Raw genomic sequence first — 113,333 nt, forward strand, 5'->3', positions numbered from 1 at the left:
GCGGGGTGGAGCAGCCCGGTAGCTCGTCAGGCTCATAACCTGAAGGCCGCAGGTTCAAATCCTGCCCCCGCAACCAAAATACAAAAGCCAATTCAACAGTTTATGCAAAGCCCTGCTTGGCTCTCGCCAGCGGGGCTTTTGCCTGTGTCCGCACTGTGTCCGTTTTTCGGGCTATTCAGAAACACAAACCGGCCGCCGCATCTCACTGAGACCAGTTTGCTGAGAGCGCTTCCGCTTGCCGAAGAACCGTTTGCACCGCTGCGTCCTGAAGATCGGGCGGGTAGCCGTGCTTGCGCAGAATCCGCTTCACCAGCACGCGCATTCGCGCCCGGGCACTTTCGCGGTGTGACCAATCAACTGAAACGCTGCCCTTGAGGCCGACGAGGAGTTCGTGCGCGATCACTTTGAGGGAGTCGTTGCCCATCAGTTCAACTGCACTCTCGCTTTCGGCCAAGGCATCATAGAAAGCGATCTCGTCCTGCGACAGGCCTTCATCTTCACCACGCCTGCGGGCGGCGCGGACTTCCTTGGCGAGGTCGATGAGTTCCTGCAGCACCTCGACGGTGCTGATCGCGTTCGTGTGGTAGCGGGCGATAGCGGCTTCCAAGCGTTCGGAGAAGCGCTTGGTCTCAACAACGTTCGTCTTGCTGCGCGAGCGGATTTCGTCGTTCAGGAGCTTCCGCAGGGCTTCCAGTGCCAGGTTCTTCTTTTCGAGCTGCTGAACTTCAGCGAGGAACTCGTCCGACAGGATCGAGATATCTGGCGTCGTGATGCCGGCGGCAGCCAGAATGTCCACAATCTCCGTGGAGACAACCGCCCGATCCAAGATCTGCTGAATTGCGAATTCGCGATCGGCAACGCTCTTGCCGGCGCCATCGGCCGATTTCACCAGTGCGGCACGGACCGTCTGAAAGAAGCCAACCTCGTCCCGGATGTCCCGGGCCTCATCGCTCGCCGAAGCCAGAGCAAAGGCTTTCGACAATGCCAGCACGGCATCCTGATACCGACGGTTTTCGCGGCGCTTGCCATCCTCGCTGGTTTCCTTTGCAGCCGCTTCATGCTGTCGCGTTAGAATCCATTCGATCGCTTCGGCGAGCACGACCAGGCGCTGATGCGGCGTACCAGCCAAGCCTCGCGCATAATCGAATCCGTGGTACATGGCCTTCACGACCTCGTACTTCTCAAGCAGCACGGCAACCGCTTCGGCCTCATCGATTCCGGCCCGACGCTGATCTGAACCGGAATACTGGCCGAGTGCGTTTTTCAGGTTCTGGGCGATCCCGATATAATCGACAACGAGGCCAGCGGGCTTATCGCGGAAAACCCGGTTCACCCGCGCAATAGCCTGCATCAGCCCGTGGCCCTTCATGGGCTTGTCGATATACATTGTGTGCATCGACGGAGCGTCGAAGCCGGTCAGCCACATATCCCGGACGATTACGAGCTTCAGCGTGTCCTTCGGGTCCTTGGCGCGCTTTGCCAAGAGATCGCGACGCGCTTTCGTTCCGATGTGTGGTTGCCAGCCCTGAGGATCGGCGGCCGATCCGGTCATCACAACCTTGATCGTGCCTTCGGCGTCGTCGTCGGTGTGCCAATCGGGCCGAAGCGCGATGATCTGGTTATAGAGCGCCACGCAGATGCGCCGGCTCATACAAACCACCATGGCTTTGCCGTCCATGGCGGCGACCCGATCTTCGAAGTGCCGCACCAGATCGGCGGCAACCATCGCAAGGCGCTTCTCCGAGCCGACCAGTGCTTCAACGGTTGCCCATTTGCGCTTAATGCGCTCCTGCTCGGTCGTTGCCTCGTCTTCAGTCAGCTCCTCAATCTCGGCATCGATCTTTGGCTTCTCCTCGTCCGGAAGCTCGATGCGCGCAAGGCGGCTCTCGTAATAGATCGGGACCGTGGCGCCGTCTTCTACCGCCCGGCTGATGTCGTAAACGTCGATGTATTCGCCGAATACGGCAGGCGTGTTGACGTCGTCCTTCTCGATCGGCGTTCCGGTGAACCCGATGAAGGACGCGTTCGGAAGGGCGTCGCGCAGATACTTCGCGAAGCCATAAGCAATCTCGCCGGTTTTCTGCTCGATCCGTGCCCGGAAGCCATATTGGCTTCGGTGGGCTTCGTCCGCGATGACGACGATGTTCCGGCGATCCGACAACATCGGATAAATCGCTTCGCCGGTCGCCGGCGAGAACTTTTGAATGGTGGTAAAGATCACGCCGCCGGAAGCACGACTGAGCGCCGATTGCAGATCGTCCCGACTGTCGGCCTGGATCGGCGTCTGCCGGATCAGATCGCGGCACATCGAAAACGTGCCGAAGAGTTGGTCGTCCAGATCGTTGCGGTCGGTAATGACGACGATCGTCGGGTTCTCAAGCTCGGGTCGCCTCACAAGCTGCCCGGCATAGAACGCCATCAAGAGGCTCTTGCCCGAACCCTGTGTGTGCCAGATCACCCCAACCTTTCGGTCGCCCTGGGGCGCCGATGCCTCGACGGTCTTGTCCACGGCGTGCCGCACAGCATGGAACTGATGATAGCCCGCGATGATCTTCGCAAGGCCCGAACCCGTCTCGCCGAACACTGTGAAGTCGTGAAGCAGATCGAGCAGGCGGCGGCGGTCAAAAATGCCTTCGATCAGAATGTTGAGTTCCGGTTGGCCTTTCGCGGCGATGACTTTGCCGTCCGTGGTGCGCCAAGGCATGAAGCGCTCTTCATCGGCGGTCAGCGAGCCGACGCGCGCGGTGATGCCATCCGAGGTGACAAGGACCGCGTTCGTCCGGAAGAGGGACGGGATTTGCGCCTTGTAGGTCTGAAGCTGGTTGTGCGCGCCTGCAAGCGTGGCGTTTTCGCCGCCGGGCGCTTTCAACTCGATCACGCCGAGCGGCAGGCCATTGATGAAAACCACGATATCAGGCCGGCGGTTGATGCTGCCCTCAATCACCGTGAACTGGCCTGTCGCCAGCCAGTCGTTCGCAGCGAGATCGTCGAAATCGATCAGGCGGACCTTGTCGCCACGGATTGTGCCATCATCGCTATAGAACTCGACATCGACGCCTTCGACCATCAGCTTGTGCAGGCGGCGGTTCTCTTCCACGAGCGACGGCTTCTCGGTAGCAAGCACCTTCCGTAGCGCATCACCGCGGGCCTCAGCCGGGATCGTGGGGTTCAGCCTTTCGATGGCTGCAGTCAGGCGCCTGAGGAGCACGACATCGGCATACGCCTCGCGCTCGGGTGCCCTTCCGTCCGGTCCGATTTCGGCATCGGCAGCAATCGCATAGCCGAGGCCAGAAAGATGATCGAGCACCACTTGTTCAACCGCGGCTTCTGAAAGATATGCCATCAGGCGATCCTCCCAATGGGTTTGACGATAGCGAAGACGCTGAACTCCCTAGTCATGGAAGCCTCCTTCCATGAGTGAGATAAGCAAATCTTCGATCGCCTGGTCATGGTCTTCGGGCGGATACCAAATCGGATGGATATCCGCCCGACCAAGCTCGTTTCGCCTGGCTTCACGGTCCATGCCTTCGCTCAGCGGCAAGAATGCGTAGTGGCGAGGCGTCTCCACGACGGCGGCCTGCTTTATCTCGCGGAGCGCATGAACGGTTCGATCGACCGACAGACTACATCCAAGAAAGAGCAAACTCGTGTTGGCAATCAATAGCTTGAAAATCTCTCGATAGTTCCCGCCGTCTCCATAGCAAGCAGTGTACTCACCGCCAGTCAAAACGCGGCCTTGAGCGCTATCGGCTTCACCATGGAGCCGGAGAAGGCAATGGGGTTCGTCCGCCAGCCTTCGCGGTGCCTCGTTCAGCCGCGTTCCAGCGAACTCGCCCTTCAGGCGGCAATCGGAAGCCTCATAGACGCGGTTCAAAACATAATCGAAGTTAGTTGTAAGACAGCCGCGCCTGAAGATCGATGGGAGCAGTTGAACAGGTCCCCTCAAAGTCTTGATACGAGAGCCGAACGCATTTTGGACCGCCTCGGCGAAGACATCGGGACCCATACGATCGAGCAACAGCTGCGCCGCTTCTTCGTATTGATATGCTGCTAGGTGTGCGCGAACCTGTTCGGCAATTGCCGGATAATCGGCAGTCAATCCTTCAAGAAAAGCGCCCCACAATGGGAAGCCGGTCGGTCGCGACAGGCCAGCGCCTACAAAGGGAATTACGCCTTGTCGTTCGAGCTGTGTGTGCAGTCGATTGAAACGATCAAGGCAATTGAACCGCTCAAGGAACTCGCGTGCGCGGTCCTTTGAGTTCTGCTTCTGACTCGCAACCCAGTCTAGAAAGTGCGCCTCATAATCATGGGGCGCCATTGTCTGAAGGACATCGGCGGGAGGCCATTCAAACGTCCGGACGCTGACGAGACCTTCATCGTTGAGTTCCTCGACGAAGCGCTGACGGAAATACTCCACGCAGCACCCCCGTCAAATGAACGATGCCGCGTCACCGACGCGAACTTCGCCCGACATGAGCTTCGGAAGCAGGAAGTCGCGCGTGGTAGCGAGGGTGCGGTTTTCCCTGTCGTTGGCAACGATCCGATCAAACAAGGGCCTAGCGGTTTCGTCGAAGGCCCGAAGGATTTCGGGTGTCGCGATCGTCACTTCGATCGGTCGGAAATTCGCCTTGCTGATTTCCTGAAAGGTCGACCCGTTCGCGTTCTGATGGACCGTCTCCATGTTTGCCTGCGTCCAAAGCCAGACGAAGACGTTGGAGAGCCGCTTCTTGCAAATCATGGCGATGAAGCCCTGATTGACCGCCACGGGCATCTGAGCAATCGCCATGTATCCGATCGGTGCGCGGGACGAGAGGAGCACCGTTCCCACCGGCAACAAACCCGAACCAATTTGGGCAAGGCCGGCCTCAGTGATCTGCCGTTCCGTGCTGAGCAGCACCGGAGTGCTCAACGACGACAGGTCCTTTGGTGTGGCCCACGAGATATCGCCGCCCCAGAATGCCGCCTCCTTGGTGCTCGGTGTTGATCCACCAACAACCTCTACTTCCTGTCCGATAGTGGATGTGGTCCACCCCTCCGGCTTGCCTTCGTCGTCGAGGAGGTCGGGGAAGAGGGACCAGATGTCCTGGGCGAGATATCGCGCGCGGCCTTCGATCTTTGCGCGGGTTGGGCCGAAATCGACGAACCAATCCTTGAAGATCGCCCGCGCCATCGCCTCCAGCGTCTCGTTCATCCGCCGGTTCAACTCGATCTTGTCATCGAGCGCGCCGAGGACGGAGGCGATGGCCTCTTGTTCCGCAAGTTCGGGAACACTCAGATCACGCACATACACCGCCGCGCGAGTCGTCGAAGGAATGGGTGACCCGTCGTCGATCTCGCCCAGCTTGTGATAAATGATCGAGTAGTAGAGCCAACGCATATCCATTTCGGACTTCGGCACGACGTAGTATGCCGTGTCGATCACGAAGAACGGCTCTTTCGAGAACTGGACGCCCCGATATGCCCCTTTGCGTCCGAGAATAACACCTGGTCCGGGAGCCAGGGGCTCGTTAGTCCAGCCAACTGGACCGTTCGATCCAAAGACTCGATATGGACCGACAGCATCCGCATAGCCTCGAATACCCTTGCCGTATTCAAGGCTGATTTCGGCTCCCCAAGTGGTTTCTCGCCACTCAACCATCCACGCCAACTCCGGCCAGCTTCTTCAGGATGGAAGCAGTCATAGTTTCTGCCTCTGCGAATTGCCCGCTGAGCTTCGCTTGCAGAGCAGCAAATCGCTCTGCAAACGGCATGTCATCATCTTCGACATCTGCCGCGCCGACATACCGCCCCGGCGTCAGCACGTAGCCGTGCGCCTTGATCTCTTCCAAGGTAGCCGCCTTGCAGAAGCCCGGCACATCTTCATAGGCACCCGCTTCGCTTTCACCACGCCAGGCGTGATAGGCGCGCGTGATCTTGTCGATGTCGGCGTCTGAGAACTCCTTGCGCGTGCGGTCCACCATATGGCCGAGCTTGCGCGCATCGATGAACAGGATTTCGTTTCGCCGATCCCGCAGTTTGGCGTTGCGGGCGATGCCGTTCGACTTGTCGCGGGCAAGGAACCAGAGGCAGACGGGAATCTGGGTCGAATAGAAAAGCTGGCCCGGCAGCGCCACCATGCAATCGACTACGCCCGGTGCACCGTTCACGCCTTCGATCAGCGCCCGGCGGATTTCGCCCTCGCTGTTCTGGGTCGAGGACATCGAGCCGTTCGCCAGCACGACGCCTGCCACACCCGAAGGCGACAGGTGGTGCACGATATGCTGCACCCAGGCGAAGTTGGCGTTGCCAGCGGGCGGAACGCCATATTTCCACCGGACATCTTCGCGCAGGCGATCACCGCCCCAATCGGAAATGTTGAAGGGCGGATTGGCGAGGATGTAGTCGGCTTTCAGGTCGCGCAGTTCGTCCTTGTGGAAGCTGCCTTCGCTGTTCCATTTGATCTCTGCGTCGATGCCGCGCACTGCGAGGTTCATCTTGCAGAGCCGCCACGTCGTGTAGTTCGACTCCTGGCCATAGATGGCGATGTCGCCGATCCGGCCCTCGTGCTCTAAGGCGAATTTTTCGGACTGAACGAACATGCCGCCCGATCCGCAGCACGGATCATAGACGCGGCCCTTGTAGGGTTCGATCATCTCGACCATGACGCGCACGACCGAGCGCGGCGTATAGAATTCGCCGCCGCGCTTGCCTTCCGAACCGGCGAACTGGCCGAGGAAATATTCATAGACGCGGCCGAGCACGTCGCGCGCCTCGCCCTTTTCCTGGCCGAGTGCGATGCCGGAAATCAGATCGATTAGTTCGCCGAGCATCACCGCGTTGAGCGCTGGCCGGGCATAGTCCTTCGGCAGCACGCCTTTCAGGGTTTCGTTGCGCTTTTCGATGGCGATCATCGCCTCGTCGATCATCTTTCCTATCGACGGCTGCTTTGCGTTCGCTTGCAGGTGGGACCAGCGCGCTTCTTTCGGCACCCAGAAGACGTTTTCGGCAGAGTATTCGTCCGGGTCTTCGGCGCCGTCAGGATAATCGGCCAGCAGCTCGGCCCGCTTAGCCTCGAAGCTATCGGAAATGTGTTTGAGGAAGATCAGGCCAAGCGCGACGTGCTTGTAGTCGGACGGCTCCATGTTGCCGCGCAGCTTGTCGGCGGCCTTGAAGAGGTCAGCCTCGAAACCAAGGTTGCCGCCATTGCCATTGGCACGCGCAGGCTTGGCGCGGGCGGCGACCGGCGCGGGTTCGTCGGCGTCAACTTCTGCGGCGCCACCAAGCGAGACCGAACCGCCGCGACCACGCCCGGGCGTTACGACGCCCTCGGCGACGAGTTCATCCTTCACCGCGGTGTAGGCGGCTTCGTCCCATTGCAGGGCTTCGCGCAAACGCCCGTTGCCGGCGGAGCCACCGAGCTCGGTCAACGCCGCTACGAACTTGTCTTTCTGCGCCTGCTCAGCCATTCCGCCCCGCCTCACTTCTTTTCGCCGGAGCGTGGCGCTTTCGCGCTCTGCTCCGATTCGATTGCCTTCAGCCGCTCGTATTCCTCGACCGCCAGCACCACGACGACAGCCCGGCCGTGCTTCTCGACCGTTACGGGCTCTGCCCGCGCCGTGTCGATAAGCCGACCGAAGTTGTATTTCGCATCCCTGGCCGATAGCGTTTGCATGTCCCGCCCGAAGCAGCCTGTTTCTCCTATTTGTGGCCAAAATGGCCTAAACTTCAAGGTCTGATTTGGGAAGCGACGCAAGCCCGCGCCTGGGCACGCAGCCGCGCGTAGTCGAGCATCGCCCGTTCCAGCGCCGCGCCGGGCGGCAGGCGCTGGATTTCATCGGCAAGGCGTGCCTGGAAGGCACGGTCGTAAGCCGCGACCGGCGGGCAGACGACGGATGGCCTAGAAGGTGCCGTCGCGCAGGCGGTCAGCGAGAGCGTCGCGATCACGAGGAGCGGCAGCGCCCGCTTCGAGCATGCGGTCCTTTGCATCGGAGGCCTCCTTCTGGGATTTGAGTTCGGCCTCGCGGGCTTTCGTGGCCTCAGTGGTTGCGCCCGCCTTGCGGCCAGCGGCGAAGATCGCCGCGGTGGCGAGGACCACCGCGACGATAAGGGCCAGGGCGAACCAGCCAGTCACTTAGCGATCCCCGCGCGCAGGGTGCCGAGGCCGAGCGCGGCGAGGACATGGCTCAGCCAATCCGATCCGACATCGACACCCGGCACGTCGATGCCGAGGCCTTTCTCGACAACGACGACCAGCACCAGCACGGCGGCGATGATGTAGGTGCGGTAGCCCGCACCGAACTGAAGAACGGCGTTCATTGAATGCTCCTGTTGTGGGTGGATCAGGCCTCGTTGACGGAGAGGCTTCCGCTCGCGGCGAGAGGGATGGGGCGGACGTTGGCGGGCTGGGCGCGATAGGCCGGGCGGCGTACCGCCACGAGCCGGTTGCGCGAAAGCCTAGTGATCGAGACGCGATCGGACTGATTGCCGCCGAGAACATGGAAGGCGCTGGCGTCGTGGCCGACATAGAGGCCGACATGCCCGCCGCCCTTGCGCTTGAAGACGAGCACGTCGCCGAGCGCCGCGGCGCCCTTCGGAACCGCTTTGCCGAACGAGGCCCATTGCAGCGCCGCCAGATAGAGCCGCGGCGGATTGCGTTCGGCACGGCGCTCGGCGTTCGCCCGGTGCGCGATGATCGCCATGAACAGGCCGCACCACGGGATCGCATCGTGCCGATAGACGCCGGCGTAGACGCGGCCGAGGCCGGCGGCTTCGAGTTCGGCCTGCCAGCCGATGATCTTGGGATTGTCGGCGGCGCCAGGCGCTTCGAGCGTGCCGTACTCCTTCAGCGCTTCGACGATCATGAGCGGGCCGGGTTCGGCTTCGAGCCAGCGGTATTGGGCAGGCAGCATTGCGGACCTCCAGAAACGACGAAGCCCGCCGGAGGGGCGGGCTTTCGGTCGGATTGCGATGAGATTGGTGGCGGATCAGCTGGGTTCGGCAGCTGGCGCAAATGTTCGCCGGTCGTCCTCGTGTTCTTCCAGGCGGCCGACGCGCTCGCGGATATCCTTCAGGCCCGTCTTGAGTTCGGTGATATCGTTGCGGGTCTCGGCGACCACGCGCCGGCCGGCAATATCGTTGCTGATATCGGCCTTGAGTTGCGCCACATCCTTGCCGACGGTGAGGAAGCTCGCATCGATCATGGTGAAGCGGTGCGACAGCCACCAAGACACGCGCACGAGGAAGACGATCAGCACGAACAGTTCGAGGATGATGCTGCCTACAACCACCCAGGTGATCGTGAGCGCCTCAGGCGCGACGGCGATTGACGGCTGCATAGAGTTCTCCGATCACGACGATGGGGCGGTGAAGGCAAGCGCGTAGAGAACGACGCGCACTTTGCCGCCGGTGAAATTACCGCCCGCCGCGGTGACGCGAACGGGCGTGTTGGAATAGAAGGCGGTGGGGCCGATCACGCCGATATTGGTTGATCCGAGCGCAATCCCGAGCGAACCGCCAAACTGGCTTGTGTTGCCTGCAACCCCGACGCCATAGGAGGTCGCGCCGGTGATCGCCTGCGTCGTGCGCGAGGCAACAGCCAGCACGATCATGCGGTCGGCGATCAGGGCAGTGGTGGTGTCGACGAACGCGCCAGTAAGTGTCAGTTCTTGTTCCAACGCGACAAATCGGATCGCGCCCCCATTGGCGGTGCCGACGATCCGGTCACGCCAGGCGCCATCGGTCCACACGACGGCGAGGCGTTCGTCCTCGACGTGGACGCGCCATCCGACGACCGGCGCAAAGAACGCCCACGCGCCCTCGCGCCAGAAGGCGATCCTGTCGGTTTGAGCAGCCCAAGCGCCGGTCGCGCCGGATGGCACGATCCATCGCTCGCCATTCGCCGGGCTTCCCGGTGGCGTCGCCAGCGCGCGGCTCTTTACGGCGGATTGCACGAGCGCATCAAGGCTGAGCAGCGCATCGTTATGGGTAATCTCCTTCTGCGCCTGCCCTTGCGCGAGCACGGGCAGGCCGAGGTTCGGCGTCGCCATGGATCAGTCCTTCAGAGTGTTGCAGCGCCGGGCCAGCCGCGCCCGACCACGGCCGAGAGTTGATAAACGCGGATCGTGATGCTGCTCTGCGCCGAGCCGAAATCCGCGACCTGCTGCGCGGCGGTGTAGCCGGCAGTTGGCGTGACCACGGCGATGGTGCGGACGACACTCGCGCCGTTCATCACATCGACTTCGTAGCGCTCGCTTTCTTCATTGAGCGGAACGTCGACGCCATCGGCCCAGACGCCGCCAAAGCGCGTGCGCCGAACCCATGTGATGGTGAGATCGCCGCCGCCATTACGAACGCCCGCGATCTGAACCGGCGACCATGGCATGCGGCCTGTGGCCTTGGCGGCGAAAGTCGTCTGCTGCCAGGCGGGATCGGCGATATCCAGCGCGGGCGGACCCCATCGATAGAAGTGGGCGGCGAGCCGTTCGGCGGGCTTGCCGTCGATCTTTGCCACGGCTTCGTTCAACTGAACCACGGGCGCGCCGAGGGCGAGCGGCGAGCGGATGGCATGTTCGGTGCCGAGGCGTCCGCGTAGCAGCTTCGTGAGCCGATAGGTCTGCGATCCGGTCAGGACCGCATCGGCGAACTGGACGATCTCCCAATCGCCGTCGGGTGTGCCGAGCGCCAGGCTGTTCGTGCCGCCACTCAGGATCGCGTCGGGCGTGGCGCTCGCCAGTTCCCCGGCATAGAGCTTCACCTCGAGGACGGAGCCTTCGTCCCAATACTCAGTCGGTCCAGCGGGAAGTGGCTGGATGGTTTCGCCGAGCGTGGCCCGCACCGCGAGTGTGGTGTCCAGCGCGAAGTCGGAACCGGTGGCGCTATCCATTAGCACCACGCCGCCCCAAGGCGAAGCCGACGCTGCGGCATAGGGCGAGAAGCCATCATCGCTATCGCGCAGCAGCGGCAGGTCCATCAGGCACAACACCGCCGCACCGAAGATAGGCGGCGGCGTCAGCGTCGGCGGCGCGATGCCGTTGAGCGGCGGCGTGTAGATCGCCGCTTCGGCACGCACGGCTTCAACTTCGCGCACGCCGCGATCGGTGACGCGCTTCAACCGAAAGGCTCGCGGCGTGCCGTTGACGACGAGATCGATCACGTCGCCGGGATCGAGCGCGATCCGCGCAGGCGGCAAGGCGAAGCCGGCGGTCTCCCGTTCGATCCAGGCCTCGACCAAGGCCCGGTCGGCGATCGATTGCGCCTGAACCTGATCGAGCACAAGCGCCAGCCGGATATCGCTCTTGCGCTCCGAATAGCCAGCAAGCCGGTTCGCCGAAACGGCGCCTGGCTTGTAGTCGTCGATTGCGTCGGTGAAGCCGATCGCGACCTCGTTCGGCAATTCGGTTTCCTGGCCCCGCGTGAGCGTGATTTCTTCGCGCTCGCGCTGATCGGGCATTGCCAATTCTGGCAGGGTGAGCGTTGCAACCGAATTGCGCCCGCGCGGGATGAAGCGGATCAGCCCGTCGGTTTCCACCGCGTCGAAGGCGAAGGCCGAGGCAAGCGCCTCGATTTCGGCGCGCGGGCTCATCGGCCGGTCGCGCAGATAGCCGGTGACGACACCGACCAGCGCCGACACGTCATAGGCGGGGAAGCCGACGCGCCGGCAGCGCTCGGCGACAAGCGCGGCAAGATCAGCAAGCCCGACCTTACCGTTCAGCCAGTGGCCGAGCGGATAGAGATCGCCATCCGACCAAAGATCGGCGCGGCCCGGCCACGCCGGATAGGGACGTGCGTCCCAGGTCCAGACGCCGATCGTGCCGATCATCCGCTCGCCATAGACGCTGGAGACGGGGTTGTGGCCGGCGGCGATCTCCCACCAGCCGATCACAGCCTCGATCGCGCGGCGCTGGATCAGGTCATCTCGCGTACCTTTCGAGAAATACGGGAAGAAGCTCTCGGCGGACTTTGGATCGTAGAAGACATTGGGTTGGTTCGCGCCCTTATCGACCGACGGCACGCCGAGTTCGCAAAGCCAGATCGGCTTCATTTCCGCAAGCCAGGCAGTCGGCGATCCGTTTTCAACACCACCCGGGCGATCGTAGTGCCGGTTCAGCCACCAGTTCCGGAGATCCTTGGAACGGAACACCCAGGGCTTGCCATAGGCGCCGTCGGTGATGGTTGTGCGCGTCTGGGCGTTGCGGGCGGCGTCCGAGGCATAGAACCAATCGAAGAATTCGCCGCCTTCGATGTTCGATTGGAGATAGGCGCGATCGTAGATCGACGGCGCGCCCGCCTGGCGATCGAGGTGGCCGGAGCCATCGCGCCAATCGGCGAGCGGCGCATACCAATCGATCCCGACGAAATCGATGTTGCTGTCGGCCCAGAGCGGGTCGAGATGGAAGAAGACGTCATTCGATCCATCGATCGGACGAAAACCGTTGTAGTCGGACCAGTCCGCAGCGTAGCTCACCTTGACGCCGCCACCGACAATGCCCTTCACATCGGCAGCGAGCGTCTTCAACCGTGCCACCGCAGGGAAGTTCGTTGTGCTATCGCGCACGGCAACGAGCGCGCGCATTTCCGAGCCGATCAGGAAGGCATCGACGGCGCCGGCGTCGATCGCATTCACCGCCGCGCAGAGCCTGGCGTAGTGGAAGATGAAGCGCCGGAAGCTCCATTCCGCCGGGCCGGAATAGCTGGTCGCCACAGCGTCGGTGCTGGCGTTTACCGACACCGAAACATGGCTGGGCAGGCAGGCGCCGAAGAACGAGGCGATCTGCGTCCCGGCCGTCGCGGTCTTGTCAACCGTGCCGGGTTGACCTGCCGCCGGGTGGCAGGTGATCCGCCCGCGCCAGGGATAGGCGGGCTGGCCTGTTCCGCCATAGGGGTTCGGCAGCGCGTTGCCGGCGGGAACATCCATGAACACGAAAGGATAAAACACGACGGCATAGCCGCGTGCCTTCAGGTCGCGGATCGCGCGAACGACGGTATCGTCCGAAGGGGTGCCGCCATATGACGGCCGCCCGGTGTTGAGCGAGATCACCGCTGCGCCGGATCGCGCGACGCCATGCACCAACCAGGAATTCGGCGTCGTCACTTTGTCGGCGACTTCGACCTTCGGACGGATTGTGCACGCGCCACAGCGCAGATCGTCGCCGAACCAGCCCACCACCAGAAACACCGTTTCGACGTTCGGCAGCGAGGCCTTGAGATCATCGAGCGCCACCGACCAATCGGAGGTCGAGCGCCCGGCGCTGTCGTTCTCCGGCGTGGTCGAACCACCGCCGAGATTGCGCTTTTGAACCTTAGTGTCATAGGCGCGCTCGCCCGCGCCCGGGATCATCGTGACGGCGCGCACCATGGTCTCAATGCTATCGCCGTCGGAAGACGAGACGCGCCGGAACACCTCGAAGGTCAGCTGCGGGAGGCGATTGCCGAACTTTTCCAGCGCGAGGTTGTCGAACACGACGTAGGCCGTGCCGCGATAGGCCGGCGCGTTGCCAGAGCCTTCTACGCCTTCGATCAATGGATCGGGCGGTTGGCCTGCTGTGCCGCGATAGACGCGCATGGTGATGCCGGCGAGCGAAAGCGGCTTTCCATCCGCCCAGATGCGACCGATGCGATCGATCGGGCCTTCACACAGGCCGACAGCAAAATTCGCGAAATAGGCATAGGTCGTTGTCTTGACCGATCCGCCGCCACCGCCTTTGCCGCCTTGCTTCTCGGTGGTCGCGACCTCCTTGAAGTTCGTGGCCCAGATGATCTGGCCGGCGATCCGGACCCGCCCCGCAATCTCGGGGATCGGCGCGCCTTCGGTAGAGGCCTGAACCTGCAAACTATCAAGGCGTGGGCCCTGCTGGTCTTCAAGTTTCGGCCCGAACAGGAGGTTGTCGATATAGCCGCCCGCGGCCGTGGCGACGGCCGCCGCAGCGATCTGGACAAACGCCGAGGCGCCCGCCGTCAGCGCGGAGGCTGCGGCAGTAAGAAGCAGAACGGCCATGTCAGAAGCGTTACCTCTTTGCGAAGTATCCGTAGGGAGATTGATCGTGAAATCGAATTGGGCTTCAAATAACTCTTCGCGAAATCTGGTCTATTTTGATGTTCAATGATTTCTTCATGCGCTGGCGCGCACGCCGCGCCCGATGGAAGGCAGATGCGAAGCGGTTGGTTGCTATTGATCCGCCGACGGCCTTCCACGCTGCTCAGGTTGAAGCCGCGAGAGCGAGGTCGGTTCGAGATCGCGCAGAGGCGTGGCATTGGATGAAGGTAGCAGCCGAGGTTGCGCGCATCTGCCCCGAGGCCGACCTTGACGTTGAGCGGAGTGTTCAGGCGATACGTGTCGCCGGCTTTGACTATCGTTAGTGGCGCGATGCGTGGTTTCGGTTTTGCCGCCTGACCTTCGGAAACCTGAACGCGAAGCGGAGTCGATTGCGCCACCACGGCACGAACGAGACTTCCGCGACCGGGTGGGATTCGATCGCATGAATGATGCGGTTCGGAGCAACGAGGATCGCGCAGTGCTTGGCCGGCGCGGTTTCATTGATCGCAAAGAGCAGAAAATCGCCGGGTTCGAACGCATCAAGAGCCCGCGGGATCATGTGTCGGCCGGCGGCATCCGCCAGCGTCTCCGCACGCAGCGCCTCAGCCCAATCCCGCGAATAGGCAGGCGGTGTTTCGGGATCGGCGCCGTAGACGGCGCGCCAGACACCACGAACGAGGCCAAGGCAATCGCAGCCCACGCCTTTCAGCGCCGCCTGATGATGATAGGGAGTGCCGATCCACGAACGAGCCTCGGCGATGATCTGATCGCGGACGCTCATGTGATCTTGCCGCCATCGTTGCCCGCACCCTGGTTCGGATAGGACATCGCGAAGTCGGTGCCCGGCATGTGCGGGAAGCCGCCGAAATTGACCGTGTTGGAAAAGCGATCCCGGCAGGTCGCGAAGGTGCGGTCGCAGCCCGCGGTCGCATCGAAAGTATCGCCGATCGCAAGCGGCGCTCCCATCGGCAGATAGATGGCAAGCCGCGACACGCCGGCGCTGGACGAGTGCGCCTTGATCTCAACCGCAAGCCCGTCGCTGGAGCCAGAGGTCCAAACCAGCTTGCCGCGGGTGAGCGCGCCGGAGGGAAGGCCAGATACGCCGGAGGCTATAAACTCGAAGGCATCCAGCACGTCAGTAACGGTGCCTGATCCGTGGTTGCCAGACGCGCCGAGATCGATGCCGCAGCGGACATCGCCGAGATCCCAGGCGCAGGATCGCTGAAAGATGCGTCCCGCCGTTTGATCGAGCTTCGCGGCAAGGCCGCGTAGTTCGGCGGAAAAGGCGAGCTTGCCGCGCGAGACCCGACCGAGACTGCCGGCCCGCAGGATCACACGCTGGGCGACATCGGCCCAGTTGACGAGATAGATCGTCACGGCCGCGTCGTCATAGCGCCCGCCGTGAAGGTCATCCTCCGTGAGCGCGTCGGAGGACAGCGCGCCCTGGACATCGAGGTTCGAGACGGCGAGGCCAAGCTGGCCTTCGATGGCGGTCGCGGTGAACCCCGAGGCCGCCCTGAAGGTGACGGCATCGAAGACCAGATCGCGGTCGAAGTCGGTAAAGCCCATCACCACACCGTCGCGGCGATCCACACGCCAGCAGCGGCACAGCGTCGTTAGCCCGCCCGCAACGTGGGTTGCGAGCGCGCAAGGCAGGGTTTTCATCGGCTGCGCCTATCTTAACGTGCTTCCTTGCAAGAGGCTTGCTTCCTTATAAGGAAGAAGCTACAAGGAAGAATGATTTTGGAGGAGTACCCACATGGCAAGCGTTTCATTCATCTCGACGTCAAAACTTGTTTCGCTGCTCGCCTCTGCGGACCCGCAGAAGGCGCTCCGAGTGCGCGTGCTAAATGCCACGCGCCTCTCGCTGGAGACGGACACGTTTCAGCAGGTGTCGATGATCGATCTCGCCGAAGAGAAGATCATTCCCGGGGATAGCCCCATCGAAATCCCGGCGCCTGCGCCAAAGCTGTCGCGCAAAAGCGGGAAGTATCAGTTAGTTGCATTCGGCGAGACCAAGGATACCTACTCGCTCAAGGATCTGCTTGCCGAGGGGCTCAAGGCGCTGGAAAAAGCCAAGCCCGGAACCCTTGAGAAACTCTCCTTGGTCAAGAAGAGCACGAAGCGCATAGTCGCGAACAATCCAGAGGATCTCTTCGATACCGCAGGCTTGGCTGAGACCTATGGCCAGAAGCTTGTCGACGGATGGTGGTATGGCACGAACAATTCGGCACAGGAGACCAACGCATGGCTCGAACGTGCCTGCGAATGCGCCGGCGTGAAGTGGGGGAAGGAATTCTCCACAAGCCTCTAAATTCCCGTCATTCGAGGACTTCCACGAGGTCGATATTGTTGACGACTTGCAAGTCCCAGGCGTTCGCCTGAACCGGCAGGCTGTCGGTGTCGAAGCGGACGGGAACGTCGAACTGGAACGAGACGGTCGGCGCCGAGCCTGGCGCCGAGGCGAAGGTGATCCGGCCCGTCAGCGTATCGATCGTGGAAGGCGTGACCGGACTTCCGGCGATCTTCGCCGCGACCGATCCGACGACCGGCTTTGTGATCGTGCGGACGTGCTCATAGCCCGAGCGGTTGTAGCGTTTGACGATCTGCCAGACCGTCGGCGTGATCTGCATCATCGCCTGATCGGCGGCGTCGAAATCGTTCCAGTCCTTAAAGCGGAAGGAATAGGCTCGGCCCTTCACCACATGGAAATGGGCGATCACCGCCGCCATGTCTGCGCGGTTTCGAATGCCGGTCGAAATGTTCCAGCGCCCCCGGCTGTTCGACCAGTTGACGTTTCGCTGTTCGGCGCCCGACGCAAGCGTCACGATCTGGGTTGAAAAGCCAGGCCCGCCGGTGGCGCCCCGACCGACCGAGCCGGGGAAGGCGATATCGAGAAAGGGTTGCGGCATCACATTCCCCGCATGCCGGAGCGAACCGCACGGGCAAGGCCCGCGGCGATCTGCGTGCGGCTGGCGTCGAAGGCGGTCGGGTTCGGCGTCTGGATCGTGACGTTGACGATCGCGCCAGAAGCGCGATCGTCGCCGCGCTCATAGGCGCGCGCCTCCTTCCGGTTCAGCACGCGCTCGCCGCGTTGCAGGATCGCCGGCACTTCGTCGGCGCGCAGATAGGCGCCCTCGTGAAAGCGCGGCGCATAGGTGAAAGCGGCGACTGGCGTCATGCGTCCAACACCTCCCGAGCCAACCAGCCCGCCCTCATGGAAGAGCCGCGAAAAGATGCCGCTCAAGAGCCCGCTGCCCTGGCTGAACGTCGGCAGGTTCGAACCGAAGAGCAGGTTCTTCAGGGGATTGAGCAGGGCAAGCTTGATCATTTCGCGGGAAAGGTCTTGCAGCGCGGCGCGGCCGGCATCGCCCCACGATTTCCAATCGAGCTTTCCTTGCGCCAGCACATCGGCGAAACGGTCGAGCGCCGAGCCGACCGCATTCTCGATGGTGCGATAGGCGGCGTCCTGCCGCTGCAATTCCTGCGTCAGCCGTTCGATCTTGCCGGCGTTCTCGACAATCGCCCGGCCTTCCTCGCTGGCGAGATCAATGCCGCGCGTGCGCAAACCCTGCTCTGTTCGGAGCTGCGCAATGATGACGGCGCGTTCCGACGAGCTTTGACCGATCAGCCCGATCTGCCTTTGCAGAAGGGTGATTTCGTCCTTCTGATCTTCAAGCGCCTGGCGGCCGGCGAGTTGACGGTTGAGTTCGTCGACCCGCCGCGCATTGCCGATCGCGGCTTGCCCTTCCGGGCTCGCCGCATCGATTCCGCGCTGGCGCAACTGCTGGATCGCGCGAAGGATCGCCAGTTCTTCCGAGCGCTTGGAGACGGACGCGCCAACCAGCGCCACCTGACGCTCAAGCAGGGTGATCTCGTCACGTTGATCGCGAAGCTGTTCCTGGCCGCGGAGCGTCCGGTTCAGCCCCTCGATCTGCCGGGCAGACTCGATATAGGCCCGCGCTTCCTCGCTCGCGAGATCGACGCCGCGACGTTGAAGTTCCTGTTCGGCGCGCATGACGGCGAGCGCATCGCCGCGTGCCGAGACGTTCGCGTTGATCAGCGAGACCTGCCGCCCGAGCAATTCGATCTCGCGGCGGCGATCCTCATTGGCCGACAGGGTTTGCGCCCGTTCCTGCTCGGCGAAGAGCCGGCCATAGGCTTCGCGCATCCGATCGATGATGCGGGTGAGAGTCTCCTTTGCTTCGCCTTCGGCAAGGGCCTGCGCGATCAGCAGAGGGCGGAGCGCCTGCTCAACCTGCATCGCCTGGGCGGCCTTGGCGGAGGCAAGCACGCCGCCCGCGACCGCATCATTCACACGCTTCTGCGCAGCCGCTTCAGCGCTGCGATCGGCCACCTGCCGGCCTGCCTGGGCGGCAGCTTCCGCGATCCGTTCGCGCAGAACCTGCCGGGCACGGGCTTCGGCGTCGATACCCTCGCGCGCCTGATCAATCAGGCCCTGCTTGCGGGCTTCAGCCCGTTCTGCGGCCTCGGCGCTTTCGAGATAGGCGTTCGCCAGCGCCAGCGTCGCCCGGATCGAGAGTTCTGTCGCCGAGTTCTGGGTGACGATCGCCTGCGTGGCCGCATCGACCGCCGGCCGGTAGCGGGCGAGTTCAGCGGTAACGCGGGCATAGGCCGCTTCCACCGCTGCATCATCGGCAAGCTTTGATCGCGTCAGCGGATCGTTGAGCGCCGCCCTCAGGGCCGCCTGCTCACGTTGCAGTCGTTCGAGTTCACGCGCACCGGGGATGATGTCCCGGGCCGTTTCGCCGGCTCGCACGGAGAGTTCGTTCGCGCGGGCGTCGGCTGCAAGCTGCTCCGCGCGCCGTTGCGCATCCGCAAGCTGGGCCTCGATTTCGGCGATGCGCCGTTCAACCACCGGCAGCATCAGCGGCACGAAATCGCCGCGGACGTTTTCCCGCAGCCGATCGCGCTGCCACTTCAGAAGATCGAGTTCTTCGGCCGGCGTGCGACCATCGACGGCGCGATCTACCGCCTTGCCGATCGCGTCGAAAGCGTTCGAAGCCTGACGCGCGACATAGTTCCAGGCGCGCCCGAAGGCGTTGGTGGCCTGTTCGGCATCGGCGAGCGCCGGGACCAGCGCCGTCAGAAAAACCCGCTGCGCTTCGGTGCGGTTGTTCTGATCGACGAGGGTGCGGACATATTGCCGGGTGCGATCGTCGAGGAAGGCCAGCCGGGAATTGAGTTCATCGGCGCCGCGAACCGGATCGGCCAATGCCGAAGCCAGTTGCTCGGCCCCGGCCTTGGTTTCGACGCCCATCGTGACCGCGAAGTTGCGGGCGATGCCGATGGCGCGCGCCATTTCCTCCGCGCCGATCTTGCTGGTGCGCAGGAAGGCGACTTCCATTTCGCGCGCCGACCTGACCGACACCTTGCCGGCTTCGGCGGAAGACTGCGCGACGCGCTCAAGTTCCGAAGCAGTCGCGCCGGAAGCGCGGCCGATCCCCATCAGCGCGGTCGTCACCGAGCGCGTGGAGGCGTCATTCGCGACCCACGCGCCGGTGAGGCCAACGACGGCTGCCGCAACACCGATCGCGATACCGCCCACGATGCCGAGCGCCGAGCCGAAGGCGGCGAGCGTACCGCGCAGGCCGCCAAAGGCCTGCGTCACCTGACCGCCCTGCTGCATCAGGATGGTCATCGGCGACATGCCGGTCGACATTGACGCAACCACGTCGTTGAACGTGTATTGCAGCGTCAGCAGCTGATTGCGCGTCAGCTTCGAAGAGCCGCCGACGCCGGTGATCGCGCGGGCTGTCTGATCGAACCTTTGCCGGGCGAGACCCTGCGCGGCAGCATGTTCGGCGGACGTGATCGCGGCGCGCTTGGCGAGCGCGGCGTATTCGGCAAGCTCGGTGTTGAGGCGCGCCTGCGCTGCGCCCAGGGGATCGAGCGTTGCCCGCAATGCATCCGCCCGAGCCTGGAAGCTTTCGGCTTCGCGTGCCGCTTGCTCGAATACCGAAGCGGAGTCGCGGGCGGATTTCGGGATCGGGCGGTCAACGTTGAGGACCGTGTTGAACCGCTTCTGGGAGGCTTCGGCATCGGCGGCGAGCCGCGCGGCTTCTGCCAGGCGCTTGAGGCGGGCGACCTCGCGGTCGGTCGCCGCGCCCGTCCGTTCCAACGCCTTCTCAACGGCGCCGAACGCGGCCTGCCCGGATTGCCCGACTTCCTCGAAGGCGCGCCGGATCTCCACCTTCCCCTCGACGCCGAGGCGAATGGAGACGTTGGTGGCGCTCATGGTGGATCAGCGTTCCGGCGATAGGCGTTGACGACGACGGTTTCGATTTCCGGGAGGACATCGACGACAAGCGGGTTCAGTGCGCCCATGGCGTGGGCAAGCATGAGGATCGCCCCAAAATCGAGCGCGTAGACGCCGCCCATCACCGCCCGCACCTGACCGGCCGAGCGGCGGATAACTTCCCAGGCCAGCAAACCCTCAGACGTTTGCGGGCGGTGCGCGTCGTAAGGACAGCCCTCGCAGCGGCTCGGGCAGGCGGCGCAATAGCTTTCGCCGCCGTCGAAGTGCCATTCGGCGAGGGCGATCAGACGTTTTTTTCGTCGAGCCTCGTCAACGCCGGCCCGACATAGAGCCGATCAATGGCGTCGAATGCGGGCCAGAGTTCGAGGAGTTGATCGATTGCGGCCTTGTCGGGATCGACCGGCTTGCCCTTGGCATTGCCGATGCCCTCCCAGGCAATGATCCCGGTCTGCGCCAGCGAGCGCGTGAAGGCGGCGCCTGCTTCAATCGTTGCCTGTTCGCCACCGGCCTTCAGCGCTTCGCCCGCGGCCCCACGCGCAATTAGCATGGCCGCGACCGAAACCGGGCGGAACTGGATGCGCACGCCGGGCAGAATATCGAGCCAGAAGGGTTCGACGGACACGGGTTCAAGCTTGAGCATGTCGGCTCCTTTTTTGGCTTCGGGATTTTGGGGAAGGTCGATCAGTAGGCCGCCACATCGTTCACCAGAACGACGGTGCATGTCTTGCCGAGGATCGGGTCTTTGGCGGCCTGCCAGGCGAACGTCGCCTGCACGCCGGCAGGGCCTTGAACCGGCTGTTTCGCGCGCGGCAGAAACACGCTGTGCAAGGTGAAGAGGAGCGAGCGGTCGGCGTCGATGGTCCAGCCGAACGAAAGTTCGCAAGGCTCGCCGGAACTCGCCTGATCGAGCAGCGTCATATCGGCAAAGCGAATGCCGATCGATCCGGTGACCGCGACCATGCCAGGATCGGCATCGGCAATGCGGCCATCCGGGCGGATCACCTCGACCTTATCGAGCCCGTTCGAATAGGTCAGTTCGGCGGAGACCACGTTGCCGAGTGCCGTGCCTTCGCGCTTAACCTCGCCCTGGAAGTGGCTGAAGCGTTCCATCACCGCCTCAGTCGGCGTGCCGGCCTGTGATGTGGAGAATTTGGTTTCTCCCTGGGCGATCAGGCCCATCGTGGCACTCAGCAGGCCGGATCGTTGCAACTGGATCTGCATCGTGTTGGCGCGGACGCCGACATTGACGCCATAACTCGGCACTTCCGGCATGCCGATCTGGATCGCCATCGACGGCAACGTCAGCGCGCCGGAGACGAAGGTATGGGTATAGACGCCGGTATCTTCGGCTGAGGACGGCGCGCCCATCGCAAGCTTCAGCCATTGCCCGAAATTGCGGAGATCGACCGGGACGACGACATCGCCCTCATTGTTGACGACATCGCGGCTAGGCGGCAGCGGTTCGCGCCCGTAGCCGAGAAGATCGCTCGCGATCAGTCCCTGTTCGTCGCCGAGCGCTGCCGACACGAAGGGCAGCTTCTTGAAGCCGCTTACCGGCGCCGTGCCGTAGGTTGACTCGAATGCCGCGGCCATGACGGCGTTGGCGCCGCGTGCGCGTGCCATGGGATCGCTCCTGTGGTTGAAGAGTTCAGTTAAGCGGATCGCTTGTCGCGTAGGTGGCGAGGATCGCGAGATCAGCGAAGCGGCCGGGCAGCGCGCCCAGCGCTTCGATATCGTCCGTCACCGGTGCTTCCGCCTCGATCCAATCGCAGAGACCGCCGAGCGTCGGGTTCGCCTTCACCGCCGCGCCGATCGCGCCGGTCATGGCATCGAGCACCATCTCGCGCGTCATCGTCGCGCTTTCATAGGCGGCGATCTCGATCGGGATGCGGTGCGAATAGAGATAGGTCAGCGGCGAGAGGCTGATTTCGGGTTCGCCAGGATCGCCGTCGCGGATCACGACGAGGCCGCCGGGCGGAATGCGTTCGGCCTTCGCCAGATTGCGCTTCACTTCCGCGCCCGGTAGGGCGGCGGCGACAAGCGCCTTCAACGCCGCCAAGACGGTTTCACGTTTCGAGGCCATGGGTGACAAGCCTTCAGGATTGCTGCCAGTGCCGCGCGATCAGCGAGGGCACACGCGCGGCCTGCCGTTTGGCCGCCTGTTCGACATCGAGCCGCTTTTTCAGCGCGACCTGCGGCACGAGTACGAACACGATGACGCTGGTCTGACCGGTCTTGCGGCGGTTGGCGGCGGCAAGCCCGCGCTTGCTCACCCGCGCGTTCTCGGCGATCAGCAAGGACGGGCGCCCGCGCCGATAGACGAACTGCAGCTTCAGTCCCGTGCGCCGTTGCCAGCCTTCCGGCGTAATCTTTTCACGGCCGCCCGCCGCGCCGCGGCCAGTCTTGCCAGCCGCAGCGGTCGGGATTGCCAGGAAGAGGCCTCGCGCCGAGCGGATTACGACGCCACGGTCAAAAGCATCGACGATCTTCGGTGCACGCGACCAGACATAGGCGGCGGCTTCGGCGCTTTCGCCGACTTCGGGAAAGGTCTTTCCCCGCCACGTCCTCGATAGCCGTTCACCGAGCCCGGCGGCGACGACATCCTCGCGCAGATCGAACTTTAGACCGTCGGCGGCGTCGCGCATGCCGAAGGTGACTGCGCGCTCGATCCCCTTCTCGGTCCCGCCAAGTGCTTTGGTGAGATCGAAAGGTTGAATGGTGAACTTCATCGCAGTGTCAGGGGGAGATCACCGGTGAGAAAAGCGTTTGCGCATTCGTAGTGCCAGTTGGTCCGAGTGCGTGTTTTGAACCGGACAAGTGAGCAACCCGGCGCATCGGGCGCGCGATCTGAATTGTAGAAGACGGTCCTTCTTGTCCGTACGGATTGCGTGAGATCGCAAAACAACGGAACGTAATCCTTGCCGCCGAAGAAGATGATCGGCTCGTCGGTGTCCGAGGGCACCATTCGGAAGTCGCGATATACCTCCGTCTTTTTTCTGCGTTTGTATGGTTCAGCCGATGCGCTGAATGTGATGTCGTAGTCCGGTGTGAGGAAATCACCTCGGATAAGTCCCCACCCTGCCGACAGAACGTAGGTCTTTTCTATTCCGACCCGTGACGCCAGTCGGAGGTAGGTTGGGTTAGAATAGAGATCGATGGCGCGGAGAAGCTTGAGCGGGTTTTCGCCGGGTTGGAAATTGTACTCGGAGAGTCGGTCTCTCCAAGTCTCGCCGTTCAGCTCGATATCATCAGGCCTCGCATAGCTGTGGGTGCTGGAAATCGGCGCAGAACCAGGGTCGGCAACGAAGAGGACTAGCCCTCCATCTGCTGTCCGCATGAACCCTGCGTCCTCCCGCTTCCTCGCGGCGCACTGCACTACGACAATCACTAATCGCGCTCCGATTGACTGACCAAGCTTTCGAGTCGCGAAAGGAATCCAGCTTCATGGCGCTCATCGACGTGGTTCTGGTTCCACAACCCCGAGCGCCTCACGCGATCTCGATTGCATCTGTGACCTAGCCAATCCGCGCTGGGCGAATCGATCGGGCTTCTCTCGAAGTTGCTGAGCAGAGCAATCGCGTTGCGCTCGATATAGCCCCGCGAACTGGTCGCACCAGGAGGGTCATCGATATCCAGCCACATGAAAGGCATTGAGCCGATGGTCTTGCTCACCTCGCGTTCGAGTTCACGTTCCCGGATGCGAACGTCCGGTGCGGCGGCACTTCCTGCCCCCCAGCTTGGGACATCGTAGCCATGCTGTGCGATCAGTGCAGTTCCTACGATCAGCCGAAAGATCGAGCCTCTATGGTTGCCGCCGCCACTCTTTTCTTGGCCGCGATGCTGGGAGAGGCGGTTCCAGAGCGTTGTTCTCGATGTCGCCGTCAGCGCGTGGGTGCCCACCCGGACGACACGCGGCCCCACTCCGCTGTCTGATCGGCCTTCACCTTCTTCGAAAAAGAAATACACTCCACGACGAGGCCACTGAAGCCGTCCAGAGCAGCCGGACAATACACGAAGGCTTGATTTCTCAGCGAGAACACCGAGCAAGGAATAGAAGTCTTTGAGATCCGACACTCGGCCGCCAGTTATCAAGTGCTCTTTCCCTATCTCTTTGTTCGCCGTTTAAGCATTTAGCACAGAAGAATGCGTTGCGAATAAGCGTCATATCCCCGCCACGCTAAAAGGCCGTCGCTTCGCAGGCCGCCACCAGCCCGAGGGCATCGCCCATGGGTTCGCCGATGATCTTGAACGTCTCGGCGCCGATCACGATCAGGTCCCCATCAGCGATCGTCGCGGCTTGCGAGCGCCGAATATCGAGCGCGAGGGTGGGCAGAACGGCACGGCTTTCCCCGAACTCCGCCAAGCGGTCGGGCGATTTTCGGATGATCCGCACCGCAACTTCGGGACCGACCCCGCCAGCCTTCCACAGCGCATCTTCGCCGATATTGGGATCGGCGAAGAGCGCGTCGACCGCCGCGATAAACGCTTCCGTCACGGTTCATTCGCCCGGAAGGACGCATTGAGCCGAACGCGGCCGACGGTGTTGCCGGCGCCGCCGGCGACAGCCGCCACCGCGACGCCGATCAGCAGCGAGCCGGTTGCGACGTTGGTGCAGCGCTTGTTGGTGTCGTCCCAATAGACGAGCTGGCCGATGGTCCAAGCCTGCGATCCGATCTTGATGAGATCAAAGACGCCGGAGGTCTTGAGGGCGACATCGGCGCCGTTGGCGGCATCGCCGCTGGCGACGCCGAAAAGCTGTCCGGCCTTCGCGCCCTGGCCGGAGGTGAGGGCATAGGGCGCCGCCAGGGTGACGACATCGCCCGCTTGAACGAAATTCTTCATGGGATTTGCTCCGAAGGTGGTTCAGGCGATCAGACGCCCGGGTTGTAGAAAAGGCCGCGGAAATCGAGCGCCTTGGCTGCGAAGTCGTGCCTGATCTTGAATTCCACGCCATCGACCTCGAATCCGACGCGCTGGTCCATGAACGGCTCGGTCTGGCCTTCGAGATGCGCATATTCGATCGTGTCGATCGCGTTCGGATCGGCGCAGAGCCACCACGGCTGCGGACCGCCAGGCTTGTAGAGCCGCGGCTCTTCGATAGGCTCAAGGCTGTTGGCGAAAGCGTTCACATCCGCCGCCTTGGCGGGCGTCACGGCGGCAATCATCTTGCGCGCCTCGATCGAGCGCGTGCCCGGCGGCACGAGGATGAAGCGCGGGATGACGGAGATATATTCCGCGTCCGCGCCGCTGATGTCCTTCTGCTGGGCCATCAGTTCCCACGCCTGGCTGAGCGCGGCTTCGGAGATCGCTGCGGCCGTGCCGAGGTTGCCATGCGTGGCGTGGAAGAGGGCCACGCCATCGGCCAGCACGCCGTTCGCCAGAAGCTCGTTATAGACGAGCGCACTTTCGAGTTCGGCAGCCTTCTGGCCGGCGGTGTTGAGCGCCCGGTCGAAGGCGCGCAGATCGTCGTTGACGATCGCCTGCCGGGTGAGTGCGACGATCCGGCCATAGGTCGCGAGCTTGTAGGTCTCCCGGCCTTCGGCGATCGTGCCATAGGTGAACTCGGCGCCTTCCATCACCGGCTTGAGCGGCGGGAAGTTGCCGATCTGGGTGGGATACATCGGCTTGAAGTCGGGCGCCGTGGTGCCGCGCGTCCAGCGCGTGAAAGTGCGCGGGGTGACCTGATAGGCCTGCCGCAGACGCTTGCCGGCGACGGCCGCAAGGATCAGCGGGAAGTCCGAAGAGGAATGCAGGCCCGCGGCGCGCGTGGCGGCATAGACAATCTCGTTGCCGGTCATGCCGCGGGTTGCCTGGCCGGCGACGGCGAGGCTATCGCGGGCGACATCGACCAGAGACATGCCGCGGTAGTCCCGCGCCCGGTCGGTCATAGTGAAGGCGACCGGCGCCAGGCGGTGCAGGATAGCTTCGACGAGCGCCTCACGCCGCGTGACCGTTGCGTCGAGACCGCCGGCAGGGAAGGAGACGGCGGTATGGCCAGCGCCGCGTTCATCGCGGCCGGCAAGCTTATCGAGGATCAGGCGTCGTGCGTCTTCGAGCGTCACGCCGCGCGTCACCAGATCATCGGCGAAGGCGCGTTCGAGCCTGAAGCGATCGGCGAGGCCGAAGATCGCCGCGACGCGCTCGCGCTCCTCGGCGCGGACTTGCTCAATATCGGCCACGGGAATGGGCGGGTTGGGCGGCGCCGGCGTGGCGAGATCGTTTGCGGGAGGCGCGGGCGGCGCTTCGGGCGCAGCTTCACGGGTCTGGACAGGTTCGTCCATGGCGACAGTCTCCATTGTTCGAGAGAATGGTTCGATCAGGTCGAATGGGAAGGTCGGCAGCGCTTCGGCGGCCACGCTGTCGCCCCGCACCTGCGCGCCGGGATCGGCGCCGACGGCCACGAAGGACAGCTCGTGAGGCGTCCAGCGTTCGACGAACCAGCGTTCGGGGTCGCCGACACGTTCGGGCCGTTCGACGCGCACCTTGTCGATGCGGTAGCCGACTGAGATGTTGCGGACGATCCCGTCGGTGACGAGCGCGAACAGACGATCGGCGGCTTCATCGACGCCAGGCTTCGGGAAGCGTAAGGCGGCGCGGCCTTCGCCCTTGTCGATCCAGGCGCGTTCGACGACGCCGACAATCGCGCGCGTCGTCCATTGCGAATGGCTGTCCAGCACCGGCGCACCGGCATCGAGGCGCGAGAGATCGACCGCATCGCGCGAGACCACGAGGATTTCCTCGTAGTCGATCGCGGTATCAAAGCCGGTCCAACGACGGCGGCGCACGGACGCTCCGGTGGTCCAGACGACTTCGACGGTTCGGGTCTCAATTTCGATGGAGGCGACCGGCGCAAGCCGAGTCTGCATCGGCAGCGCATTCGCCATAGGCGCTACGCCGCGCGAAGGCGGTTGAGCAGGTTTCATGGTGTCCTCGAAAGAGATTAGTCGCCGGGCTTGGGCTTCGGTTTGCCCGGCTGCTCATTGTCTGCGGTGTCGCCTGCCGGATCGTTCGGATCGGGCTGCGCCGTTCCCGCCTTGGTCATCATGCGCGGATCGCTATCGAGCACGATCTTCAGCCGATCGAGCAGCGCGTTCATTTCCGCGATTTCGCCCAGCTGTGAGGCCGGATCGTAGCCCTGCCGGGCGATGGCCTGGGCGAGAGTCATGGTGCCCGAGCGCAGCATCAGAAGATCGGCCTGCGCGTCCTTCAGGGGATCGACGGCATCGAAGCGCGGCGGTTGCCATTCGACTTTGACCACCGGGTTCGGGATCAGGCCGGCGACCCAAGCCGCCTCGGTGAACCAGCGCCAGACCGGTTCGCAAAAGCCCGGGATCACCAATTGCCATTGCAGGGCATCGACCATGCGCCGGAATTCAACGAGACCGCCGCGCAGGCTCGAATAGTTGACCTGAGACAGATCGCCGGTGAGCAATTCGTAAGGCACGCGGTATCCGGCGGCGATGATGTGCAACTGCGCCCGAAGCCATTCCGAGACGCCAGCCGTTGAAGCGGGCTGGTTGAACTTGATGTCCTTGCCGCCGCGCGCATAGGCGATCAGTCCGGGCTCGAACTGCTCAATGGTCTTGCCTTCGGCATCGACGACGGTCGGCGCGACGCCCTGATCGGCCTCATCCGCGCCGAGTACCACGCCGACAAGGCAGGCCTCGGTTTTCTTGCGCACCAGTTCGGCGTTGGTCCAGTCATCAAGATCGCGCATCGCCCGCATGGCCGGCGCGCCCCAGGGCACGCCGCGGCTTTGCACGCGCTGGCGCTCGAACAGATGGGCGATGCCATCCGCAGGGACGCGCGCCGAGGTGAGGCTACGCGAGAGCGGCACGCTGGTATCGCCCGGATGATCGGGAAACAGCCAATAGGCGCGGCGGCGGCCGATGGCGTCATATTCGATACCGCGCACGATCCGCCCGCCGTCCGGAAGAACTCCAATCTTGGTGTCGTCGAGGTGATCGGCTTCGAGGAGCTGAAGCTGCATGGGCACGGGCAGTTTGTCTTTGGCGCGGCGGATACGACGGCGAAGGAACACGTCGCCGCCTTCGATCATCTCGCGCACGGCGAGCGTGGTGAGGCCGTGGAAATCGGCGAGGCCATCGGCATCCGATCGCGCTGCCCAAGCCTCCCAGAGTTCATTGATCCTGTTGTCGAGTGCATCCGTTCCGGTCGCCGCGCGCGGCCTGATCCCGGCGCCGACGATGTTGTTCACCAGCACCGCCACGGCCTTCGCCGCATGGGGATTGTTACGTGTCAGATCCCGCATGCGGTCGCGCAGCCGCGCCGCACCGGAAGCGATCTCGCCATCGGCGGAGCTGGACGACGACCGCCAGCCATCGGTGCGCCGTCCGACTGCTGCGCCGTCATAGGCGCGCGCGAGCTTCTCGAACGCCTGGCGTTCGAGAAGCCGCTTGCGGGCGGCGCCAGGCGCGACGCTGGCGAGTGCGCGATCGATCCAGTTCGCGCCCATTACCGGTCACCACGCCCGAAGCTTGCGAATCCCGCGATGGGGCGCGGATTGCCGGAGGTGGCGGCGATCTCGGTCTCGATGGTGCGAATGCGCTTCAGGAGATCGTCCGCCGAGCCATATTCGACCGTCTTGCCGTCATAGGTAACGCGCAGCGTTCCGCCCGCGAAGGCGCGTTTCAGCGCATCGAGTTCGGTCTGCGTCCAGGGCATCGGAAATCCCGCGAGAAGTTAGAACCATTTGTCGCGCCGTCCGAGCCAGTCGGAGCGGCGCACGGGCGCGGTCGTGGGCGTGAGGCCGCGCTGATCGACGGGCCGCGCTTCGTCCTCGGCTGCGACCCGAAGCCCTTCTTCGAGCGCTTCGAACTTGGCGTCGTCGAACCGGTCGATCCCGAGCAGCCACGCGGCGGCGCGGGCATAGACCCGGCAATCCAGCGCCTCGTTGCGCTCGCGCATCTGCCGCCATTCGAGTTTTGAGAAGCCGCGCCGGTCGCGCACTGTCACCAGCTGCTCGGCGACAAGCTGCTTTACCCATTCGGCGGTGACGCTTTTCGGCAGATGCACGAAACCGTCCGGAAATGGCGTACCTGCGGCCAGTTCTTCGTCGGTCGGGCGGTCAAGCCGCAGGAAGCGATAGGTCTCCGATTTGAAGACGGCGACCGACACCTTCCAGAGCTTCACGCCGCGCCGGATCGTGCGGCCGTGCTCGTTGACATCGACATAGGTCGGGCCATCGACCGGGGTTGATCGGTCAAAGCCATCGACACCCTTAATCGCGAGCGCCTGGCCGACGCCAACGCGCCGCACCCAGCCATAGACGGCGGCGGTGTTGCGCCCATCGCCCGAGTCGATCGCAAGCCGTGCGATCCGCATCCGTGCGCCGTTCTCATGGCGCCAGGTCTGGCCAAGCAACGCGGTTAGCTTCCCCCAAACTTCCTCGCGGGAAGTGTCGCCTTCGAGCACGATGTGTTCGACGAGCGCGCTGGTGAGCCGTCGGCCCCACGCCCAGATATCGACCTCGATCCGGTCGTGCTGAACGTCGGCGCCTGCCGTGAGGATCAGGCCGCATCCCGGCACCAGCGGCGCGAAATCTTCCCGCCGCTCGTAGAGGCGCTGCCAATCCGGCGCTTCGCCGCGTTCCTGCCACGTCTCGCCGAGCAGCGTGTTCTTTGCGGCCTTGAGCGCCGCATCATCACCCTGGGCCGCTTCCCATTCGCGGGCGATATCGGCCCAGCCGAGCCAGCCGACCGGCGAATAGAGCCCTGAGATATGAAAGCCGACGCAATGCGGATCGGCCGGAGTGGCGGTTGCGCGCCATTCGCCCGCCGACAACATCGCGGTCTTGTGGTGTTCCGCGATCGGCTGATCGCAGCCTTCGCAGTGATAGGCGGCGCTGGCCGGTTCGCCGCTGGTCCACTTCAAACGCTCGAACTTGAGCCATTGCAGCATCCCGCAATGCGGGCACGGCACGAAGAAGCGGCGCTGATCGCTTGCCTCGAATTCGCGTTCGATCCGCGAAAGGCCCTTTATCGTCGGCGTCGAAACCAGAAACACCTTGGCGCGGTGGCCGAAGGTGCGCGTGCGGGCGATGGCGAGCGCGACTGGATCGCCTTCGCCATCCACATCGCCCTCATAGGCGTCCACCTCGTCGAGGAAGACGTAACGTGCGGGCATCGACCGCAGACCGACGGCGGAATTGGCGCCGGTCAGCACGAGCTGCCCGCCTGCGAATTTCTTGGCGAGCACCGTGTTGCCGCTATCGCGCGAGCGCGACGGCAGGATCAGCGCCCGAAGTTCCGGGCTTTCGTCGATCAGCGGCTCGATGCGCTGTTGTGACAGGCGCTTGGCGAGATCGGTCGTCGGCTGGACGCCGAGGAACGGTCCCGGCGCCTGATGGATGCAATAGCCGATCCAGTTGTTACCGGCCTCGGTCGCGCCAACCTGCGCCGCTTTCATGAACACGATCCGCCGGGCCGAACTGCCGGGCGAGAGCGCATCCATGACGCCGCGCATATAGGGCGTCCGGTCGGTGCGATAGCGGCCCGCCTCGGATGAGGCGCGCGAGGACAGAAAGCGATAGCGATCCGCCCAGGCCGAAACCGTCAGCGCCGGATCGGGCGCAAGGCCACGGCTCCAGGCAGTGATGATCTCCGCGCGTCCGTCGAAGCCCTCATCGAAGCTCGATGCCGATTTGGCTGAGTTCTTCGAGATGGCGTCGGACATGGGCTTCGAGAACCTGCTCGCAGCGGTGAGGATCGATTTGCAGTTCGGCGGCGATCAGGGCGGCGGCGCGCGCCGGCCATTGCACCCAGGCGTCGCGTTCGCGCCTGGCGAGCGCAAAGACCGTTGAGACCGCGCGCGAGCGATCGACGAGATCGCCCTTGAGCTTGCCAAGGCGGATGCGGCGCTCCTGCGCCTTGATCACCTCATTGGCGGTGCGCGCCTGGACGAACGTCATGTTGCCTGCGGCGGGCGCGGGCTCGCCGCTTTCGCGCAAGGTTTCACGGACGGCTTCGACTGCCGCCATCGGCACCGGACGGGGCGTGCCGCGCGGTGGCGGCGGCGATTTCGCCACGGGGCGAACCTGCGCGGGATCAGAGCTCGATCCCCAGGCGCGATCCGACTTCTCGGGATCGATCGTGCCGTCGTCCTCAACAGTGATCCGGCCCGAGGCGATGGCCTTTCGAACCGCCATGTCGGAGACGCCGCGATGGCGCGCATAGGCCCTTCGCGACAGACCCATGGCTGCGCTCCCAATCGAAAATAGTGAGCGATTAGAGCGACTTAGGAGTTGCTCCGATTTGTGTGTCGAGGCTGTCTGCGACCCGCCCTAACCCACGGAGATCGCTCATGAAAAGCCGCCGCAAAGTTCATCCCGCCGACGCCGCCAACGCTGCGGTTCTCGCCAACGCCATTCGCTACGACGTTGCCCTGTTCCTTGGAACCGGACGCTACGCCCGGGCGAGCGCGCCGACCCTTGAAGATGCGCGGATCGAGGCGATGCGCCTCGTCGCCGAGAACCCGACCCCGTTCGGCAAGCGCCTCCCGCTTATCTACGGCGTCACCGCCGAAGGCCGCTCGGCGCTTGTCGCCTCGAACTGAACCCAATCCTGACGGAGCACGACCATGACCACGGAAACCACGACCTACGACAAGAAGTTCAACGCCCAGCGGGGTGCGCAGCGCACCGGGCTGAAGCCCGGCGAGTTCGAAGTGTTCAAGACGCCCGATGGCCGGTTCGGCTGGCGGGCAATGGCGACCGACACCGATGGCCAGCCGCCGAGCCAGATCACTGAGCCCGAGCAGGCAACATCGCCAACCAGCCCGAAGCCGGGCAAGCGCAAGGCGATTATCGAGCAGGCGCAGGCGGGCGCGCTTCCGGCAGCGCCGGATTTCTCGAAGCCAACCCACGCGCGGTTTCGTGCGAAGCTCGCCAAGCTTGTGACGCTCGCCGAAGCGGGGGATGTCGAAGGCCTCAAGGCCATCGAGATCAATCCGGTTTCAACGAGCCCGAAAGCCATGGCGCGTTATCGTACGCTCTGTATTATTGCGCTAGAAACTAAGCTTGAAGGTGCGGCTCTAAATCGGGCTGATGGGGAGGCCGTCATATGAGTTATTGCGATGATACTGAGTATGCTGCTCGAAATTTGATTGAATTGGCAATGGCCGAAGACAATGCGTTAACCTCGCTACAGCCGAAACTCGTATCCGCTGAAGCAAAGTATAAGGCCAATCATTGGGATTTTAGTACCAGTGATCTGAATGACGATTTTTCCGATGCACACGTTATGAGCGCTTTTCGAAGGATGGCCGAGGCGCATAACGAAGCAAATTCGCTAAGAACGGAGATTGCTTCGCTGCAAGCGTCTATTGGTGCTCGACAAGTTGCGCTTCAGGCGCTCTGTGGTGCGCTGCTTCAACTGGCAAAGCAAGGTATCTCTCTTGTGCATGGTAGTTTGAACGCATGCCCGAATGGTCGGATGTTGGCCAACACAAGCCTGAAGGAAGTTGTCTGGCAGGCGCGAAACCAAGCGATCCATTATGAGGAAGGAAATTTTCGGCAGGCTGTAACAACAGTATTCTCCGATCTGGAGGCGTCCTTTGGTCAAGAATTTTCGTTGAGCCAGCACGTTGGCCAGAGCCGGGCGAGGCAAGTGACAAAGCTATTAGGGTGGACGGCGTACGACAACTACTCGACCGACATGAAGCTGCTCGGTTTGTAGTCAGCGCCGGTTAAAAGAAGCCTCTTGCAGGCCCAGCGACATTCCAGAACACGATGCGGCCCGGACCCATCCGGGCCGTCATCGTCTCCCACGCCTTCGCGTCATAGTGCGGATCGGACGGAAACGGTGACATCGCTTTGGCGACATCGGAGAATGGGCGCGGATAGATGTGGATCGTGGCGTTCGCCACATCAAGCGGCTGAAGTTCTCGCCCGACCTGAACGACATGGCGGCGGGCACGAGGCCACGCCTGAGCAAGCGCCCGTGCGAGCACGCCGGAGCCAGCCGCACACCAGACTTCATCGGGATCAAGCCCGGTCGCCAGCGCGGCGTTTGCAAGGCGCGTGATGGCTTCGGGTAGATCGACGCCGAATGGAACCAGCCGCGCGCCGCTCGCTTTCGCATAGTCCTTGGCGCGGGCTTGCACGACTGAGAGATGGCCTGGCCGAACCGGCACTACCTTCGCGCCGAGTCTTGCCGCTTCCAGCGTTCGCGAATGGAGCTTCGCGCGGGCTGCGACAAAGATCGTCGCGCGCTTGCCGAGATCCTTCGCGACGGTCGCGAGCGCGGTTTGCGCGCCGCCCTCAGCGGGGCTGGCGTAGACGGCTTCCTCCGCGCCTTCAAACAGCACCGGCATGAACCGCGCTTTCGTGCCGCCCGGGAAGAGATCGTCGCGGACGACCCAGACGGCGCTATGCTCTCGAACGATTGGTGCCGTCATGGCTGCACTTCCTCGATCTCTCCAAATTCGACCTCGCCGCAGGCTTCAGTTGCGCGCCGGGGATCGCCTTTGACAAAGACCAAAACGCTTTGATGGGTGCGGCCGAGTTTGCGCGCGGCGGTGAACTGTCGGCCGGTGCGGATCGGCAGCGACCCGACGGCCGTCACGAGGATCGCCTCGTTGTAGAAGCGGGCGCCAGCCGCCTCGAAGGCTTCGACCGTTCGGCCTGGCAGGTTGACGTAGAAACCGCGATCATCGCGCACATCGCCGACAACCCAGACCGCGAAGCGATCGTCCTTCAATCGGGCGACGGCGGCGGCAATGATCGCGGCCTGCGCTTCGAAAAATGACGCCTCATCCATCGTAGAAAGATCGGCGGGATCGTCGGAATAGCGTTCGAGGTTCCAATAGGGCGGGCAGGAGAAGATCAGGTCCGCCGCGACATCCGCTGCAATAGCGCCAAGATCGCGCGCATCGCCGACGCGCCATTCCGGCAACGGTTCGGCGGCGATTGCACCCTGTGCGTGGTTCGCTTCAACCTGCTCGGGCCGAAGTTCGATCCCGACGTAGCGACGCCCCAGGCGCGAGGCGACGATGCCGCGCACCGAGCCGCCCGCGAAAGGATCGAGCACGGTTCCGCCTTGCGGGCAGAACCAGCGATATGCGATTTCACACAGGACCGGATCGAAGATCGACGTGCCGGAGGCGGTCGGCGCATCGGACGCCTCGTAGTGTTCCGCGAGGAATTCTTCCGTCGTCAGCTCGCGGCCGATCTCGGCCTCGCGAGCCCGCTTCTTCGCATAAAAGCCGGGATCGCCCGATGTATGCGAGGGCATCAGCACACCGCCGTTGGTGGTCGCGCCGACCTCATGCTCGCCCCGCATCAGATCCTGGCCGAACGTGCGGGCGAGACCCTTAGCCATGGGCGGGTTTGTCCTTTTTTCCGGTCCAGCCGCGACCCAGTGGGCGGGGTGAGCCGCCGGGCGCCGCGCTGTTCCGGTTGCGATAGTGATTGAGACCGGGCTCGGTTACGCCGTCGGCGACGCCATAAGTCGCGCCTTCGCCGCGCCCGAGTTCGGAGCGGATGCCGAGATCGATCCAGGCGCGCTTGCGATCCTGCCACCAGCCCTTGCGGGCATCGAGAACCGAGAAGGGCGGAATGCCGAAGCGCCCGGCAAGGGTCGCGCGTTGTGTTTCGGTCGAGGCATCGGAAGATTGCTCCGCGCCTGCGGCACCATCATCGCCGGTATCGGCGTCGAGGCCATCGAGCAACCGGCCGAGTTCCTCTTCGGCAAAGCCCAGAAGATCGAGGTCGAAGGCGTCTTCGTGCAAGGCCGCGATTTCAGCCTTGAGCATTGCATCGTCCCAGCCGGCATTCTCCGCGATCCGGTTGTCGGCGATCACCAGCGCCCGGCGCTGCGATTCCGAAAGATGCGAAAGCACGATGACCGGAACCTCGGCGAGACCGAGCTTCTCAGCGGCGAGAACGCGCCCGTGGCCGGCGATGATCACATCGTCGGCGCCGATCAGCACCGGGTTCACGAATCCGAACTCGGCAATCGACCCCGCAATCTGCGCAATCTGATCGCCCGAATGCGTCCGCGCGTTGCGGACATAGGGGATCAGCCGCGCAATAGGGCGGGTCTCGATGGCGAGCATTGTGTCTCCGTTTGATGCGAACCGGGGCGCGAACCCGCGAACCTCAAGGGCGGGGTGCGAACCCGGTTCGCGAACCTGCCGCTAGCAAAGGAACGCGCTGCCGCCGCCCGCATACGTTGAGGGCCGGGAAGAACCTAGAAGGGGCGGGGATCGGCGGTTTCGCGCCGCGTGTGCGCGTCGAATGCGCGTTGTCCCACGGGTCAAGCCCGAGGGCAGGCTCTGGGATAAGCATTCGAATGCGAGTGCGCTCGGGATCGTGGTGTCGATGCCTGCACCTCTCGCGATCATGCCAACAAATATCGCGAAAACCGCTGAATTTGTCTCGCTCGAAGTTCGACGAACTGGCGTCAATACGCGCCTGTTCAGCGCTGGTGAAAGCCGCCCCCACGTCGTCGAATGCGCGTTCAAGTCGTCCCTACGCGCGCGCGAGGAGGGGCGTTTCATGACGCCTGTTTCCTTGGCTTCGACGTGCGCGGCTTGTCGTCGGCCTTGAGGCGATGGCTGATCTTGATCAGCGCGGTTGCCCACCAGCGCCATGCTGTCGCCCTGCTCACGCCGAGCCTCCGGCAGATCGGCTTCCACCGCATGCCCTCGGCGCGCAGCCACACGACGCGCGCCTCGTCGGGTTCGAGCCAGAACAGCCAGGCGAAGCATTCGTCCATGCGGTCGATGGATTGCGGCGTCGCCCAGACCTTCATGGGCTGGCGCTCCATGGCCATGATCTCCCACGTCGTTCGCACGATGGCGGGCCAAACGTTGAAATAGCCCTGCGGCTTGTCGTCAGGCAGGCGGCGCAGTGTGCGCGCCGCCTCCTCGAAGCGGTCCTCGATCTCGTTCGGCGACAGCGGTCCAGACCGGCGCTTGCTCCAAGTCTGTTTGCTCATTTCGCGCCTCCGATCTCATTGGCGATGGCCCAGGCGAGAAGCGCCAGAGCATCGGCCTCGTTGTCGTCTTTGGGCAGGAAGCCTTGCGCCCGCATGGCGCGGATCACGTCCTCTTTCGGCGCGTTGCCCTTGCCGGTGGCGTGGCGCTTGATCGTGGCCACGGGCACGCCGAGATAGGGCGCGGCTTTGCGCTCGCACCACGCGGTGAGATGGGCAAGGAAACCGCCATAGACTTGCGCGGCAAGAGTGCCAGCGTGGGCGCGGACTTCCTCGAACACGACGGCGTCGAACGGGCCAGCGTCGCGGTTGAGATCGGCGAGGAATTTCTCGAAGCGCAGAAACGCCATGCCCGCGCCTTCGAAGCGGCCGGGACGGAATTCGGTAACGCCCGAGGCAATCCGGCCCGAGCGCGGTAGCACGGCCCATCCGGTTCGGGTTCCAAGATCAAGCGCGAGGATCGTTCGCGACGGCGGCGGCGTCACGGCGGGCGCCGGCGGGATGGCAGGGTTTTCGAAGGCCAGGGCAAGCATGGGTTCCTCCTGAGCTAGAACGGGATGTCGTCGCCGCGTTCCCAATCGATCGGCGGCTTGGTGGATGGTGTTTCGGGGCGGGAATCGAGCAGCGGCGCGTAAAGCCCAGCGAAACCGACAGAACGGTTTCGGCGATTGCGGGCAGGCGGTTTGCGGGCGGGCTTCGTCTCGCGTTCTGTGGCCACGACAGGCGCGGCAGAACCGATCGCAAGTTTGGCGGTTGTGCCTGCGGGCCGAACCGCGGTGACCTCGGCGCCGGGGAAGGCCTCTTTCGTCGCGCGCACCGTGTCGCCGAAGGCTTCGATCGCAATCGCCACTTCGGCGAGCGTCCAGACCGCGCCCTTGCGTTCCTTCGCCAGCGCGAAGGCCTCGTCGGAATCGCGCACGATGGCGATCACCTCGCCGGTTTCGGGCAACACGGTTTCCCAGATCGTGGGAGCGAGCGGTTTCCAGCCGGCGGCGAGCGCGGCGGCATCGAGCGCGTTCCAGGCCCGCAGCATGGCTTCGGCCTGGGCCGAGACCGCGGCCGAAACATTCGAACGGATCGCCTCGTCAAGACGTTCGGCCTGGGACCGAAACCGAACGGCGAGCGCCGCATCGACAAGCTTCGGGAGGCGATCAATTCCCCATTTGCGTTCCATGACTGAGGCCACCGCATCGAGACGATCGAGCGAGGCCTTCGCCAGATCGGCTGACGGTATCGGGTTCAGGGCGGCGGTCATGCCAGCGCCCTCCGCTGGAAGCGCGGCGCGGCACGCCCTCGCGTGCGCGCCCGCGCGGTATCCCCGAAGGGGATACTGGCCTGTCTCCGTCTCCGTCTCCGCTTTGAAATCAACAGGTTAGCCGGACGTTTCCGCGTTTCCGCGACGTTTCCGCCTCCAATGAAATCGAACACTTGGCGGATGTCTCCGCCGCGTCTCCGCCGACAATTTGCGGTCATTCGAACTCCTCCGCAGGTTCATGATTTCGGCGCTGGTCGGAGCGCATATCGCGCTCGTCCAGAGGGACGATCCGCAGGCCGTAGGTTTTGGTTTTGGCGTCGAAGAGCGTCCGTTCGATCGCTCCGCCGCCCATCAGGCGGGCCAGCACATCCGCGACGGTTTCAGGGGCTACGCGCAGCGCCTTGCCGACGATCCCGGGCGCATAGCGATCCTTCGCCCGAGGTTGTTCGGAGAGCGGCGCGCCCGCGTTCCAGGCGGTTCGGATCGCCTCGAACAGCGCGCTTTCGATTTCGGCGGCGCGATCCACTTGTGGCGCGCGCTCGTTCGGATCGCCGGGCACGAGCGCGCCGACTTCCTCGCCATTGGCGATGATGATCGACACGCGCTTGAACCAGCGCGCCGAACCGGACGCGAGCGACAGGTTCGCCTTCGCATCATCGAGCCGCACCCACAGGCGGCGCTCGTCGGCATGGAGGCCGAACTTGTCGGCGTCGCTCTGCGGCATGGCGAACAGCGTGCGCATGATCCGCGCGACACCGCTGAGCGACGACGCACCGCGCGAGGCCGACAGCGATCCGGTCCAGGCATCGGGCGACGCCGACGGCGGCTTGCCGGTGTGGTGGACGATGACGACCGCGCAATCGCCGCGCCGGGCGACTTCGCGCCACATGGCCGCGACGGCCTTGATCTGGGCGTTGTTGTTTTCATCGACCTCGTGGGTTTCGACGAAGGGATCGACGATGAGGAGGCCGATGCCTTCGGCCTGAACGCGCTCGATGATGGCTTCGATATCCGGCAGGCGCACAACTGCGCCGTCCTTGGTCGCCTTGGCGATGACGAGCGGGCGCTCAGAGCCGGAGTTGAGCCCGAATTTGCCGCGCAGATCAGCGGGCGCGACGTTCCATTGCTGCATGATCGCAGCGAGGCGGCGGCGCAGTTCGTTGCGGTCGTCCTCGTTGTTCCAGACCCATGCCTTGATTGTCTCGTGAACGGTTTCGCCGACGATCTCGCCGCGACCCGTGACGCCGGCCACTGCCAGTGCAATGCCGAGCGTGGATTTGCCCGCACCGGGCGGCGCTACGAGCACGGTCAGATGGCCGCGGATCGCGAAGGAGCCGACCAGCCAGCGGCGGCGCGGGATCATCGCGGCGCTTGCGCCATCCTCCCATTCGATCTCGATCGGCGGCGGCGGAAGCTTGTCCTCGATCGTCACGACCGGGTTCGGCAGGTTCCACTTGCGCCGCGCGCCTGTGATCATCGAATTGAGCTGAAGGCACGTCTGGTCGACCGTGTAGCTTCGCCCATCCGGCGCGTTGCCGATCGTCAAGGCGGGCGCGAAGGCCAGGATCTCGGCATTTGACAATCCGCGCGCCACCCAGTTGCCGACGAGCCGAACGGCGTTCTGGTGCCAGTGGTCGTTGCGCTGGATCGCGGCCAGCGTCGCCTCGACCGACAGGCTGCCGATCGGCAGATCGAGTGGTTTCGATGCAGCCGACGAAGGCGCATTCGGCGGAGCAGATTGCTCCGGTGATTTCGGAGCAGCTTGGAGGAGAGGAGCCGGCGCGGCGAAGGCTTGCGCGAGCGCCGACGCCCAATAGGCAGGCGGGCGATCATCTTCGGGGATATGGACTTCGGTAGCTTCGACAACGCGGCCCGGCTTGAGCGGCCAGGCAATCGATCCGCCGAGTCGCAGCACGCGGCCGGGGTTCGAGACGGTGCTGTCGCCACCGAGCGCGAGGCCGATGCTGGAGCAAAGCGCCTTGATCGCCGCGCCATCCCGTTCGGCATCTACAAGACGCCACCAGAATTGCGCGCGCATATGGGGATGGCGACCGGTGACAACGGTCATGGTCGCTGGAACACCTGCCGCCTTCGCCGCTTTGATGGCCGCTTCGACGCAATCATCATCTATATCGGCCCAGGCGAAGGGCGCGGAATAGAAATCGGAATCAGCCGTGCGCTTCGCCAGCGCGGTGCCGGGTTTGCGGAGCGCGGCGCCGAGATAAACGTTGCAGCGCTCGGTGCGGTTCAGCTCAGCGGCGCGCTCGACCAGTTCTTCGAGCTGATCGGTGCCGAAAAGCTGCGCGTTGCGAAGCGAGCCGGTCGTCGGATCGGTCCACGCCAGTTCGACGAGCCCATCGAGCGCGCCATCGAAGCCGCCGCCGAACACCAGTTCGACATGGCGGAGCATCGCGGTGCGATCGGGCACGGATTCTAGCGCGTGCGTCGTCATTCGCGCTCCAGCGCGTTGAAGGGATCAGGGCGGATAAAAGAAAAGGCGGCGCTCCCGGCGATCCGGGAGCGCCTGAAGGTCAGAAGTCGGTTTCGTAAACCGGCTGCGGCGCAGGCTTTGCGGCTGGCGGCGGCACATGGGCGACGGGCGCGGGCTTCGACGCGGCGGCGGCGTTGCCTTTCCAGACCTCGCTCTCTTCGACAGCCGAGGCGTCCGGGAATTCGGCCGGGCGATCGGCCCACTTCGTCAATTCGAGTTTCGGCCGGTAGTTGGTGCCGTATTTGTCCTTCATGGCGTCCGCGCCGGTGCAGGCGATCACCGGCACCTTGCCGCGGTTCTCCGTGCGCCCGGCCTGTTCCTCGAACACCGCATAGACATCGCGGATCGCATTCGAAACATGGATTGAAGCAGAAGCCATTTCGACGGCGCCGCCGAAAAACTTCGGAGAGAAGGCCATCACGACGAAGCCCCGCTTGAAGCCATCGCCGGGGCTCGGAGCGGTGTGATCAAGCGCCGGATCGATCAGGCGTTCCGGCGCCTGGCCTTCCTGAAAGCGCAGCCAGCCAGTGCGGATGTTGGCGAGATCGAGCAGGAAGGTGGGACGGGCGATTTCCAGATCGCCGCCGCCCTCCGCGCGGATAAACCACTTGTCCGACTTGGCGTTGTATTTGACGTAAGGCCTGATGATGCCGGAAGCGCCGATATTGAGTGCCATTGTTCGTCTCCTTGAGCGTTGAGCCTTGAGCGGTTGGGGGTTCAGAACCCGAAGACATCCCGGCCAGCCGCGCGAACGGATGTGTCCGACCAGTAGAAACTGTCGAAGTCCGGGACGATGAGACCCGCGAGCTCGCGGGCGTCATGGGAGAGGGCGAGGAAGCGCCCGAGCGAGAGGGCGATCAGCCGGAGCGCCGCCAGATGGGCGCGCACGTCATCGCCTGACATTTCGAGAACCTGGACCTGCCGCCCATCGCCCTTGGCGGGAGCGGGCTTGGCGTAGGCGAAGCGCATCCCGAAATTGCCGTGGGCGGTGGCATAGACCGCGCCTTGCCGGCCGTGGCTTGCGCCGATCGCGGATGGCAATCGTTCGGTGGTCTTGAGATCGACGATCAGGCCATGGGCCGAGAAGCGCCAATCGACGAAGCCGATCACCGGAACGGCGATATCGTCCAGGCGGATTTCGACCTTGCCCTGATAGCCATCGGCATCAGGCAACCCATATTGCCGGAGTTCGGCCAGCGCGCCGCGCACATAGCCCGGCAGTTTCTTGCGTTCCTCGTCGCGGCGCGGATCGGGATTGAGCGCGGTTTCGCGATCAAAAGCGCTTTCGGCTTCTGAAATGCAGGCCTCAATGGGAAGCGCCGGATCGTGCAGGCCGATATTGACGCCGGCCTCGACCGCCTTGCCGCGCGCAGCGGGAATGCCGGAAGGCGAACGCCGCCCGAGCAGGCGTTCCATGATCCAGAGCGCGGGCTCGGCCGCCCAGAGATTGAGGGACGAGGCAGAGAGATGGCCGATGCCATGCCGTTCGAAGGGGTTGCTCATCGCACGCCCCCACGGATCAGGATTTCGGCGCCGCGTTCGATCAGATCGGACGGGGTTTCGAGGAATTCGAGATCTTCATCGCGAAACGCGACGCCAAGCTTGAGTTCGACATCGCCGACGAATTCGAGGCGAGCGATCGGATCGATTTGCCAGAGCCGATCATCGGCGGAGGGGTTTTCGCCAAAGTGCTCATAGAACGCCGAGCGGACGGCGTTCGCGACGAGCGCGCGGGCTTCGAGACGTTCGGCGATCAGGAGGGGCGCGATCATCGGGCGGACCCCGTGCGCTTCGAGACTACCGGCCCGCGTTCCTGGGAGATCATCCATTCGCGGAAGGCATCGGCCCGATAGAAGACACGACGGCCGATCCGCACGCAGGGCGGCCCGATCCGCCGGGTCTGCCAGCGTTGCAGCGTTGTGGGCGAAATCCCCAGGGCTTCGGCGACTTCGCCGCGGCCCATCCAGCCCTGCATGAGTTCGCCCGGTGGGATCGGATTTCGTTGCCCATTAACTTGATCGTCCATGCCCGTTTCCTTGTGTCCTTGCGGTTCCGATGACCGCCAAGGGACCATGGAGAATGGCGTCCAGGCAGGGTTGAAACGGGCGCAAACGGGGCCGAAACAGAAAGGGAAGGGCGTAAAGAGGGGCGGAATACTGACGGAAACACTGGCTGGTTGGCCAAAATTGCTGATCCGCAGTCAGTGCCGTCGCTCCGTTAAGCCGGTGTCCTTGCCGTCAATTCACAGCCCGCAAAACCGACACGAGAGAATCCGACTCGACTCTGAAGCAAAAAGAACATATCAAGAACTGACTGTTGACCGATTGGGTTATGAATGGAGGCAAGGATGGCCCTGACCATCGCATATCCGAGCACGGCGGCGGGCGATCCCCACCGGTTGAGCGCTGCCACGCTGGGCGGGATCGCCGGCGAGTTGCGCGCCAGGCTTTTCGGCGTTCAGCCGAGACCAGTGGAGATCGCGGTCCTGATCGCCAAGACCGCGCAGCTCGTCGTCAACGGCAAACCGATCGTCCTGTCATGGGGTCTCGATCGTCCAATCCATGACGATGAGGGCCGCGAGGTTTTGGGCGTTTGTGAGAACGATCCCGAGCTGCCCGAAACGGTGATGATCAGCGTGAACGGCAGCCTGCTGGCAGATCAGCCGGAGGTGATCCGCTCTACTGCGGCGCACGAGTTCGCCCATGCCATCTTCGACATGCCTGCGGCGCTGGGCGGCAATGTCCGGCGGACATTCCGCACCTCCATTGCGCCCGCCATCGCCAAGCCCGGGGCGCCGATCGATTGGATGGAATGGCGCGCCGACGAGTTCATGGGCGCCTTCCTCGTACCCGCCGATCGGCTTGCGCGCGTGCTCCCAAGGCACGCCAGTGCGCTCGATCTGCCCTGCCGTTGGCGAGGAGCGGCAGACGGGCGGCCCATTCCCTTCGTCGATCGCGATCCTGGCGACGGCAACCTCGGCCTGCTGGTTGACGACCTGGCCGAAACGTTCGGCGTTACGTCCGCCTTCATGGCTGTTCGCCTGGCAAAAGGTGGCTTTATCGGCCACCGTTTCGAAGCGGGGAGGACGTGCTGATGGCCTTCGGTCAAACCGTCCGCTTTCACCGCAACGCTAAGGGTTACGGCCTCAACGAGTTCGCCGAACGCCTCGGCGTTTCGTCTGCCTATTGGAGCCGCGTCGAGCGGGAACAGGAAAATCCGCCGCGCGACGATCTCGTGGAGCGCGTCGCTGCGATCCTCGAAGTGAGGCTCGATGATCTGTTTTGCGAAGCCGGCCGCCTGCCGCCTGACCTCAGGGGCGATATCAAAGCGGTGGTGACGCTCTATCGACGTAGCAGGGACGCCGGGAACTCTAGCAGCAAATGATAACCATGACCAAATAGACGAGTGTTCGAGATGCCAGCACCGCCCCGTTCCTTTCTCACCGTTGCCGATACCGCGATCCGCTGGCAGGTCACGCCACTCGACATCGCCGGCTGGGCGATCGACGGTCAGATCTCCCTGTCGGCAGTCTTGCCGACGGTTGAGACAGCCGAGAAACAGATCGCCTCGGGGATCGTCGAGATCGACGGCGCCGATGTGGTGGCGCTGTTCCGCCGCGACGGCGTATCGCGGAAGCCCGCGCTGGTCCGACGCTTCCGCCGTTTGAAGAAATCCGAATGGGAATGGATCTCGCGCCCGGTCGATGGGATCGCCGTCACTGCCGCCGACGTGATCATCCTGCGGAAGGAGTTCCAGCGTTGCGAACGCGTCTGGGGATTGTTCGACGCGAGCGGTGCCGACGATGGGACGAAATCAACGAGTCCTGCGAAGCGCCAAGCCGGGCCGGGCGCGCCGCCTAAGCACGATTGGGACGCCTTCGCCGGCGCCATCGCCCGGCGCGTGCACGATCACGGCATGCCGGTCAGCCAGGGCGAGCTCGTGCGAGATATGATGGATTGGTTCGCTGGCCGTGAGGATTTCCCACCACCGGACGAACGGACGGTTCGTCGTAAGGTGTCGGCGATCTGGAAGGAGCTTATTGCCGCGCCCTGATGACCGAGCGAATACGGTTGACTATGGTGTCCAGCAGAGCCGACAGCGAATCGAACCTCAGGATTCGAAAGACGAACATGAAGCACTGCTGATCGGGGCGAGGGGATACATGAAGGACGCGCAAAAGCCCGATCACGTAAGTCTGAACACGCTCATCAATTACCTTCGGGATGGTCGTTATGTAATCCCGGACTTCCAGCGCGAGTTCGAATGGAAGCCTTGGGACATCAGGGACCTGATGAGGTCGATATTTCTCGACTACTACATCGGCAGCCTGCTTCTATGGAAAGGCAAATCCGAAAACTTTGCCGCGCTCTCCTGCGAACCGATCTATGGGTATCAGGGTAACGGCAAGCCTGAATATATAGTTCTGGACGGCCAGCAGAGGCTGACGGCGATCTACTACGCTTTCGTTTCTCCGGATAAACCGCTCCAGAATCGCACCAGCCGTTTCTTCTACTTCGTCCATGTCGACAAGTTCATGGCTGACGAACACGATGAGGCATTCGGGTATGATCGTGTGACCAAACGATGGTCCAAGGTGCTCGCGGACAAATCCGTGCAGTTTGACACCCACCTTTTCCCGCTTTCGGTGATCGGTGCCACAGGATGGGAACTTCCGAACTGGATTCAGGGCTACGAGGCCCACTGGAAGGCCAAGAAGTCAGAGGCCGAAAGCGCGGGTGACAACGAAGCCGCAAAGGCTGCGCAGGTCCATGTTGAGAATGCGAAGGGTTTCGGCGAACACCTGCAGGGGATCACCGGTCAGTATCAGATTTCCTACAACGAGCTCGATAAGGATCTCGAGGTAGACAAGGTCTGCGATATCTTCACTCAGATCAACAGTCGTGGGGTTCGCCTCGACGTGTTCGATCTGGTGAACGCACTTCTCAAGCCAAAGGGCCTTCAGCTCAAGATGATGTGGCGCGAAGCCAAAGCGCGCCTGGACGACTTCGAAGCTGAGAAGATGAACGTCTACATTCTTCAGGTGATGAGCATACTGAGGCAAAGCTATTGCTCGCCGAAGTATCTCTACTTCATGCTGCCAGGTCAGCAAAAGCCGGTTCGTGATCCAGACGGCACTCGGCGCAAAGAGATACTTGTCCCTGATATCGCCGATTTCGAAACTCGTTGGAAGGCCTCCGTCGAAGCGCTTGAAAGCGCACTCAAGGTGCTAAGGCACCCGCAGGAATACGGCGTCGTTAGCTCCGCGTTTCTCCCGTATGTTTCCATCCTGCCCGTCTTTGCCTCCCTGCGCGCGCAGGCCAAGAAGTTGCCACCGACACACCAGCTCGACGCCCGGCGGAAGCTGCGCCACTGGTATTGGGGTTCGGTCTTCACCAACCGCTATTCTGGTTCGGTGGAGTCAATGAGCGCTCGCGATTTTCTCGACGTAAAGGCTTGGTTTGATGACGATGCCGCCGAGCCGCCTCTAATTGCAGAGTTTGCGCGGCGTTTTCGCAGTCTCGATCTCCGGAAAGAGACCAAGCGTGGAACATCCGTCTACAATGGCGTTTTCAATTTGCTCGTGCTTCAGGGCGCGCGAGATTGGATGACGGGTGATGTTCCCCAATATGGGGATCTCGACGACCACCACATAGTCCCCGATGCTTGGGGGAAAAAGCAGCTCAAGAACGGCATCCACGGCTCGATCCTCAACCGCACGCCGTTGGCGCAGAACACGAACCGTCACGTGATCCGTGCACGGCTACCAAATCAGTATCTTCCCGAACTCATCAAGGCGAGCGGGGAGGGTACGGTTCGCGCGATCCTGGAATCACACTTCATTTCGCCGATCGCCTTCGACATTTTGCTCCGCGACCCGTTCGGGCCGGACGATTTCGAGGCCTTCATCGCCGAACGCCAGCGCACGATCCAAGATGCTATCGAGAATTTGTTGATTAAGGAGCGCCTCGATCTCTCGCCTCAACTCCGCGATCTCGATATTGCGACCGAGCGCGCTGAGCTCAATATTCGAAAGTGCATCGACGCAGCCCTTAAAGGCGACAATGCAGCCGTTCCTTCGCATGTTGCACAGAAGGTCGACGAGCGAATTGCCCGCGCGGTGAAAAAGAACGCAGCGCTGGACGCTGATAACTACCAGAACCTCTCAGCTAAGCTGGAGTATTTCGATCTGCGCGAATTGCAGGAAACGATCACTAGCAAGGTTTCTTGGCACCAGTTCGAGCCCCGATTCTTGAACAAGGAAACCTTGATCGCAAAGTTCGATCAGCTGGCGGAACTCCGGAATGGCATTCGACATAGTCGCGCGGTGAGCGAGGTCGCCAGGAAGGAAGGCGAAGCGGCGATCATCTGGTTCGATAAGGTGTTGGGAACCAGCACTCCTTGAAAGCTATGGCGGAGTAATTTCGATGGTGCAGCCAAGTGCGGCAAGCACCTGCAGCGTTTTCCCTATCTGCGCAGTCGGTTTGCCGGCTTCGAGATCCACGACGAAGCGCACGCCAACTCCGGCCGCGCCGGCCAACTGATCTTGCCGCAGGTTTTGTGCCCTGCGGGTGATTCGGACGATCTCGCCGACTTCGGTCGCTGTGAGATTTCGCTTCGCCATTTTTCGGTCTGGACGATAGATCGAATGGCGATCAACTGTCGAACGGAAATTCCCGTTCGGGAAGATTTCAGAGTTTTGGCCCTGAAATTGGCGAAAATTTCCCGATCGGGAAGCTAGTTCAGGCCACAGCGTCGTCCTGAACTAGCCTGGGCTTCGCCCGCAGCATGTCACCAACCTGTTCGAGCCCGGCGCGAAGGGGGTCGTCGAGCAGGTGGGCGTAGCGCTGGGTGGTTTGCACCTGCGTGTGGCCGAGGAGCTTGCCGATCATCGGTAGCGTCATCCCGCCCGAAACGAGCAGCGACGCAAAGGTGTGGCGAAGATCGTGGATGCGGACGCCGGGCAGCTCGGCTTTCGTCCGGACATCTTCCCAGAACCGCTTGATGTCCTGAAGTGGCTTGCCTTCGGCATCGCCCGGAAAGACCCATTCGCAATCTTCGGGCACGCGCAAACGGATCGTGCGCAGAAGGGCGGTGGCCGAAGCGCTGATCGGCGCGCGATGCAGACGGCGCTGCTTCGTGGTGGCAGCGGGTTTGATCCAGACGGCGGCTTCGAGATCGAATTGATCCCAGCGCGCGCCGAGCACTTCTCCGCGTCGCGCGCCGGTCAGCAGGATCAAGCGCACCGCATCGGCGGCGCGCCGGTTCGGATGGGCATCGAGCGCAGCGGACAACCGCCCGATTTCATCGATTGAGAGATAGCGGTCCCGGGGTGCTTCGGCATTCCGGGCAAACCCGGCTGCGGGGTTGTCGGCGCGAATGCGCCAGCGGATCGCAAGGTTGAACATCTTGCGCAGGATCTCGCCGACGCGGTTCGCCCGCACCGGCGTCGGGTTGCGGCCTCGTTTTCCCGGGGTGCCACCGGCGATCCGGCGCAGCAGCCGATCAACATCATCAGGCTGGACCTCCGCCGCCTTGCGCGGTCCCCAGGCGGGTTCGACCAGCTTGCGCAGCATCGACGCCTGATCGTCGCGGTTCCGCTTCGCAAGCTTGGAGGCGTGTTCTTCGAGATAGCGGTCGATCAGTTGACGCACGTTGGGCGACCCCCGCGCTTCGTCCCGTTCGGCCATTGGATCACGGCCCTGATCGATTTCGCGCTTAAGGCGCTTGGCCTCTTCCCGGGCGGCGGTGACCGACCAATCCGGCCATGCGCCGATGGTGAGCCTGCGTTCCCGCGCCTCGATCCGATAGGTCAGGATGAAGGCGCGCGTGCCGCCGCTGGTGATGCGCACGCCGAAGCCCACCACCTCCTCGTCATAAATGATGATATTCTTTTGCTTCGGCTGAAGCCCTTTCACGCTGCGTTCGGTAAGATGCGCTTTCATATCTTCGCCCCTTCGTCGCCGCACTCAGCCGCGGTCGACACCGGTGAGCAAGATGCTCTCGGCACGTCTCCCGATGAATGGCGGGAACGGGCGCAAACCGGGCGAAAAGCGCAGCGATGGTGAAGGGGCGGAGCACTCGCCCGGAGCAGCGATTTCGTGTCCGCACTGTGTCCGGCGGCTTCCCGGTTTCGAACGATGGTTCGCGTCTTGTTCCGTCGCCGAATGCGCGTTGAGCCGATTTCCTCCAGGGCGGAGGAGCCTCCTGCTCCGAGCCGGAGCATTCGTGAGGACTTCTTCGAATCCTGAATGAGATCAAAATCTTACGAAAGGGGTTGCAGCGGAAGAGCGCGCCGCATACATAGGCTCCACCAATTGACGCGGGGTGGAGCAGCCCGGTAGCTCGTCAGGCTCATAACCTGAAGGCCGCAGGTTCAAATCCTGCCCCCGCAACCAACGACACTTGTAAATTCTCCCATCCGGGAAACCGAACCCAAAGCTCCTCGGCATAAGCCTCGAGGAGCTTTTTGCGTTTCTGCTCCGTGTCGATCTCGCCGGATGCAATCCGCGCCAGCAGATCGTTCTGGGCAGCGGCTACGAACTGCTGCTGCATCACGTCGATCACATCCATCAAGGCCATGATATTGCCGATACCGCCATGCACCTGCAGGCTCGCCGGCTGGTGGCCAGGTGCCTTGCCGATCACCACCGTCTGGATCAGGTCTCGCACGATCGGCATCAGCCGGCGCTTCGCCTCTTCATCGGCATTGTTGCGGGCGACGAAGAGAAGCGTGCGGATCGCGATCTCGGTATTCCCAGGGATGCACTGCCTTCGCCTTGGCAATCTTCTCCTGGAAATTCGTCCACCGGTCCCTCCGTGACTGCGAGTTCCCACATGAGTTGTTCCCGTGTCGCCTCGAGCCGCTACCGGAGTTCGTCGGAGACGTGCGTAGGTCGGGGGGGAGGACATAAGGAACCGAAGGGTCGGATCATTGGTGCGTGCTGCTCGCAGTTACCTCTGTGGTATTTACAGCCTCTCTGGCGAGCGACTAAGGCCTTCGCTGTGCTGAAACGGCGGGCGAGGCTCGACAGGTTTCGCGCAAGACTGGAAGCAACTTGCCTTCGCCAATCATGTCATCATGATCAAGGGGGGTGAAGGTGTCGCTCAATCGCTCAAGGGCTTTCCTTCAGGATAGATCGGGCGACCGCAGGCACGCCAAGCATGAATGCCTTGACCCCGTCCTTGACGATGTCGCTTAGATCATCGGGTGTCGGCGTGGCGTAAACGAAGCGCCTGATCGCCAGGTAGAAGATCCGGCCGTGCAGGCCCCAGAGCAATTCCAACTCCCGCTCGCCAACCGGTCGCTCTTCTGGTCCGGGCAGCCCCAGTTCATGACGCAGTTCGAGGCAAGCCGGTTCGATGATCTGCCGCCTCACGATGTCGAGGTAACGAGGTGTGATGTCGAAGGTCTTCAGACCGGAGAACACGAAAATCCGCACCCAATCATAGTGGAAGACACGGGCGACGTATTGCAGGTAGAAGTCGGTGAGGCGGCCTTCCAGCGAACGGCTGCGGTCGACGATCAGGCCTCCCCAGCCGTCATCCCAGCGGCTGAGATAGACGTGTTCGTAGACCCGTTCGATCAGCGCTTCCTTGCTCGGGAAATGCCGGTATATCGCCGAATGGGTGATGCCGACACGCTTTGCGAGTTCCCGCGTCTGCCCCTCGAATCCGTGCTCGGCGAAAAACCGGACGGCTTCTTCCAGAATGAACTGTTCGCGCTCGTTGGCACGCATGTAACGCCGGGGGCGCTGCTGCTCGCCGCTGCTGTCTTCGTGTTCACGGCCGTTAATCTGGTCCGCCATCTCGATCCTGATCCGTCTGTCATTGCCGGTCCGGCAATCGCCAAGCGATAGCCCAGCAGAGGTTTGAGACCAAGCGGTATTTATTTTGAGACCAGACGGTAATTTCTCTTGACCGGATAGGCGCCTTGAGGAATCATGACCAGATGGTCACAAATTCCGGTAGACCTGTGGGAGGAGATCCGGTGAAGGCGAAAGCTTTCGATTATATTCGTCCACTTTCAGTGGATGAGGCGCTGCTTGCCTATCAGGGCGCTGAGAGCGATGCCTGCTATATCGCTGGCGGCCAAAGCCTCGTGCCATCCCTGGCGCTGAGGCTGCAGGCACCGGGTCTGCTTGTCGATATCGCCCGGATCGACGAGTTGCACGGGATTGCTGTCGTCGGCGACTACCTGAGGATCGGTGCAACCACCCGCCACTGCGAAATCCTGTCGTCGGATTTGGTCCGCCGCCATGCGCCGCTGCTTGCCGAGGCGGCGCCGTTCGTCGCGCATCCCGCCATCCGCAACAAGGGCACGTTCGGCGGCAGCCTGGCACTTGCAGATCCGGCATCGGAATTCCCGGCGATGGCGCTGGCACTAGACGCCGTGATCGAGATTGCCTCTGCCGACGAGCGTCGCAAGGTCGAAGCCGCCGATTTTTTCCTCGACCTCTACGAGACAGCTCTCCAGCCCGGAGAACTGATCATCGCGGTCCATGTTCCCCTGGCAGCGCCCGCCACCCGCTGCGCCTTTGACGAGCTGGCGCGCCGCCGCGGCGACTACGCGATCGTCGGCTGCGGCGTCAATGCGCAGATCGACGAGGACGGCCGGGTCGAGAAGATGCGAATTGCCTTCTTCTCTGTCGCCTCGACGCCGGTGCGGGCACGAACGGCCGAAGCCACGCTGTTGGGCAATCCGTTGACGCTCGGCTCCATCCGCCAGGCACAGGAGGCTCTGGCCGCCGATCTCGATCCGTCGGGTGACGAGCAGACGCCGGCCGAAATGCGGATGCACCTGGCGCGGGTGCTGCTCGGGCGGCTCCTCGGCCGCCTGGAGGAGCCCGCATGACACCGAGGATTGCCCTGTCACTCACCGTCAACGGCGAGGAAATCGAGGCCCTGGTGGCGCCGCGCAGGACGCTTGCCGATTTCCTGCGCCAGGATGTTCAACTGACCGGCACGCATACCGGATGCGAGATGGGCGTTTGCGGCGCCTGTCTGGTTCTGCTGGACGACCAGCCGGTGCATGCCTGCCTGATGTTCGCTGTCCAGGCTGAAGGCTCCAGCATCGAGACGATCGAAGGGCTGACGGCGCGCCGGGCGATCTCGGACCTCCAAACAGCGTTCCACGAACGCAATGCGCTGCAGTGCGGTTTCTGCACGCCGGGTATGCTGGTCGCCGCCTATGGGATCCTGTCGTCAGAGCGCGTACCGAGCCGCGACGAGATCCGTGATGCCCTCTCCGGCAACTACTGTCGCTGCACCGGTTATGAGGCGATTGTCGATGCGATCGAGATGACGGCCAAACGGCGGCACTCCCAGATGGCGAGGGAGGAGGCATGAACGCGTTCGCGGGCTCCTTCGACAGACCGAATTCCTATATCGGCCGTTCGGTATCGCGACCAAACGCCAAGCGCCTGCTCGAGGGCAAGGGACGCTACGTCACGGACCTGGTTCTGCCGCGCATGCTGCACGCGGCCTTCGTGCGCAGCCCCTATGCTCACGGCCGGATCACCGGGATCGAGATTGCCGACGCCGTAGCGCATCCCGGCGTGCGCGCCGTCTATACGGCCAAGGACCTAGCGGCGATCTGTACGCCCTGGACCGGTACGCTCGATCATTTTCAAAAGATGAAGTCTCTGCCGCAATTGCCTTTGCCGCTGACCGACGTCCTGTGGTCGGGCCAGCCGGTGGTGCTGATCGTCGCCGACAGTCGCGCGATCGCCGAGGACGCGGCCGAACTGGTGATGATCGACATCGACGAGAAACCGGTCCTCGCCGATCCGATAGAGGCAATGTCGGCGGCGCCGCTTTCGGACGACATCGACGACAACATCTGCTTTTCGAGCAGGCTCGACAGCGGCGGCGTCGACGACGCGTTCTCCACAGCGCCGCACCGGCTGGAGCAAAGCTTCATCTTTGGCCGGCACACGGCCGTCACGCTTGAGCCGCGTGCCATCGTCGCCGACTACGATCGGAGCGAGAACCGGCTGACGGCCCATCACGCCACTCAGACTCCCTACCAGTTTCAGGACGTCTATTCCCGCCACTACGGCATCCCGGAAGCCAACGTCCGCGTTATCGCTCCCGATATTGGCGGCTCTTTCGGCATGAAGCTGCATGTCTACCACGAGGAGATGGCGGTGGTCGGCGCCTCGATCCTGCTTGGCCGTCCGGTGAAGTACGTGGCCGACCGGATGGAATCCTTCGTCTCCGACATTCACGCCCGCGATCATCGGATCACCGCCCGGCTGGCCGTCGGCAGGGACGGTCGCATCTCGGCGATGGAAGTCGACGACGTAACGGCGATCGGCGCCTTCTCCAGCTACCCGCGCACCAGTGCCGTCGAGGGAAACCAGGTCATCCGCCTGATGGGCGCGCCCTACGACTTCTCCTCCTACCGCGCCAACCTCTCGGTGGTGTTCCAGAACAAGGTGCAGACGAGCCAGTACCGAGCCGTCGGCCATCCCATTGCCTGTGCCGTGACGGAATGCCTGGTGGATGCCGCCGCTCGCGAACTGGCTCTCGACCCGTTCGAGATCCGCGCCCGCAACCTCATCCCAGACGACAGTTACCCGCGCAGATCGCCAACCGGTTACCAGTTCGAGCAGCTCTCCCACGAGGTCTGCCTGGCGCGGCTGAGATCGATGATGAATTACGAGGCGCTGCGCGCCGAGCAGGCGGAACTGCGGAAGAACGGCATCTTGCGCGGCATCGGCATTGCGCTGTTCGTCGAGATCACCAATCCAGGCCCCGCCTTTTACGGCGTCGGCGGGGCGCGGATCTCGGCGCAGGACGGTGCCATCGTCAAGCTGACGCCCTCGGGCGAGGTGCATTGCTCGATTTCCGTCACCGAGCAGGGGCAGGGAACGGAAACCATCATCGGCCAGATCATCGCCGATCAGCTGGGCATCGACCGCGACAAGGTGCGGGTGATGACCGGCGACACGGATACGACCCCGCACGGCGGCGCCACCTGGGCCTGCCGCGGCGCCGGCATCGGCGGCGAGACCGCTCTGCAGGCGACACGCAAGCTGAAGGCCAACGTTCTCGGCATTGCCGCTCTGATCCTTCAGGCGCAGCCGGGGGAACTGGATATCAGCAACGACTGGATCGTCGAGGCGACGACCGGCCAGCGGCGGATGAGCGTGGCCGAGGTCGCCCGCATCGCCTTCTTCCGTTCCGATACGCTGCCGCCCGGAACCCATGCGCAGCTGTCGGTGGTTCACCATTATGCGCCGCAGGGTTATCCATTCGCATTTACCAATGGCGCGCAGGGCTGTCTTGTGGAGGTCGATGAGGAGACCGGCTTCGTCAAGATTCTCAAGCACTGGGTTGTCGAGGACTGCGGCCGCATCATCAATCCGCTGCTGGTCGACGAACAGGTCCGTGGCGGCGTGGTGCAGGGGCTGGGAGCAGCGTTCTTCGAGGAGTGTCTCTACGATTCCGCCGGACAACTCACCAATGGCTCGCTTGCCGATTATCTCGTGCCGATGGCCTGCGAGATGCCGGACATCGAGATCAGCCATGTCGAGACGCCGACCAGGGATACCGAACTCGGCGCCAAGGGCTGTGGGGAGGCCGGGACCGCTGCCGCTTCGGCTGCCGCGATGAACGCCGTCAACGATGCACTCGCAGGCCATGGCGCAGTGCTGACGCAGATACCGATGACGCCGGCACGTATCTTGAGGGCGCTCGGCACGATCTGAATGAACTGAAGCAGTGATCCAATGTCAGGAGGAGGACGGGATGACACAGAAACATGGGGAACCGAGCTTAACGGCAATCACACGCCGGACGGCTCTTGTCGGACTTGCAGGCACGGCTACCGCGCTAACGATGCCATTCATCGGTAGGGCGCAGAGCGAGACCATCCGGATCGGATTTCCGACGCCGCTCACCGGTCCGTTTGCCGCAGAAGCCAACGATCAGGTGCGCAGCGCCCAGCTCGCCGTCAAGCTTGCCAACGACAAGGGTGGCATCGGCGGACGCAAGATCGAACTGCTCGTTCGGGACGACAAGCTGAACGCCGGCGAAGCCGCCACCCGGACGCTCGAACTGATCGAGAAGGACAAGGTGCACGCCGTCGTCGGCGCGCTCTCAAGCGCCGTCCAGCTGGCGGTCAACGAGGTCACGCGTGCCCGCAACATGCTCTACATCTCGATCAGCCAGTCCGACACGATCAATGAAGTGAAAGACTTCAGCCCATACACTTTCCACGAGGCGCTGAACCCGACGATGACCACCGCGGTGGTGGCAAAGCATACGTTCCAGAAAGGCTCCAAGGTCGTCTTTCTCGCCGCCGACTATGCCTATGGGCATGAGATGCTGCGCGGCTTCAAGCGGGCCGCCAAGGAGATCGGCGCGGAAACGGTCGGCGAGATCCTGCACCCGTTCGGCGCGCCCGATTATTCGACGTTCATCCCGACCATCCTCTCGCTCGGGGCCGACATTCTCTGCATCTGCAATTTCGGACGCGATCAGGCCAACTCGATCAAGCAGGCGGTGGACTTCGGGGTCAAGGATCAGATGAAGATCGTCGTGCCGGTGCTGCTCCACAATCAGCGGCTGGCGGTCGATCCGGAAGTCTTCGAAGGCGTCGTCGGCGGCTCGAACTACTATTGGGGTCTGGAGCAAACCGTGCCCTCCGCCAAGACCTTCAACGACGCCTTCCGCGCCATGTACAAGGACGCGGTGCCGACCGATTACGGCGCTTACGGCTACACGGGTGTCGCCTCGCTGCTGATGGCGATCGAGAAGGCCGGCGGCACCGATACGCAAAAGGTCATCGCCGCATTGGAGGCGCTGAAATACGACGTCGCCAAGGGTGAGCAGTCATACCGCAAGTGCGATCATCAGTCGCTGCAATCGGTTCTCGTGCTCGAATCGCAGGCAAAGAGCGCCATGAAGTCCGACGCGGATCTGTTCAAGATCCTCGCCAACGAACCTGCCTCCGAGAGCGTCCTGAGAAGCTGCACCGAACTCGGCTTCAAGAGCTGATACTGAGAAACGGATGAGGTCATGACCGTTCAACTGATTGCAATGCAGCTGTTTTCGGGGCTGGCGCTGGGCGCTGTCCTGATCATGGTCGCGCTCGGCCTGTCGATCATTTTCGGCATGCTCGGCATCGTGAACTTCGCCCATGGGGCATTGTTCATGGTCGGCGCCTATGCCGGTCTCTACATCGCCGGGCTGACCGGGAGCTTCTGGTGGGCTCTCGTCCTGGCGCCGGTGCTGATTGGCCTGTTCGGTATGCTGATCGAGCGTTTCCTCATCCGTCCCCTCTACGGCCGTTCGACCGACGACCCGCTGCTGCTGACCTTCGGTCTCGGCTATGTGCTGGTGGAGGCGGTGCGGATCTTCTTCGGCACGGATGGCATTCCCTTCTCCACACCGTCGGCCCTTCGCGGCGTCGTCAACCTCGGCATCGGGTTCTTCCCTCTCTACCGGCTGTTCGTCATCGGCGTGGTGATCGCCGTCCTCCTGCTGCTGTGGATCGGCCTGGAGAAGACCAAATTCGGCCTCATCGTACGAGCCGGCTCCGCAGACCCGCTGATCATGCGCGTGCTGGGCGTCGATATCAGCCGGCTATGGCTGGTGGTCTTCGGCATCGGCGTCGGCATCACCGCTCTCGGCGGCGTGCTTGCAGCACCGATGCGCAATGTCAGCCCCGAAATGGGCACGCTGGTGCTGGCTGAGGCCTTCGTCGTCACCGTCATCGGCGGCATGGGATCGTTGCCGGGTGCCGTTATCGCCGGTCTGGTCGTCGGACTGTCGGTCAGCATCACCTCGCTGTTTGCGCCGGAGATGGCGACCATCGTGATGTTCGCGCTGATGGCGCTGATCCTGCTGATCCGCCCGAATGGTCTTTACGGCCGCGCCGCGCCGGGGCTTTGAGGAGATCACCATGACGGTCGTCAGAAACACGGATCTCGTCGCGCCTCCAAAGCGCCGAAGCTTTGCAACTCTTTCCTCCGGCATCAGTCGGTGGCGGGTGCCGCTGTCTATCCTTGCACTCTTCTTCCTGCCCTGGGTGCTTCCCTCGGAAGCCCTTGCCGTCAACGTGCTGATCTATGGTCTCGTCGCAGTCGGCTACAACCTGCTGTTCGGCTATACAGGCCTCCTGTCCTTCGGCCATGCCGCCTTCTTCGGCGCCGGCGCCTATGCCACCGGCATCGCCATCGGCGCCTTCGGGGCGAACTGGTTTCTGGCAATGCTGATCGGCGTGGTGTTTTCCGGCCTGCTTTCGGCCCTGATGGGGGTCTTGGCGATCCGCACCCGCGGCATCTACTTCTCCATGGTGACCCTCGCCCTGTCGCAACTCGTCTACTACACGGCGCTGCAGGCCTCGTCCTGGACTGGCGGCGAAAACGGCCTGCGCGGCTTTACCGTCAGCACGCTGAATTTCCCCGGTTTTTCGGTCAACTTCCTAGATCCGCTGGTCAAGTACTACGCGATCATGGTCGTCGTGGCACTGGCGCTCTGGTTCGTGTCGCGGGTGCTGAATTCGCCCTTCGGCGCGGTGATCGAAGCCATCCGCGAGAACGAAACCCGAGCTCGTGCCTGCGGTTACAATGTCGAAAGGACGAAGCTCCTGTCGTTCATCCTGTCCGGCGTGCTGTGCGGGCTTGCAGGCACCCTGTCTGCTCTGCACCTTTCCATCGTGCCGCTCGATTCGCTGCATTATCACACGTCGGGCCTGATCGTGATGATGACGCTGCTCGGGGGTGCCGGCAGCTTCTTCGGGCCCTTCGTCGGCGCACTCGCCTTCCTGTCGATGGAAGACATCTTCTCTCTCTGGACATCCAACTGGCAACTGATCGTCGGGGTGATCTTCATCCTCTTCGTGCTCTACCTGCCGAAGGGAATCTGGGGCACGCTCATCTCTTGGGGGAAGGCCCGATGACCGCACCCATCATGAGCGTTGCCGATGTCGGCAAGCAATTCGGCGGCCTCGTTGCACTGAAGGGCGTAACCACCGAATTTGGCGAAGGTCAGATCACCGCGATCATCGGCCCCAACGGCGCCGGTAAGAGCACCTTCTTCAACATCCTATCCGGAGCGCTTCGACCCTCAAGCGGGGTGCTGAAGTTCCGCGGTGACGACATGGCCGGCGTGCCGCAGCACGAATACGTGCATCGCGGCATCGCCCGCTCCTACCAGATCACCAACATCTTCCCCAACCTGTCGGTGCAGGAGAACGTCCGGGTCGCCGCCCAGGCGTTTCGCTCGCGGATGAATATCTGGTCCGACCGCACTGCTTATCACGAGGTCGACGAGAAAGCTGCCGCCACTCTTGCATCGGTCGGTCTCTCCGGCCGATCCGCCACGCTCGCCAAATTTCTGGCCCACGGCCAGCAACGGGCGCTGGAAATCGCCATCGCCCTGGTCGCCGATCCGGCATTGCTCCTGCTCGATGAGCCGACCGCCGGCATGGGACCGGAGGAAACGCGGGAGATGGTGACGCTGATCGAGAAGCTCGCCGCCGATCGCACCATCCTGCTGGTCGAACACAAGATGAAGATGATCCTCGGCCTCAGCGACCGGGTTCTCGTGCTGCATCACGGCCAGCTTCTGGCCGACGGTACACCGAAGGAAATCCAGGCGAACACCGAGGTGCGCCGGGTCTATCTGGGACAGAATGATGGCTATGCTTGAAATTGACGACCTCAACGGATGGTATGGCGCAAGCCACGTGCTGCACGGCGTCTCCTTCTCGATTAATCCGGGAGAGATCGTCGCGCTTGTCGGCCGCAACGGCGCCGGCAAGACGAGCATCATCCGCTCGATCATGGGGCTGATGCCACGCATCACCGGCAGGATCCGCTTCGATGGCGAGGACATTGCCGGCCTGAAGGCACATCATCGCTATGCCCGCGGTCTCGCCTACGTGCCTGAGGAACGACGCATCGTCAGCGGGCTGTCGGTGCTCGAGAACCTGCAGCTTGGCCTCGTCGCCGATCGCCGGAAGATCGATGAAGCGGCTGCGATCGACGACATCGCCCGCAGCTTTCCGCGCCTCAAGGAGCGCCTCAACCAGGAGGGCGTGACGATGTCGGGCGGCGAGCAGCAGATGCTGGCGATTGCCCGCGCGATGATCGGCAAGCCGAAAATGATCCTGCTCGATGAACCGTCGGAGGGCATCATGCCGGTGCTGGTGGAGGAAATGGGCGTGCTGTTCCGGCGTCTGCGCGACGAGGGCATGACACTGCTACTCGTGGAGCAGAACGTCGAATGGGCTCTGAAGCTTGCCGATCGCGCGGTCATCGTCGATCAGGGCGAGATCGTCTACCGAAGCGATGCGGCGACGCTGCTTGCCGACAAGGATATCCAGGAGCGCTACTGCGCCGTTTGAGTACTGGGGCCGTCACACCCTTGCAATTTAACAAAGCTTCGATGCACGGGCGCTTCGGAGGGAGGATAGACATGGAAATGACAGGCGAATACCGGCTCGACGAGCCGCGAGGCGAGGTTTGGACGCGATTGTTCGAACCAGACGTGCTGCGCCGCTGCATTCCCGGCTGCAAGGAGCTGACGCAGACCGGCGAAAACAGTTTTGACGCCAAGGTGCAGCTGAAGATCGGGCCGGTCTCGGCGACCTTCGCAGCCACCGTGACGATCTGTGACATCGAGGCGCCGGCAAGCTGCCGCATCGTCGGCAAAGGCAATGGCGGGATCGCCGGCTTCGCCAAGGGTGACTGCGCCGTCACTCTCGTCGAGGAAGGCGACTCGACAATCCTGACATACAGAGCGGAAACCGAAATCGGCGGCAAGATCGCAAGTCTTGGCAGCCGACTTGTCCAGGCGACGTCGAAGAAACTGGCGGACCAATTTTTCACAGCATTCTCCGAGCAGAGCGTAGACACTTGACGGATTTGACCAGCACCGGGTGATGGTAGCTCGTGACCTTGGCAAGAGGTGTGTTCCTTCCCCCTCGCTCTCCGGCAGAAGATCATACTTCCTGAGGTTTCAAGCGATCTTGCGATCCTGTTCCGAGTTTGGCGGCAGTGCGGGCTGGCGGCTCTTATCAAGAAGTCATGTAGCTAGAGCGTGCGCTTTCGCTATCGAGACCCGCGTCGGTGGACGGATCCATGATCCGCTCTGGACTGAGCAATAGCTGATCTCCAATCCACCTGCTCTGTAGGAGCCAAGACCCGCCTCAGAGACTTGTGTTTACGCGGACTCTTCAACGGAAGGGAGGCTGGAGGTCGAGTCTGGATGCGCCGTCTTGGATCAGATCGATGAACTTCCGGACGTGCGGATCCGACCGCCTCTCCGGCAGGACATAGATGCCAAGCAGCCAGCTCGGGAGCATCTCGCCTTCCAGGATCTGCACTTGGCCCAGGCCGTCGGAGGCGAAGGATTCGGCCAGAAGCGCCGTGTGCATGAGAACCGTGTCGGTCTCGCGAACAAAATCCAGACAGGCGCGCATCGAGTTTGAGGTGAAGGCGTGGCCGAAGCGATCCGGCTGCGGTGCCAATGCCGCGCCGTCGATCAGCAGCCTTTTCTGGCGCGCTTCAGGCGAGAACGCCATCCGCGTCGTCGGATAGGTGAACACCTCATTGATGCGTCGCGGCTGGTCGAGCAGCGGGTGGCCCGGACGCACATAGTAGCCATCCTTCGCCATCCCTAGCGGAATGAAGTCGATATCGACCTCCCGCACCAGGTTCTGGATCTGGTGGCCGACGAACAGCGAGATATCGCCCGCCCATAGCTGGTCCATGCAGCGCATGGCGTTGCCGATGCTGACATTGATGGGCGCGTTCGGGTACTCGCGGAAGTGATCGATGACGAAGTCCTTCAGGAACAGCGTCCACGTCGAGTAGCCGGTGCCGATGCTGATGCCGTGTTCGCTTTCCGAACGCTGCCGCTCGATCGTCTCCAGTGCATTCGTGTAGAGCCGCCGCATGATCAGCGTGTTCTTGTAGAGCGTCTCGCCATAGGCCGTCAGGCGAACGCCGCGCGACGACCGCTCGAACAGGCGGACCCCGAGAGACTGCTCCAGCTTCTTGATGCTGGAAGTCAGTGCCGGCTGCGACAGGCGAAGCCGGTCTGCAGCGGCGACGAACGACCCCATCTCTGTCACCGCCATGAACTGTTCAAGCGATCTATCCATGACCTTCCCCTCCAGCCGCAGCGCCTGTGCCCCCATAAACCAAACTTATAGAAGTCGCCGATTTATGTATTTGTTTCCCCGGTTTTGCAAATGTAACGTTCCTTTCGAGGCTGACGCGCACCTTCCGAGGAGAAATGGGGACGGTGCGGGTCAGTGATGGAGCGCGCCAGGGATGGGCACGAACAGCAGTCTGAACGGAGACTGCCCAGGGAGGAAAATCATGAACAGTTTTACGATGGGTCGTCGCGGTTTCATGGGCGCCGGTCTCGGCCTCGCCAGCATGCCGCTGTGGAATGCGACTGCGGGCCTGGCTGCGGACAGCGCGCAGCTGAGGATGGTGTGGTGGGGATCGGAAGAACGCGCCCGCCGCACCAAGGAAGCCGTCCAGCTTTTCGAGGGCTCTAACGAAGGCGTCAAGGTCGCCACCGAGTTCATGGGCTGGGACGATTACTGGCCGCGCCTCGCGACGCAGGTTGCCGGCGGCAACGCGCCCGACTTCATCCAGATGGACTATCGTTACATGTTCGAATACGCGCGGCGGGGCGCCATCCTGCCGCTCGATCAGTATCTGGGCTCGGCCCTGAAGATCGCCGACTTCGGTGACGTGAACCTGAAGTCCTGTTCCGTCGACGGCAAGCTCTATGGGGCCAATGTCGGCGTCAACGCTTTTGGCGTGATTTCGGACGCAGCCGCATGGCGCGATGCCGGCATCGAGCCACCGACCTATGGCACGACCTGGGAGCAGTATGCCGAAAAGGCGGAAGCCTACGGCAAGGCCGCCAAGGGCAAGAAGAAGCATGCATCCGCGGACGGTAGCGGGAACGAAAACCTCTTCGAAGGCTGGCTGATCGGGCGTGGCAAGTCGCTCTACAACACCGAAGGCGGCCTTGGTTACGAGCCTGCGGATGCTACCGAGTGGTTCACCTACTGGGCCGAGTTGCGCAAGGCGGGCGGATGCGTACCGGCCGACGTCCAGGCGCTGTTCAAGAACACCATCGAGACCTCGCCGCTGACGCTCGGCTACGCAGCCACGGACTTCGGCTATTCCAACCAGTTCGTCGGTTTCCAGAAGCTCAACAAGCCAGCGTTGTCCGTCACGTCGCAGCCTGTCCTGACCAATGGCAAGCCAAACCACTATCTCAAGCCGTCGCAGATGTTCTCGGTGTTCGCCAAGTCCAAGGCACCGGAGGTGACGGCAAAGCTCATCAACTTCCTGGTGCGCGAACCGGCGGGAGCCCTTATCCTCGGCGTCGAGCGCGGCGTTCCGGCCTCACCGGCAATCCGCGAGGCGCTGATCCCGCAGCTCGACGGGCCGAGCAGCGAAGTCGTCAAGTTCATCTCGGCGCTGTCACCCTATGTCGGTCCGCTGCCGCCGGCGCCCCCGCAGGGTGCGGGCGAGATCAATACGGCGCTCGTGCGCATCAGCCAGGAAGTCGCCTTCGAGGCCTCGACGCCGGAAGACGGTGCCGCAAGCCTCTTGGCGGAAGCCAAGCGGGTGCTGAAAAAGGGATGAACCGCATGTCTATCGAGGCGCAGCCGGATGGCGCCATCGGAGCTCGCGGGGGCGCCGCGCCCGCCAGTCCGACGTGGAACGCCGTGAGGAGAAATGCCGCCGGCTACCTGTTCCTGACGCCATGGCTGATCGGATTTCTCTGTCTGACGCTCGGTCCGGCGCTCATGTCGCTGTACCTGTCGTTCACCGATTTCGACCTGCTGCAGGACCCGCAGTTCATCGGCATGCAGAATTACGTCCGCATGGCGACGGCGGATCCCAAATTCATCGCCTCGATGAAGGTCACCTTCATCTATGTCGTCCTGTCCGTGCCGTTGAAGCTGGCCTTCGCATTGGCGGTGGCGATGGCCCTCAATCGCGGCATTGCCGGGCTGCCGATCTACCGGGCGGTGTTCTACCTGCCTTCGCTGCTGGGCGCATCGGTTGCCATTGCCGTGCTCTGGCGTCAGCTGTTTGCCGCCGACGGCATGGTCAACAGCGTGCTGGCACTGGTGGGCATCGACGGGCCAAGCTGGATCTCCAATCCCCGCTACTCGCTCTATACACTTGTCGCGCTGTCGGTCTGGCAGTTCGGTTCGCCGATGATCATCTTCCTGGCCGGGCTGCGGCAGATCCCGGCGGACATGTACGAGGCGGCGAGCCTCGACGGGGCGTCTTCCATGCGGCAGTTCTGGAAGATCACGCTGCCGCTGTTGTCGCCGGTCATCTTCTTCAACTTCGTCATCCAGACGATCGAGGCGTTCAAGGCGTTCACGCCGGCCTTCATCGTCTCGGGCGGTTCCGGCGGGCCGATCAACTCTACGCTCTTCTACACGCTCTACCTCTACCAGGAGGCATTCGGCAATTTCCGCATGGGCTACGCCTCGGCGCTTGCCTGGGTGCTGGTGATCATCATCGCCATCTTTACCGCCTTCGCATTTCTGTCCACGCGTTACTGGGTGCACTACGATGAGTAACGAGAGCCATCGACTTCCCGGCCGTGGGAGCGACTACCCCTACCTGCGGTCTGCGCTTTTGCACTGTCTGCTGATGGGCGCATCCTTCGTCATGCTCTACCCGATCCTGTGGATGCTGGCCGGGTCGATGCGTCCGGCTTCCGATCTCTTCGACGGCGGCGCCAGCCTCATTCCGTCACAGGTGACGTTCAGCGCCTACTCCCAGGGCTGGTTCGGCCTGCAGGTGAACTTCGGTCATTTCTTCCTGAACTCGCTGATGATCGCCACGCTTGCGACGATCGGCAACGTCTTTGCCGCTTCCTTCGCCGCCTATGCCTTCGCGCGGCTGAAATTCTTCGGGCGCGGCTTCTGGTTCGCGTTGATGCTCGGCACCCTGATGCTGCCCTATCACGTGACGCTCATTCCCCAGTATGTGCTGTTCCTGAAGATGGGCTGGGTGAACACCTGGCTGCCACTGATCGTGCCGAAGTACTTTGCCGTCGACGCCTTCTTCATTTTCCTGATGGTGCAGTTCTTCCGCGGCATTCCGCGCGAACTGGACGAGGCGGCCGAGATCGATGGCTGCAGTCCCTGGCGCATCTACTGGCGCGTCATCCTTCCGCTTTCGCTGCCGGTCCTGGCAACGGCTGCGATCTTCTCGTTCATCTGGACGTGGGAGGATTTCTTCGGGCCGCTGATCTACGTGAGCGACATGAACCTCTACACAGTCCAGCTCGGACTGCGCTCGTTCATCGACTCCAGCGGAACGTCGAGCTGGAACGAGCTGTTTGCCATGTCGGTCCTCTCGCTCATCCCGATCTTCCTGTTTTTCCTGTTCTTCCAGCGGCTGCTCATCGAGGGCATCGCCACCACCGGAATGAAACGATGAGTATCGCCAGCCGCTAAATCCTCCGCGCCGACAGCAATGCCTCCGGTTTCGGTTCGCCGACCTGAACCATTGCGCGCGCCATGAGCAACAGTGAGAATATCCATGTCCACGAGCATTCAGTTGAGACAGGTCGTCAAGAGCTTCGGGGCGATCGACGTCATCAGAGGTATCGACCTCGATATCGAGCCCGGCCAGTTTACCGTCTTCGTCGGTCCCTCCGGCTGTGGGAAGTCGACGCTTCTGCGAATGATTGCCGGGCTGGAAACCATTTCCAGCGGTGATCTGCTGATCGGCGGACAGCGCATGAACGATGTTGCCGCTTCGCGGCGTGGCATCGCCATGGTCTTCCAGTCCTACGCACTCTATCCGCATATGACGGTTTACAAGAACCTGGCCTTCGGCCTTGAGACCGCGCGCCTGAAGCGCGATGAGATCGACCGCCGCGTGCGCCAGGCGGCAGAAACCCTGCGGATAACCGACTATCTGCAGCGACGGCCGCGGGCGCTGTCCGGCGGGCAGCGGCAGCGCGTCGCGATCGGCCGGTCGATCGTCCGAGATCCGAACATCTTTCTCTTCGACGAGCCGCTTTCCAACCTGGATGCCGAATTGCGCGTGCAGATGCGCGTCGAAATTTCCAAGCTCCACGAGCGTCTCGGCAACACGATGATCTACGTTACCCACGACCAGGTCGAGGCGATGACCATGGCCGACAGGATCGTCGTCCTGAGGGGCGGGCAGGTGATGCAGGTCGGCAGCCCGCTCGACCTCTACAACCGGCCCGCCAACCAGTTCGTCGCCGGCTTCATCGGTTCGCCGAAGATGAACTTCATCGCCGCCAGCCGCCGGGATGCGGATCTTGTGGATGTGGCCAATCAGCCGGTCCGGCTTTCCCCGGATCAGCTGGGCACGGCGGCGTCGGGTGTGCCAATCGCTTTCGGGGTTCGCCCGGAGCATGTCGTCATCGGCGGGGATGCAGGCCAGCCGCTGGGCGAGGCCCGTGTCGATCTCGTCGAGCAGCTCGGCGGTAGCACCTCGATCTACGCGACCATGCCTGACGGCACCAACCTCACCCTCGTGGCGCCCGGCCAGCTTGCGATCCGCAACGGTGAAATCATTCCGCTCCGTATCGATCCGGCGAACTGTCACCTGTTCGGGCCGGACGGCGAGGCCCTGCGCAACTGACCGATTGAAAGGCTGGCTAGGAATGCCGGTCACTGAAGGACAAGACCATGAAATACGCGATTGTTGGAACGGGTTCTCGGCACAAGATGTTTCGCCGCGCCGTTGGCGAAACCTACAGCCGGGAGAATGAACTGGTCGCCCTCTGCGACGTCAACGAACACCGCCTGGCGCTGTCTGCAGCCGCGGTCCCTGCGAGCGGCAACGGCATTGCCACATACCGCGCCGAGCAGTTCCACGACATGCTGAGCGAGCAGAAGCCGGACACGGTCATCGTCACCGTCCCGGATTACTTGCATCATGAGTACATTGTCGAGGCGATGCGGGCCGGCTGCGACGTCATGACGGAAAAGCCGATGACGATCGACCTCGACAAGCTGAAGGCGATCCTGGAGGTGCAGGCGGAGACCGGCCGTTCGATCACGGTGACCTTCAACTACCGCTACACGCCAGCCCGTACGCAGATCAAGGACATCCTGATGTCCGGCGCCATCGGCGAGATCACGGCCGTCAACTTCACCTGGTATCTCGATCGCGTCCACGGCGCCGATTACTTCCGCCGCTGGCACCGCTACAAGAACCAGTCCGGCGGCCTGCTGGTGCACAAGTCGACGCATCACTTCGACCTCGTCAACTGGTGGCTCGGCTCGTCGCCGACCGCGGTTGCCGCACATGGCCGGCGCGCCTTCTACAGGCCGGAGACCGCTGATGCCATGGGTCTCGTCCCGCGCGGACCACGCTGCCACGTCTGTCCGAGCGCCGATCGCTGCGATTTCAAGCTGGACATCGCCGCCGATGGCCCCTTGCGCGAACTCTACCTCGAAGCCGAAGACCTCGACGGCTACATGCGCGACCTCTGCGTGTTCGACGAGGACATCACCATCGAAGACACGATGCAGGTCCATGCGCTCTATGCCAACGGCGCGACGCTCAACTATACGCTCGCCGCTTACAGCCCCTGGGAGGGGCTGGAGATCAAGTTCCATGGCACCAAGGGCGAACTCTCACATCGCCATGTCGAGGTCCATGGAGTGTTCGGCGGCAAGCAGAGTAAGTCTCACGGATCGGAATCGATGACGACGATCCTGCACCTGGCCGGCCAGGAGCCGCAAAACCTTGAGGTGTGGGCAGGCGAAGGCGATCACGGCGGTGCCGATCCGGTGATGCTCTCGCACCTCTTCGATCCGTCGGTGACCGGTGATAGGTACGGCCGCGGTTCGAGCCATATCGATGGCGCCTGGTCAATCCTCACAGGCATCGCGGCAAACGCCTCCATCGAGACGGGCGAGATGATCCACATCGAGCGGTTCCTCGCCGACAGCGGCATCACCCTGCCGCAGAAGCAGTGGTGACTGTTGGGCTGCCGCGTCATGCGCTTGGCCTAACTCGAAGGTGGTGAGGAGGCGAACGGCACGTTGAAGCAGGTGCCTCGATAGCAAACCAAGTCTGGCATCGGGATCTGCCTCTGCTCCTCGCATTTCGGCGTCAAGCAGACGGTGGCATCCGAGCCGTCTCGGCGAAATCGGTAAAGTCGCCTTTCAGAAGGCGGCAGGTCGGGCATCAACGCCGAGCTCTGAAAACTCTCTTGGTTAAAGGTACCTGCCGAGCAGCAAATGTTCGTCCTGCGAAATCTCATTCTGAATACTCGCGCGAATAACATCTGGAATCGAGGGGTCGTCTGACGGGAAGGCTCCGACCTCTCGCAGCGCGGCGCGGCAATCGATCCGGCGCCCTAGAAACTCGAGCACAACTCTGCCTGCAGTGATGCGCCGGGACACTGTCGGGGCGATACCCATCATGATGCCTTCCAGCCGGTGGAGCTTGTGGACGCTCGGGTTGAGCATCGACATGCCGACGTCCCGGCCGTCGAACCGGTCCGCGCCGATCGTGAAGATCCTGTCCCCGACGCTGCCGACAATGCCGCGATAGGTCACGTACTGCCGCGACGGATTTCGGTCTGCCCTTTCATCGAAGAATTTCTGCTTGGTTGTCGACACCATCACGCCTTCTCTGAGCCGCCAGTGCACGAGCTCGCGCTTGATCTGACCATCGCCGTTGAAGCTGACAAAGTAGCGATAATAAAAGCCCCGATACTCTTCGAGCAGCCTGGCACTGGCGCCTGCCATGTTACGCATAACGTAAGAAAAATTCGTGAGATCTTCAGGGAATACAGAGTCGGATTTCTTTCTGCCGAAAGACGCCATGAAGCGACTGTGCTTCATGAACAGCTCGTCATCCTCTAGCCCAAAGAAGTCGCTCATCTTCTTGTGGTTGTAGCGGGACGGAAGGGCTTCACCTGAAAGGTAGCGGTTGAATTGCTGCCGGTTGAGCCCGAGCTTGCGGCAGAGATCGGACACGGACCGGTAATGGTCGCAGCAGAACTGGAGGTTGGCGCGGTAGTCTGCCCGCTGCTGTTCTCCGAGGGCATTTTTCCCAGGCATTCCGATCCCCACAATCGCAAGTCTCATCTCACAGCGTCAACCAGCGTCAACCAGCGCAAAAGCTATATGATGATTAAGGTCCGGGAAAGTGCAACGATAGTCGTGTCGATGAACAGGAAGGAACAGCGCATCGCAGCGCATAGCACCGATCTAGGCATCGTACAGCATCAGGCCAACAAGCGACGAAGTCGCATCCGGGGAACGGAGACCAGACATGAGCCGATCGATGATGACAGCGGCGTTCGCTGCAGCAGTGACCATCCTTGCGCCGGTAGTCGCGCAGGCCGAAGAGGTCGTCTTTGCCTGCTGGGGCGGGGCTTCTCAGGAGAATTTCCAGAAAACCATCTTGCCGCCTTTTGAAAAGAAATACGGGGTCAAGGTCCAGTACGTGCCAGGCGGTTCGACCTATTTCGTTTCCCAGCTGCAGGCACAAAAGGGATCGCCCGAGCTGGACGTCGCTTGCATGGACGACGGCCCGCAGTCGATTGCACGAGACCTCGGGCTGCTTGAGCCGCTGACGCCGGCGCGGCTTGTCGAGACGCCCGACATCGTTCCTGCCGCGATCGGAAAGGATGCCAGTGGCGTGGGCTACGGCCTGCTCGCAATGGGTCTCGTCTACAATCCCAAGGCGCTTGCCGATGCCGGGATAGCGCCGCCGACGTCATGGAACGACCTCGCCGACCCCCGCTTCAAAGGCCACGTGGTGATGGGTACGATCGACAATACGCCAGGTCTCTTCGCGCTCGCCATGCTGGCGCGTGCCAACGGCGGGGGCGTTGACAACATCGAGCCTGGCTTTGCCAAGATGAAAGAAGTCGCCGCCAATATCGGTAGCTTCGTCAAGGGCACCGACATGACGCCCTACTTCCAGCAGGGTGAAGCCTGGATTTCCGTTTGGACAAACTCGGAGATGAACCGCTTCGTGAAGGCTTCCGGTTTTCCGCTCGAATTCGTCGCTCCGAAGGAAGGAGCTCCCGTCGTCATGCCGATGCTCAGCCTCGTCAAGGGTGGGCCGAACACCGAAATGGGCGCAAAACTGATCGACTACCTCGTCAGCTCAGACGTACAGAAGCAGTTCGCAATCAATTCTAAGCTCGGTCCCGTCAACACCAAGGTCGAACTGACAGAGGCGGAAGCGAAGGGCGTCATCTACAAGGACGCAGCCAAGTCATTGGTCGCGCTGGACTGGTCGGTCCTCAATAAGATGCGGCCCGAATGGACACGCCGCTGGAACCAGGAAATCGAACGCTGAACCGTTCTCGCCGGCGGCGCCTGTCGGTGCCGCCCCCGAAGCTTCCCACGTTGCGGATTTCCAGATGAGTTATTTTGAGGTTGACCACCTGACGCATCTGTATGGCGAAACCACTGCCATACAGGAGGTCTCTTTCACGATTGCAGCCGGGGAGCGACTGTGCCTGCTCGGCCCGTCCGGCTGCGGAAAGACCACCACCCTGCAGGCCATCGCAGGCTTCATCAAGCCAAGCATGGGGCGGATTCTCATCGGTGGGAGCGACATCATTACCCTGCCGCCGGAAGAGCGCAACATCGGGATCATGTTCCAGAACTATGCGCTGTTCCCGCACATGAACGTCTTTGACAACGTCGCTTTCGGCCTGAAGATGCGCAAGACACCGCGAGATGAGTTGGAAAGCCGGGTGAACGAGGCGTTGAAAGTCGTCCGCCTAGAGCAAAAGGCTTCGCGGCTACCTTCCCAGCTTTCCGGCGGCGAGCAACAGCGCGTCGCCTTTGCCAGGGCTGTCGTCATCCGGCCGCGCCTGCTTCTTCTGGATGAGCCCTTCTCCAATCTGGATGCGCGGCTGCGACTGACGATGCGGAATGAGTTGCTTGAACTGCTCGAAGGTCTTGAGATCGCCACGTTGATGGTCACCCACGATCAGGAAGAGGCCATGTCGATTGGTGACCGCATCGTAGTCATGCACGGCGGCCGGATTCGGCAGATCGGCACGCCGCAGACACTATACAACGCGCCGAACTCCCGCTTTGTCGGCGAGTTCCTCGGTGACTCCAACCTGCTGCCTGTCAGAAGCGTTAGCTCTGAGGGCCGCGTCGCGAGAGCCATCGTAGAAGGACTTGGCGAGGTAAGGGCTCTGCCGGTCGAAGCCGCCACCAGTGTCCATCATCTACTGGTGCGACCTGAGCGGATCAGGCTAAGCTCCGCAAGCGGAGCATCCACCGAGCAGCTCCCCTTAGCTGGCGGCGATCAACCGAACTGCTTTGAGGGTATTGTCGAGCACGTCACATTCCTCGGGCCGAGGATTGAGGTCCGCGTGCGGGTGCGCAACCATGTTGTCCAGGTTTTCTCCGATGAACTCGATCCTGTCATACAAGCAGGAAGCCGCGTCCTCGTCACTTGGCCGCTGCAGGCCTCGATCCTGATCGGCGACGCCGATGATTAGATCCGTACAATCTTCGGGCATATTCGCCCCGGTCGCTGCCCTGTTCATGCTGCTCTTCTTCGGTCTTCCGGTGGTCTACCTGTTTGCCATGAGCCTGTCCGAGCACAGCCCGACAGAAGGCGTTGTCTGGGCCCTGTCACTCGCCAACTACCGAGACGCGCTGACTGACACGTTTTTCTGGGAAGTCAGCTGGCGGACGCTCCGCCTGAGCCTGATCACCACACTTGCCTGCGTCGTGCTCGGTTTTCCGGTCAGCCATTACCTCGTAACGGCGCGGGGCTGGTGGCAACTGGTGGTCTTCATTATCCTGCTGATGCCGCTGGTCACCTCTGTGACAGTGATGTCTTATGGCTGGCTGATCCTGCTCGGCAAGGAGGGCGTGATCAACACGCTGCTGGTTGGCCTCGGCGTTCTGCGTGTCGCTATGCCACTGATGAACAATGAGCCAGCCATCGTTGTCGGCCTCGTGCATATCTTTTTGGTCTTCATGGTGATTTCGATTGCCGGCTCCCTGCAGTCGATCAATCCTTCTCTGGCGCCCGCGGCACGCAGTCTGGGCGCGAGGCCGGCATCGGTGTTCCTGCGCATTACGTTGCCTCTATGCCTGCCCGGCGTCAGGGCCGGCGCGCTTTTGGTCTTCTGCCTAAGCATGAGTGCTTACGCGATCCCCGGTGTTCTCGGCGGACCGCGCTACAAGTTCATCTCTACCCTCGTCTACCAGCAGGCGATCAGCCTGTTCAACTGGCCGGTCGCGGCAACGCTGGCTGTCATCCTGCTGCTTCTGACAGCTGTCATTGTCCTCGCGGTTGTTGTGATGGGCAAGCTTGTGACGGGCTTCCGAAAGGCCAGAACATGACCAGATCCCGCTTGGTTCTTGCAACCTTCGTGACCGCCATCTGCATCTTCATTGTAGCGCCTATCCTCTCGATTACGCTCGGCGCTCTGACGCAGACGAGCTATGTCGTCTTCCCGCCTCAGGGCTTCACGCTGAAATGGTACCTAAACGCGCTTGGGCAGCGCCGAGCGATGGATGCGCTAGGTTTCAGCCTTGGCCTGGCGGCTGCATCAGCCACGACCGCCACGCTGATCGCCTTCCTGATCGCCAATGCAGCCCGTCAGCGCGACACGCGCTTCTACCGCTTCTTGAAACGGCTGGCGCTGGCGCCGGCGATGCTGCCGGCGGTGTTCCTCGGCCTCGCGCTGCTGGTCACCTATTCGCGCCTGCACCTGCGCGGCATGCCGGCGTTGTTCGTCGGGCATGTCGTCAGCGCCATGCCGTTCGCGATCTCGATGGTAACGGTCGGCCTGAACGGGCTCAATCCGCAACTTGAGCCCGCCGCGCGCAGTCTCGGGGCAAAGCCCCTTCAGGTTCTGCTGAAAATTACGCTGCCGCTGACGGCCTGGAGCCTGCTCAGCAGCTGGGGTTTCGCCTTCATGATCTCGTTCGGGGCGCTTGAAGTATCGCTTTTCCTTTCCTCCAGCACCTCCGTGACGCTTCCGGTCTATATCTACTCGTCGCTTGAGTGGATGCCCATGGACCCGACGCTCACCGCCATCGCCTCCGGCGTTATCCTCCTCACCATGATCGTCCTGGTGATTTCCGCCCGCCTGGCGCGCCTGGACCGCTTCCTCAAACGCTGAATGAACAGCTACGGCCCGTGCGGCCGGCTCATTATCGGAAATGACTATGTCTGAAGCTATTGAAAGAGACGTGATCGTCGTGGGCAGCGGCGCGGCTGCGCTCGTCTCGGCACTGAGATGCGCTGCCCTTGGAGCATCGGTGACGATCCTCGAGAAAACCGGAAAGATTGGCGGCACGAGCGCGATGTCAGGCGGTATGACCTGGATCCCGGCAAACCGGCTGATGCTCGAAGCGGGACTGCAGGATAGCGAAACCGAAGCACTGGATTACATTCGTGCGACAGCGCCTGATGGCTGGGCGGCAAGCGAGGAGCCACTCTGGGAAGCGCAAGTCGCAAACGGTCCGCGGATGCTGGACTTCATCCTCGAGAACTCCGCCGCCCGGTTCGAGATCGCCGATGTCCCTGATCCCCATATGGCGCTGCCCGGTGCAAAAGAGAGAGGTCGCCTGCTCGCGCCGACGGAGGTCAGCGGGCGGGAGCTCGGTGCCTATTTCAAGCACATCCGTCGGTCGACCATCCCGCAGGATCTGACCTACAATGAGTCGGTCATTGCCAACATGACCCGCCATCCGATTCGCGCTTACCTCCGCTATTCCGGCACCGTCGTCCGTCGCTGGCTGACGAGGACCCGCAGCAAGGGCAATTCGCTGGTCATCGGCTTGCTGCGCGGATGCTTGGCCAAGGGCTGCGGGATCGAGCTGAATGCCCGAGTTGCCGAGCTGCTCACCGACGGCAACGGATCAGTCGTCGGCGTGGTCGCTGAAGTGGCGGGGCAGCCAATCACCTACAAGGCCCGCAAGGGAGTCGTGCTGGCGACCGGCGGTTTCGAATGGGACAGCGAGCTGCTTGATACGCATTTTCCCGGCAACGCTGAATTCCTTTCCAGCCCCAGCACCAATACCGGCGATGGACTGAAAATGGCGATGAGGATCGGTGCGGCCACCGCACACATGAACCAGGCGAACATCATGCTGCAGCCGCCTGTCTACTACGAGAAGATGCTGCACGGTCTGCCTCTGCGGATCCATGCGGAACCAGACGCGATCTTCGTCGACGCTGAAGGCAGGAGGTTCACGAGCGAATACGAGTTCAACATCGCCGATTGGACCGTGCGCGATACCGAGCGCGGCAGCCGGTTGCGCCGACCAGCCTGGCTGATCACCCACTGGCCGATGGTCAAGCGTGCCTGGCTGATCAAGTGGTACATGAACAACAAGCCTGGCTGGTTGATCACCGCCTCCAGTCTGGATGAGTTGGCAACGAAGACAGGACTGCCGGCAACGCAGCTCAAACAGACCGTGGCTCGCTTCAACGATCTCGCAGCGACCGGTGTCGACGATGACTTCCATCGCGGCACGGCCTCTGACTATGAAATGCGCCTCGCGGCTTCGATCGGAGCGATGGCGCCAATCCAAACTGCTCCCTTCGTCGCATTTGAAATGCGCCCATCAATTCTTGGGACCAAGGGGGGCATCCGCACCAATGCCTCAGGTCAGGCAATGCGCGCCGACGGAACACTGATATCCGGGCTTTATTGCGCCGGAAACGTCATGGCCAATCCGACGGGCATGCGCACGCCGAGCCAAGTGGGTACCACACTCGGTGCCTACATGACCTGGGGCTTCATTGGCGCCAATGCCCTGCTGTCGAACAACCGGTGATGTCCCGCCTACACCTCAGGAGAAGTATATGAAGCTGGATCATCTTGTGTGGGCCTCGAACTCGCTGGAAGATGCTGCAGCCGAGTTCGAGCGGCTGAGTGGGGTTATGGCCGGCTCAGGCGGCCGCCACCTCACGATCGGCAGCCGCAATGCCCTTGCCAGTCTGGAGAACGAAGCCTACCTCGCCATCGATGGTCCGGATCCCCTACAGGAGCTTGCCGCCAATTACGGCGCGTTCCTTGCAAATCTAGCGTCGCCGATGCTCTGGCGTTTTGCCGTCCAGACGCCTGATCTTGCGCCCGCGAGAGGGGTTCTTGCGCGCCACGGTTTCGAGACCTCTGTCAAACCTGGAAGCCGGACAACTTCGGGAGGTCGATTGCTTGAGTGGTACACGCTGACCGTTGCTGGTCACGACCTCGACCTGGGAATGCCGATCATCAAGACGTGGCGGACCGATGGGCATCCGTCGTCTGAAGCTCCAGGCGGATGCCGACTGATAAGCCTCATCGTGTCGCATCCCCGAGCGACAGACCTGAAGCGACTCTATGAAGAATTGGACGTGCCGGTTGGCGTGGTAGAACATCCGGTTGCCTCCTTGACCGCGGTCATCGAGGGACGGTTCGGACGGTTTACGCTGCCAGCGGCACGACGCTCGACGAGAGCGCCAAAGGCTCTACGGTAGTTGGAGTGTGGCGGCCCTGCTATGCCCGTATGCGACGTCTGCGCTGACAGGCGGTTACTTGGGCATCGGACATATCCGGTGGCAAACCATCACCTGCTGCTGCTTGGCGCCCTCGTATTACTTCTCGCCGCTTCCTATCGCCCGCATGGCCACACGGTTCGACCGCTTCAGCTGCCGCGGGAGCGGGCCGGTAGTTCGTATTCCTTCAGGACCAGCTGAATTTACAAGTCTCCGCTCCATCAGGCCCCCGCAACCAACGGCACTTGCAAATTCTCCCATTCGGGAGACTTCCGCAAAAGCTCCTCGGCATAATCGCTGCGGAGCTTTTTGCGTTTCTGCTCCGTATCGATCTCGCCGGAAGCAATCCGCGCCAGCAGGTCGTTCTGGGCAGCGGCGGCGAGATGCGAACGTGAGCATCGCGGCGATGTCGGCGCGCAGTACGATCACCAACTCCGCACCATCCGGTATGAGATTGAACCGGTTGATCAGCGTGCGAAGCTTGTCCGCCGCCTGTGCCCGCGTCTCCTCGTTGCCGAGCTGGTCGTGGAGAGCAGCGATTTCCTCGTTATAATATTTTGTCGGATTGGGATGGAGCAGGGGAGGCGGTTCTTCCGCGCCATCGAGGAAACCGACCAGCTCTTTTTTGCTGGCTGCGAGGGGCACCATCTTCGTGTTCATCCGGTCGGCAGCGCCACCTTTCAGAATAAGGTCGAGAAGCGTGTCAAGTTCGCGAATGTCTTCCTGGTCGCGGAAGGCGATCGAGGGATTCCGTCAGGATGACGTCAAAGTGCCGCTTCGACCGTCGGCGAACCGTTCCTGAACATCGGGCTGGATCAGAGAGGCGCGCGAGATGGCGCGATCCGTATAGCTGTCGACGATGTGTCCAGCCTTAGCGCTTAGCCCGTGTGCGGCAAGAGCGAAGCTGGTCCTCGATCGAGGTATCACGCTGGTCATCCGGAGGAATGGCGGGCGTAAAGAGCGTTGGCCTTTCTATCCGAGGAGGCGTTCGCGGGTGGCGCGCTCCTGTTCGGCTTCGACGAATTTACGGGCAACCTGTCGTGCCAGCAAGCGAACAAGTTCAAGGAGGCGAGGATCGGGCTTTGACGGGTCTAGGCCGGCATGCGTCGGCGGGTGCGAGAACTACCCGGATGCTGTTGCCGCTGTTCCTTTCCGCTTTGCCACAACACGATCCTTGCCCATGTGCGGACCATTCCGCCCGGGCAAAGACTGGGCCGGAAACCGGCGAATTTGAATGCGAAATCGCGGCATGTCAGCGACTTCCAGCGTAGTCCATCGTGCCTTGTTGATCCGTTGCGCATTAGACCGCAGATCAAGCGGCGGAAACAGAGGGCACCAGCGTGAGAATACATGGATTTTGGCGCGAGCGAGTCCCTTGCGCGCAAAATTTTTTTTGCGTTCTTCCTCCTTCCGACGCGCTCAGAGCCTTTTCTTTGCTCATGATGCTGCACCTTCCAATGGATACAAGGAGAGCTTTGCTTGCATTGCCCTGATCGGCTGCGGCCAAGCCTTGCCGACCCGTGGGAGCCAAGGGAAACTTACGCCTTGCTCCCCATGCGCTCAGCGGCATCGTCGTGTCAAGCTCGCCGAAGGATACGCAGGTCCAGGTGAACCTGTCGGAGAGACGCTCCCTCAGGCTGACCTCAGGGAAGGAGGTACGACGATGTCAGGAACCGGTCGGAAGAACAGGTTGTAGCCAACGACAAATGTCTCGCCGATCAGCGTACCTCTGGAACGTCAGCGAGCAAGGTACGGCGTCCGGCATGCGGTTCGGCGGGATCGATAGGATAATGGCGTCTGCGTCCTTAACGGCCGCCTCAGCAGTGGCCGCTTGACCTCCTGAGGTAAGCACGTTGGTGGAGATCGTTTCTGGCCCTCGCGAATTGACAACCTTAACGACGTGCCATGATCCGAAGCAGCAGTTCGTGTGGGCGCCGCAACAAGAGACGCCCTCCAGGTGCTGGAAGGAAAGTGGCTTTAGAAGTTTCTCCATTGCAGAAGACCCGGGAAAATGAGCACAGCATATTGCGGTTTGGGCCAAGCCACAATGACGCGATATCAGGCCTGGGTATTACAGACACGAATATATAATCTGCATCGGGTTGCGTGGGCGGTGACTGACATTACGAGATATGGTGAAGCGATGAATTTCAACGTGCTCTGCATCGGCGCGGCCGTGCTCGACGCTCTGCTCGGGGCCGAGCCTGTAGTACGCGTCGAGTGCGACGACGCGGCGACACGGATACTGAAAGATCTCGACGCCGATGGGGTGGACATGAGCGGCCCCTCGATCGTGGAGGGAGCGCGTTCTGCCGCGGGAACCATTCTCGTAGCCGATGCGGGCGAGCGCCTGATCATCTTAGTCTACGAGGCCCCTGCGCGAGTTCCTCAAACCGTTCTCGGATGCCAGCCTCGCAGCTTTCGACGCGGTGCGAGGCCCCATGGCGGCGCAGGTTGTGCCCGTGGCAGGTCGCATCTGCATCTCGGCGATACTCAATTCAGACGTAGCGCAGCCAGCTTCGACGAGCTTGCCTCGGTCGCAAGCCATCATCTTTTTCGAGCTTGCGGCGGGCCCGACGGCGACGGGCGTCGAAGACGCGGAACCGGCAACGCTGCTTATCGGGTGAAGATGTCCCGGCGCGCTCGTCTGCGTAACCGTCGGAGATTCAGGATCCTTCTGGATCGAGCTAGGCGGGAAAGACGTGCATCATGTTCCCGCGATACAATTCGCGCCGCCGATACGCTGGTTGCCGGCTATATCCCTCATGGAGCTTTTGCCCTTGTTGTTGCTCGGAAGAAGCCGCCCGAAGAGACGCTGCGAGTCGCGTCGGTCGCCGCAGCCATAAAATCCCGGAAGTTCGGAAGAAGACTGGAGCCCCCGATCGAGGAGGTGCTTGCGGCGCATCGTGAGCCGGCAGGCCGCTAGTCGCCGGCGCGCGTCACTCATCCCAGATTTTAAGCAGTGCGTGCCGGCGCGCATCGGCGAAGGCATTGGCGAGATCAGCTTCGCTCCCCTCGAAGGCCCTTTCCTGCTCCCAGGCCTGCGACGCCATGTTCCATGAAAAGACTACGTATCCATCGTGCGACACGCCCGCCGCGCCAGGCGCCATCACGTCGTCTTGTCGATCGTCCGTCCGCACAACCTTTTTCAGGACCGGCATTATGAAAACTGGTCCGTCGACTGTTATAGTTTGGCTCATGATTGCTTTCCGATATACTGAACGTCCTCGCAGTAGTATAGGTCAGAGCTTGCAAATTGCCATTCAATATGCGCTGCCCGTGCTCCACGCGCCGAACTCGGCTGACGGCGCAGTTGCTGCTAGCGGATGTAAAGGCCGTATTGCTCCGCTTCATTATGAAACGACTTCCGGTATTCGATCAAATTTTGCCCGTTCCAGGCAAGTGCCCGCCACAATGCCCTGTGAGAGTGAACATAACAGCATGCGGAAATCGTCGTGCCAACGGCGTCGGAGGTGATCTGCTGAAAGAATCGAAGCAAAGCGCCTGACGAGGGGTATGTCATCCACGGGAAGAACGACTGCCAGGCGTCCAGCTGCAACGGTGAAGAACTTCCGGATCGCCAGGCACGATTTACAACGCCTGAATATGACTGACTGCCGCCCGTAATCGGCAGGTCGCGTCCGCGGCGCCGACTGAGGCGCCTGACGCTGATATTATTGCCGCCTCGCACCACGCAGGCGGCGGATGATGGAGTATTTTGGCGGACTAGACATTGCGACGGTGGAGATGGCGATTTGCGTCGTTGACGATGACAGCAAGGTGCATCTGGAGGTAAAGGTGGCAACAGAGCCGCAGGCGTTGCCTGCGTCTCTGTTGCCGTTCCTTTCCCGTCTGCGGCGTGTCGGCCACGAGGCCGGCTCGCTGTCGCCGCGGCTGCGTCCGGAGTTTGTCAGACTTGGCATTCCGGCTGTCTGTCTGTAAACGCGGCATGTGCGCGCGGCGATTGCGGCGCAGCGCAACAAGACGGACCAGAAGGATGCGCTGGGCATTGCGCATATGATGCGCAACGGCTGGTTCCGGCGTGCCCATGTGAACACACGGGAATGCTACCGGCTGCGATTGCTTCTAACGCACCGGCGTAACCTCAAGCGCAAGTTTCTCGATCTCGAGAACGCCATCCGCCATTCTCTGAAGGCATTCGGCATTCGCCTGAAAGGCACAGGTAGGACCGGTTTCGAAACGGCAGTGAGAGAGGCGGTGGGGCAGGATGAGCTGACGCGCAATCTGATGGATGCCATGCTGTCGGCGCGCGCGGCGTTGTGGACGCAGTACAAGCGGCTACACCAGCTTGTCGTGCAGTTCGTGTGCCCGCTATCGGCTTTGCCGGCGCTTATGGCGATCCCTGGTGTCGGGCCGATGGCGGCACTTTAATGACGGCGGTGGAAGACCCGGCGAGGTTCCGCCGTTCGCGCGATGTGGCAGCCTACTTCGGGCTGACGTCGCGGCGATGGCAGTCCGGCACGTCGATCGATGTGCAGGCGCGAATATCAAAAGCCGGAGATCCTACGTGCGGCGCGCGCTCTACGAGCCGGCGTAGGCGCTGATGACGCGCTTGCGCGGCAAGGACAAGGTGAAGCAATGGGGTGAGATGCTGGCCAAGGGCGGCAGTCACCGCAAGGTGACGGTTGCGGTGGCGCGCAAGCTGGCGGTGATCATGCGCGCCATGTGGAGCGACGGAACGTTTGATTTCGGCGACCCGTCGGCGAGAGATGCGGATGTGGCGGCGCGGGCAAAGGGCAAGGAGCTGAGGCTTTTAGGTGCCAAGGCGTTGCGCGGCCTATGATGCGGGATGCATGCCATGGAGGCGAGCGAGATCCGTTGCTAGGCCAATGCTCAACCGACGTCTTTGATGGCGAAAAGCGAGAACCCTATATCGTGGCCGATGCCACGCCGCCGCTGAACGTCTACGGCCGCTCCAAACGTGCAGGCGAATTCGCCATGGGCGATCAGCCTGCAGTGCGCTGGTGGCCGGACGAGCTAGGTCTATCCCCTGTCCGGTTCCAACTTCGTCAGGACAATTCGCCGGCTTGCGGCGGGCGAGCGCGAACGGCTCGGGTCGTCGCCGATCAGCCCGGGCGCCGACCTCAGCGAAATCGATGCAGACTTGACGTCGCTGGCGCTCGCTGCTTACCTCGCAGTGCCGTGCGCGGGTCTCTATCATCTCACCGCATCCGGTGAAACGATGTGCCATGGCCTGGCAAGACATGTCGTTGAGCAGGCCGAGCGGCGTGGGGCGGAATTCGGGCTTGCCGGCGCGGTCGGCACCAGCGATTATCCACTCCCGGCGCGCCGGCCGGCGAACTCCGTTTTCGAAACCGGCACCTTGCCTCCACGGAGGGACTCTTGTTTGCTAACTGGACGAGGCATGTGGACCGGATGTTTGATCAACTATATTCAAGGGGAAAGGCTGCGTGACACGAGAAGGCGGCATACTTGCCGGAGGGCCGGTACACGCCTGCATACCGCGACGTTTGGACCCGACCGATACGGCATCGTCGAGTTCGACCAGGACGGAAAGATTCCGTCGCTGGAGGAAAAGCCGTCGGTGCCCCAAGTTGCGCTATTTCGTGACGGACCTATATTTGCAAGACGGGCAGGTATCGGATTCTTGCGAAACTTGGCGCCGTCGTCGCTCGGCGAGCGTGAGAGCGTCGACCTGAACCGGCTTTATATCGATGACGGTACGCTGAACGTCGAAATCATGGAGCGGACGATGCCTGGCTCGACACGGGCACGCACTGTTCACTGCGCGAGGCCAGTCAGTTCATCTCCACGCTCGAGAAGCGGCAAGGCCTCAATGTCGCGTGCCCGGAGTAGGTTGCCTATCGAAAGCCGCTGGAACGACCCCGGCCAAGCTCCGCAGGCTGGCCGAGCCTCTGCCCAAGAGAGAGGTTACGGTAACTAGCAGCTCAAACTGCTCCAGGAGCCGATCTGATGAATGTGCAGAGACTGGCTATTCCGTGCGTCATGCTGATCGAGCGGCGGGTCTTCGGAGACCACAGGAGCTTCTTCTTCGAAAGCTTCAACCATTGGGCTCCCGATGCCGGGGGCGGCGGGCTGGCCGATTTCGTGCAGGACAATCATTTCGAGTCCGCGACGAATACGCTTCGTGGGCGCCACCACCATATCAGGCAGCCGGAAGGGAAACTGGTCAGCGTGTGATGCAGGGGGCGGTGTTTGACCAGGCGGTGGACCTGCGTCCCTCATCGCCCGACTTTCGGCAGGTCGGTCGAGGAGACGCTTTAGGCGGAGAACAGCCGCGAGCTCTGGTCGCAACGGCGTTGCCCATGGCATCCTGGTGCTCTCGCAGACCGCGAAGTTCGTGTACAAGCCAACCGACTACTGTTTCCCCAAAACGAGCGCTGCATCGCCAGGAACCATCGGAAGCTGGCGATCGGCTGGCCACTCGAAGCGCCGCCGCTGACATCGAAGAAGGATGCCACCGGCCTGCCGCTGTCGGCTGGCGAGCACTTTTCCCGACTCTGATCTCAGGCAGGCGCGGCGCGGCGCGGTCGGCGCCAGCTGTACCTTAGCAGATACCGCAAGGCGCTTTGCAGGTGCCAGCGGCGAAAGCGCCAGTTTCTGTGACTTGCCCGCTGCGCGTTGTGGATAACCTTTTCGGCCGGGCACGCCACGATCCGCCTGTCCTGCCGCCAGAGGCGTGCACAGATATCAACATCTTCGTAATAGAGAAAATAAGCTTCGTCGAATCCGCCGATCTCACGGAAATCGTCCGCCCGGAAGAGCATGAACATTCCGCCGATCCAATCGGGCTCGATGTCTGCCTGACCCGGCGTCAGGCGATAGCTGCCGTCATCGAGCCCCCACGCCTTCCTCAGGAGACCGGAAATGGTAGGAAACCGCCGAACGTTGTCCTCGACAGTGCCGTCCGCCGTTGTCACCAAGGGCGCCACCACGGCCGCACCGCTGTTCTGCAAGGCCGCGAAGAGGGCCGGGAAGGGGTCGTTAAGGAAGACGATATCGGGGTTGAGAACCAGGAAGCAGTCCGATGCACACAGACGGAAAGCGAAATTGTGATTGGCGCCGAAACCGCGGGGAGACATGTTCCACAGCGTTTCGATCCGGCTGCTCTGCGGCAGGTCGAGTACTTCGGGAATGTTCAGGACAAGCACGATCCTGTCGATCTCTGGGAAATCAAGCAGTTGCGTCACCAGCGACGAGACCATGCTTCCATGGCCGTGGCTCACGATCGATACAGTTATCATCCCGTCTCTTTACCCTTCAACAGTCGGACCCCGTACCGGCATACGATCACGTCCCGGGCCGCCAGAGCCGCTGCGCCATTGCTGCAAGCAGAAATTTAAGCCCACGCCTAAAGTCGCCCGTTGCCAAACGTCCGATCAGGACTGCGGCGCCACCCCAGGCCAGGGATGCCAGGCGCGGCAGTTTCATAATTGGCATCAGCCAAGTCCAAAACAGCAGGCGCCGGTGGAAGCGCGCTGTGAAATACCGATAGGTCGTCGCCAGGTCGCCGGACCGGTCACGCCGCTGGCGAAGCAGATAGTAGGGATAAAAGCCCAGCATCATCCGCGTCTCGAACTTGCGCACCTTCCCGGCCGTCATGCCTTCCGGCCGGTATCGATCGAGTATGTCTCCGAGTTCCTGCACGAAGACATGTGCAAAATCGTAGCCGCCCGAATTGTTGCGTTTGCACGCGACGGAATAGATGGTGCGGTAAAGGTTCGTTGGAGCCTCGAGAGCCGCCCTGATGACTAGGTGGACCTGCACGAGGTTTCCACCGCAGAAGGCCCGGGCATCGACCTCTTCGAGGAGCGCCTTGTTGATGACGCAGGCCGAGATCAGCGTGACATAGCTCGCGACCGAGGCAAGAAAGTCGCCGGAATCCTTATAGACGATATTCTCCCCGCCCTTGCCGGGGTGTTCGCCCTTGATATCGCTATTGTACCCGTAGGGCTTGAGGCAAATCACGCCGTAGGTCTCGTTCTTCAATGTGTTAACCAGGAAGCCCAACGTGCCTTCGGTGAGAACGTCGTCATCTCCGAGTATGAGGACATACCGGCCGCGCGCGAGATTGAACACTTGCGCTATGTTAGCATCCGAACCGATATTCTTGGGATTTCTCAGCGCATGGACAGGCAGGCCGCCGGCGATTGCGGCAGCAACGACTTCGGCGGTGTGATCACCGCTCGCATTGTCGGACACAATCACTTCGACCAAGCCGGCAGGCAGGGATGCCATGTCCGAGCGCAGGTGAGCCAGCGTCAGCGCAAGATAGGGTGCTCTGTTGTAAGTGGGAATGGCGATAGACAAGAGGGGTAGTGTCATCGACGTCTCCAAACCCTGTTGTAGTGGACAAAGAGATAGATCGAGCAGGGAAGGACAAAGAGAAACTGGATTGCAAGCATGGTCGAGACGACGCCCGCCGGCCCGTAGAGCCGGGCGACGGGCAGGGTGACGATTGCCGTTGCCGCGGCGCCGACGATGCCGATCCAGACGAGCGGTTCCTTCCGATAGGACCGGAGCTGCATGGCCAGAGCGCCCTGAATCTGACCGGCGAACAATGCGACCAGCAGGCCGGATAATACCAGCGGCGGAAGGATGCGGACTGAATAAGGCGTCTGTCCCAGGAACAGCACGATTGCCATGATGACGAGCGCAGGGGCCAGAAAGGTGATGCAGAAAAGCGCGAAGCTACGCCGGAAGAGCCGGTCCATTTCCGTCCAGTCGCAGCGGGCAGCGGCCTTTGCCATGGCCGGCACATGCCGGGCGAGGAAGGACTGGGAAATCAGCCCCAGCATGTTGGCGATCGTCAGCGACAACCCCATCTGCCCCGCGGCGGTCGCATCGCCGGTCGCAAAGATCACGAGAGTCTGGGTCTGGGTCAGCAGATAGCCGGCGAGCCAGCTGAGGCCGAGGCGCCATTGATGGGGCCAGATTTCCGTGCGCCAGTCAATACGCTGATGTCGTTGCATCACGGCCTCGGCGATACCAGGCCGCGCCGATAACACCCAGAAGGCGCTGACGACGAGCGCCGAGAGCGGCATCATGGAGGTAGCCCAGAGTCCTCCGCCGGCAACGAGCACGATCCAGGTCGCTGCACTGCCGAGCAAGGCTTGCGTCAGCCGGACGGCCGCGACGGTAGCGATCTCACCGCTGCCTTCGACCAGGGCCAGAATAGGCAATGGTAGAAGCGAAAGAGAGGTGACCAGCGTCAGCCCGATCCAGGCGGTCTTCCAGGCGACGGGATTGGCGCCGGACATGCTGAAGAACCACCAGCCGACGGGTAGCACGACGACCGCGAAGCTCCAGGCGAGCCACATGTAATGCCTGGTTGCCGAGGCGAAGAGGCCGACCAGCTTTTCAGAACCTTCCCCAGCCATCCGCCCTCGGGGCAGCCAGGACAAGGTTATGGAGGCATGTGCCGCAGCCTGAACGAGAACGAGCGAAAGACCTAGGTCGAAAAGAGTGTAGAGCGCCGCAAAGCTCAGGAAGCTGTAGTACCAGCCTTGCTCATCTGTGGTCATGGTCTGCGAGATAAGCAGGATGGTGACAAGGCCGGCACCGCCCTGCCATATCCTTTGGGCCAGAATCAGGACGAGCGGAGACACTCTAGACAGAGGCTGCATGGAAAGCCTCAGGACTACACAATGGCTCGCTTCATCTGAATAGCGATGAAACCGAGGGCGAAGCCAGCGATCGCACCCAGCAGCGCCGTTTGCCAGGATGATCTGACAAGAGGCCGCAAAGGCGATGGTCCGGCCAGCGTCTGAGTTCGGTTGAAATATGGCTTCTTCGTCGACTGATCCAGTTGAAGGAGGGTCTGGGTGATCGTCGCTACCTGCTCGACGATCTTGCTTCTGGCCGCTAGCAACGCGTCGAAATCCGCGCCGCGGCTCGTGGTCGAGTTAATCTCGGTAGCTATCTGCTGGTCAAGCTCCTCGGCACCGGCGAGCATCTCCTGGTAGCGACCGCGTTGCTCTATGGTGAAATCAAGTAGGTTGGTAGCGATTGCCTCGTGCTCAGCCATCACTTCGTCCATGGCGGCCGAGAGCCGTTCCGTTGCGACCTTCTCGGAATCATGTCGGACCCTGATCTCGATTTTGTTCGCATCGCGAAGCGCGCGCGCGCTCAGGTCGCCGGCTCCACCATAGACCGACGAGAGCAGCTGCTCCGCGGCGCCGGGATCAGAGAGCCGATTTGCAACCGCTGCGGCAAACTCTGTCGCAGGGATGCGGGTCGTCAGGGACGCGACCTGTTCAAAAGGCGCCACATTATCGCCAGTGCTGATCGATCCAATCTCGATCACCCCTATTGCTTCGTTCTTTCCAAGCAGGGGCTTGAAGATGAGCATACCGATGGCGCCGCCGACGATGAGGCATAGCGCTAGGAATATCACGTTGCCCAATCCAGGATGTCTGATCTTCTGGCTCATACTGCCATAGCCCCTTGTCTATTAACGCCTGATCCTCGGGGAAGCCAGCTCCGAACGAGGATTTCCAGGCTGATTGACACGATAAGAATGAAATTCAATGGTGGGCGTAGAAGCGTTCCCAGCGTCAGTTGGTACTCGATGGGCGCGATTGCTCCGGTAGAGTAGACAGGCCTGTCAGGCAGTATGTCACGCCAGAGCACAACCAAATCCAGAGGCGAGAGAAGGATCATAATCGAAGCGATGTAGACCCAACGAAGTCGAAAATATAGCAGTGACGGGACGATGAGCGGGTAGAAGATCAGCGAATAGCCGCCGACCCAGACGCCAAGATTGCATATCATGACTATCTGAAATGCGAAAAGCTGAGTCTGCGGCAGCCGGTTGCGAGCACTGAGCAGTGCAGCCATTGACATTACGAGTGCCGCCAGATTGGCGTTGTTGATCACCGTGCTTACAGCGGCTAGGTCCAGCCCACTCTGTCCAAGGGAGGCTCCGTCGCGGACGGCTACCGCTAAGGCATATGCGAAAGCCGCGATGGTTGCGGGTAGCGCCAAGACTTCGCGCCCGGAGAACACCATATCATTTTGCCCAAAACTTAGGATATTCGGGAGGAAATAAAGAAAGTCGGGGTCGAGCAAGAGGCCGCTGACAACGAAGATCACACCTGCGCACATGGCTATGAACAGGAAGTCCTGCCAGCGTCCCGCAACTAGCGGAGTCAATAACAGAAGTGCGAAATATGGTTTAAGGTTGATCAGAATTGCGATAAATATTAGCCTTCGGATGCCGCATGAAGCCATGACGCCTGCAAGTAGCGGAAGACAGAGAAGGATTATATTGCCTCTTTCCGTCGCGAAGAGAAGAGGCGCCGAGAGCGCATAGAACAGAAAGACAGCCACTCTGTCGGCAGCCGTCAGATCCTTCCAGAGACGAGATATCATGGTCAACGCCACTAAGAAAAGGGAGCTAGCAACTACGAATATTCTAAGGGCGAATGAATAATCACGGATTTCAAATCCGTCCATGAAGCTGTTGCTTCCCAACGAGATCAGCCCGACCAACCTCATCAGCAGGAAATTCAAGGGTGGGTAGACAGAGCCCCATACAGAGTAGCGTCCCGAATCTGCACTCCAATACAAGACGTGAAAGAAATCCATGAATGTATCGGATTTGTCATATACGAAAGGCGACGGCAAGTAGCCGTGGACGGAGAAATATCCGTAGTAATATAGCAGACTTAGTACCTGGGCAGTCGCCAGAAAGATCAACACAAGCGTTACCGAAATGCGGTTGGCGCTATTCAAAGTTGATCCTCTCCTTTTCGACCACGATAGGCCGTCTCTGGACGTAAGTGTGTATTGATCCGATGTATTCACCTAGAATGCCGACAAAAAGGAACTGCATCCCGAACAGGAAGAATATGCCGATCACCATCGGTGCGACACCTATAGGATAAGAGTACCAGAATGCAAGCTTGAGAATCGTGAAGATAACTGCGGCGAGTATGCTGAGTGTTCCCATCAGGAAGCCGATAAACGCAGCGATACGAATCGGCAGCTTGGAATGGCTGACAATTCCAAGCATCGCGATGTCGTAGAGCGTGTAGAGATTGTTCTTTGATATACCGCGAAGCCGGCGCGGCTGGTTGAAGGGTATCGATTTTACATCGTAGCCGAGTTCCGATATCAAGCCGCGGAGATAGGGATAGGGATCGTTGACTTCCCGGACCTTGTCGAGGACATCCCTGTCGTACAGGCCAAAGCCGGTTGAGTCGTTGAGCACCGTGATCTCGGATATACGGTCCAGCGTCCGGTAGTATGCCTTCCGCATGGCATGGACCAACGGAGAGCCCTGGCTGACAGGTTTGACGGCGAGGACGAGCTTGAAGCCTTCCTCCCAATGCCTGACGAACTCGGGGATGAGTTCCGGCGGATCCTGCAGGTCTGACGCGAGGTAGACCGTTGCCACGCCGCGTGACTGGATGATCCCGTAATACGGCGACCGAATATGCCCAAAGTTGCGGGTATTGACGATCACCTTTACCGTTGGGTCGGCGTTGGCAAGTAACTTAAGCTTCGCGACCGTTGCGTCCGTGGAGTGATTGTCGATAAAAATGATTTCGAAATCGTAATCAAGTGGCGCAATGGCAGCTTTGATACGGAAATATAGTTCGTCGACGTTGTCCTGCTCGTTGTAGCAGGGCGTCACAATGCTGATCAGGCGCCGAGCGCTGGCAGACGGAATTTGAACGTTGTCCAAGATGGATGCCTCAAGCTTTCTTAGTTCGGCCTTGGTGTGGCGATCGTGATCATGTTGCCAAGCTTAAGTCCGATGGTTATCCCGCCAAACGAAGGAACCGACTTGATCTTCAGTCCCAGCGCGAAAAGCAGATGGCGCAGCAGGAACTGAACTGGGAAATGGTTCACGGTTTTGCGCAATTGGACGACGTCGTACCCTGCGGTATCGAGCAACTGCGTCATCGATTCTGGATTGTAGATTTCCGGGTGCTGCAGGCAGAATGCCGGCCAGCGCTTCCCGAAGATGCGCCGCAGCATGGAGGATTCGTCGTGGGTGACGATTGCCAGCCGTGCACCCGGCATCAGCTTTTCGCGCAATTCACGCAGCGTTGCAACAGGATCGAGCAGGTGGTCGAGCACATGTACCATGACGGCGGCGCCGGCTGCCTTGTCCGGCACCTGCGAAAAGCCGAACATGTCGTGGATGATCTCGTGCGGCTTGCCCTGCATCGTCTCTGTGAGAGCCGGGACGATATCGCGGTTGGGCTCGAATAGCCAGTATTTGCCGAACCGGCCCTCTCGAACGCAGTTCTCGGTGAACAGACCGATGTCGGGGCCAATCTCGATGTAGTCGCCCGTCAGGGGGGAAACACTCTTCAACGACTGGAAGTATCCACGCTGCGTTTTGCGCAACGCCTCGATCGGTACCACGTCCATATTGGGCGGCATCTGAGCATAGAGCTCTTCCAGTTGCTCAGGCGTGAAAAATACGGGGGCGTAAAGCATTCCGCATTTGCCGCACCGCCCGTAGGAGAAGAATACCTTGTCCTTGAAGAAGCCGTTCCAGACGGGAATGAGAGCCGAGTATTCGGTCGCTTCCGCGGTCGGATGCGACGCAGCATCCGGTCTTGCCGCCGCGGCAGGAGCGCCACAAGCCGGGCAGCCACGGGAAAGAAATTGCCTAGTCAATTCTCAAGAACTCCTGCGTTGAAACGTAATTCGGCTATGCCAGAAATAGCTTGTAACAATAACCGCCACTGCAAATGCGAATTGGCCCCATATCGGCGGTACGCCAAGCAGTTCTACGATAACAGGAAGAGCGGCAAGATTGGCGAGGAAGTAGACAGCATGGAAGGTGATGAATTTTCCAAATTCGGCAAGATAGTTTCCGCTTGTTCTAAACACAAGAAATTTGCTGGTCAGAAACGAGAAGCACACGCTCAAGACCTGTGCGATGGTCAAGACCAACAGGTAGTGTTTTGCCAGGCTCGTCAGCGTCCACATAAGGACCGGAAAAGTCGCCAGCCCGAAAAGCGTATTCAGGCCGCCGGCGGCCAGGAAGCGCAGCTTAGTGTCATGCTGGCGCATGAAATGGATGGCGTCGGTCGCTGCGGTTGCAAGGGCCAAGGTTACTGATCCTCTAGAAGATCAATGATCATGTTGTCCTTCAGTTCTTCGCGGCTGAGGAATGGTGAGAGATCCTCGAGTGCCGGAGATGTGATCCGGCCATCCGGATGCTGCTTGGCGCCGAGCTTCGGCGCGAAGGCCTGGTGCTCGTCGATCATGATCTCGCAGACCGCGGGACCGTCGATTTCCAGTGTCTTCCTGATGGCATCCTCGAGGTCGTCGTGGCGGGTTGCGCGGATGAAGGGGAAACCAAAAGCTTTGACTACGGCCTCGAAATCCGGGAAGCTGACGCCGCTCTTCGGTCCGCCGCCGACTTCGACGCCGCCGAAGAAATTGCGGTGGGTCTGGAAGATCGAGACGTATCCGTTGTTGTTCAGAATGAAGATCTTGACCGGAATGTTGTTGCCGGCGATCGTTTGCAGTTCCTGCAGGTTCATCATGATGGAGCCGTCGCCGGCAAGGCAGATCACGCGTTGCCCGTCGGCCGCCTTGTTGATGCCGATCGCCGCCGGCAGGTCGTAACCCATCGTGGCGCAGCCGGAATTGGTCCAGAGCCGCTGGCCCTGCTTGAGATACGCGGCCTGGAAGCTGGTGACGCAGGCGCTGCCGTTGCCGGTCACAACGATTTCATGCTCATCGAGTTGTTCGAAGAGCTTTTCCATGAAGCAATAGGGATTTACCACTTGGTTAGTCCAGTATTCCGGCTTGACCACCGGAAAACGTCGCTGCCTTTCCTTGCACCAGCCAAGCCATTCAGTCTGCTCCTGCGTAGGTCCGGCGTTTCTTTCGCCAGCGACCGCGGTCAGGACGGGTATGAAGTCGGTCAGGCTCGCCAGGATAGGCATGTTCGGCGTCACTGTGGGCTTCTTCAACTCATTTTCGTCGATCTCGACCCAGATCTTGTAGGCCTCACGTGCGAAGGTCTTCCAGTTGTAGCTGACTTGGCGGATGTTGAGACGGCTGCCCAGCACGATAAGCAGGTCGGAGTTTTGCACGACGAAGTTTCCGGCGCGATCGCCGATCGTCCCCGGACGACCGGTATAGAGCGGATGGTCGTTCCAGATCACATCGTGAGCATTCCATCCGGTAACGACCGGAATGCCGAGCTTTTCGACAAGGCGGATGAAGACTTCGTGCTCGCCGCTGAGGCGGACGCCGCCGCCTGCGAAAATCACCGGCCGCTTTGCCTGGGCCAGCTTATCGAGCACTTCGACCGCCGCCTTCCTCAGATCCGTCTTCTTCCAGGGCTCGTCCAGTTCGGCCGGGTCGAATCCCTGCAGGTCGTCGACTTCGATCTGTGCGGCCTGAACGTCGAGCGGAATGTCGAGCCAGCAGGGTCCCGGACGACCCGAGGTCGCTAGGTAGACCGCCTTTTCCATGTGATAGCGGATAGACTTTGGATCCGTCACCATATGGACATACTTGGTAACCGGACGGACGAGTTCCTCGATGTCGAGTTCCTGGTCGCCATACTGCCGCAGCGGCAGACCCGTATAGCGAACGGTCGTCTCGATCTTGACCTGACCCGAGATGACAAGCATGCCGATCGAATCGACATAGGCGCCGTAGACGCCGGTAATCGCGTTCGTACCACCTGGTCCGGAGGTGACGTTGACGACCGGCAGGCGGTTGGTGAGGCGGTAATAGGCTTCGGCGCCCATCGTGCAGGCCTGCTCGTGGTGGTTGAAAACGCATTCGATATCTTTGTGGGTGCCGATCGAATGGTTAAGGTGCATGGCACCGCCGCCGGTGACCATGAACGCATGCCTGACGCCATGGGCCACCAGGAATTCAGCAACCCAATTCGACAATTTCATCTTAGCCATTCTGCCACCCATTCCATAAAGCCGTGCGGCTTATGGCATCTTCTAATGAGACGGACTTATATAAGCCCAGTTCGGTGCTTGCAAGGCTGGTATCCGGCACATAACGGCCGGGATTCCAGCCTGTGTCCGGTGCGCCCAAGATGGAAAATTCGCCGGTACCTATGACGGTCGCCACGCGCTCGGCCAGATCGCGAATCGAAATCGATTCATCCGAGCCGACATTGTAGGCCTTGCCGGCGGCCCCTCTCGCGAGCAGCTTCCACAGCCACACGGTCAGGTCACTCGCATAAAGGTAGGAGCGGCAGGGCAGGCCATTGCCGTTGACGACGATTGGTTTGCGGTCCATTGCGTCGCGAATGAAATTCCCTGCAGCGAAGTGGATGCCGAGAGATATGTAGGGGCCCAGCAGCGCGAAGATGCGGGCGTTCACGATGTTCAGGCCAAATTGCTTCGCATAGATTGCGCAGAGCATTTCGGCAGCGCGCTTTCCTTCCGCATAGGCATTGCGGGCGTTGGTGCAATCCGGCGATCCCGTCCAGTCTTCGCGCACATGGGTCATCTCCCAGGGCTGCTGGCCGTACACGGCGCCCGAACTCAGGAAGAGCGTGCGTGGAATGGCCTTTTCGACGGCGAGGTCGAGCGCCCTTCGCGTTCCCGAGACAACCGTGTCGAACATCTGCCGCGGGTTGTTTTCGTTCAGGTCGGCGCTGGCATCCGTGGCCGCATGGATCAGGTGGGTGAATTCCTGCGCCGGCGTGGCAAAGCTCGACACGTCTCCTTCAAGGAAGGTGAAGGAAGAGTGGGCGGCAAGATGCGGTGCCTTCTGCGCGAATGCTGAGGCATTGCGGGTGAGCACAGTGGCCCCGATGTCGGCGTCGTAGCGCTCATTGACGTATCGCAGGGACTCGAGAAGCCAGCAGCCGATGAAACCGGTACCGCCGGTGATGAAAAGCCGCGCACCGCGAAGCTTCGGCCATATGTCCGCAGTCTTCTCATGGATTTCCCGAAGATCGTCCTCAAGGGACCAAGTCATCGCCTCACCTCGTTGATTGCACGACGACGCCTTGTATATGTCAATTTGCCGTCCCTCCCTTTTCATCTCTTCGGTAAAACAACAGATCGCTTTCACTCCGCCAGGCCGGAGCATCGGCAGAAGTGTGTTCCTGAAGCTCGTCAGATTTTATTTCATCTGAGCGCGCTGCCTGCACAATGGCTCGGCCTGAGGTCATCGGTCGGACAAGGTGTTGCCAGAGCCTTATCGTAGACGACCAGAAGCTGTTTTGTCTCGTTTGCGCAAGTCGAAATCGCCTCTTCCACCGTGTTCGTTGCGAAGTTAATGAAAAGCTCGATATGTCCACATGGCAATAAGCGAGGGTTCGCATTGTTTTCAGTCTGAAAGACAAACCGCGAGCCCGGCGCCGGCACTACTCGAATTGCCAGCCGATATCCGCAATCGTCTCCTCGTAGGCGGATCGGATGTCGGCGTGCACCTCGTCGCTGCGCTGCTGCGGCACGAGTTCCAACGCTCCGTCCCCTCGCGGGATGACAACTCGATAGGCGTCGGTGCGATGCTTCTTGTCATGGGTGAATTTCTCGAGAACGCCGTCGATCGGTATCGTCGGAGGCGATACCACGACAGAAAACTTTCCGTCCCCGAGCTTCGACTTGACATGCCCGGCCAGCGCCGCTGTGCGCTCGATCCCAACCGCACCGAGCTCGCCGCGCCGGGTGGCGTAGTTGATGGCGATCAGCATTCCCACACCCACGGCGATGCCGTGTGAGACACCAAAATTCGTCGCAGCTTCCATGGCATGGCCGAACGTATGGCCGAAATTCAGGAGCAGGCGCTCCTTGTTGTCGAACTCGTCCACCTCGATAAACCACTTCTTGGTGGTAAGCGACTTCAGGATGACGGCTTCGGCGCCATCGGGGTCCAGCGGGTAGCTCGGCTTCGTGTCCAGGTAATCGCGGAAATCCTCGAAACTGCGCGCGTAGCAGATCTTGGCCGCTTCATAGAGGCCGCCCACCACCATCTCTGCATCCAGCGTCCGGATGAATGCGGTATCGATGAGGATTTCTTTCGGCGGGAAAAAATTGCCGACCAGATTCTTGTAGCCGCCAACATTGATCGAGGACTTGCCGCCAATGCATGAATCTACCATGCCGAGCAACGTCGAGGGAAGGTAGGTCCAACTGATGCCGCGCATATAAATCGAGGCCGCGAGCGTGGATATGTCCTGAATGATGCCGCCGCCGATAACGATCAGATGGGTATTGCGGTTGGCGTTGCGCTGCCGCAGCGCGACGATCACCGAAGGCGCAGCCTCCAGCGACTTGTTGCTTTCAACGGCATCGATATAGATCGGCTCGGCAGCGGTAGCCGGCAGATAGCCCGACAGGTTTCTGTCGCAGATGATTATGGCATCCGGATTGGCCGCCAGTGTCCTGGACAGCAGCCCGGTGCCCACTTCGACGCCGTAGCGCCCCGCCGACGAGGAGATATCAAAGGATTTTTGCATTCGAGAAACCTCTGTCGGCAGCGATGAACTGGCCTGTTATGCCGGTGTTGTCGGGTGAGCAGAGAAAGCCGGCAAGGTTGCAGACATCCGACAGCGCCGGCAGCGATCCGAGAGGCGTCATCCCCTCCAGGCGTCCGATCTGCTCGGGCGAAAGGTTTGCGCGGGTCATCGGCGTGTCGAGCGCTCCCGGCAGGACAGCGTTGATCAGCTTGCCCTCGGCGCCAAGGTCGAGGCTTACGGATTGCACCAGCCCGAGCAGCGCAGACTTGGTCACGCCATATGAAAGCTTGTTGGACCGTGCGATGTTCTGCCAGATTGAGCTTATGACCACGAGGCGCGCATGCGGGCTCAGGAGATTTTCGTCCAGAAGCGTCCTGAGGCTCGCGAGTATGTAGACGACATTGGCGTCATAGACGCGTCTGTGAAGCTGCGCATCGAAAGTGCGGGCATTGTCGTTGACGTTCATTCCTTGCGCCCAGATGACCGCATCGATGGGCGTGTCGCCAAGTCCGCCGGCCGGCATTCCCGCCTGGCACGGGTCCCATTTAATCCAGTGGATTCGTGGATCGCGTTGCGCATCGGGATCGCGGGCGATGCCGACGACGGTCCATTTTCTGTCGAGATGCCAGTGGCAAAGGGACCGGCCGACTGCACCACTCGCGCCAAATATCGCAATCGTATAGCTCACGCCACCCTGTCCCCATGAGAAACCCCGCCTTTAGGCGGGGCCATTGTTTCGGAAACCGTGTCGATCACTTGGCCAGGTTGGACCAGCGGTCTTCCAGCATCTTGATGCGCGGCGCGTCCTCGATCTGGATCGAGCCATAGTAGTCGCGCTTGTTCTTGAGCCAGAGAAGCTCGAAGTAGACAGTCTTTTCCAGACCTTCCGCCATGTTCGGATTGTCGAGCGCTGCACCCTGGAAAATCACCTTGCGCGTCTCGAAGCGCGTCAGGTGCACTTCGTATATGCGCTTCAGTTCCGGCAGGGATTCGATGGCTACGGCGCCGCCGACAACCAGCTCGAGATTGGCAGCCTTGAGGGCTTCGGCAGACTTGAGAACATAGTCGGTTATTCCGGAGCTGTTGATGGCCGAGCGCGGCATGTCGCTCGAGCCGGCAAAATCGACGCGCCCGAAGACGCCGCCCTGTGCACCGTCCGCCATTGCGGCAGTCTTGACGAGGCCGTCGAGGTTGTTGAAGGCGGTGATGGTCTCGATGTTGAAGAGGAAGCTCGTGTCCTGCTTCTGCTCTTCCGTGTAGACCTTGTTCTTGGCTTCGATGAACTTCTTCAGCGCGTAGGGCGTCTCAACCATGGGTGCGATGATGTATTCGACGCCGAACTGCTTGGATTCGATCAGATCGCGCACGGCTTCGCAGCCGCCGATCTTCAGGCCGACCTTGAGGTCCGCACGGCGCGCAAGATCGATCAGGCGCAGCAGTTCATCCGTACGGGTCCCTTCCGCCTCGAATTCGGCCTTGACCGACACCGCGCCGAATTCCTGGCGAAGCGACTTCAAAAGGTCAAGCATCTCCCGTTCACAATTGTTCATGGCTCAAATCTCCCTGAGAGCTTGTTGATAGTGGTTGATCTGCGAAATGGTAGTCGCCCGCATGTCCTCGCCCTGGACATATGCTCTATACCACTCGACGATTCTGTCGAGTGCCTCGCCCAGGCGCCATGCCGGAGCCCAGTCGAGCGCCGCCCGCGCCTTTGAACAGTCAAGCTTCAAAAACGTGGCTTCATGTGGACCTTGAACGGTGTCGAGCTGCCATGAGGCATCTTTGCCCCAGGCCGCGGCCAGGTGTTCCACAACCCATTGAACGGGCTTTGCATCCTCGTCGGACGGGCCGAAATTCCAGCCGTCGGCAAACGGAGCGCCGTCGGTGTAAAGGCGCTCCGCTAGCAGGAGGTAACCGGACAGCGGCTCGAGCACATGCTGCCACGGCCGGATCGCATGCGGGTTGCGAATGAAGACCGTCCTGTTGCCCGCGATCGACCGCATTATATCAGGAATCAGACGGTCCAGAGCCCAATCGCCGCCGCCAATGACGTTGCCGGCGCGCGCGCTTCCGAGGGCAACCGGCCACTGGCCGCGGCCACCTTCGCTGAAGTAGGACCGGCGGTAAGCGGATGTGACGAGTTCCGCGCATCCCTTGCTCGAGGAATAGGGGTCATGGCCACCCATGGCCTCCTGCTCGCGATATCCCCAATGCCACTCGCGGTTTTCATAGCATTTGTCGGTCGTGACGTTGACCAGGGCGCGTATGCTCGGCGTCTGCCGCACGGCTTCGAACAGGTTCACGAGCCCCATTACGTTCGTCGAATAGGTCTCTACAGGATGGTCGTATGAATAGCGCACGAGCGGCTGGGCAGCCATGTGGATGACGATTTCGGGCGCGCTGAGCGCCATTGCGTCGGAAACGGCCCTCGCATCGCGGATGTCACCGATGATCGACCGCATTCCTAAGCCGACACCGGTCGTCTCGAAGAGGCTTGGGTTCGTGGGCGCCCCCAGCGAGAAGCCCGTGAGATCGGCGCCGAGTTCCTGCAGCCAGAGCGAGAGCCAGCTACCCTTGAAGCCAGTATGGCCCGTCATGAAGACGCGTTTCCCGCGCCAAAAATCCAAATCTATCATTGCCAGACTTTCCAGGGAGCCTTCTTGCCCTGCCACAGTTCCTCGAGCAGGTTCTTGTCGCGCAGCGTATCCATCGGCTGCCAGAACCCATTGTGGAAAAAGGCCTGCAGCTCGCCGTCCCTGGCAAGGCTTTCCAGGGGCTCGCGCTCCCAGGTCGTCTCGTCTCCCGCGATCCGGTCGATGGCCTTCGGCGAAAGCACGAAGAAGCCGCCGTTGATCCAGCCGCCATCCCCCACAGGCTTCTCGAGGAAGGACGTCACCGAGTTATTGTCTATGTCCAGGGAACCGAAACGGCCGGGCGGCTGCACTGCCGTCATCGTGGCGAGCTTGCCGTGAGCCTTGTGAAACTCGACCTGCCGGGCAATGTCGACGGAGCCGACGCCGTCACCGTATGTCATGCAGAAGTCGCCGGTCAGGTAGGGCGCTATCCGCTTAAGCCGACCGCCCGTCATGGTGGATTCACCGGTATCAACCAGCGTGATGCGCCAAGGCTCGGCCTTCTTGGCGTGAACTTCCACGACGTTGTGTTCCATATCGATCGTCACGTCGGACATATGCAGGAAGTAGTTCGCGAAATACTCCTTGATCATATAGCCCTTGTATCCGCAGCACACGATGAAATCATTCAGTCCATAGGACGAGTATATTTTCATGATGTGCCAGAGTATCGGCCTCCCGCCGATCTCGATCATCGGTTTTGGACGCAGAGAGGATTCCTCGGATATTCTCGTTCCAAGTCCACCCGCCAAAATCACGGCTTGCATGCGATTACCTGACATCAATAATCTTCCAAGGCGATCCGATACGGATCGTTAAATTCCGAAAAGTTGTGCCCTGAACCACGAAGATGTCCCGATTCAACTTCGAAACTTGCTATATTTCATCGAAGTGCGAGTCAACGCTTTCGCGTGGTGCACCGGCTTATCTTCGAATAATCACAGCTTTTTTCCCGTTTCTGAAATGATGCACGCGCGAGGGTCGCATGGTATCGATCCGTCGGCCGGGGCGCTAGCACGGCTGGCCGGCCACGGCAAGCGATGTCTCAAAGCACTGTCAGGCTAAACTGGGGACTGCAGGATTGCGACGGATGAACAGTCTCCTTGATTTCCAGCAGGAGAGGTTAGAATCCCGTGCAATCCGTCATGCCTCGCTGGAAATGCGTGGTGTTGCGGGCGACATAGGACGTGGGTAGTATCCATCAAGTCGGGTTCGGCACAAAGGCTTTCCCCTTGCCGTATGCGTGGCGGAAATTACCCTAAGATCCAATCCAGCAGCACCCGCCACGGCCTCTCCATCATGCTGTCCGGCTCCCAGGCGTCTCGAACTCCCCGCAACAGCCGCATACCCCCGCATCCGACTTCGCGGCATCCTGCAGGTATGGAAGCGACCTAAGTGTCTTCTCGAGCGGAAACAGCACCTTGTTCATCAGCAGCCGGTGTTTCGTATGTCTGTTCCGGCTCCATTGTTGCGCAGACATCTATCTGCGCGCGAGTATCGACCCCAGCGTCTCGCGGCACTGAAGGATGTTGTAGATCCAAACCTGCGGGCAGTCGACGGTGGAGAGCGCCTTCGCGACGGCTGCGATTCGGAGATGGGGCAGGAGGCTGGTGTAGAAGCTGCCCAGGGTTGAAGACGATGAGATCTGCGTTGCTGATCGCCTCGACGACGGCCGGACAGCCCTGCGGCCGCGATCCGGCGGATGTGGAGAGCCTTGGATAGGCGATGCCGATCTCACCATTATCCTGGGACGCTTGGTACGACCCGATCCTGGAGGTCGATGGTCATGCGGGATACGACAGGCTATTCGGACCCGACCGCATAGGCCCGGACATTCGGATTGCTATTGCTGGGCACACGCTCGTCGCAAGCTGGTGGAGATCGCTCGCAATGGATCAATACTGATTGCCGAGTACGGCGTAAATCGGGTTGATGAACTGTATCAAACCGAGGCCGAACTGCGTGGCCTTGATCCGGGAAGCCACCTTGCTGGACTGCAGGAACGATTAGCGCCAGTGGTCGCTGATACTTGGTTCGCCCATCACCTTGCCGGTGTCGCTGCCAGTCTTCACACGGCAAGGGATTTGGCCTACATCGCTAAACATTGGGACTGACTGGATCTCTTTCAGAACGACGGCCGCGTCGAGATTGATAACAGTGTCCAGCGACCATCCGTCCGGTAGACCTCAATCGCCAGAATGTGCTCTTTGCCGCGCACGACACTGGGCTGCAACTAGGCGACCATCGCCTCGCTCCTAGAGACCCGCGAATTCAGTGCTATCGATCCGCTGGCCTACATGACCGCCAAGCCTACCGCCATTCGCAACGGCCATAAGCAGAGCCGGATCGATGAGCCGATGCCGTGGAGTTATCGGGAATCACATAGCAGTTCCCGACGGTGAGGGCTGCCGGCACGATGCGGTCGTGGAAGTGTGCGATCCTTTGAAATAGCTCAAGCATTTCAGCTTACCTTGAAATCCGCCTCGTAGCAAATGCATCGCAAGGGCGCGTTTCCCTGAATTCGATCCCTCCTCAGTTCATCAACTCGTCACCATGTCGCTACATATGCCTCAAGCTCGACTGATCAGTCGGATGCAAAATCTGAGGGCGGATGCTAAGGCTGTCAACGACCAGAATCTGGGGGCACAACACTGCTTACGATGGTGGGCAAGTCAGCTCGAAGGACATTCCAAGTCCTCCTCCAAAAGATCTACTATAGTGATGTTTCTAGCTGCCGGCAGCGATTGCAGAAATGCCTCCTCCCCGTTCTACGGCTCGTCTCGTCGCTTATGATATCGGAATTCGTTGAACTCCTTCAGGGCTCGAATTTACAAGTCTCTGTGGACCCGAGCCCGCGTGACAAATGAACTTGCAACCGGCGCGACGAAGCCTCCGCCTTAGCGAGCACAGCACGAAAAGCGTCAAATAAAATCCAGCCTCTCCCCCCAGCAGCCCAACATTCGGCACACCCGCGCTCGCTCGGCGGGTTCACCCGTTTGTCTGATGTTCACGTGCTCCCGCGCTGTAGTCCTGCAACGTCTGCATCAACGGGATGATTAGGGCGAGGCTGCCGACCATTGAGAGATCGGCAGCCTTTCCATCGTCGGATGGTCCGGCTTGTTGACCTGAACTGACCTTCCTCCAGGTTTTATCGGTTTGGAGGTCAAACCCGCGGGTTTTGGCTGCTGTCTCTGTTTGGTAGCGGCGGGTGCGGAGTGAACCCATAGCGGCGGCTCGAGCCCGCCGCCGGTTTCGTGTCCGAGCGATTTCAGCCGATACCCGCCACCGGTCCTGGGGCGTTCGTCATCGCAGTCGCTGTGCCAGTCCGCGCACACAGACCGGCCGACAGGTTCGTTCGTTTCAGAGCGCCTGATGGCCGGCACCCTCTTGCCGACCGCGCTCATCTGCGTTAAGCACAATTTCAATAGTTCAAGGATTGTAGAAGAATGGAAGAGCGCCGAGCCCTCCTGTCGTTTGCGGCACTGTCGCAGGAAACCCGCCTGCACATCGTGCGGATGCTTGTGGTGGCAGGGCCGGACGGACTAGCCGCGGGCGTCATCGCCGAGAAGGCGAAGGTCTCGCCATCGAACGTCTCCTTCCACCTGAAGGAGTTGGAGCGGGCCGGGCTGATCAACCAGCAGCGTGAATCCCGCTCCATCATCTACACCGCCAACTACGACGGCCTCGGCGCGCTGGTGCGCTTCCTTCTGGAGGACTGCTGCGCCGGCCACCCGGACATCTGTGCACCGGTCAGCGATCTGGCCGCCTGCTGCGCGCCAGCCCCGAAGGAGAACCTGCAATGACGGCCGATCGCGTTTACAACGTCCTGTTCCTGTGCACCGGCAATTCCGCCCGTTCGATCCTGGCGGAATCGATCCTCAACGCCGAAGGCAAGGGCCGCTTCCACGCCTATTCTGCCGGCAGCCATCCGAAGGGCGAGGTGCACCCGCTGGCGCTCGATACCTTGCGCGGCCTCGGCTACGAGACCGCCGGGTTGAGCTCCAAGAGCTGGGATGTGTTTGCCGAACCGGGTGCGCCGCAGATGGATTTCATCTTCACGGTCTGCGACAAGGCGGCAGGAGAGGCCTGCCCGGTCTGGATCGGCCATCCGATGACAGCGCACTGGGGCGTTGAGGATCCGGCGGCCGTCGAAGGCGGCCTTATCGAAAGGGGCCAGGCGTTCTCGCAGGCTGCCCGCTTCCTCAAGAACCGGATTATCGCGTTTCTCAGCCTGCCGCTTGCCTCCATCGACAGGCTTGCACTGGCAACCCAACTGCGCGGGATCGGTGCGATGGAAGGGTCGACGTCGCCGAACGGAGAGGTCGCCTGATGTCGACCTTCGAACGCTATCTGACCGTCTGGGTGTTCCTCTGCATCCTTGTCGGGATCGCGCTCGGGCATGCGATGCCGGGCGTCTTTCAGGTGATCGGCGGCGCTGAGATCGCCAATGTCAACCTGCCGATGGCAGTGCTGATCTGGCTGATGATCATTCCCATGCTGCTGAAGGTGGATTTTGGCGCGCTCGGTCAGGTCGGCCGGTACTGGCGCGGGATCGGTGTCACGCTGTTCATCAACTGGGCGATCAAGCCGTTCTCGATGGCGCTGCTTGGCTGGCTGTTCATCGGCTGGCTGTTCCGCGCATATCTGCCGGCCGACCAGATCGACAGCTACATTGCCGGCCTGATCATCCTGGCTGCGGCACCGTGCACCGCCATGGTGTTTGTCTGGTCGAACCTCATCAAAGGCGAGCCGAATTTCACCCTGTCGCAGGTCGCTCTGAACGACGCCATCATGGTTATTGCCTTCGCACCGATCGTGGGTTTCCTGCTCGGCCTGTCGGCGATCACCGTACCCTGGGACACGCTGATCCTCTCGGTCGTGCTCTATATCATCCTGCCGGTCATTGCCGCGCAGGTCCTGCGGCGGATCACCGATGTCAACGCCCTGGCCGGGACCCTGCAGCCGGTGTCGCTGGTGGCGCTTCTCTTGACGCTCGTCTTGCTGTTCGGCTTCCAGGGCGAGCAGATCATCGCCCAGCCGGCTGTGATCGGCCTGCTGGCCGTTCCCATCCTGATCCAGGTCTACCTCAACTCGGGACTTGCCTACCTGCTCAATCGGGCGAGCGGCGAAGCCCACTGCGTGGCGGGCCCTTCGGCGCTGATCGGCGCTTCGAACTTCTTCGAAGTGGCGGTGGCGGCTGCCATCAGCCTGTTCGGCTTCAAATCCGGCGCGGCACTGGCCACCGTCGTTGGCGTGCTGATCGAGGTGCCCGTCATGCTGTCGGTGGTCTGGATCGTCAACCGCAGCAAGGGCTGGTATGAGCGCGGCGCCGCCGTTCGAACCGCCCCCGCCACCACCACGAAGGTATGATCATGGATGTCACCATCTACCACAACCCGGCTTGCGGCACGTCGCGCAATACGCTGGCGCTGATCCGCAACGCCGGCATCGAACCGACCATCATCGAATATCTTCAAGCACCGCCGTCCCGCGACCAGCTGCGAAGGATGATCACTGCGGCCGGCTTGACCGTCCGCCAGGCGATCCGCGAGAAGGGCACGCCCTACGCGGAACTCGGCCTCGATAACCAAGAGCTCACCGACGATCGGCTGCTCGACGCCATGCTGACGCACCCCATCCTGATCAACCGGCCATTCGTGGTCACGCCTCTGGGGACGCGCCTGTCACGGCCCTCGGAGATGGTTCTCGACATTCTGCCGGACACCCACAGGGGGCCGTTCACCAAGGAAGACGGCGAACAGGTTCTCGACGCGGAGGGCAAGCGCATTGACTGACTTTCCGGCGGCTGATCCGGCGCATCTGCGCCGACCGGATCTCGATGCCCTGCGCCCGGCGTTCTCCACTCACAAGCCGCGCATCCTGATCCTCTACGGGTCGCTCCGCACCGTGTCGTACAGCCGCCTTCTGGCGCAGGAAGCCGCCCGGCTGCTGGAGTACTTGGGCTGCGAGGTGACCATCTTCGATCCCGCGGGTCTGCCGCTCCCGGATGCCGAACCGGTCAGCCATCCCAAGGTGCAGGAGCTGCGCGAGCTTTCAGCCTGGTCGGAAGGCCAGGTCTGGGTAAGCCCGGAACGGCACGGTGCCATGACCGGCATCATGAAGGCGCAGATCGACTGGATCCCGCTTTCGGTCGGTTCGGTCCGGCCGACCCAGGGCAAGACGCTGGCCGTCATGCAGGTGTCGGGTGGGTCGCAATCGTTCAATGCGGTCAACCAGCTGCGCGTCCTCGGCCGCTGGATGCGGATGATCACCATTCCCAATCAGTCGTCGGTGGCGAAAGCCTTTCAGGAATTCGACACCGACGGCCGGATGAAGCCCTCTGCCTACTATGACAGGGTCGTCGACGTCTGCGAAGAGCTGGTGAAGCTCACCTGGCTGACGCGTGATGCTTCGGCCTATCTGACCGACCGCTACAGCGAGCGGAAGGAAAATGCCGAAAAGCTCGAGCAACGCGTGAGCCTGAACTCGATATGACCGAGCGGCTTCCGGTCGCCGCCATCCTGGCCCTCGGTGTCACCCAGAACATCGGCTATGGCACCCTTTACTACAGCTTCAGCATCCTGGCGCCGGATATGGCCGCAAGCTTTTCCTGGTCGCCGGAATGGATCTTCGGCACCCTGTCGATCGCCCTCATGATCGGCGGCCTGACGGCGCCCTGGCTCGGTGTGCTGATCGACCGGATCGGGGCAGGGCGGGTGATGACGATGGGGTCCGCGGTCGCCGCACTGGCACTGGTCGCCTGCGCCTGCGCGCCCGGGAGGTCGACATACGCGGCGGCGCTGATCGCCGTCGAGGTCGCGGCCAATCTCGTTCAATACGGCGCAGCGTTCGCGCTGTTGGTTCAGCTCCGGCCGGCTGTGGCGCAGCGGAGCATCGCCTATCTGACCCTGATCGCCGGCTTCGCCTCGACGATCTTCTGGCCGATCACGGCGGCTCTGCATGCCCACCTGTCCTGGCAGGACGTCTATCTGGTGTTTGCCGCACTGAACCTGCTGGTCTGCCTGCCCATCCATGCCCGGTTGTCGCGAGGGCTGATGCGCAGTCGCAGACAGGCGGCCGCCAATCCGTTGACGGCAGTCGCGGGTTCGTTGCCAGCGGCACGCCGCCCAATTGGCTTCGCCCAGATGACCACGGCGTTCGCCATCCAGTACCTTGCCAGCGCCTCGGTGCTGGTGCACATGGTCCCGCTGCTTGCGGGGCTCGGATTGGGCTCAGCGGCCGCGATGGTCGGCGCCTTGTTCGGTCCGTCCCAGGTTGCCAGCCGGCTGATCAACATGCTGTTCGGCAGACGCCTCGACGCGCTGCACCTTGCCATCATCTCGGCCACGCTCATTCCGGTCGGCGCTCTTCTGTTGCTCGCCACCGCCCCGGCGATACCCGGCGCCATGATCTTCGCCATCGTCTTCGGGATGGGCAATGGTCTGCTGAGCATCGTGACCGGGACACTGCCACTGACATTGTTCGGCAGCGAAGGTTACGGAAAGCTGCAAGGCAAGATGATGGCGGCACGGCTCATCGTCTCGGCCTCGGCGCCGCTCGTGATGGCGCTCGGAATGGAATGGCTGGGGATTTGGATATCGCTGGTCGGCATCGTCGGGCTCGGATTGATGGCCTTGGCGCTATTCGTCGCTTTAGGGCGGTTCAGCAAGCCTCATCGATGAGCGATACGCGCGTGACGCGCCCCGGCGCGACAGGGATGACCGACGTGCAGATCGATCTCGGTTGCTGACGGTTCCCCGCTGGCGCCCGCCCTGTTGCAGACGTCGAAGGATCCTGGCAGCGAGATGTTGCCCTACTCTTCGATCTTCGGCTCCGTCCCCACCTCGCGCACGACAAGCAGGTCACGGATCATGTCGGCAGCGTCGAGCAGGGCCGCCTGGACTTGCTCTTCCGTCGCGTCATCCTCGCGCAACAGCGCCGCCGTTCGCTCGAGCCCATCGACAGCGTCCACCACATGCGGCCCGGGCCAGCGCTGGATGTCATCCCGCAGATCGCGAATAGTGACAACGGCACGCTCAAGAAGCCGCCGCTTCTCTTGATCGCCGACAATGCCGGTCTCGGTCGCTGCCCGGACGAGCTCCTGCATAAGGCCATTGGGTTGGGTCACACGCACCTCCTGTTCGATCAACGCAAGATGGAGGTGACAAGCGGCAGGTCAAGAGCGGCGGAAGACGCACGCCCTCTTCTTGGTCAACGGGTTCCTCAGACATACGTTGGCGTCACAGCCGGATCGATCATCCCAACTGGCGGGATGCTTCTGCGAGAGTGGCTATCGTCCGGCCGGGCGGCCCGATCTCACCTCGCGTCGGTACGTTGGAATGCCCGATAGCCAGAGGCATCGACGAAAACAGCTGACCCGAGGAACGCCGGAGGCACTTGCGGGTTGGTCACCGCGTCGATCAATCCGGAGAGTCAAGTCATCCACATGGCAGACGAGAAGCTCATCGACATCGGCGGAATGCGGATCCACTGCGTCTGCGACGGCCCAGCGAACGGCGACCCGGTGCTGCTCCTGCACGGCTTCCCGGAATTCTGGTGGGGCTGGCGCAAGCAGATGGCGGAGCTTGCCGGCGCCGGCTTCCGCGTCGTGGCGATCGACATGCGCGGCTACGGCGAGAGCGACGCGCCGCCCGAGGTCGGCGCATACAGCCTCGATCGGCTGGTCGAGGATGTTGTGGCTGTCGCCAACGCGCTCAACCTCGAGCGCTTCAATCTTGTCGGGCATGACTGGGGCGGCATCGTCGCCTGGGCGGTTGCCGCGCGCCATGCGCTTCTGGTGAAGCGGCTGGTCATCCTCAACGCACCGCATCTCGACGTGATGTCTCCGGTGATCTTCAGGCGGCCTTCGCAGCTGATGCGCAGCGCTTATGTCGGGTTCTTCCAAATCCCATTGTTGCCCGAGGTGGCGCTGTCGAGGCGCGGCTACCGGCTGCTCTGCCATGCGCTGACGTCTACGTCGAGGCCAGGCACGTTCACGCAGGGTGAACTCGCTCCGTATGTGGTGCAATGGTCGCGTCCGGGCCGCCTGCGGGCAATGCTCAACTATTACCGCGCGCTTGTTCGGCGACAGCGTCAGGCGCTTGGCCGGATCGTGCCCCCGACGCTCATCCTCTGGGGGTGCAAGGATCATGCGCTGGACCCGGAACTTGCCAAGGCAAGCTTGCTCCAATGCGCGAACGGCCGGATGTCGATGCACAGGAGCGCCACGCACTGGCTTCACCTGGAAGAGCCAGAATGGGTCAACGGTCACCTTCTGCGGTTCCTCGGGGAGGACCATGAACTGGATCGGCCGGATCCGGGCCAATCGGATGAGACCGGCTGATCCGGCGGCTGAAAGCTTTGGTCAGAGCGCGGTCGGATGGTCTGACCGTATCGACTGAAGCCGAGCGGCAAACTCGGCAAGTGGAACCGGGCGGGAGAACAGATAACCCTGCAGGTGGCTACATCCGGCGGCGGCCAGGAAATCCCTCTGGCTCTCCGTTTCGACGCCTTCTGCCGTCGTTTCCTTGCCGAGCGTGCGGCTGAGGTCGAGCACCGCAGACACGATGGCGGTGCCTTCCGCCTTGCTGCCCAGCAGGCTGACAAATGAGCGGTCGATCTTGATCCTGTCGAAATTCAGCTGGAGGAGATGGCTGAGCGAGGAGAATCCGGTTCCGAAATCGTCCAGGGCGATCTTGATCCCATGCAGTCGCAGTCGTCTCAACGTCGCCTGTACCTGTTCATCGACGTCAAACACCGATGCCTCGGTGAGTTCCAGTTCGAGCCTTGACGGTGACAGGCCTGTTTCGCGCAGGATCTTCAGCACACGGGCTTCGAAGTCATGATGGCGGATCTGCGATGGCGAGACATTGACGGCGATCGACACATCGATCGCCCAGCTCGCCGCAGCCAGAGCAGCGCTCCGAAGAACCCATTCCCCCAAAGGCCCTATCATGCCGGTCTCTTCGGCAATCTCGATGAAGCGATCCGGCGCAAGCAGCCCAAGCGTCGGATGGCGCCAACGAACGAGCGCCTCGGCGCCAACCAGATCGGCGCTCTCATTGCAGCGATGGATGCTCTGGTAGAAGACCTCCAGCCGGCCCACGGGACCGGGGAGCGGATCATCCCCGACCGGAAGCTCTTGTTCGTGTTCCTCCAGCAGAAAGCGAAGCTCGTTCTTGAGGTTCTCGCGCTCGACGATCCGGTGATCAAGCGACGGATGATATTCGATCACCCGGCCACGACCCCCATGCTTGGCGTCGTACAGGGCGACATCAGCCCGCCGCATGATTTCGCTCGGAGCGTGGCTGGCCTCATTGAAGACGGCAACGCCGATCGAACATCCTATCCGGACGACGGCATCCCCGGTCTGAAGCTTGAACGGCTGTCCGATGCTGTCGATGACATTCCTGCTTATTCCCAGGTGACCGTCGCCGCTTGCACCGATGGCCGGCAAGAGCAGCGCAAATTCATCGCCGCCGAAACGGGCAAAGACATCGCGCGTGCCGATGAGGGCGCTGATCCGGACGACGACGGCCTGTAGCAGTTCGTCTCCGGCGGCATGCCCGTAGGTATCGTTGACCTCCTTGAACCGATCGAGATCGACCAGAGCAATGGCGCCACGGTCATTGTCCGAACCCACGGCGGCCAGACAGCTTTCGAACGAGGCCGCGAACAAGGCACGGTTCGGAAGCCCGGTCAGAACGTCGTGCACCGACAGATGTCGCGCATGCTGCTCGCTGACGCTCAGTTCCCGAAGACTGCGCCGTAGCCGGGCCACCAGCGCCAGAAACAGCACCGCGATCACCAGGCCGGCTGCCGAAAGCACGGGCACCAACCAGCCGATGACACGCGAACCCGGCAGGTCCGGCTCCCAGATGATGAAGCCGATCGGTTCGCCGGTTGCCGTCGCTTCTATCTGGTAGGCAACCTCGTTGTGTTCCTGGTCGGCAGTCCGGGCGTATCGTGCCGCGGCCAGGCCCTGCTCGCGGCTGATTTCATCGAGCGTATCGCCGTCGAGGAAGCGGAAGACGATCAGGTAGTACTGGTTGCCGCGAGAGCGGTCGGCCAAGGCGACGTCCGACAGCGAAACGATACCCGCAACCGACGGACGGCCTTCCAGTCGCAGCAATTCGACCTGGCTGGGTTCAGGAGTGGAGGGCGCGTGCTCTGGCGCGCTTTTCCGCTTGGTCTCGAGATCCCGTATCAACGGTTGGAGGAGCGGTCGGACCCATTTGAACCGCCGGACGCTTTCCGGGTCGGTCGGCAGGGCAAGCTCGCCAGAGGGTGCGACCAGGAACGCCGCGTTGTAGCCGAAGACGGTCGTTGCAACATGCGCGAACGCTTCAACGGAACGATTGCCGGAGATTGCGTCCCGGCCGGAAAACGCAGTGTCCGTCCGCAACAGCGAGGCATAGCCCGCGCCGATCAGTTGGACTTCCTGCGACACGCGTTGCACCTGGTCCCGCAGGCGGCCGGTGACCAACTGACGCTGCCGATCGAGCGCCACTGCGTCGCTTTGCGTACCGGCCCAGATCGCCGCGAGGAAAACCAGCCCGAGGATGGCAAGTCCGCTAATCGCAAGCAGCAGCAATAGAGCGCCGGACGACGTCCAGGCGGTCTTTTGAACGATGAGGCTCGATGGTTCAGCAGCAGGCACGTGAGGTCTCCCAATCCCATCCTGCCCGTTATTGTTTACGAAAGTCTTTTGAAGGAATCGCGAATTCAACCAGAGAAATAGAATGCGGTTTAATCAATTCGTGTTCTGCTTGTCTTGAAACAGCGAGCGATCGCTGCACACCCTCTCACAAACCACGAGGCTCCTGATGCTGCGATCGAAATCCGTCACCCTGCTCAGGCTTGCCGCGTTCGGCTGTCTTGCATACCTTGCATGTGGTGGAGCCCAGGCCGCAAGCGCCGCGCCAAAGGCCGGCACCGTGCGGATTGCGGTGGAGGGCGCTTTCCCGCCCTTCAACTATCTGGATTCAGCCAATCAGCTCCAAGGGTTCGACGTGGATGTTGCCAAGGCACTCTGCCAGGCTGCCGAACTGACGTGTGAGTTCGTGATCCAGGAATGGACGGGCATGATCCCCAATCTCCTCTCCGGACAGTATGACGCGATCGTTTCCTCGATGTCGATGAGCGCCGAGCGACGTGCCAAGGTGGCTTTCACCCGGAAATACTACGACAGCCCGTCGGTCTTCATCGTCCGCAAGGGATCAGCAGTGACCGGCACCTCGGCGGATGACCTGAAGGATCTGAAGCTTGGCGTCACATCGGCAACCTCGCAGCAGGCCTATACCAAGCAGTTTTACGGATCCGTCTCCACGACCGTCTTTCCGGCGAGCCCCGACCTCTACAAGGGACTGGCCGACGAAACGGTCGATATCATCCTGGAGGACAAGCTCGCGGTCTATGACTGGCTCGCCAATACGAAGGCCGGAAGTTGCTGCGAGTTCAAGGGCGGCGACATCAAGAACACCGAGTACTTTGGCGATGGGGCGGGGATCGCGGTTCGCCCGACCGACGACGCGCTGCTGGCCAAGTTCAACGCCGCGCTGGACGCCATCCAGGCAAACGACACCTACGACACGATCAACGCGAAATACTTTCCGTTCTCGATCCGGTGAGGTGAGCGGCGGCAGTGAGGCGGCGCGGGACCGCTGGCCTGCACGCCCGCCGTCGTCGGGTTACGGCCGTCGTACGAGGCTCTTGGTGCTGAGACAGCCAGGGGTCATGCGCCCTTTGGGGGCTCTGCTGCGCCGAACCGCAGGCCATCGATCAGCAGGCCGACCATGCTTGCCGTATGAGCTGCGGCGTTTTCGCCGGATGCCACCGTGAGATTGCCGATGGCGCGCAAGAGATCGTAGGCGGCAATGTCGCCGCGAACCTGTCCGGCCTCCGCTGCCGCATCGAGCAGCGATTTGAGTGCCGGTTCGAAATTTTCCCTGAAATAGCCGGGCAGGCCATCGAAGGCCGGATCGCCGGAATGGAGCGCCGCCGCAAGACCGCGCTTGGTGCCGATGAAGTCGGTGTAATGCTTCAGCCAGGCAACAAGGGCCTCCTCGGGCGGCAGCGCGGCCGCCAGCTGCGCGGCTTGCGCAGCACAGGCGTCTACCTCCCGACGGAAGACGGCGGCCACCAGATCCGAACGATTCGGATAGCGGCGGTAGAGTGTGCCGATGCCGACGCCTGCCTTGGCGGCAATTTCGCGGACGGGTGCGTCGACGCCTGCGGTTTTGAACACCGTCTTGGCAGCCTCCAGAATGGCATCCTCATTACGCAGAGCATCGGCGCGGATCCGCCTCTGCGGCTGGTTGCCGTCGGACACCTCGGTCTGCGAAATCTCGGAATGGTCTGCGGACTTCATCGATATCACCAAAAATCGCCGGCACGCCCTTGCTAAGCGGATCAACGTTCCGTATCTATCCTGTAAGCGGAACATTGATCCATATATTTCCGGATCGTAGTTCCGTTTTTACAGGAATACGCCAATCGCCACGCTTTGGCTACACGACAAAGGAAAGTCACATGAACAATCTGATTGACCAGACCCGCCACATCCCCGTCACTGATGCCGTTCCTACCGTCTCTATCAATCCGGTGACACTTGCGGCGCCGGCTCGCGGCTTGCCGCTAGAGATGCGGATCACCGCGCCGATGACCGGCAACAACCTGCCCATCATTCTGCTGTCGCACGGTCATGGACCGTCGCTCTACATCCCGTCGAAGGACGGCTATGGTCCTCTCGTTGATTTCTACGCGGCGCATGGCTTCGTCGTCATCCAGCCCACCCATGTCAACTCGAAGGTCGCGGGGCTCGGACCGGATGCGCCCGGCGGCCCGTTGTTCTGGCGGTCGCGCGTCGATGACATGAAGCTCATCCTCGACCAGCTTGATGAGATCGAAGCCCAGGCGCCGGTGATCGCCGGCCGGCTCGACCGGAGCCGGATCGCAGTCGTCGGGCATTCCCTCGGCGGGCAGACGGCCGGCATCTTGCTCGGTGCGCTCCTGACCGACACGAAGGACGAGGCCGCACAGAACGTCAGCATGGTAGAGCCGCGCATCAGGGCCGGCGTGCTTCTGGCTGCTCCGGGCAATGGTGGCGACAGCCTGAGTGCGTTTGCAGCCGAGAACTACACCTCGATGAACCCCGACTACGGGCAGATGAAGACGAAGACGCTGGTCGTTGTCGGCGACAGCGATGTTTCGCCCCATCTCAACGTCCGCGGTGCCGAGTGGCATGCCGATGCCTACCATTCCGGTCCCGGCAGCGATGCGCTGCTCACCCTTTTCGGCGGCAAGCACGGACTGGGTGGCGTCGCCGGCTATGATGCGAAGGAAACCGATGACGAGAACCCCGACCGGCTGGCCGTGGTGCAGCGGCTGACATGGGCTTATCTCCGTTCGTCTCTCTACGCGGATGACACGGCATGGGCAGATGCCTGCCGAGCGCTCGAAACCCATGCGAGCTCTCACGGGCGCGTCGAGCAGAAGTAATCGCACGCACCGGATACCGCGGTAATTGTCCGGAAACATTGATGTAAGGGCGCAGGCGGTTCGAGCCTGCGTCCTTGATGGGCTTTGAGATGGGTTGGAGGGGCGCGACTAGCGGTTTCTGAAGACGGTGCAGGGGACCGATGCCGCCTTGATTTTTGCGCAGAGCTCTGCCGCCTCCCGTCGTGTCTCGCGGCCGATCCTTGCTGCGTAGCGCGGCCGGGACCCAAAGTTGCCGCCACGCTGCCTGACGATCAGCGCCCGCTCGGCGCGCAGCGGTTCCGGCAGTGAGCCAATCGCCCGGTTGAACAGGGAGCTGACGACCGCCGGCCTGTAATGTGCTGCAAGCTGGACGCCCCAGGGCGACCAGTCGGCAGAGCCCGCAAGCACGGGTTCGCGCAGACGGCGCGTATCGGCCAGAACCCTGCAGGCTTCTTCGAACGGCAATGTGTCGTCGAGCGCCGGTGCCGCGACGTCCGGTGGTGCGTCTCGCCATGTCTCGATGGTGTTCCCGGTGATGGCGAAGACGTAATCCCTCGTCTCGATCGGCAGGCGCTCTGACGCGATGAAGCGGGCAAGGCCATTCTCGCCGGCATTGTAGGCTGCGGCGGCGAAACCGAAGTTGCCGAAGCGGACCTGCAGTGTCTTCAGATAAGCGGCGGAAGCCTCGAGCGCCTCGATGACATCGAAGCTGTTGGCGAAGCCCCGCATGCGCGCGGTTTCCGGCATGAACTGGGCGATGCCTTCGGCACCCTTTGGGCTGACCGCCTCGGGTCGGAACAGGCTTTCGCGCCAGATCAGCCGGGCGAAGAAGGCGGGAGGCAGATCGTGCGATGTGGCGAACCGCTCGATGGTGCGGCAAAGGTCGATGTTGAAATGGTCGCGGCGGATGCAGATGCGGGCGCCGTCACTCCCGCGCTCGTAGAGGCATTCTGGCGGTTCTTCGGTCGTGGCTGCGACGCCGATGCCGGACGTGCCAAGGACGAGGATGCCGATCAGCGCCCACATCGCCGGCCGAACACAGAACCGTCGGCGGATACCGATCATCTGCCGCCTTCCGCTGCGGCTGTCTCGATTGCCTGTGGTCTCGGCTGCATGTGTTGCCCGCGTTCCGGAGGTTTCCGCTACACTTAGGGTCCCGCCAGGCTTTAGCAATCGCCTCGAGCTTCCCGCAGTCCGGCTTCAGCCCGGATTCCAGATACTGTTTCGGCTCTGGCGTCTGCTGCTTGCAGCCGCTAATTCTTCCCGGGGACAGGATCAGGTGGAAGCAATGAGCAATATCGACAGACATCATGCGGAGCGCCTTTTGCGGGCGGCACATCTCGATGCGCTGGTGCTCTTCCAGCCGGAGGCCTTCCGCTACGCGATCGGCGCATCTGCCGGCGTCGCGACCATGTGGGGCCGGGCAGGGGCTGCCATCGCCCTGGTGCCGGCAGACAGCCGGGCCAAGCTTGCGGCTATCGTCAGCGACCACGCCTTGGGTGCGGTGCGGCGGGCGGCCCCGGATGTGGATCTGCGCGTCCACCGCATCTGGATCGACATGCTCGATGTCAGTGGCGCGGAACATATTGCAGAGGTCGATGAAGCCTATCGGCGACAGGGCGTCGTGGGACCGCGCCCCGAGACCTTTGACCGCTCCACCAGTTTCGGCCTTCTCGGAGACATCCTCAGCGAGCGGGGTCTTGGCGGCGCAACGATCGGTGTCGATCTCGAATTCGTGCCGGCGGCCGATTTCGCAGCGCTACAGGATGCGCTTCCGAACATAAGATGGACGGACGGATCGCTGGTCCTGCGCCGCCTGCGGGCGGTGAAGACGCCCGGCGAGATCACCAGACTCAGGCGGGCGGCGAGAGCTTCCGAAGCAGGCCTCTTGCACATGGCGGCAGCCGTGAGCCCCGGCGCGCGGCTGGCCGATCTGTCGCTGGCATGGCAGGCGGGTGCCAAGGCCTATGGGGAGGAAAATGGCTTTGTCCTGAGCGGCCACTGGGATTTCATCTCCGTTGGTCCAGACCTCTCCGACATGAAGGCAATGGTGAGGCCCGGCGCGATCATCAAGGCGGACGTCGGCACGCTGGTCGACGGCTACTCGTCGGATGGGGCACGGACCTTCACCTTCGGTCCGCCGGCACCGCTTGCGCAGGACATCTTCAAGGCGCTGGAGGCCGCCTTTGCCGCGGGATTGGAGCTTGTCCGCCCGGGCAATAGTTTCGGCGCCGTTTATGCCGCCATGCTCGGCTCGATGCGCAAGGGCGGCTTTGCTGAATATCATCGCGGCCATTTCGGCCATTCGGTCGGCGGTAGCGTCGGCATCGAGGAGTGGCCGTTCATTTCCGCCGGCAACGAGGAAATCATCGAGCCGAACATGGTGCTGGCGCTCGAGGCGCCGTTCTACGGCCAGGGGCTCGGCGCCCTGATGATCGAGGACCAGTTCCTGGTCACCGAAAGCGGCGCTGACTGCATGAATACGCTGCCGCGACACATGGTCGACCTCGCCGGTCCGCTGGCCGGGACGCGCGGCTGACACTCTGCCGCCAGCAGACGGTCCGAGATCATTCGCCGGTGGCGGCCGGGCGGCTTGAAAGCTGCTTGTAGAAGCGGCGGATCGACAGGTGCGAGGAGCGGATGTCGAGATTGATGGCGCGGCGGGCTGCCGCTCTGTCGCGCTGGGCAACCGCATCGATCGCGTCATCGTGGATGCGGACGCCGATCTTGAAGATCCGCCTGAACATGTCCTCGTCCTTGCGCGCCGAAGCGACGATCGGACCGGTTCGCAGCCACAGCGTCGAGATGATGTCCAGCAGTTGCGGATAGCCGCCGGCCCGGTAGAGTTCGAAGTGGAACGCCTGATTGCCGGCGAGCGCAGCGTCGAAGTCGTTGCGTTCGAGCGCCTTGGCAATGCTGTCGTTGTGGCGCCGCAGAACGTCGATGAGCTCCGGGTTCTTCGGCCCGCTCGCCGCACGCTCGGCGGCATATCCCTCGAGCTGCATGCGCACCCGGATATAGTTTTCGTGGTCCGAAGCTAGATAGGGTGCAACGCGCAGCGTCCGGGGTCCGGTCTGCTCGATGGCCCGTTCCGCGATCAGGCGGGCCACCGCCTCGCGTACGGGCATCGGGCTGGTACCGAAGACTTCTGCCAGCGACCGGATCGACACCTGCTCGCCCGGCAGGAACTCCCCCTTCAGAAGACCGAGCCTGAGGCTTTGGTAGACCCGCTCCTGTACCGTCGTCACGTCGACCGGTACCAGCGTGCTCGGGCTCTTCGTCGTCATATCGAAACTGTTCACGTGCTCGAGGCCTCGCTGGGCTGCGTCGAAGAGGTCGCGCGTCTTAGAAGGAACGGACAGCGGATAACCTCCAGCCTCCCACGCAATCGGGTTCTACGTTCAATTGGCGTTGCAGGCAACGGGGCGACCGGCTTGCGCTAAGCGCAGGTGTGATCACATATCTTATAGCTTTACAGCTGCCGGTGGGTGTGTTTAGATTTGGCCAGTGCCTGAGGAGGCTCTGCAAGGTCGAGCGACCAGCGCGGAGGCGGCACGCGGATAGACATCTCTGGGAGGAGAGAACACATGAAACGTCTGGTATGGGCCACGGCGACTGCCGTGGCGGCGCTCAGCGCAACATCGGCCTTGGCCGAACCCCTCAAGATCGGCATCATCGAAAGCCTGTCGGGCGCACAGACCTCGACGGGCCGTCTCTACGCCAACGCCGTCAAGTACGGGGTGGACCGCATCAACGCCGCGGGCGGCTTCAACGGCGAGCCGGTGGTCGTCACGGAATACGACAATGCCGGCGGTGCGCCGGAGGCTGCCGACAAGTTCCGCAAAGCGGTTGCCGATGGCGTCGACGTCATCTTCCAGGGCGCGTCCTCAGCAATTGCCGGGCAGCTGACCGAGGACGTGCGCAAGCACAATATCCGCAATCCCGGCAAGGAAGTGATCTTCATCAACCTTGGCGCCGACGCCATGGAACTCACCGGCGCGAAGTGCCAGTTCTACCATTTTCGTTACACCGCGACCGCGCCGATGCGAGTGAACGCGCTGGTCAGCGCGATGAAGGAAGCCGGCGATCTGGGCAAGAACGTCTACTCCATCAACCAGAATTACTCCTGGGGCCAGGACATGCAGGCAGCCGTCGCGGCAGCCGCTGGTGACGGCGGCTATAAGGTGGTCGGCGAGGTGCTGCACGACGTCAACAAGATCCAGGACTTCGCGCCGTTCGTCGCGCGGATCAAGGCGGCAAGCGCCGACACCGTCTTTACCGGCAACTGGTCGAATGACCTGCTGCTGC

General features: G+C 61.9%; 109 protein-coding genes, 1 tRNA gene and 3 pseudogenes (1 of these 113 running past the window's edge). 46 read left to right on the top strand and 67 right to left on the bottom strand.

Translation table 11 applies throughout. The features are described 5' to 3' along the window. Positions 1-202: 202 nt before the first annotated feature. From ACR65N_RS05745 to ACR65N_RS05805, 13 genes are all read right to left on the bottom strand, one after another. Positions 203-3,343, bottom strand: a complete 3,141-nt coding sequence (locus tag ACR65N_RS05745; protein ID WP_440456127.1) for a type I restriction endonuclease subunit R — start codon at positions 3,341-3,343, stop codon at positions 203-205. A gap of 48 nt (positions 3,344-3,391) precedes the next feature. Beyond that, the gene (locus ACR65N_RS05750; RefSeq protein ID WP_440456128.1) at positions 3,392-4,417 is read right to left on the bottom strand and encodes an SIR2 family protein; all 1,026 of its coding nucleotides are present in this window, start codon (positions 4,415-4,417) and stop codon (positions 3,392-3,394) included. A gap of 12 nt (positions 4,418-4,429) precedes the next feature. Continuing rightward, on the bottom strand, positions 4,430-5,638 hold the full coding sequence (locus ACR65N_RS05755; protein ID WP_440456129.1) for a restriction endonuclease subunit S: 1,209 nt from the start codon (positions 5,636-5,638) through the stop codon (positions 4,430-4,432). Next, positions 5,631-7,445 carry a class I SAM-dependent DNA methyltransferase gene (locus ACR65N_RS05760; protein ID WP_440456130.1) on the bottom strand — a complete coding sequence of 605 codons (1,815 nt, stop codon included), beginning with the start codon at positions 7,443-7,445 and terminating at the stop codon, positions 5,631-5,633. Before ACR65N_RS05760 ends, ACR65N_RS05755 begins: the two co-directional genes overlap by 8 nt. A gap of 11 nt (positions 7,446-7,456) precedes the next feature. Then, on the bottom strand, positions 7,457-7,651 hold the full coding sequence (locus ACR65N_RS05765) for a type II toxin-antitoxin system Phd/YefM family antitoxin (RefSeq protein ID WP_440456131.1): 195 nt from the start codon (positions 7,649-7,651) through the stop codon (positions 7,457-7,459). 53 nt (positions 7,652-7,704) lie between these two features. After that, positions 7,705-7,965: a hypothetical protein gene (locus tag ACR65N_RS05770; protein WP_440456132.1), complete on the bottom strand. Its 261-nt coding sequence runs from the start codon at positions 7,963-7,965 to the stop codon at positions 7,705-7,707. A gap of 141 nt (positions 7,966-8,106) precedes the next feature. Continuing rightward, positions 8,107-8,295 (bottom strand): hypothetical protein, encoded by a 189-nt coding sequence (locus tag ACR65N_RS05775; RefSeq protein ID WP_440456133.1) that lies wholly within the window; start codon positions 8,293-8,295, stop codon positions 8,107-8,109. A gap of 23 nt (positions 8,296-8,318) precedes the next feature. Further along, positions 8,319-8,888: a TIGR02594 family protein gene (locus tag ACR65N_RS05780; protein ID WP_440456134.1), complete on the bottom strand. Its 570-nt coding sequence runs from the start codon at positions 8,886-8,888 to the stop codon at positions 8,319-8,321. 75 nt (positions 8,889-8,963) lie between these two features. Continuing rightward, complete coding sequence (locus ACR65N_RS05785) at positions 8,964-9,314, bottom strand: hypothetical protein (protein WP_440456135.1); 351 nt, start codon at positions 9,312-9,314, stop codon at positions 8,964-8,966. A 12-nt stretch (positions 9,315-9,326) separates the two neighbouring features. Then, a complete protein-coding gene (locus ACR65N_RS05790; protein ID WP_440456136.1) occupies positions 9,327-10,025 on the bottom strand; it encodes a DUF2793 domain-containing protein in 699 nt (232 codons plus the stop codon). Positions 10,026-10,036: 11 nt separating this feature from the next. Continuing rightward, a complete protein-coding gene (locus ACR65N_RS05795; protein WP_440456137.1) occupies positions 10,037-13,972 on the bottom strand; it encodes a baseplate multidomain protein megatron in 3,936 nt (1,311 codons plus the stop codon). Between the two features lie 358 nt (positions 13,973-14,330). Further along, on the bottom strand, positions 14,331-14,792 hold the full coding sequence (locus ACR65N_RS05800; RefSeq protein ID WP_440456138.1) for an NlpC/P60 family protein: 462 nt from the start codon (positions 14,790-14,792) through the stop codon (positions 14,331-14,333). After that, complete coding sequence (locus tag ACR65N_RS05805) at positions 14,789-15,676, bottom strand: phage/gene transfer agent baseplate hub protein (RefSeq protein ID WP_440456139.1); 888 nt, start codon at positions 15,674-15,676, stop codon at positions 14,789-14,791. Before ACR65N_RS05805 ends, ACR65N_RS05800 begins: the two co-directional genes overlap by 4 nt. A gap of 94 nt (positions 15,677-15,770) precedes the next feature. Here ACR65N_RS05805 and ACR65N_RS05810 point away from each other — a divergent pair, with 94 nt between their 5' ends. Further along, the gene (locus ACR65N_RS05810; RefSeq protein WP_440456140.1) at positions 15,771-16,325 is read left to right on the top strand and encodes a hypothetical protein; all 555 of its coding nucleotides are present in this window, start codon (positions 15,771-15,773) and stop codon (positions 16,323-16,325) included. A gap of 7 nt (positions 16,326-16,332) precedes the next feature. Here the strand turns inward: ACR65N_RS05810 and ACR65N_RS05815 are convergent, their stop codons facing one another. From ACR65N_RS05815 to ACR65N_RS05890, 16 genes are all read right to left on the bottom strand, one after another. Beyond that, the gene (locus ACR65N_RS05815) at positions 16,333-16,923 is read right to left on the bottom strand and encodes a DUF2460 domain-containing protein (protein WP_440456141.1); all 591 of its coding nucleotides are present in this window, start codon (positions 16,921-16,923) and stop codon (positions 16,333-16,335) included. Further along, positions 16,923-20,270, bottom strand: coding sequence for a phage tail length tape measure family protein (locus ACR65N_RS05820; protein WP_440456143.1), 3,348 nt, complete (start codon positions 20,268-20,270; stop codon positions 16,923-16,925). Before ACR65N_RS05820 ends, ACR65N_RS05815 begins: the two co-directional genes overlap by 1 nt. Further along, entirely contained in the window at positions 20,267-20,464 is a 198-nt protein-coding gene (locus ACR65N_RS05825; protein WP_440456144.1) for a DUF7697 family protein, read from the bottom strand. Before ACR65N_RS05825 ends, ACR65N_RS05820 begins: the two co-directional genes overlap by 4 nt. A 110-nt stretch (positions 20,465-20,574) precedes the next feature. Continuing rightward, positions 20,575-21,012 (bottom strand): hypothetical protein, encoded by a 438-nt coding sequence (locus tag ACR65N_RS05830; RefSeq protein ID WP_440456145.1) that lies wholly within the window; start codon positions 21,010-21,012, stop codon positions 20,575-20,577. Beyond that, positions 20,973-21,914, bottom strand: a complete 942-nt coding sequence (locus ACR65N_RS05835) for a phage tail tube protein (protein WP_440456146.1) — start codon at positions 21,912-21,914, stop codon at positions 20,973-20,975. The genes ACR65N_RS05830 and ACR65N_RS05835 overlap by 40 nt, the downstream gene beginning before the upstream one ends. A gap of 25 nt (positions 21,915-21,939) precedes the next feature. Continuing rightward, positions 21,940-22,374 carry a hypothetical protein gene (locus tag ACR65N_RS05840; protein WP_440456147.1) on the bottom strand — a complete coding sequence of 145 codons (435 nt, stop codon included), beginning with the start codon at positions 22,372-22,374 and terminating at the stop codon, positions 21,940-21,942. A gap of 13 nt (positions 22,375-22,387) precedes the next feature. After that, positions 22,388-22,936, bottom strand: a complete 549-nt coding sequence (locus tag ACR65N_RS05845) for a DUF6441 family protein (RefSeq protein WP_440456148.1) — start codon at positions 22,934-22,936, stop codon at positions 22,388-22,390. Between the two features lie 80 nt (positions 22,937-23,016). Next, on the bottom strand, positions 23,017-23,628 hold the full coding sequence (locus tag ACR65N_RS05850; RefSeq protein ID WP_440456149.1) for a hypothetical protein: 612 nt from the start codon (positions 23,626-23,628) through the stop codon (positions 23,017-23,019). Positions 23,629-23,678: 50 nt separating this feature from the next. Next, positions 23,679-24,365, bottom strand: coding sequence for a GIY-YIG domain-containing protein (locus ACR65N_RS05855; RefSeq protein ID WP_440456150.1), 687 nt, complete (start codon positions 24,363-24,365; stop codon positions 23,679-23,681). Between the two features lie 103 nt (positions 24,366-24,468). Continuing rightward, positions 24,469-24,786 (bottom strand): head-tail joining protein, encoded by a 318-nt coding sequence (locus tag ACR65N_RS05860; protein WP_440456151.1) that lies wholly within the window; start codon positions 24,784-24,786, stop codon positions 24,469-24,471. After that, positions 24,783-25,133 carry a DUF2190 family protein gene (locus ACR65N_RS05865; RefSeq protein ID WP_440456152.1) on the bottom strand — a complete coding sequence of 117 codons (351 nt, stop codon included), beginning with the start codon at positions 25,131-25,133 and terminating at the stop codon, positions 24,783-24,785. Before ACR65N_RS05865 ends, ACR65N_RS05860 begins: the two co-directional genes overlap by 4 nt. 29 nt (positions 25,134-25,162) lie before the next feature. Further along, entirely contained in the window at positions 25,163-27,157 is a 1,995-nt protein-coding gene (locus tag ACR65N_RS05870) for a prohead protease/major capsid protein fusion protein (protein ID WP_440456153.1), read from the bottom strand. A 74-nt stretch (positions 27,158-27,231) separates the two neighbouring features. After that, positions 27,232-28,767, bottom strand: coding sequence for a phage portal protein (locus tag ACR65N_RS05875; protein WP_440456154.1), 1,536 nt, complete (start codon positions 28,765-28,767; stop codon positions 27,232-27,234). Then, positions 28,767-28,976 (bottom strand): phage head-tail joining protein, encoded by a 210-nt coding sequence (locus tag ACR65N_RS05880; protein ID WP_213755580.1) that lies wholly within the window; start codon positions 28,974-28,976, stop codon positions 28,767-28,769. The genes ACR65N_RS05875 and ACR65N_RS05880 overlap by 1 nt, the downstream gene beginning before the upstream one ends. Positions 28,977-28,994: 18 nt before the next feature. After that, a complete protein-coding gene (locus ACR65N_RS05885; RefSeq protein WP_440456155.1) occupies positions 28,995-30,986 on the bottom strand; it encodes a phage terminase large subunit family protein in 1,992 nt (663 codons plus the stop codon). After that, on the bottom strand, positions 30,934-31,506 hold the full coding sequence (locus ACR65N_RS05890; RefSeq protein ID WP_440456156.1) for an elements of external origin: 573 nt from the start codon (positions 31,504-31,506) through the stop codon (positions 30,934-30,936). The genes ACR65N_RS05885 and ACR65N_RS05890 overlap by 53 nt, the downstream gene beginning before the upstream one ends. Before the next feature lie 107 nt (positions 31,507-31,613). On the opposite strand from ACR65N_RS05890, the gene ACR65N_RS05895 reads away from it, so the two are divergent. Genes ACR65N_RS05895 through ACR65N_RS05905 form a run of 3 tightly spaced genes read left to right on the top strand, consistent with a single transcriptional unit; the run spans position 31,614 to position 32,986 of the window. After that, a complete protein-coding gene (locus ACR65N_RS05895; RefSeq protein ID WP_440456157.1) occupies positions 31,614-31,865 on the top strand; it encodes a hypothetical protein in 252 nt (83 codons plus the stop codon). 24 nt (positions 31,866-31,889) lie between these two features. Then, entirely contained in the window at positions 31,890-32,375 is a 486-nt protein-coding gene (locus ACR65N_RS05900) for a hypothetical protein (RefSeq protein ID WP_440456158.1), read from the top strand. After that, positions 32,372-32,986 carry a hypothetical protein gene (locus tag ACR65N_RS05905; protein WP_440456159.1) on the top strand — a complete coding sequence of 205 codons (615 nt, stop codon included), beginning with the start codon at positions 32,372-32,374 and terminating at the stop codon, positions 32,984-32,986. Before ACR65N_RS05900 ends, ACR65N_RS05905 begins: the two co-directional genes overlap by 4 nt. 10 nt (positions 32,987-32,996) lie before the next feature. On the opposite strand, the gene ACR65N_RS05910 is transcribed toward ACR65N_RS05905, so the two are convergent. The 11 genes from ACR65N_RS05910 to ACR65N_RS05960 all read right to left on the bottom strand — a co-directional run bounded on the left by ACR65N_RS05910 (position 32,997) and on the right by ACR65N_RS05960 (position 42,019). Further along, the gene (locus tag ACR65N_RS05910) at positions 32,997-33,707 is read right to left on the bottom strand and encodes a pyridoxal-phosphate dependent enzyme (RefSeq protein ID WP_440456160.1); all 711 of its coding nucleotides are present in this window, start codon (positions 33,705-33,707) and stop codon (positions 32,997-32,999) included. Then, positions 33,704-34,630 carry a DNA methyltransferase gene (locus ACR65N_RS05915; protein ID WP_440456161.1) on the bottom strand — a complete coding sequence of 309 codons (927 nt, stop codon included), beginning with the start codon at positions 34,628-34,630 and terminating at the stop codon, positions 33,704-33,706. The genes ACR65N_RS05910 and ACR65N_RS05915 overlap by 4 nt, the downstream gene beginning before the upstream one ends. Continuing rightward, positions 34,623-35,366, bottom strand: a complete 744-nt coding sequence (locus tag ACR65N_RS05920; RefSeq protein WP_440456162.1) for a ParB/Srx family N-terminal domain-containing protein — start codon at positions 35,364-35,366, stop codon at positions 34,623-34,625. The genes ACR65N_RS05915 and ACR65N_RS05920 overlap by 8 nt, the downstream gene beginning before the upstream one ends. 440 nt (positions 35,367-35,806) lie before the next feature. After that, positions 35,807-36,250 (bottom strand): DUF6362 family protein, encoded by a 444-nt coding sequence (locus ACR65N_RS05925; RefSeq protein ID WP_440456163.1) that lies wholly within the window; start codon positions 36,248-36,250, stop codon positions 35,807-35,809. Further along, complete coding sequence (locus ACR65N_RS05930; RefSeq protein WP_440456164.1) at positions 36,247-36,780, bottom strand: hypothetical protein; 534 nt, start codon at positions 36,778-36,780, stop codon at positions 36,247-36,249. The genes ACR65N_RS05925 and ACR65N_RS05930 overlap by 4 nt, the downstream gene beginning before the upstream one ends. 14 nt (positions 36,781-36,794) lie before the next feature. After that, positions 36,795-37,502, bottom strand: coding sequence for a hypothetical protein (locus ACR65N_RS05935; protein WP_440456165.1), 708 nt, complete (start codon positions 37,500-37,502; stop codon positions 36,795-36,797). Between the two features lie 214 nt (positions 37,503-37,716). After that, on the bottom strand, positions 37,717-39,954 hold the full coding sequence (locus ACR65N_RS05940) for a helicase RepA family protein (protein WP_440456166.1): 2,238 nt from the start codon (positions 39,952-39,954) through the stop codon (positions 37,717-37,719). 79 nt (positions 39,955-40,033) lie between these two features. After that, positions 40,034-40,669 (bottom strand): hypothetical protein, encoded by a 636-nt coding sequence (locus ACR65N_RS05945; protein WP_440456167.1) that lies wholly within the window; start codon positions 40,667-40,669, stop codon positions 40,034-40,036. A gap of 41 nt (positions 40,670-40,710) precedes the next feature. Then, a complete protein-coding gene (locus tag ACR65N_RS05950) occupies positions 40,711-41,496 on the bottom strand; it encodes a hypothetical protein (protein WP_440456168.1) in 786 nt (261 codons plus the stop codon). After that, positions 41,493-41,765, bottom strand: a complete 273-nt coding sequence (locus tag ACR65N_RS05955) for a hypothetical protein (RefSeq protein ID WP_440456169.1) — start codon at positions 41,763-41,765, stop codon at positions 41,493-41,495. Before ACR65N_RS05955 ends, ACR65N_RS05950 begins: the two co-directional genes overlap by 4 nt. Further along, the gene (locus ACR65N_RS05960; RefSeq protein WP_440456170.1) at positions 41,762-42,019 is read right to left on the bottom strand and encodes a helix-turn-helix transcriptional regulator; all 258 of its coding nucleotides are present in this window, start codon (positions 42,017-42,019) and stop codon (positions 41,762-41,764) included. Before ACR65N_RS05960 ends, ACR65N_RS05955 begins: the two co-directional genes overlap by 4 nt. A 321-nt stretch (positions 42,020-42,340) precedes the next feature. Between ACR65N_RS05960 and ACR65N_RS05965 the strand changes: the two genes are divergently transcribed. From ACR65N_RS05965 to ACR65N_RS05980, 4 genes are all read left to right on the top strand, one after another. Beyond that, positions 42,341-43,087: an ImmA/IrrE family metallo-endopeptidase gene (locus ACR65N_RS05965; protein WP_440456171.1), complete on the top strand. Its 747-nt coding sequence runs from the start codon at positions 42,341-42,343 to the stop codon at positions 43,085-43,087. After that, positions 43,087-43,377, top strand: a complete 291-nt coding sequence (locus tag ACR65N_RS05970; RefSeq protein ID WP_440456172.1) for a helix-turn-helix domain-containing protein — start codon at positions 43,087-43,089, stop codon at positions 43,375-43,377. The genes ACR65N_RS05965 and ACR65N_RS05970 overlap by 1 nt, the downstream gene beginning before the upstream one ends. Positions 43,378-43,407: 30 nt before the next feature. Next, positions 43,408-44,046 carry a hypothetical protein gene (locus ACR65N_RS05975; RefSeq protein ID WP_440456173.1) on the top strand — a complete coding sequence of 213 codons (639 nt, stop codon included), beginning with the start codon at positions 43,408-43,410 and terminating at the stop codon, positions 44,044-44,046. A 109-nt stretch (positions 44,047-44,155) separates the two neighbouring features. Next, the gene (locus tag ACR65N_RS05980) at positions 44,156-46,396 is read left to right on the top strand and encodes a GmrSD restriction endonuclease domain-containing protein (protein ID WP_440456174.1); all 2,241 of its coding nucleotides are present in this window, start codon (positions 44,156-44,158) and stop codon (positions 46,394-46,396) included. Between the two features lie 3 nt (positions 46,397-46,399). Here the strand turns inward: ACR65N_RS05980 and ACR65N_RS05985 are convergent, their stop codons facing one another. Then, positions 46,400-46,615, bottom strand: coding sequence for a helix-turn-helix domain-containing protein (locus ACR65N_RS05985; protein WP_440456175.1), 216 nt, complete (start codon positions 46,613-46,615; stop codon positions 46,400-46,402). 118 nt (positions 46,616-46,733) lie between these two features. After that, positions 46,734-47,936 carry a tyrosine-type recombinase/integrase gene (locus tag ACR65N_RS05990; RefSeq protein ID WP_440456176.1) on the bottom strand — a complete coding sequence of 401 codons (1,203 nt, stop codon included), beginning with the start codon at positions 47,934-47,936 and terminating at the stop codon, positions 46,734-46,736. 376 nt (positions 47,937-48,312) lie between these two features. On the opposite strand from ACR65N_RS05990, the gene ACR65N_RS05995 reads away from it, so the two are divergent. Continuing rightward, a tRNA-Met gene (locus tag ACR65N_RS05995) sits at positions 48,313-48,389 on the top strand. A gap of 717 nt (positions 48,390-49,106) precedes the next feature. Here the strand turns inward: ACR65N_RS05995 and ACR65N_RS06000 are convergent. Further along, entirely contained in the window at positions 49,107-49,730 is a 624-nt protein-coding gene (locus tag ACR65N_RS06000; protein WP_440456776.1) for a TetR/AcrR family transcriptional regulator, read from the bottom strand. Positions 49,731-49,981: 251 nt separating this feature from the next. On the opposite strand from ACR65N_RS06000, the gene ACR65N_RS06005 reads away from it, so the two are divergent. The 9 genes from ACR65N_RS06005 to ACR65N_RS06045 all read left to right on the top strand — a co-directional run bounded on the left by ACR65N_RS06005 (position 49,982) and on the right by ACR65N_RS06045 (position 58,866). Beyond that, positions 49,982-50,845, top strand: a complete 864-nt coding sequence (locus tag ACR65N_RS06005; protein ID WP_440456177.1) for an FAD binding domain-containing protein — start codon at positions 49,982-49,984, stop codon at positions 50,843-50,845. Beyond that, a complete protein-coding gene (locus tag ACR65N_RS06010; protein ID WP_440456178.1) occupies positions 50,842-51,339 on the top strand; it encodes a (2Fe-2S)-binding protein in 498 nt (165 codons plus the stop codon). The genes ACR65N_RS06005 and ACR65N_RS06010 overlap by 4 nt, the downstream gene beginning before the upstream one ends. Beyond that, positions 51,336-53,705, top strand: a complete 2,370-nt coding sequence (locus ACR65N_RS06015; RefSeq protein ID WP_440456179.1) for a xanthine dehydrogenase family protein molybdopterin-binding subunit — start codon at positions 51,336-51,338, stop codon at positions 53,703-53,705. Before ACR65N_RS06010 ends, ACR65N_RS06015 begins: the two co-directional genes overlap by 4 nt. A 40-nt stretch (positions 53,706-53,745) precedes the next feature. Then, the gene (locus tag ACR65N_RS06020; RefSeq protein ID WP_440456180.1) at positions 53,746-54,996 is read left to right on the top strand and encodes an ABC transporter substrate-binding protein; all 1,251 of its coding nucleotides are present in this window, start codon (positions 53,746-53,748) and stop codon (positions 54,994-54,996) included. Between the two features lie 21 nt (positions 54,997-55,017). Next, positions 55,018-55,893 (top strand): branched-chain amino acid ABC transporter permease, encoded by an 876-nt coding sequence (locus ACR65N_RS06025; RefSeq protein WP_440456181.1) that lies wholly within the window; start codon positions 55,018-55,020, stop codon positions 55,891-55,893. Between the two features lie 10 nt (positions 55,894-55,903). Next, positions 55,904-56,902, top strand: a complete 999-nt coding sequence (locus tag ACR65N_RS06030) for a branched-chain amino acid ABC transporter permease (protein ID WP_440456182.1) — start codon at positions 55,904-55,906, stop codon at positions 56,900-56,902. Then, positions 56,899-57,654, top strand: coding sequence for an ABC transporter ATP-binding protein (locus ACR65N_RS06035; RefSeq protein ID WP_440456183.1), 756 nt, complete (start codon positions 56,899-56,901; stop codon positions 57,652-57,654). The genes ACR65N_RS06030 and ACR65N_RS06035 overlap by 4 nt, the downstream gene beginning before the upstream one ends. Then, positions 57,647-58,351, top strand: coding sequence for an ABC transporter ATP-binding protein (locus ACR65N_RS06040; RefSeq protein ID WP_440456184.1), 705 nt, complete (start codon positions 57,647-57,649; stop codon positions 58,349-58,351). The genes ACR65N_RS06035 and ACR65N_RS06040 overlap by 8 nt, the downstream gene beginning before the upstream one ends. 71 nt (positions 58,352-58,422) lie before the next feature. Next, positions 58,423-58,866 (top strand): SRPBCC family protein, encoded by a 444-nt coding sequence (locus tag ACR65N_RS06045; RefSeq protein WP_440456185.1) that lies wholly within the window; start codon positions 58,423-58,425, stop codon positions 58,864-58,866. Positions 58,867-59,182: 316 nt separating this feature from the next. On the opposite strand, the gene ACR65N_RS06050 is transcribed toward ACR65N_RS06045, so the two are convergent. After that, positions 59,183-60,112, bottom strand: coding sequence for a LysR family transcriptional regulator (locus ACR65N_RS06050; RefSeq protein ID WP_440456186.1), 930 nt, complete (start codon positions 60,110-60,112; stop codon positions 59,183-59,185). Between the two features lie 220 nt (positions 60,113-60,332). Between ACR65N_RS06050 and ACR65N_RS06055 the strand changes: the two genes are divergently transcribed. From ACR65N_RS06055 to ACR65N_RS06075, 5 genes are all read left to right on the top strand, one after another. Further along, positions 60,333-61,625, top strand: a complete 1,293-nt coding sequence (locus ACR65N_RS06055) for an ABC transporter substrate-binding protein (protein WP_440456187.1) — start codon at positions 60,333-60,335, stop codon at positions 61,623-61,625. 5 nt (positions 61,626-61,630) lie between these two features. Beyond that, entirely contained in the window at positions 61,631-62,581 is a 951-nt protein-coding gene (locus ACR65N_RS06060; RefSeq protein WP_440456777.1) for a carbohydrate ABC transporter permease, read from the top strand. Continuing rightward, entirely contained in the window at positions 62,574-63,449 is an 876-nt protein-coding gene (locus ACR65N_RS06065) for a carbohydrate ABC transporter permease (protein ID WP_440456188.1), read from the top strand. The genes ACR65N_RS06060 and ACR65N_RS06065 overlap by 8 nt, the downstream gene beginning before the upstream one ends. A gap of 102 nt (positions 63,450-63,551) precedes the next feature. Next, positions 63,552-64,631, top strand: coding sequence for an ABC transporter ATP-binding protein (locus ACR65N_RS06070; protein ID WP_440456189.1), 1,080 nt, complete (start codon positions 63,552-63,554; stop codon positions 64,629-64,631). Between the two features lie 47 nt (positions 64,632-64,678). Next, positions 64,679-65,980: a Gfo/Idh/MocA family oxidoreductase gene (locus tag ACR65N_RS06075; RefSeq protein ID WP_440456190.1), complete on the top strand. Its 1,302-nt coding sequence runs from the start codon at positions 64,679-64,681 to the stop codon at positions 65,978-65,980. Between the two features lie 237 nt (positions 65,981-66,217). On the opposite strand, the gene ACR65N_RS06080 is transcribed toward ACR65N_RS06075, so the two are convergent. After that, a complete protein-coding gene (locus ACR65N_RS06080; protein ID WP_430304923.1) occupies positions 66,218-67,069 on the bottom strand; it encodes a helix-turn-helix domain-containing protein in 852 nt (283 codons plus the stop codon). A gap of 214 nt (positions 67,070-67,283) precedes the next feature. On the opposite strand from ACR65N_RS06080, the gene ACR65N_RS06085 reads away from it, so the two are divergent. From ACR65N_RS06085 to ACR65N_RS06115, 7 genes are all read left to right on the top strand, one after another. Continuing rightward, on the top strand, positions 67,284-68,321 hold the full coding sequence (locus ACR65N_RS06085) for an ABC transporter substrate-binding protein (protein ID WP_440456191.1): 1,038 nt from the start codon (positions 67,284-67,286) through the stop codon (positions 68,319-68,321). A gap of 64 nt (positions 68,322-68,385) precedes the next feature. Next, positions 68,386-69,486 carry an ABC transporter ATP-binding protein gene (locus tag ACR65N_RS06090; RefSeq protein WP_440456192.1) on the top strand — a complete coding sequence of 367 codons (1,101 nt, stop codon included), beginning with the start codon at positions 68,386-68,388 and terminating at the stop codon, positions 69,484-69,486. 46 nt (positions 69,487-69,532) lie between these two features. Continuing rightward, positions 69,533-70,342 (top strand): ABC transporter permease, encoded by an 810-nt coding sequence (locus ACR65N_RS06095; RefSeq protein ID WP_440456193.1) that lies wholly within the window; start codon positions 69,533-69,535, stop codon positions 70,340-70,342. Next, positions 70,339-71,127, top strand: coding sequence for an ABC transporter permease (locus tag ACR65N_RS06100; RefSeq protein ID WP_440456194.1), 789 nt, complete (start codon positions 70,339-70,341; stop codon positions 71,125-71,127). Before ACR65N_RS06095 ends, ACR65N_RS06100 begins: the two co-directional genes overlap by 4 nt. Positions 71,128-71,173: 46 nt before the next feature. After that, entirely contained in the window at positions 71,174-72,790 is a 1,617-nt protein-coding gene (locus ACR65N_RS06105) for an FAD-dependent oxidoreductase (RefSeq protein ID WP_440456195.1), read from the top strand. A 28-nt stretch (positions 72,791-72,818) separates the two neighbouring features. Next, a complete protein-coding gene (locus ACR65N_RS06110; protein WP_440456196.1) occupies positions 72,819-73,472 on the top strand; it encodes a VOC family protein in 654 nt (217 codons plus the stop codon). 327 nt (positions 73,473-73,799) lie between these two features. Beyond that, positions 73,800-74,252 carry a hypothetical protein gene (locus tag ACR65N_RS06115; protein ID WP_440456197.1) on the top strand — a complete coding sequence of 151 codons (453 nt, stop codon included), beginning with the start codon at positions 73,800-73,802 and terminating at the stop codon, positions 74,250-74,252. 904 nt (positions 74,253-75,156) lie between these two features. Here ACR65N_RS06115 and ACR65N_RS06120 read toward each other — a convergent pair. Together ACR65N_RS06120 and ACR65N_RS06125 are read right to left on the bottom strand one after the other, a co-directional pair. Then, on the bottom strand, positions 75,157-75,483 hold the full coding sequence (locus ACR65N_RS06120) for an NAD(P)-binding domain-containing protein (protein WP_440456198.1): 327 nt from the start codon (positions 75,481-75,483) through the stop codon (positions 75,157-75,159). Positions 75,484-76,429: 946 nt separating this feature from the next. Next, complete coding sequence (locus ACR65N_RS06125; RefSeq protein WP_440456199.1) at positions 76,430-76,690, bottom strand: hypothetical protein; 261 nt, start codon at positions 76,688-76,690, stop codon at positions 76,430-76,432. 508 nt (positions 76,691-77,198) lie between these two features. Here ACR65N_RS06125 and ACR65N_RS06130 point away from each other — a divergent pair. The 4 genes and pseudogenes from ACR65N_RS06130 to ACR65N_RS06145 all read left to right on the top strand — a co-directional run bounded on the left by ACR65N_RS06130 (position 77,199) and on the right by ACR65N_RS06145 (position 79,673). Next, positions 77,199-78,294 (top strand): annotated as a pseudogene (locus ACR65N_RS06130) (IS110 family RNA-guided transposase). Further along, positions 78,294-78,440 (top strand): annotated as a pseudogene (locus ACR65N_RS06135) (sugar nucleotide-binding protein); the annotation flags it as partial. The pseudogenes ACR65N_RS06130 and ACR65N_RS06135, both read left to right, overlap by 1 nt. 61 nt (positions 78,441-78,501) lie before the next feature. Further along, positions 78,502-79,416 carry a sugar nucleotide-binding protein gene (locus ACR65N_RS06140; protein ID WP_440456778.1) on the top strand — a complete coding sequence of 305 codons (915 nt, stop codon included), beginning with the start codon at positions 78,502-78,504 and terminating at the stop codon, positions 79,414-79,416. Positions 79,417-79,445: 29 nt separating this feature from the next. After that, the gene (locus ACR65N_RS06145; protein WP_440456200.1) at positions 79,446-79,673 is read left to right on the top strand and encodes a dTDP-4-dehydrorhamnose 3,5-epimerase family protein; all 228 of its coding nucleotides are present in this window, start codon (positions 79,446-79,448) and stop codon (positions 79,671-79,673) included. Positions 79,674-79,999: 326 nt separating this feature from the next. On the opposite strand, the gene ACR65N_RS06150 is transcribed toward ACR65N_RS06145, so the two are convergent. From ACR65N_RS06150 to rfbF, 15 genes are all read right to left on the bottom strand, one after another. Beyond that, positions 80,000-80,698, bottom strand: coding sequence for a galactosyltransferase-related protein (locus tag ACR65N_RS06150; protein ID WP_440456201.1), 699 nt, complete (start codon positions 80,696-80,698; stop codon positions 80,000-80,002). Positions 80,699-80,783: 85 nt separating this feature from the next. Beyond that, positions 80,784-81,818, bottom strand: coding sequence for a glycosyltransferase family 2 protein (locus ACR65N_RS06155; RefSeq protein ID WP_440456202.1), 1,035 nt, complete (start codon positions 81,816-81,818; stop codon positions 80,784-80,786). Further along, the gene (locus ACR65N_RS06160; RefSeq protein ID WP_440456203.1) at positions 81,815-83,119 is read right to left on the bottom strand and encodes an MATE family efflux transporter; all 1,305 of its coding nucleotides are present in this window, start codon (positions 83,117-83,119) and stop codon (positions 81,815-81,817) included. The genes ACR65N_RS06155 and ACR65N_RS06160 overlap by 4 nt, the downstream gene beginning before the upstream one ends. 14 nt (positions 83,120-83,133) lie before the next feature. Next, entirely contained in the window at positions 83,134-83,925 is a 792-nt protein-coding gene (locus ACR65N_RS06165; protein WP_440456204.1) for a hypothetical protein, read from the bottom strand. Further along, positions 83,922-85,229 (bottom strand): hypothetical protein, encoded by a 1,308-nt coding sequence (locus ACR65N_RS06170; RefSeq protein WP_440456205.1) that lies wholly within the window; start codon positions 85,227-85,229, stop codon positions 83,922-83,924. The genes ACR65N_RS06165 and ACR65N_RS06170 overlap by 4 nt, the downstream gene beginning before the upstream one ends. Further along, on the bottom strand, positions 85,222-86,184 hold the full coding sequence (locus tag ACR65N_RS06175; RefSeq protein WP_440456206.1) for a glycosyltransferase family 2 protein: 963 nt from the start codon (positions 86,182-86,184) through the stop codon (positions 85,222-85,224). The genes ACR65N_RS06170 and ACR65N_RS06175 overlap by 8 nt, the downstream gene beginning before the upstream one ends. A 20-nt stretch (positions 86,185-86,204) precedes the next feature. Continuing rightward, complete coding sequence (locus tag ACR65N_RS06180; protein WP_440456207.1) at positions 86,205-86,948, bottom strand: class I SAM-dependent methyltransferase; 744 nt, start codon at positions 86,946-86,948, stop codon at positions 86,205-86,207. Positions 86,949-87,134: 186 nt separating this feature from the next. Continuing rightward, complete coding sequence (locus ACR65N_RS06185; protein ID WP_440456208.1) at positions 87,135-87,569, bottom strand: GtrA family protein; 435 nt, start codon at positions 87,567-87,569, stop codon at positions 87,135-87,137. Positions 87,570-87,571: 2 nt separating this feature from the next. Continuing rightward, positions 87,572-89,386 (bottom strand): thiamine pyrophosphate-binding protein, encoded by a 1,815-nt coding sequence (locus tag ACR65N_RS06190; protein WP_440456209.1) that lies wholly within the window; start codon positions 89,384-89,386, stop codon positions 87,572-87,574. Position 89,387: 1 nt separating this feature from the next. Then, positions 89,388-90,428 carry an NAD-dependent epimerase/dehydratase family protein gene (locus ACR65N_RS06195; protein WP_440456210.1) on the bottom strand — a complete coding sequence of 347 codons (1,041 nt, stop codon included), beginning with the start codon at positions 90,426-90,428 and terminating at the stop codon, positions 89,388-89,390. A 391-nt stretch (positions 90,429-90,819) separates the two neighbouring features. Next, the gene (locus ACR65N_RS06200) at positions 90,820-91,914 is read right to left on the bottom strand and encodes a 3-dehydroquinate synthase (protein WP_440456211.1); all 1,095 of its coding nucleotides are present in this window, start codon (positions 91,912-91,914) and stop codon (positions 90,820-90,822) included. Beyond that, entirely contained in the window at positions 91,898-92,602 is a 705-nt protein-coding gene (locus tag ACR65N_RS06205; protein WP_440456212.1) for an SDR family oxidoreductase, read from the bottom strand. The genes ACR65N_RS06200 and ACR65N_RS06205 overlap by 17 nt, the downstream gene beginning before the upstream one ends. A gap of 64 nt (positions 92,603-92,666) precedes the next feature. Next, positions 92,667-93,464: an aldolase/citrate lyase family protein gene (locus tag ACR65N_RS06210; protein ID WP_440456213.1), complete on the bottom strand. Its 798-nt coding sequence runs from the start codon at positions 93,462-93,464 to the stop codon at positions 92,667-92,669. A gap of 3 nt (positions 93,465-93,467) precedes the next feature. Beyond that, positions 93,468-94,550 carry a CDP-glucose 4,6-dehydratase gene (gene rfbG / locus ACR65N_RS06215; RefSeq protein ID WP_440456214.1) on the bottom strand — a complete coding sequence of 361 codons (1,083 nt, stop codon included), beginning with the start codon at positions 94,548-94,550 and terminating at the stop codon, positions 93,468-93,470. Further along, positions 94,547-95,314, bottom strand: a complete 768-nt coding sequence (gene rfbF / locus ACR65N_RS06220; RefSeq protein ID WP_440456215.1) for a glucose-1-phosphate cytidylyltransferase — start codon at positions 95,312-95,314, stop codon at positions 94,547-94,549. Before rfbF ends, rfbG begins: the two co-directional genes overlap by 4 nt. 1,000 nt (positions 95,315-96,314) lie before the next feature. Here rfbF and ACR65N_RS06225 point away from each other — a divergent pair. From ACR65N_RS06225 to arsK, 7 genes and pseudogenes are all read left to right on the top strand, one after another. After that, positions 96,315-96,949, top strand: a pseudogene (locus tag ACR65N_RS06225) (IS66 family transposase); the annotation flags it as partial. A 1,044-nt stretch (positions 96,950-97,993) separates the two neighbouring features. After that, complete coding sequence (locus ACR65N_RS06230) at positions 97,994-98,350, top strand: ArsR/SmtB family transcription factor (RefSeq protein WP_440456216.1); 357 nt, start codon at positions 97,994-97,996, stop codon at positions 98,348-98,350. Continuing rightward, entirely contained in the window at positions 98,347-98,877 is a 531-nt protein-coding gene (locus ACR65N_RS06235; RefSeq protein WP_440456217.1) for an arsenate reductase ArsC, read from the top strand. Before ACR65N_RS06230 ends, ACR65N_RS06235 begins: the two co-directional genes overlap by 4 nt. Beyond that, on the top strand, positions 98,877-99,917 hold the full coding sequence (gene arsB / locus ACR65N_RS06240) for an ACR3 family arsenite efflux transporter (RefSeq protein ID WP_440456218.1): 1,041 nt from the start codon (positions 98,877-98,879) through the stop codon (positions 99,915-99,917). The genes ACR65N_RS06235 and arsB overlap by 1 nt, the downstream gene beginning before the upstream one ends. Before the next feature lie 2 nt (positions 99,918-99,919). Then, a complete protein-coding gene (gene arsC / locus ACR65N_RS06245) occupies positions 99,920-100,342 on the top strand; it encodes an arsenate reductase (glutaredoxin) (RefSeq protein WP_440456219.1) in 423 nt (140 codons plus the stop codon). Then, entirely contained in the window at positions 100,335-101,042 is a 708-nt protein-coding gene (gene arsH, locus ACR65N_RS06250; protein WP_440456220.1) for an arsenical resistance protein ArsH, read from the top strand. The genes arsC and arsH overlap by 8 nt, the downstream gene beginning before the upstream one ends. Beyond that, positions 101,039-102,229 carry an arsenite efflux MFS transporter ArsK gene (gene arsK / locus ACR65N_RS06255; RefSeq protein ID WP_440456221.1) on the top strand — a complete coding sequence of 397 codons (1,191 nt, stop codon included), beginning with the start codon at positions 101,039-101,041 and terminating at the stop codon, positions 102,227-102,229. The genes arsH and arsK overlap by 4 nt, the downstream gene beginning before the upstream one ends. Positions 102,230-102,360: 131 nt before the next feature. Here the strand turns inward: arsK and ACR65N_RS06260 are convergent, their stop codons facing one another. Further along, positions 102,361-102,675: a hypothetical protein gene (locus tag ACR65N_RS06260; protein ID WP_440456222.1), complete on the bottom strand. Its 315-nt coding sequence runs from the start codon at positions 102,673-102,675 to the stop codon at positions 102,361-102,363. Between the two features lie 318 nt (positions 102,676-102,993). On the opposite strand from ACR65N_RS06260, the gene ACR65N_RS06265 reads away from it, so the two are divergent. Beyond that, a complete protein-coding gene (locus tag ACR65N_RS06265; RefSeq protein WP_440456223.1) occupies positions 102,994-103,890 on the top strand; it encodes an alpha/beta fold hydrolase in 897 nt (298 codons plus the stop codon). A gap of 21 nt (positions 103,891-103,911) precedes the next feature. Here ACR65N_RS06265 and ACR65N_RS06270 read toward each other — a convergent pair whose 3' ends face one another. Further along, entirely contained in the window at positions 103,912-106,206 is a 2,295-nt protein-coding gene (locus ACR65N_RS06270) for a putative bifunctional diguanylate cyclase/phosphodiesterase (RefSeq protein WP_440456225.1), read from the bottom strand. A gap of 166 nt (positions 106,207-106,372) precedes the next feature. On the opposite strand from ACR65N_RS06270, the gene ACR65N_RS06275 reads away from it, so the two are divergent. Beyond that, positions 106,373-107,176 (top strand): ABC transporter substrate-binding protein, encoded by an 804-nt coding sequence (locus ACR65N_RS06275; RefSeq protein WP_440456226.1) that lies wholly within the window; start codon positions 106,373-106,375, stop codon positions 107,174-107,176. A gap of 104 nt (positions 107,177-107,280) precedes the next feature. Here the strand turns inward: ACR65N_RS06275 and ACR65N_RS06280 are convergent, their stop codons facing one another. Continuing rightward, positions 107,281-107,916 carry a TetR/AcrR family transcriptional regulator gene (locus ACR65N_RS06280; protein ID WP_440456228.1) on the bottom strand — a complete coding sequence of 212 codons (636 nt, stop codon included), beginning with the start codon at positions 107,914-107,916 and terminating at the stop codon, positions 107,281-107,283. Between the two features lie 161 nt (positions 107,917-108,077). Here ACR65N_RS06280 and ACR65N_RS06285 point away from each other — a divergent pair, with 161 nt between their 5' ends. After that, positions 108,078-109,046 (top strand): alpha/beta hydrolase family protein, encoded by a 969-nt coding sequence (locus ACR65N_RS06285; RefSeq protein WP_440456229.1) that lies wholly within the window; start codon positions 108,078-108,080, stop codon positions 109,044-109,046. 108 nt (positions 109,047-109,154) lie between these two features. Here the strand turns inward: ACR65N_RS06285 and ACR65N_RS06290 are convergent, their stop codons facing one another. Then, positions 109,155-110,090 carry a lytic transglycosylase domain-containing protein gene (locus tag ACR65N_RS06290; RefSeq protein WP_440456231.1) on the bottom strand — a complete coding sequence of 312 codons (936 nt, stop codon included), beginning with the start codon at positions 110,088-110,090 and terminating at the stop codon, positions 109,155-109,157. Positions 110,091-110,313: 223 nt separating this feature from the next. Here ACR65N_RS06290 and ACR65N_RS06295 point away from each other — a divergent pair, with 223 nt between their 5' ends. Then, positions 110,314-111,564, top strand: coding sequence for a M24 family metallopeptidase (locus ACR65N_RS06295; RefSeq protein WP_440456232.1), 1,251 nt, complete (start codon positions 110,314-110,316; stop codon positions 111,562-111,564). 28 nt (positions 111,565-111,592) lie between these two features. Here ACR65N_RS06295 and ACR65N_RS06300 read toward each other — a convergent pair whose 3' ends face one another. Next, positions 111,593-112,327, bottom strand: a complete 735-nt coding sequence (locus ACR65N_RS06300) for a GntR family transcriptional regulator (protein WP_440456234.1) — start codon at positions 112,325-112,327, stop codon at positions 111,593-111,595. 285 nt (positions 112,328-112,612) lie between these two features. On the opposite strand from ACR65N_RS06300, the gene ACR65N_RS06305 reads away from it, so the two are divergent. Continuing rightward, positions 112,613-113,333 carry the 5' portion of a branched-chain amino acid ABC transporter substrate-binding protein gene (locus ACR65N_RS06305; RefSeq protein WP_440456235.1) on the top strand. It continues 512 nt past the right edge of the window, so the window shows 721 of its 1,233 coding nt (coding positions 1-721); the start codon lies at positions 112,613-112,615; its stop codon lies beyond the right edge, outside the window.

It is taken from the genome of Rhizobium sp. SAFR-030 (genome assembly GCF_059415005.1).

Bases quoted from the DNA above. Each gene is read 5' to 3' on its own strand.
- ACR65N_RS05920 (WP_440456162.1), bottom strand. From the start codon at position 35,366: ATGCTCGCCATCGAGACCCGCCCTATTGCGCGGCTGATCCCCTATGTC.
- ACR65N_RS05955 (WP_440456169.1), bottom strand. From the start codon at position 41,765: ATGATCGCGCCCCTCCTGATCGCCGAACGTCTCGAAGCCCGCGCGCTC.
- ACR65N_RS05745 (WP_440456127.1), bottom strand. From the start codon at position 3,343: ATGGCATATCTTTCAGAAGCCGCGGTTGAACAAGTGGTGCTCGATCAT.
- ACR65N_RS05970 (WP_440456172.1), top strand. From the start codon at position 43,087: ATGGCCTTCGGTCAAACCGTCCGCTTTCACCGCAACGCTAAGGGTTAC.
- ACR65N_RS05905 (WP_440456159.1), top strand. From the start codon at position 32,372: ATGAGTTATTGCGATGATACTGAGTATGCTGCTCGAAATTTGATTGAA.
- ACR65N_RS05865 (WP_440456152.1), bottom strand. From the start codon at position 25,133: ATGAAGAATTTCGTTCAAGCGGGCGATGTCGTCACCCTGGCGGCGCCC.
- ACR65N_RS05785 (WP_440456135.1), bottom strand. From the start codon at position 9,314: ATGCAGCCGTCAATCGCCGTCGCGCCTGAGGCGCTCACGATCACCTGG.
- ACR65N_RS06000 (WP_440456776.1), bottom strand. From the start codon at position 49,730: ATGCGTGCCAACGAGCGCGAACAGTTCATTCTGGAAGAAGCCGTCCGG.
- ACR65N_RS06030 (WP_440456182.1), top strand. From the start codon at position 55,904: ATGACGGTCGTCAGAAACACGGATCTCGTCGCGCCTCCAAAGCGCCGA.
- ACR65N_RS06050 (WP_440456186.1), bottom strand. From the start codon at position 60,112: ATGGATAGATCGCTTGAACAGTTCATGGCGGTGACAGAGATGGGGTCG.
- ACR65N_RS05985 (WP_440456175.1), bottom strand. From the start codon at position 46,615: ATGGCGAAGCGAAATCTCACAGCGACCGAAGTCGGCGAGATCGTCCGA.
- ACR65N_RS05895 (WP_440456157.1), top strand. From the start codon at position 31,614: ATGAAAAGCCGCCGCAAAGTTCATCCCGCCGACGCCGCCAACGCTGCG.
- ACR65N_RS06285 (WP_440456229.1), top strand. From the start codon at position 108,078: ATGAACAATCTGATTGACCAGACCCGCCACATCCCCGTCACTGATGCC.
- ACR65N_RS06105 (WP_440456195.1), top strand. From the start codon at position 71,174: ATGTCTGAAGCTATTGAAAGAGACGTGATCGTCGTGGGCAGCGGCGCG.
- ACR65N_RS06155 (WP_440456202.1), bottom strand. From the start codon at position 81,818: ATGACACTACCCCTCTTGTCTATCGCCATTCCCACTTACAACAGAGCA.
- ACR65N_RS06200 (WP_440456211.1), bottom strand. From the start codon at position 91,914: ATGCAAAAATCCTTTGATATCTCCTCGTCGGCGGGGCGCTACGGCGTC.
- ACR65N_RS06235 (WP_440456217.1), top strand. From the start codon at position 98,347: ATGACGGCCGATCGCGTTTACAACGTCCTGTTCCTGTGCACCGGCAAT.
- ACR65N_RS05960 (WP_440456170.1), bottom strand. From the start codon at position 42,019: ATGGACGATCAAGTTAATGGGCAACGAAATCCGATCCCACCGGGCGAA.
- ACR65N_RS06040 (WP_440456184.1), top strand. From the start codon at position 57,647: ATGCTTGAAATTGACGACCTCAACGGATGGTATGGCGCAAGCCACGTG.
- ACR65N_RS06100 (WP_440456194.1), top strand. From the start codon at position 70,339: ATGACCAGATCCCGCTTGGTTCTTGCAACCTTCGTGACCGCCATCTGC.
- ACR65N_RS05975 (WP_440456173.1), top strand. From the start codon at position 43,408: ATGCCAGCACCGCCCCGTTCCTTTCTCACCGTTGCCGATACCGCGATC.
- ACR65N_RS06145 (WP_440456200.1), top strand. From the start codon at position 79,446: ATGAATGTGCAGAGACTGGCTATTCCGTGCGTCATGCTGATCGAGCGG.
- ACR65N_RS05755 (WP_440456129.1), bottom strand. From the start codon at position 5,638: ATGGTTGAGTGGCGAGAAACCACTTGGGGAGCCGAAATCAGCCTTGAA.
- ACR65N_RS05770 (WP_440456132.1), bottom strand. From the start codon at position 7,965: ATGCAAAGGACCGCATGCTCGAAGCGGGCGCTGCCGCTCCTCGTGATC.
- ACR65N_RS06265 (WP_440456223.1), top strand. From the start codon at position 102,994: ATGGCAGACGAGAAGCTCATCGACATCGGCGGAATGCGGATCCACTGC.
- ACR65N_RS05965 (WP_440456171.1), top strand. From the start codon at position 42,341: ATGGCCCTGACCATCGCATATCCGAGCACGGCGGCGGGCGATCCCCAC.
- ACR65N_RS05845 (WP_440456148.1), bottom strand. From the start codon at position 22,936: ATGCGCGACGCCGCCGACGGTCTAAAGTTCGATCTGCGCGAGGATGTC.
- ACR65N_RS05925 (WP_440456163.1), bottom strand. From the start codon at position 36,250: ATGAGCAAACAGACTTGGAGCAAGCGCCGGTCTGGACCGCTGTCGCCG.
- ACR65N_RS06010 (WP_440456178.1), top strand. From the start codon at position 50,842: ATGACACCGAGGATTGCCCTGTCACTCACCGTCAACGGCGAGGAAATC.
- ACR65N_RS05830 (WP_440456145.1), bottom strand. From the start codon at position 21,012: ATGCACCGTCGTTCTGGTGAACGATGTGGCGGCCTACTGATCGACCTT.
- ACR65N_RS05930 (WP_440456164.1), bottom strand. From the start codon at position 36,780: ATGCTTGCCCTGGCCTTCGAAAACCCTGCCATCCCGCCGGCGCCCGCC.
- ACR65N_RS06095 (WP_440456193.1), top strand. From the start codon at position 69,533: ATGCTGCTCTTCTTCGGTCTTCCGGTGGTCTACCTGTTTGCCATGAGC.
- ACR65N_RS06110 (WP_440456196.1), top strand. From the start codon at position 72,819: ATGAAGCTGGATCATCTTGTGTGGGCCTCGAACTCGCTGGAAGATGCT.
- ACR65N_RS05780 (WP_440456134.1), bottom strand. From the start codon at position 8,888: ATGCTGCCTGCCCAATACCGCTGGCTCGAAGCCGAACCCGGCCCGCTC.
- ACR65N_RS06090 (WP_440456192.1), top strand. From the start codon at position 68,386: ATGAGTTATTTTGAGGTTGACCACCTGACGCATCTGTATGGCGAAACC.
- ACR65N_RS06070 (WP_440456189.1), top strand. From the start codon at position 63,552: ATGTCCACGAGCATTCAGTTGAGACAGGTCGTCAAGAGCTTCGGGGCG.
- ACR65N_RS05950 (WP_440456168.1), bottom strand. From the start codon at position 41,496: ATGAGCAACCCCTTCGAACGGCATGGCATCGGCCATCTCTCTGCCTCG.
- ACR65N_RS06295 (WP_440456232.1), top strand. From the start codon at position 110,314: ATGAGCAATATCGACAGACATCATGCGGAGCGCCTTTTGCGGGCGGCA.
- rfbG (WP_440456214.1), bottom strand. From the start codon at position 94,550: ATGATAGATTTGGATTTTTGGCGCGGGAAACGCGTCTTCATGACGGGC.
- ACR65N_RS05800 (WP_440456138.1), bottom strand. From the start codon at position 14,792: ATGAGCGTCCGCGATCAGATCATCGCCGAGGCTCGTTCGTGGATCGGC.
- rfbF (WP_440456215.1), bottom strand. From the start codon at position 95,314: ATGCAAGCCGTGATTTTGGCGGGTGGACTTGGAACGAGAATATCCGAG.
- ACR65N_RS05815 (WP_440456141.1), bottom strand. From the start codon at position 16,923: ATGCCGCAACCCTTTCTCGATATCGCCTTCCCCGGCTCGGTCGGTCGG.
- ACR65N_RS05850 (WP_440456149.1), bottom strand. From the start codon at position 23,628: ATGCGGACAGCAGATGGAGGGCTAGTCCTCTTCGTTGCCGACCCTGGT.
- ACR65N_RS05990 (WP_440456176.1), bottom strand. From the start codon at position 47,936: ATGAAAGCGCATCTTACCGAACGCAGCGTGAAAGGGCTTCAGCCGAAG.
- ACR65N_RS05790 (WP_440456136.1), bottom strand. From the start codon at position 10,025: ATGGCGACGCCGAACCTCGGCCTGCCCGTGCTCGCGCAAGGGCAGGCG.
- ACR65N_RS05835 (WP_440456146.1), bottom strand. From the start codon at position 21,914: ATGGCACGCGCACGCGGCGCCAACGCCGTCATGGCCGCGGCATTCGAG.
- ACR65N_RS05820 (WP_440456143.1), bottom strand. From the start codon at position 20,270: ATGAGCGCCACCAACGTCTCCATTCGCCTCGGCGTCGAGGGGAAGGTG.
- ACR65N_RS06230 (WP_440456216.1), top strand. From the start codon at position 97,994: ATGGAAGAGCGCCGAGCCCTCCTGTCGTTTGCGGCACTGTCGCAGGAA.
- ACR65N_RS05890 (WP_440456156.1), bottom strand. From the start codon at position 31,506: ATGGGTCTGTCGCGAAGGGCCTATGCGCGCCATCGCGGCGTCTCCGAC.
- ACR65N_RS06045 (WP_440456185.1), top strand. From the start codon at position 58,423: ATGGAAATGACAGGCGAATACCGGCTCGACGAGCCGCGAGGCGAGGTT.
- ACR65N_RS06180 (WP_440456207.1), bottom strand. From the start codon at position 86,948: ATGCTTTACGCCCCCGTATTTTTCACGCCTGAGCAACTGGAAGAGCTC.
- ACR65N_RS05915 (WP_440456161.1), bottom strand. From the start codon at position 34,630: ATGGCTAAGGGTCTCGCCCGCACGTTCGGCCAGGATCTGATGCGGGGC.
- ACR65N_RS05810 (WP_440456140.1), top strand. From the start codon at position 15,771: ATGGCAAGCGTTTCATTCATCTCGACGTCAAAACTTGTTTCGCTGCTC.
- ACR65N_RS06065 (WP_440456188.1), top strand. From the start codon at position 62,574: ATGAGTAACGAGAGCCATCGACTTCCCGGCCGTGGGAGCGACTACCCC.
- ACR65N_RS06160 (WP_440456203.1), bottom strand. From the start codon at position 83,119: ATGCAGCCTCTGTCTAGAGTGTCTCCGCTCGTCCTGATTCTGGCCCAA.
- ACR65N_RS06275 (WP_440456226.1), top strand. From the start codon at position 106,373: ATGCTGCGATCGAAATCCGTCACCCTGCTCAGGCTTGCCGCGTTCGGC.
- ACR65N_RS05765 (WP_440456131.1), bottom strand. From the start codon at position 7,651: ATGCAAACGCTATCGGCCAGGGATGCGAAATACAACTTCGGTCGGCTT.
- ACR65N_RS06120 (WP_440456198.1), bottom strand. From the start codon at position 75,483: ATGGAGAAACTTCTAAAGCCACTTTCCTTCCAGCACCTGGAGGGCGTC.
- ACR65N_RS05945 (WP_440456167.1), bottom strand. From the start codon at position 40,669: ATGGCACTCAATATCGGCGCTTCCGGCATCATCAGGCCTTACGTCAAA.
- ACR65N_RS06190 (WP_440456209.1), bottom strand. From the start codon at position 89,386: ATGAAATTGTCGAATTGGGTTGCTGAATTCCTGGTGGCCCATGGCGTC.
- ACR65N_RS05880 (WP_213755580.1), bottom strand. From the start codon at position 28,976: ATGCCCTGGACGCAGACCGAACTCGATGCGCTGAAACGCGCCTTCGCG.
- ACR65N_RS05775 (WP_440456133.1), bottom strand. From the start codon at position 8,295: ATGAACGCCGTTCTTCAGTTCGGTGCGGGCTACCGCACCTACATCATC.
- ACR65N_RS05870 (WP_440456153.1), bottom strand. From the start codon at position 27,157: ATGCAGACTCGGCTTGCGCCGGTCGCCTCCATCGAAATTGAGACCCGA.
- ACR65N_RS05900 (WP_440456158.1), top strand. From the start codon at position 31,890: ATGACCACGGAAACCACGACCTACGACAAGAAGTTCAACGCCCAGCGG.
- ACR65N_RS06035 (WP_440456183.1), top strand. From the start codon at position 56,899: ATGACCGCACCCATCATGAGCGTTGCCGATGTCGGCAAGCAATTCGGC.
- ACR65N_RS05805 (WP_440456139.1), bottom strand. From the start codon at position 15,676: ATGAAAACCCTGCCTTGCGCGCTCGCAACCCACGTTGCGGGCGGGCTA.
- ACR65N_RS05760 (WP_440456130.1), bottom strand. From the start codon at position 7,445: ATGGCTGAGCAGGCGCAGAAAGACAAGTTCGTAGCGGCGTTGACCGAG.
- arsC (WP_440456219.1), top strand. From the start codon at position 99,920: ATGGATGTCACCATCTACCACAACCCGGCTTGCGGCACGTCGCGCAAT.
- ACR65N_RS06085 (WP_440456191.1), top strand. From the start codon at position 67,284: ATGAGCCGATCGATGATGACAGCGGCGTTCGCTGCAGCAGTGACCATC.
- ACR65N_RS05980 (WP_440456174.1), top strand. From the start codon at position 44,156: ATGAAGGACGCGCAAAAGCCCGATCACGTAAGTCTGAACACGCTCATC.
- ACR65N_RS06280 (WP_440456228.1), bottom strand. From the start codon at position 107,916: ATGAAGTCCGCAGACCATTCCGAGATTTCGCAGACCGAGGTGTCCGAC.
- arsK (WP_440456221.1), top strand. From the start codon at position 101,039: ATGACCGAGCGGCTTCCGGTCGCCGCCATCCTGGCCCTCGGTGTCACC.
- ACR65N_RS06025 (WP_440456181.1), top strand. From the start codon at position 55,018: ATGACCGTTCAACTGATTGCAATGCAGCTGTTTTCGGGGCTGGCGCTG.
- ACR65N_RS06210 (WP_440456213.1), bottom strand. From the start codon at position 93,464: ATGAACAATTGTGAACGGGAGATGCTTGACCTTTTGAAGTCGCTTCGC.
- ACR65N_RS06125 (WP_440456199.1), bottom strand. From the start codon at position 76,690: ATGAGCCAAACTATAACAGTCGACGGACCAGTTTTCATAATGCCGGTC.
- ACR65N_RS05795 (WP_440456137.1), bottom strand. From the start codon at position 13,972: ATGGCCGTTCTGCTTCTTACTGCCGCAGCCTCCGCGCTGACGGCGGGC.
- ACR65N_RS05935 (WP_440456165.1), bottom strand. From the start codon at position 37,502: ATGACCGCCGCCCTGAACCCGATACCGTCAGCCGATCTGGCGAAGGCC.
- ACR65N_RS06165 (WP_440456204.1), bottom strand. From the start codon at position 83,925: ATGAGCCAGAAGATCAGACATCCTGGATTGGGCAACGTGATATTCCTA.
- ACR65N_RS06075 (WP_440456190.1), top strand. From the start codon at position 64,679: ATGAAATACGCGATTGTTGGAACGGGTTCTCGGCACAAGATGTTTCGC.
- ACR65N_RS06060 (WP_440456777.1), top strand. From the start codon at position 61,631: ATGTCTATCGAGGCGCAGCCGGATGGCGCCATCGGAGCTCGCGGGGGC.
- ACR65N_RS06080 (WP_430304923.1), bottom strand. From the start codon at position 67,069: ATGCCTGGGAAAAATGCCCTCGGAGAACAGCAGCGGGCAGACTACCGC.
- ACR65N_RS05875 (WP_440456154.1), bottom strand. From the start codon at position 28,767: ATGGGCGCGAACTGGATCGATCGCGCACTCGCCAGCGTCGCGCCTGGC.
- ACR65N_RS05940 (WP_440456166.1), bottom strand. From the start codon at position 39,954: ATGACGACGCACGCGCTAGAATCCGTGCCCGATCGCACCGCGATGCTC.
- ACR65N_RS05840 (WP_440456147.1), bottom strand. From the start codon at position 22,374: ATGGCCTCGAAACGTGAAACCGTCTTGGCGGCGTTGAAGGCGCTTGTC.
- ACR65N_RS06015 (WP_440456179.1), top strand. From the start codon at position 51,336: ATGAACGCGTTCGCGGGCTCCTTCGACAGACCGAATTCCTATATCGGC.
- ACR65N_RS06055 (WP_440456187.1), top strand. From the start codon at position 60,333: ATGAACAGTTTTACGATGGGTCGTCGCGGTTTCATGGGCGCCGGTCTC.
- arsB (WP_440456218.1), top strand. From the start codon at position 98,877: ATGTCGACCTTCGAACGCTATCTGACCGTCTGGGTGTTCCTCTGCATC.
- ACR65N_RS06150 (WP_440456201.1), bottom strand. From the start codon at position 80,698: ATGGTCTCGTCGCTGGTGACGCAACTGCTTGATTTCCCAGAGATCGAC.
- ACR65N_RS05910 (WP_440456160.1), bottom strand. From the start codon at position 33,707: ATGACGGCACCAATCGTTCGAGAGCATAGCGCCGTCTGGGTCGTCCGC.
- ACR65N_RS06290 (WP_440456231.1), bottom strand. From the start codon at position 110,090: ATGATCGGTATCCGCCGACGGTTCTGTGTTCGGCCGGCGATGTGGGCG.
- ACR65N_RS06195 (WP_440456210.1), bottom strand. From the start codon at position 90,428: ATGACTTGGTCCCTTGAGGACGATCTTCGGGAAATCCATGAGAAGACT.
- ACR65N_RS06020 (WP_440456180.1), top strand. From the start codon at position 53,746: ATGACACAGAAACATGGGGAACCGAGCTTAACGGCAATCACACGCCGG.
- ACR65N_RS05885 (WP_440456155.1), bottom strand. From the start codon at position 30,986: ATGTCCGACGCCATCTCGAAGAACTCAGCCAAATCGGCATCGAGCTTC.